A 107,923-nucleotide genomic window follows, 5' to 3' on the forward strand; every position below is an offset into this window, starting at 1 on the left:
CGGCAATCTGAGTGATAGTAAAGCGGCGATTCCGTTACTAAAAAAGATGAACCATATCATGCCTAACCATTTCACAACGGCTATTTTCGATGCAGGTTATGACTATGAAGCAATTTACCGCCAGATTTCAATACAAGAGATGAAAGCTGTGATTCCATATGTGAAAAGACGTGAGGGCGAAATGATCGGTTTTGATGAACATTTCCGTCCAACCTGTGTGCGTGAACATAGCTACTGTTACGACAGCTTTGATGAAAAGTATCAAACGCTTAAGTTCACACGTCCAAAAGATTGCGCAACCTGTCCATTACGTGATGACTCGCTCTGTCAAAAGGTGTTTAAAATCAAGTGTGAAACCGATATCCGCAAATACACGTTTCCAGCACGTGGCTCCGAGCTATGGAAGAAACTTTACAAGGAACGCACAGCTGTCGAACGAGTAAATGCTTATTTAAAGCAATTTTTTCAGTTAAACAACGTCCGTCACAAAACCGGTAGAAAAGCTAAACTGCACTTCAACCTTGTGACGTTTATTTATAATGCCTGCAAATTAGCAGTCGATCGGATGAATGTACGTTTACAGCTACAAAACAACGCAGCTTAAATTTTAAAAAACAAAAATCAGACACAGGAGCAGTCTAAGCTCTTGAAAAAATCGATTTATGAAATTGATTCACATAAGGATTATTTAAAGAAAAAAGGGCTACATCTTATATCGTAACCCTTTTTTAGTCTTATAATTAATTTGTTACCTCTTCTTCCATTAACATTGTCCCTTTTTCTTTTAGGTTGGTATGGAAGGAGAAAGCTTTTTCGAGAATATGTGGTGTTTGACCGCCTACCTTCTCTTTTGCTTCTTCAAAGTAAGCACGTAATTGTGGTCTGTACTTAGGATGTGCAATTTCGATAAGCTTTTCTGCTCTCTTCACTGGTGGAAGCCCTCGAAGATCAGCATAGCCTTGCTCTGTCACAATCACATCTACATCATGCTCTGTATGGTCAATATGCGATACAAAAGGAACAATTGTTGAGATCGCTCCATCCTTTGCTAACGAAGATGTTACAAAAATTGTAATTCTAGCATTACGAGCAAAGTCACCGGAGCCACCAATGCCATTCATAATTTTTGTGCCATTAATATGCGTCGAATTGACATTTCCGTAAATGTCCACCTCAATTGCCGTGTTAAATGAAATCACACCTAAACGACGAATCACTTCTGGATTGTTCGAAATTTCTTGCGGTCTAAACATAATTTTATCTTTGTATTTCTCTAAATCTTCCGCTAATGAATCAACACGCTTCTTTGAAAGAGAGAATGCAGTACCAGCTGCAAATTTAACGATACCCGCATCAATTAAATCAAAGACTCCATCTTGTAATACTTCAGAAAACACTTCAATGTCTTTAAATTGAGAACTTGCCATGCCATTTAACACTGCATTTGCCACAGATCCTACGCCAGATTGTAACGGAGCTAATGATTGCGGTAAACTTCCTGCTGCTACTTCACTAGCAAAGAAATCTAATAAGTGATTGGCAATTTGCTGTGTTTCTTCGTTTGGCTCGAATAATGGTGAAGGAACATCAGGCTGTTCTGATAAAATAATTCCTTTTACTTTTTCGGCATCAACCTTAATGCCAATTTCTCCAATTCGATCTGAAGCATTATAAATCGGAATCTCTCTACGTTCACCTTGCTCTTTCTGTACATAGATATCATGAAGCCCTTCATACGCGCTAGGTGCAGTCGTGTTGATTTCAATGATAACGTTTTCAGCCTTTTCCACAAAGATTGGCGAATTTCCTACAGAACCGGTTGGAATAATATAACCATCTTCAGTGATTGCAGCAGCTTCGATAATCGCATAATTTATTTTTCCTAATGTTTCTTTTCTCACTTCTTCTGCTGTATGTGATAAATGCTGATCAATATAGTATATTTCCCCTTTATTGATTTTCCCACGCATTACAGCATTTCCTTGGTAAGGAACACGTAAGTTAACGATGCCAGCCTCAGCCATTGATTGGTCGGCAGTTGGTCCTAATGAAGCTCCAGTATACAGGTTGATTTTAAAGTCTTCTTGCTCGCCACGTTTAGAAAGTGCAATCGGAAATTCTTTTGGCTCACCGAAAAGTGTAAATCCACTCATACCAAGGTTCATTCCGTCTTCAATCCAAGAAGCTGCTTCCTCAGCTGAAACAACTTTGTCTAAAAACGCTTCATTTCTAATGAATTGACTTAAATCTTTTCCCATTCACAATCACCTCATATTAGTTTAGTAGTGCGCATTTACTTTATGAATTTTTGGTATAAGTGAAGCTTCAACCAGTGAGGTTTTCCTCATCCCCACAGTTTTTGCAGGCTGCCACATGTTAATGTTACCTTTCGTTTTGAAAATGGAGGATTTGCAGCCTTTTAATACCTGATAAAATTCATAAACATTACTCCCAATCAAACATACCTTAACAATATTTATTTGTGATCTTCATAAGATGTCTTGTCTATATTGTAAAGAGGGCTCTTCCGTTCGTCTATTACATTATTTCTATGATAATGATAGATAAAACCTATAATACATAACTATACAAAGAATTAATCGCATCTTTCTCTGTGTGAAAATGAAGCTTTTCGATTTCACGTACTAATAACTTAATATATTCACGTGCTGCATAATTAATAAAACAGTTCTTTTTCATCACAAGATAAACACCCCTGGTCAAAGATGGTTTTTCAATATGTTGGAAAAATAAATCTCCTGTATCATAAAATTCATATAAAGTACGTGAAACAATACTACGGCCTATACCACTTCGAACTAGATTCAAGATAGATTTAATACTAGACGTTTCAACAATAGGCTCTAATTGTCTGCCCATTTCAAAGCTGGTCTTATTCAGTAATTTTCTACATTGATGCATAGTTGGAAATAAAATAAGAGGACAATCTAAAACAGCAGAAAATGAAACTTTTGGCTCTTCATGACGTTGATTACTAATCAAATAAAAATCTTCATCATACAGCTTTGTTACTTGCAATATATCATACTGATTAAGGTGAAAGCTAATTCCAAAATCAGCTCGATTTTCTAAAACGGCCTTTTCTACCTGATCTGTCGTTTCAATAAACACTTTAATGTTTGGATATAGCTGGTTAAATTGAATGCATAGAGTAGATACTAAATCAGTTATTTCCCCAGGCAACACAGCAATTCTCAATTCGCCGATTTCTATTTTCGAGAATGCTACAATTTGTGAGGCCATACTTTGAATAGAGCCTTGAATATTCAATGCTTCTTGTTGGACAATTTCTCCTACCTTCGTCAGTTCGATTTTCTTGCCAACACGGTTAAATAGCGAATAGCCTATCTCTTTTTCAAGCATCTTAATTTGATGGCTTAAAGTGGGCTGTGAAATTCCTAATTTTTCAGCGGCTTTTGTAAAATGTAGCTCTTTACTAACCATTAAAAAATACTCTAAATGCCGTAATTCCATACTACTCCAGTCCTTTCTATATGAAATTTTTCTGTTTATTGTAAAAATTAGCTAGCTTTTATACATTATCCTCTAATTTAGAGATTCAATCCACCACTTTTAAGTTTCTATCCGTCTATTCAGTAATTCTATCCACTATTTATTAATAAACATAAAAATAGTACAAACATCTAAGCGAATGTTTGTACTATTTTTTATTTCCATAATTCTTGTAGTACTTCCTCTGCTACCTTTTTACCCTGTTGTACACATTCAGGTACAGAGATGCCCTCAAAGGAGCTTCCTGATAATTTAACAGTTGGAAAGTGTTGCTGTAATTCCTGCTTGATCCGTTGAACCTTTGCCTCATGCCCAACCGTATATTGAGGCATTGCATTTTTCCATCGTGTCACCACAGTTGTAATAGGTGCGCCATCTATCCCAATGGTTTTCTGTAAATCCTGTAAGACAGTTTTTTCAATCTCAGTATCTGATAAGGCGACAATCGCTTCATCGCCCACTCGTCCAATATAGCTACGCAATAAAATATGATCCTCTGGCGCTGTACCTGGCCATTTTCGATTCATCCATGTACAGGAAGTTATTGAAAAATCACTATTTCGAGAGACGTAAAATGCAAGTGCATTGACATTTCCAAGCTGTTCCCTTTTAAAGGCCATCGTGACCGTTGCAATCGTTGCTGCCTTCATTGTCCCTAGCTCATTTAACAAATGATGCTTCCTAAACATTTTTTCTACCATATTAAATGGTGTTGCAATAATAACCGCATCAGCCTTTATATGTGAGAAGTTGTTGAGTATCACCTGAACCGATCCATCCTTGCCATGGTCAATTTCCTCAACCTTGACACCCTTCATCACAGTCCCAGGAAGTAGTGATTCTTCTAAACTTTCAATCAACGTTTCAAGACCATTGTTAAACGTTTGAAAGATTCCCTTATTTTCATCAACCGCATGCTGACTTAAGAAGTTTGCACCTGACTTCTTCATACCAATTAGTAAGCTGCGATATTTTTGCTCTAAGCTATATAGCTGTGGAAACGTAGAGCTCATACTTAATTGCTCGATATCTCCCGCAAATGTACCTGCGAGTAATGGTTCAACTAAATTTTCCACTACTTCTGCACCAAACCTTCTTCTAAAAAACGCTCCTAATGGTTGATCATCATCTTGTTCAGAACGAGGGATGAAAAAATCTCCTGCAGCTCGGACCTTACCACTAAGCGAAAATAAGCCTGATGTAATAAAAGATGAGATATGTGGCGTCTCTCCTGATAACAGGTGGCTAGGTATTGGATAGAGCGCACTACCCACAGCCACATAGGTTGGTCCTGCATTACTTGTCATTATTTTTTGTTCGATACCAAGATCCTTCGCTAAGGCATTGACATAGTTTTCACGATCAAAAAAGGATTCTGGCCCACGCTCAATAATAAAGCCATCTTTTCTTAGTGTTTGAATTTTTCCGCCAAGACGTAATGACGACTCGACAAGTACGATATCTAATGGCAATTCTTTTGCGCTTGCTTCTTTTTGCATATAGAATGCAGCTGTAAGGCCTGTAACGCCACCGCCTACGACAACTACCTTTCGTCTTTTCTGAGTCACCAACATCATCACTTTCTTTTCGCTTAGCTTAATTTTTTATGAATTGCCTCTACCATCGCATCAATAAATAATGGATGTGTATTTGGCATCGCTGGACGATAGTATTTTGCACCAAGTTCATCACACACAACTTTACACTCAAAATCATTGTCATATAATACTTCTAAATGCTCAGTGACAAAGCCTACTGGTGTATAAACAAATGTACGGAAACCTTTTTCTTCAAATAGCTCACGTGTTAAGTCTTGGACATCTGGACCAATCCAAGGCTCTGGTGTTTGCCCTGCTGATTGCCAGCCCACCTCAACATTTTTTAAACCAGTTGCTTCTTGAATAAGCTGAGCCGTTTCAATCAATTGCTCTTCATAAGGATCACCTAGGCTTTTAATTTTTTCAGGCAATGAGTGTGCCGATACAATTAAACATGCTTGCTCACGCTCTTCATCAGACATCTCATCAAATGTAGCATTTACTTGTTGCTTCCAATACTCTATGAATTTTGGTTCATCGTACCAAGATTCTACAGAAGTAATTGTTAAACGATCTCCTGCTGCCTCTACAGCACGACCGTTATAAGACTTAATAGAGAACGTGGAGAAATGAGGCGCTAGAACAATAGAAACCGCTTCTTTGATGCCCTCTGCCACCATTTGCTCTACCGCATCCTCAATAAATGGATGGATATGCTTTAAACCGATAAACAATTTATATTCTATTGCATCCTGAACTTCATTTAAACGTGCACATAATGCTTCAGCCTGTGCTTGGGTTGCTGCTGCTAATGGTGATAAGCCGCCAATTGCCTCATAACGACTGCGTAAATCCTCTAAATGCTCCGCAGAAGGTTTGCGTCCATGACGAATATGTGTATAGTAAGGTTCGATATCTTCTTCTTTATAAGGTGTTCCGTATGCCATTACCAATAAGCCTTTAACTTCTTTCATTCCCTTTTCACCTCTAAAATTATTTTTATACATTATGTGACAAAAAGAAGCTGCCCAATCATGTATGTTGGACAGCTCCCTTTCTACAATGAGATCAATCATTCATCCATAGAAAAGGACATATTATTAAGAATGTGCTTGAATTTGTTGTGCACTATACTCATGAATAAGTGCAGTCAGACGCTTTAAGACATCTGGGTCAACCTCTGGGAAAACACCATGTCCCAGGTTAAAGATATGTCCTGGCATTTCTAAGCCTTGATCGATAATATCTTTTGTACGTTTTTCAATCACCGACCAATCTGCCAGTAATAGAGAGGGGTCTAAGTTGCCTTGTACAGGCTTTGTAATACCATGTGCACGTGCCTCTTTAATCGGTAAACGCCAGTCTAAGCCTACCACATCAATCGGTAAATCATTCCATTCCTTTGCTAAATGACTAGCTCCAACACCAAATTGAATCAATGGCACATTTTCTTTTTGTAGCTCTGCAAAAATACGTGTCATCACTGGTTTAATAAATATACGATAATCTTCCACATTTAAGGCTCCAACCCAAGAATCGAATACTTGGATGGCTTTAGCGCCAGCTTGAATTTGAGCCGTAACATCCGCAATAATCATATCAGCTAGCTTGTCCATTAAAGCAAACCACGCTTGAGGCTCTGATACCATAAATGATTTTGTTTTATTATAATTTTTTGAAGGGCCGCCCTCAATCATATAGCTCGCAAGTGTAAATGGTGCCCCAGCAAAACCGATTAAAGGAACATTCAATTGCTCTTCGGCAAGTAATTTGATCGTCTCCAATACAAATGGCGTATGCTCTTTTGCATCAAATTCACCTAGATTTTCTACATCTGCAACTGAACGAATAGGATTTGCAATAACAGGACCAACGCCTGCTTTAATTTTTACGTCTATGCCAATTCCAGGAAGAGGTGTGACAATATCCTTATATAAAATGGCTGCATCGACATTGTAATTTTCTACAGGGAGACGAGTAACATAGGCACATAGCTCAGGTTGATGGGTAATTTCCTCTAAAGAATATTTTTCTTTAATCGCACGGTATTCTGGTTGAGAACGTCCTGCCTGACGCATATACCATACAGGTGTATGTGCTGTCCTTTCTCCACGTGCTGCACGTAGAAGTGTATCATTAAAAGTTGTCATGAATAGTTCCTTCCCCTCAATAAATTCCTATTATAAAAAATGTCTTGTTTATTTCTTTATTATTGATATCCGTTTTCAATAGTAAACGCTTCCTCTAATATTGTATAGTTTTCCTTACGAAATGTCATAAAATTGTTCTTTCTAGGTATTTTCTTTTCACACAAGGCGTTAGACTTACACTGAAAAGGGTATAATCACGCTATAATTAGCAAGATTGATAAGGAGGATAAAATAATGTATATTTATTTAACTTCTGGCACTGGCGATTTTTTAGAACAGGTAAAAAACAAACATTCACAGGAGCATATGATTTTAATTCATGGAGACGGCAATTCTGTATTAATCCATGAAACAACAGGGAAATCTGTTTTTGCGACGCCTCGTAAATTTGAGGTATTAGATGCGGTGAATGATTTAGAAGAACGTGGCTTCTTTGTCTTTAATAATATCCCTGTCACAGATGAAGGTCGCCCAGTATTTGAGCATCGTTTTTTACAACGTACAGGGGCCATTGAGGATGAACCAGGGTTTGTGGCATTTCGTTTACTCCGACCGATCAAAAGTGATACTTATATTGTATTGACCCAGTGGAATGGACCTCATTCATTTGAAACATGGAAAAACTCTAAAGCCTTCCAAGCTGCTCATGCCACTAATGAAGACACAACAGGCGTACGTCAACAAAATATCTTTTCAGCAGCTTCTTACATCACAACATATAGTGCTATACCGAAAGAAGATGCAGAGTAAAAAATCGATACTATTGGCTGTCATGTTGGTTACTCTCTAAACCAAAATAAAGAGCTTGAAAGGAATATCTCCCTCTCAAGCCCTTTTGCATCTAATTCTAAGAGCAACTATAAATTTTACTTCGCTGCCCCTTTTAAACATCCCTTCACTTCATTAAGACTACCAATTGTAAAAATATTAGCTGTAATTTGATTCAAAACTTCTCTATTTGCTTGACGAATTGCTTTCTTTAATTCTTCAGGTAACTCACCAAATTTTTGGGCTAATAGTATCTCTGCCATTTGCGATAAAGCTTTTCTTTCTCCTTGCTCTAATCCTTGCTCTAATCCTTGCTCTAATCCTTGCTCTAACCCTTGTTCTAACCCTTGTTCTAACCCTCTCGCTCTCGCTTCCTGCTCACGTATCTTTGCTTCTTCCTCAGCAGCTTCTTGGTCTAAAATACGCTTGAGACGCCCTTCATAGGCATGGTATTGTGCTTCGGTTAAACTAAGCTCGCGCCATTGAGCTAATGCCTCGAATAATTGCTCATCTTTCATCGCAATCGCCTCCAGTTCGTTATAAATATCCTCATAGATTTGCTTTTCTTTCTTATGATTCACAATTCCTAATAACAATAACCATCTAGCAAGTACATCATTCCACGGATCTAGCTTTTGTTGTTTCCAATCGCTTAATAACTTAGGAATCTCAATAAAGTGAAGTTCCATCACATCTGTTAATAATGTTTTTTCCGTATCTTCATATAAACGATAGGTGCTGTGGAACTGTGTAGATTGATGAAATAACGTGAAATTCATAATATTAATCGCAATAACAGGGGTCAATCGTCTATAGGTCATCTTTTTCTGTAATGGCTTTGTATAGACTTTTGACCAATAATAGATGGAGCGTTTGACCATATCATATTGATTGGTAAACTGAATTTCAACATTGATCCATTCGTTAGTTGCCGTTTTAACGAGTAGATCGAGCCTCGATTGCTTGTCATCTTCATACGCACCCCCAACTTCTACATTGTGAAAAGTAATGTCCTTGACCACATCTCGCCCAGTGCGTTTCAATATTGCGTTTAAAAACACCACTGTAATCTCTTTATTTTTTTCATTGCCAAACAATTGTTTAAACGCATAATCTATCTTCAAATCCATTAGCTTCATTAGCGGAATTTTTAACAGCGCTCGTTTGTTCATTGTTTGTCCCCTTTTTTACTCATTATACCATGGTTCAATGCACCAAAATTATAAACCGCATAGCAGCATTTAATGTCAGACGGTTTATCGTTTACTTTATGGTTTTGAAATTTTCATTGTTAATTCACTTACACCGACTATAATAACGATCGTCAGATAAAACATCGGCTGTGTAATGGCACATACCCCAACAATAACAGCTTGCGTTATCATCGCCAGACGTACAATTTGCTTCACAGCTAGACGACGAGCATTATCTGGCAATGGGTACAGCATGTCCATGCGAAACTCCCCGCTTGTTAGCAATGCCTGCTTTAACTGAATGGTTGTGGCAAAGCTTAATGCGCCTGCAACAATCCATGTTACAACAGGAATATCTACAAAGACTGCAATGATGGCTGAAATAGCCGTCAGACGAAGCCATAAATAAAAATGGTCATCTGTACGGATAAATGTACGAAATACTAAATACTTTTGAGCGTTGCCCTTGCCATATGGAATAAATTTATACAACCAATCCAGCCAACCCCGGCGACGAATACTGCCATGTAAATGAGGAACATCCGTAAAATAATTGGCAAAGCGGTAAAAACTCATCATGCGGTTTTGTTCAAGCTTGACAAAATGCTCATATGGTATAGGTTCACCAATAGATTTTTTACGAAAGACTACCATATAAATAACGCTAATTACTGTCGCAATAATGACTAATAATAGCTGCGTTTGGAGAGCCAGATAAATAGCTACAACAAATATCACAGCTCGAATTAGCCTGTCCACCCATACAAGTTGACCACGCTCACTATAGCGATAGTTAAATTCACCTTGCACACTAATATACTTCAGTACAACAATCAGTAAAAAGATCAGCCAAATATTAAGCGTTGTTAAATCTGTTACTGCCTTTAGCAATGGAATACTAACAATATAAACAATGGCAGCTATCCATACTTGAGACCAAAATGTCCACGCTAAAGCCTTGCTAAAATACTGTGACATTTTTGACTCCAACGGTAATAAATACACTTGGTCTGGTTCTCGCAACAGTGTAGTTGGGCGACTAAAAATTAATAATAATCCAACAATCACAGCAATCAAAATTTCTGCTGGAAAATCGGCTTGCACCACTTTTAGCCATTCGCTATATTGATAGCCTCCCGCCCCAATTAGAAAGACAAGTACAATGGCAATATGTCCTGTAAAAGTAAATTGCATATATTTTTGTACTTCTCCTATATAATGCATAAAGCGAGAGGACCATACATCACGCAAGTTCTTCATGGTCCCGCTCCTTTGTCATTGCAATATAAAGGTCATCTAATGTTGCATTTGGCATAGCAAAGGCGTTGCGCAAATCTGCCATTGTCCCTTGCGCTCGTACACTTCCTTCGTGCAGTAAAATAATGCGATCACAATGCTTCTCAGCTGTCGATAAAATATGCGTAGACATTAATATCGAAGCACCTTCTTTTTTCTTTTCATCCATCTGATCTAACAATGATTGAATACCAAGTGGGTCTAGCCCTACAAAGGGTTCATCAATAATATAAAGACTAGGGTTCACTAAAAAAGCACACATAATCATAACCTTTTGTCGCATTCCCTTTGAAAAATGAGATGGGAACCAATTTAATCTTTTCTCCATGCGAAATTCCTTTAATAAGATAGCTGAACGAGCATCAAGTGTAGCCTTATTCATGCCATAAGCCATTGCTGTTAATTCTAAGTGCTCTCTTAATGTTAGCTCGTCATATAATACAGGCGTTTCAGGAATATAGGAAAAGGCTGTCCGATACTTGTCCGTATCTTCCTTTAGGGTTACACCATTTAAACGAATATTCCCTTCCTTTGGCAGCATTGTACCGATAATATGTTTAATTGTTGTACTTTTACCAGCCCCATTCAAGCCAATTAAGCCAACAAGCTCTCCTTTTCCAATCGTAAAAGATAAATCTTTAATAACAGGTTTTCTCGTATAACCACCCGTCACATGTTGTACCTCTAATACCGACATATCCTCACTCCTCTTCTTATTTTATCCCGCATGAACAGATATTTTATGTGTGAAAGCTATAGGCTGTAAGTTCCCTAGTTGTTTAAGTAGGACAATAGCCTGTAAAAACCCATTTAGTGAAACTAATCATCAGCGAGGGGTAAGGAATCCCCTCATTGATTGAAGATGCACTTTATATTTTATCAAAAATTAGCAAATGATACAGGTTTGAGTATGATAGAATATACTTACATATACGAGTAAGGGGGAAATTCATTTGAGCGATTGCCTATTTTGTAAAATCATTGATGGCTCTATTCCAAGTACAAAAATTTATGAAGACGATCATGTTTATGCATTTACAGACATTTCACCTGTCGCAAAAGGTCACACACTATTAATTCCAAAGCAGCACTGCCAAGATCTTTTTGAAATGCCAGAGGAAGTGGCACGTAATTTATACGCTGCTGCGCCAAAAATTGCGAATGCTATTAAAGCAGCATTTCAGCCCATAGGTTTAAATACCATTAATAATAATGGTGCTGCTGCTGGACAAACTGTATTTCACTACCATTTACATTTTATTCCGCGTTACGATGAAAAAGAAGGCTTAGGCTTAATTTGGCCGACACAAACCTATTCATCAGAACAATTGGTAGAGGTTGCGGAAAGTATTAAAGCACATCTTTAAATCACGTTTTCAGCATTATGTATTGCAATTGTCAAAATTTTAACGTACAATCACAAATAAGTTTCGCTAACGGCTATGAGGGCACGTTAGGAGACAAATAGATTAGTTGAGTTGAGGAGAGATTAGATGATGAATACGAAGAATTTAGTATTAATGGCACTTTTAGTGGGTGTCGGTGCAGCACTTTATTTGGTTACACCAGGAATGATAAATGGCATGAAGCCTGATTTTATGCTTACAATGATGTTTATTGGCATTTTACTATTCCCTACTGTGAAAGAAACGTTTTTACTTTCTTTAGCAACAGGGGTCCTTTCAGGTTTATTTACAACATTCCCTGCTGGTCTTGTGCCAAATATTATTGATAAGGCGATTACAGGTTTTGTCTTTTTAGGTGCTTTACTATTCCTTAAAAAATTAGTGAATCATTTTGCTGTATCAGCAATTTTAGTTGGATTGGGTACAATTTTATCTGGAACTGTCTTTTTAACTGTTGCGCTTTTTGTGTTTAATGCAAATGTTGGTGCAACGTTTGCGATGCTATTTATTGGCGTTGTCCTTCCAGCTGTTGTATTTAACGTTATCGCTTTTGCAGTAATTTATCCAATTGTTTCAAAATTAGTGAAGCGTTCTAAGTTTGTCACAGCGATTTCTCAAATTTCATAAATATTGAAAAGAAGCTAATGCGTGGTGATTCATCACATCGTTAGTTTCTTTTTTATTTTTGTATTTATGCATTTCGTGGTTTAATAATAGATAAACAGATAAGAAATGAGGTAGACGCATATGAAAGCAAAACCATTTTTACTTGGACTTACAACAGGCATTATTGGCGGAACACTCGCTGTACTTTTCTCTACGCCTCAATCAGGGCAACAGCTACGTGCTTCCTTAAAGCAAAATGTAGACCAAACAAAAGAAATGCTCTTGGATGTAAAGCAGCAGGCAGGAACTGTTAAGCAATCTGTCAACACATTGACAAACGAAGTTAAAAATAATATTCCTCAAATAATAAATGATTTAAAACAAACCATTACAACTTTTACAGAGGAAATTGAGCCAACTAAAAATAATTTACAACAAGAAATAGAAGCATTACAGAATTCAATAAACGAAATCGAGCAAAACATCGCACAAATCACAAAAAATAAAGAAAAATCTCAAGAAAAGGTTAGCGACTAAAGTCCTTTTTGTTTAAATAAAACTTCGTTTTTTTATTAAATAAAATTGTTATAATGTTATTTTTTTAACAACTTTTATTTTTTTAATTTTTCGAACTTTAAACTCTTTTTCTTTACTGCTATAATATTTTTAAAATGTGAAAGAAAGCAGTAGGTGATGGTTTTGTCAGAGGAATTATACACAAAAAAAGAAGCGATGCTTTACAGTCAAAGAATCGCACAATTATCAAAAGCTCTATGGAAAGCGGTCGAAAAGGATTGGCAGCAATGGATTAAACCTTATGACTTAAATATCAATGAACACCATATTTTATGGATTTCCTACCATCTAAAAGGGGCTTCTATTTCCGATGTAGCAAAGTTCGGCGTAATGCACGTTTCAACAGCATTTAACTTCTCCAAGAAATTAGAGGAACGAGGGCTTCTTAAATTTTCAAAGCGTGATGATGACAAACGTAATACGTATGTTGAGTTAACAGAAACTGGCACAGAGCTAATTATAGAAATGAATAAAAACTATCATAATACGTATCATTCTGTACTAGAAGGATCGCTGGCATTAAAAGATCTCTATGGTCGTTTCCCAGACTTTTTGGATGTGATGGCTGTTATTCGTAATATCTATGGTGAGGATTTCATTGATATTTTCGAACGCTCCTTCCAGCATTTCCGTGATTCCTTTGACACGCTTGAACAACGTACACCTGTAAAAGGATAAAATAAAGTTTTATTTTTGCGAAAGGAGGCATTCAGAAATATTTCTGAAACGCCTCCTTTTTCTTGCATTCTAACAGTATTCAAATTACAGTAAATAGGACACTTCCTATTTTCGGAGTTGATATACACTATGCATTGTTGGAAAATTTTAAACCTAGAACATCATTACGGTACTACGCGTATTATTATAATGAGTGTACTAACGTTTTTATTCGTTTTTTGCACGTCTTATGTAATCTTTAATTTATTCAATGAGGAGCATTATACAGATCATTTATTTTGGCTCTTTATAATCGCTGTTATAACACTGTATCCGATCCATAAATTTTTACACTTTCTTGCACTTTACGATTTACGACAGCATTTAAAATTACGTGTGCGTATGCAATTTTATATTATTCCTGTGTTACACATGCGTATTCGTGAGCCACTGGCAAAGCATCGTTATATTTTAGCATTATTAGCACCCTTTATCGTCCTTAATACGACTATTTTAGTAGGTACATTACTTTTACCAGTATATACACATTATGGTACATTATTATTAGCTTATCATTGTAGTTTATGTGTGATTGATATTCTGTACGTGAAATATTTATTGCATTCACCGAAAAATTCGCAAATTGAGGAAACACCTAAGGGCTATGAAATTTTAGTTCCACCGACCATACATTAAATTCCTTGTACTTGTGTTTTGATGATATTCTTTGTTATGCTATTACTATTGAAAGAGGGGAGGAATAGACTTGCTATTAATGATTGTAGTGCTATTCTCGGTATTCTATTTATTTCAAATAAACCGCATGACATATACGCTATGTGTGCGACGTGAAATTCCCGAAGAGAACCAACCAAAAGTATTCCGAACGATCAATATACTTATTACAATATTACTTGTCTCATTCTATATTGAAATTTTATACGCCGTATAAAGGAAACAACAAAGACATTCGCACCTACTCATACAGATGACAATCAGTTGAGCCCCCATGCAACAACTTATCATTGTCCGTATGTGGCACGAATGTTTAATAGTGCAAGAAAAGCTAAGAGTATAAAGCTCTTAGCTTTTCACAATTTTATTAATTAGTATAGGAACGCTGCACCAACGATAATTAATAAAATAAATAACACAACTAATAAAGCAAAGCCTGAGCCGTAGCCACCGCCACCGTATCCTCCGTTGCCCATAACTTCACCCCCTTTCTTTTCTATATCCTATGCGCTTTGAATTTTGAAATATAGGCAATACTCAAGGGGGAACCATTTTGTTTTTAAAGCGTTTATGTTATAGTAAAAAATGGACGAAACCATGTTAGGAGAGAATATCCACTATGAAAAAAACAGTTTTATCTTTAACATTAGCTGCTTCTGTTTTAGCGCTTGGTGCATGTAGCGGTGGAGATGACAAAGCAATCATTACTTCTAAAGTAGGCGATATTTCAGTAGCTGATTTTAATGAAAAAGCAAAGGCTTTAACAGGCTCATTTGTCATGCAACAAATGCTTACTGAAAAAATATTAGCTGATAAATACGACGTAACAGATAAAGAAGTAAAAGAAGCATATGATATGACAGCTGCACAATTTGGCGATGGCTTTGCACAAGCACTTGCAGAAAGTGGCTTAACAGAAGAAGGCTTTAAAGATTCTTTACGTGTACAGCTTCTGCAAGAAAAAGCTGTAAAAGATTCATTTGATACAAAAAAATATTATGAGCAAATGAAAACAGAGTTAAATGGTCGTCATATTTTAGTAGCTGATGAAGCAACAGCGAAAGAAGTCATTGAAAAAATCAAGGGCGGCGCTAAATTTGCAGATGTAGCGAAAGAATATTCAATAGATACTGGCTCTGCTGAAAAAGGCGGAGAGCTTGGCTGGTTCTCTGTTGGGGCAATGGTCGATGAATTTAATGATGCTGCCTATGCACTTGAGTTAAATACATTAAGTGAGCCTGTTCAATCAAGCTTTGGCTACCATGTGATTGAAATTACTGAAAAACGTGATGTAGAAGGTATTGGCTCATTTGAAGAAGAAGAAGAAAACATCGTTGAAACAATGTTTGCAAGATTAAAGCAAACAGGTGCTGATCAAGCCCTTGCGAAGGATATTGTGGCAAAATTAGCAAAGGAAACGGATATTAAAACATCTGATAAAGATTTAGAAGCATCATTAAAAGTCTTTACAACAACAAGTGAGGAACAAGCAAAAGCAGCTGAAGAAGAAGCTAAGAAAGCTGAAGAAGCGGCTAAAAAAGAAGCTGACAAGAAAGACGATAAAGCAGAAGAGACAGACGAAGAAGCTAAATAATCGAGATACTTGTTATAACTATAAAAGGGAGCATCTGAAATACGAGATGCTCCCTTTTAGCTATTTCACTTTAAATTGGCTAATTTCAGCTTGTAAATCGTTTGACATCGATTGAAGAACATTTGCTGAGCTTGCAATTTCCTCATTTGACGCAGTTTGCTGCTCTATTGATACAGCAATATGCTGTAAACCTGAGGATGTGTCGTTCGCAATTTCTACAATCTCTTTGACGGCATCACCTGTTTGGCTTGCCTTGTCATTGACACGCAAGACAATATTTGTTACTTCATTTGTACGAAGACTAATCTGCTGCACATAATCTACAATATTTTTAAAAGCATCGCCTGTCTGTTCAACGGATTCCCGACCTTCATCTACAAATTTTGTACCACTATTAATAGCATTAACAGCACCTGATGTTTGGTTTAAAATATCGTCCACTAATGTTCGAATATTATCGGCAGCCTTTCCTGATTCCTCCGCTAGCTTTCTAACTTCATCCGCAACAACTGCAAAGCCTTTTCCTGCTTCTCCTGCTCGTGCCGCTTCAATGGATGCATTCAATGCAAGTAAATTTGTTTGATCCGTAATGCTTGTAATTAACGCGACAATCGTACTGATTTCCTTTGATTTTTCACCTAAAGCATTCACAACCTCTGTTGATTGATGGACAGACTCATTAATGGTATTCATTTTTCCGATAGTTTGCTTAATTAATTGCAACCCTAAACCTGCCTTTTGATTGGTTTCATTCGCTGTAGCTGCAACTGCCTGTACAGCAGAGGAGACATGATCCATATCCTTAATAATTAAACCAGCAGAACTAGATAGTAAATCCAATTGCCTTAACTGTCCTTCTGCACTAGAGGCAATACCTCCAATAGCACCTGAAATTGTTTCAACCGTATAACTACTCTGCTCTGTAATAGCTGTAAATTCCTTTGTATACTCTGAAACATCTGTAGAGGCTTTATTTGCCTTCTCAATAACTGTACCAATTTGGGCTAACATATGATTAAACTCAGCTGATAATTGTCCAATCTCATCTTTAAATTTATCGTCAATACGCACTGTTAAATCACCATTAGCAGCCTTTGTCATTGCCTTTAGCACACGATTAACACGCTTTAACACAATATATCTTGTACATAATGAAATAATAACTGTCCCAATGAATAATGAAATAAATGTATTGATGGCAACACCTGCACTACCATTCAACGCCACTACTTTTTCAACTTGATGACTAATAAATTCTGAAACATATGAGCTAATAAATAAACTTATCCCTATAGCTAGTATCATTTTAAAAATTAAGCTTTTCCAAAATTTAATTTCCTGCGAAAAAAGTACCTCTTTATCCATTGTTTTTCCCCATTCCTATGTATTTCTTTCTATATTCTAAAATAAATACTAGTATTGGTACAATTGATAGGCTCTACTATTTTATATACAAACCTTTAGATCTAAATCAAATATTTTCAATTTAGATAAAAAGTAATAAAAATTTCCTTCTTATTAACATTTTCTGCACAAAAATAAGGCTACTAAGAGGTTTCTTGGTAGCCTTTGATTTCTAAATTTTAGGTTTATAGAAGGAACGATTATCGAGTGGGAAAAGTCGCTCTGTAAATTCACCTTGAGTTGTTTTTCCTAATGCTCTTGTTAGCATATTCATCTTCGCATCAATATTGTCAATATAATGTAAGATTTCTGCTTCCTGTAGCATCGGTTTTTTCGGGCTGCCCCATTCTTCCTTCCCATGATGAGACAATACCATATGTTGTAACAGCATAACCTCTTCACCTTCTATATCTAATTCGCTCGCAATTTTCGCAATTTCATTGACCATAATCGTAATATGCCCTAGTAGATTACCCTCGACTGTATACATTGTCGCAACCGGTCCTGATAATTCAATTACTTTACCAATATCATGTAAAATAATACCTGCATATAATAAATCACGATTAAGCGTTGGATATAAATCCGTGATCGCTTTGCCAAGCCTTAGCATAGATACCATATGATCTAATAAACCCGATGCATAGTCATGATGGTTTTTAGTGGCAGCTGGAAACACTAAAATAGCCTCCTGATGCTTTTTAATGGCCGCTCTTGTAATACGTGAAATATTCGGATTTTTAATATCAAAGAAAAATTGTGTTAATTCTTCATAAAGCTGTTCCTTTGGCGTTGCTGAGGACGGCACTAAATCATGGATCGCAATCCCTTCCTCTGGCTTTGCGACACGAATTGATTTAATGCGTAATTGATTTTTTCCTCGATAGTCATGGATTTCTCCACCTACACGCACGATTGCTTCAGCATGATACATATTTTCATGCTCCTCGTTTGTGTCCCATAGCTTTGCCTCAATATCGCCACTTTTATCTTGTAAGATCAGCGACATAAATGGCTTTCCAACTGTTGTAATTCCTTTTGTCGCTTGTTTAATTAGTAAATATTGATCAACTGGCTCTCCTACTTGAAGCGTTGTAATGCCTTTCATGTCGACGCCACTCCCCTTTCATTTGCTAGCGCTGTTATATCAACAATTTGCTCTTTTTGCCAATGTCTAAGCATTGTATCATGGCAAGTAAAATATAAAATTTGGCGTTCATATCCTACTTCTTTCATTAATTGTACCATTTTGTCTGTACGGTTTCGATCAAAATGGACAAATGGATCATCCATTATTAGTGGAAATGGAGCAGAGCTTATCAATGTTTTAGCAAGTGCTATACGCAAGGCAATATAGGCTTGCTCCTTTGTTGCCTGTGATAATTCAACCATTTGATAGCGCAACCCTGCAACATCTTGCACCGTAAAGTAGCCCTCATCATTAATCGACAGTCTCTCATAACGGCCACCTGTTAGTAATTGGAATATCTCATTTACCTTCGCTAAAACATGCGGTAATTTTTCTTCTCGAAGGCGGAATAATGTTTCATGAATAGCTGTTGCCACAGCCTTTTTAGATGCCCATTGCTCCACAAGCTGTTGCAACTGTGCTTTTTCTTGTTCAAATTGTTGAAGTAATTGTCCATAGGTTTCATCATTTAAGAGCTGATCTTTTTGAATTTGTAATGTGGCACGTTGCTCAAGGCATTGGTCTAGCTCCTGCTGCACCAAGTTTTGGTCTTGCTCTAAAGCGCGGATACCTTCCATAACAGACGCCTCTTGTAATCCCTCTTGATTAGAAAGATTCAAGGCTGCTAACTGATTGTGAATTGTTTGAAGCTCTGTTGTAATTTTTTTCTGCTGCTCAAATTGTTCATGTACTTCATAATACGCTTGCTCATTTTGCACATTTGCAGCACCAAATAACTGAGTGATATCAGCCATATAGCTCTCTATACGTGACTGTATCCCTTTTATTTTTATATGAAGGCTCGCTAGTTGCTCATTCGTTTGCTGTGCCTGCTGCTGATTTTGCTGTGCTTCGAGATAGGCTGTGCGTAAATACATATATATTTCTTGCTCACTGTATATCCCGTCTACAACCTGCTGTAGCTGTTGATAAAGAATCTGCTTTTCTGCCTGCACTGCTTGCAGAAGGTGATAGGTGCTCGCTTTTTTGGCTGCTAGTTCCTGCACAGTGCGAATTCGCGTAAACAATTCAGGCATTAAGGTTGTAGCTATAGTCCCCTGTAATCGGTAGCGTTTTAAAAATTGCTGCAATACTTGGGTAGCTTCCTCGCTGACCATTTCAGCCTGCTGAATTTTATATTCCAACTGAGCATATTGCTGCTCCTTTTCTTGTTGCTGCTCACTCACATGTACCCAGCGATCCTCAAGTCTTTGTTTCTTTACAAGTATCGCCTGTGCCCTTGTTTCCACTTGCTCTAGCTCTCGTATAAGCTGATCATGCTCTCTATTAGATGACCCATCAGCCTGTTTACTATATTTTGTCAATAAAATAATAAGCACTGATACTACTACACCAATAATGGTCACAACCATATTTTTTTCCATTACACCATACATAATTGCTAAAAGTCCGATAATACATGCCAACCATATTACATACTGTGGCTGCTGTTGTGCACGCTGCCATTTGTCGGCACGTAGTTGCTCAAGTTGATGTTTCTGGTGTGGCCACTGTGTTAAAATATGTTCCTCCTCCGGTGTTAATGACTCCTGCTTGAGTCGTTGCTGTTGCTTTGCCATATTGTCTAAATCGATATGAACCTGCTCCATTGAACGCAAATAAAACTGTTGCTCCGCCTGTGCCTCCTCCAGCATACTTAGCTGCTGCTGAAATTGCTCTTCCTGCTGCAATGAAACCGTTTCTCCAAGCAGTATTTCCTGTGCCTCTTCTTCCTGCACGCCTAGTAAACGAAATTGCGCTTCAATTTCTTGCTCAAGTAAATAAAGATCATCTTGTAAATTTTGTGCCTTTGCAATTAATTGATGCCATGTCGCCTCTTTTTGCATTAGGAGAGCCATTTCATTGACTGTTTGTTCATCCACTGTAGCGAATAGTTTATGCTGTAATGCTTGATACTGCTCTTCTAATTGCTTAAGCTGTTGACGTTCATGTAAAAGGCGATCCTTTACTTGCTCATAGCGTCTAATGCCTTCTGCTGGAAACTGGATATGCTGCTCATTGGCAAGTGCTTGCTGTAGCGTCTGCTGCTGTTTGATCAACGGTAGTGCCTGCTTTTGGATGGTGAGTTGCTGCCACTGCTGCTGCTGTAATTGCTGTGTATGATAGAGCTGCTCTAGTCTTTGCTCGAGTGCCTGTAATTGCTGTAATTTATCCTCAAAAGTTTGAATTTTTACTTGTTCCTGTCTAATCGTTCGTTCAAGCTGCTTTAATTGCTCAAGCTTTTGGTTTATTACTGGCACTTTACCTGTTTTTTTAAAGAGTTCACCAGCCTCTTTCTCCATTTTCTTTTCAACGGCTGACAAATGCTGTATTCCTGTTGTTCCTGAGGCAAGTAGCAAATGTGTGAGCTCCTCCTCTGACATTTTTTCGATTCCTTGTAGCTCATGCAATGAAAAAGAAAAAATAGATTCAAAGGATGCTTTGGGATAACCATATAATAGCTTCGCTAACAATTCCTCCTGTCCAGTTGTACCATCCTCTAAATAAACGGTGACATCTCCTACAGCCTTTCCTTTCACACGCTCAATTGTGCAGTGACCATATAATGGATGTGATAACGTAAGCTGACCTCCATATTTCGTCGATACTTTTGGTTCATATTTACGCTGCGGCTGCTGTCTTGTTGGAAAGCCAAAGAGGATTTGTAAAATAAACTGTTGAATGGTCGTTTTTCCTGCTTCATTCATGCCATAAAAAATAGTGACACCCTCGTTTAAGGAAATGATGATATTTTCATGCTTACCAAAGCCATAAATGTGGATTTTTTTTATTGTCAGCATGCTGTTCACACCCTTTGAATTTCTTCTACTAGTAATGCCTGAGCGTTGTTCACTAATTGTTTAATATCCTCTTCAGTCAGAGGGTCAATCAGCCGAGCGCCACCTGCATATTGATACAAATCCTTTAAAATATCCTTCCATTCATTGCTATCCCACTGCTCCATTAGATCGACAACAGTTTGAGTAATGGCTGTATGGTTATCTAATCGAGCAGACTTTTGCACTATTATTTTTTGCACCCAGCATATGGGCTCCAGTCCTTCTTCTGCCTCTCGTATTGTCTCTAACCATGCATCTACTGTTGCATGTTCAAATAAAGCCTCCGTTTGTTCATCAATATGTTGTAAGTGTAGTTCTACTACTGATGCCCCGTATTTTATCCGATGAGCAGCAATCGCTTCAGTACATTTATTTAATAATTCATTGGCATGTATAACATTCGCACACTCTACCGCTATCGTGTTATAAACAACCGCAGAGGTAGGGGAAAACTCTAGCTCAGCAGCATTTTGTGACAATGTTACATCATAAAAGCCCTTTATTCCTTGTTCCTTGCGATGGCGACTTTGAATATTGCCTGGATAAACAATGGGGGGCTCCTGATGCAAAAGCTGGCGCTTATGAATATGCCCTAATGCCCAGTAATGATAGTTTTTATCAAGTAACTGCTGCTTGGTGAAAGGTGCGTACATAGCATGGGAGGTATCACTTGCCTCGCTACCATGGAGCATCCCAATATGAATCACCTGCTGATCTTGTGCAATGGGGTATGTGTCAATCATCGACTGCTTTAAATGCCGCTTATTATAACTAAAGCCGTAAATATTAACTTGCTGACCACGAATTTTTAATTGGACTACACTTGTCTCCGCAGGTAGCTCATAAACATTACTTGGCAAAGCAAAGCGGGTCCATGTGCCATTTAAGTGATCATGATTACCATAGCTAATAATCACAGGGATATTATGCTGAAAAAGCTTTTCCATTGCATCCTGAAACCTGCGCTGTGCTGGCAAGCTTCGATTTTCGCCATCATAAATATCTCCTACAATCAGTAGAAAATCAGGCTTCTCTTCAATTGCCTTGCGAATAATTTTATCAAAGGCATCAAAAGTGCTGGACCGAATTTTTTTTAAAATATGTTCAGGTAAGCCAAATAACCCTTTAAATGGACTATCTAAATGTAAATCTGCCAAATGAAAAAAACGAATTGCTGACATCCAATCACCCCAACTATTGACCACTTTGTGAGCTGTTTCAAACCCTAACAAAAGAGGCATCTTATAAAAACGAATATTTGTTCTATTTTACCATATTTCTTGATGAATGGAAAATACTTTACCTTTAAAAACACCTTCGCCTTACTTTTTCCACAATTTTCGTAATTTATCAAAAAATTCACTAGTTTTATCGTGAAGTTTAGAAATCTTCTATGTATAATAGAACTATATTTAAGTAAAAAGGTGGGGTTTGTATGGAGAATTATCGTTTTACAGCTTTTGAAAAAACAGGGGAAACATTGTTTGATGAAACATGGACATTTGAAAATGATGAGATTGCTAAAGTAAATGGACAGCAGCAAATTGAAGAAAAAGGCGTTGCTGAAAAAACACATCGTCTTGTTAACTCTTCAGGTAAATTAATTTTATTCCATGTTTAGTGACTGGTAAAAGGCACATAGTAAATATTGCTACGTGCCTTTTACTATCGCTATTTTCCAATAAAGGCTGGTGTTCTTTTCTCCACAAACGCATGGATACCTTCTAAATGATCTGTTGTTTTACGCATAGCGGATTGTCCTTCCGCTTCCAATGCTAGGATACTTTCTAGCTGAGTTAAATTTTGAGCATGTAGAATTTTTTTCGTTGTAATCATAGCAGCAATAGGTGAAGCAAGCATTTTCCCAACAAGCTGATCTGCCATAGCAAATACTGTGCCATCTGACGCCATATAATCGATTAATCCTACATCCAATGCTTCTTTTGCTGTTAGTACCTTTCCTTCCCAAATCATTTGTTTAGCTTTTACAGTGCCCACACGCTCCTTCATAAAGAAATGACCACCACCATCGGGGATAAGCCCTATACCAATGAAGTTCATTGCTAGCTTGCTATTTTCACACGCTACAACTATATCTGCTCCTAGCGTTAGACTAAAGCCCAATCCTGCCGATGCACCATGAACTGCCGCAATAACAATCATTGGTAGCTGATAATAGGCCTTGACAATACGTGTAAGATAGGTCATTGCTTCGTCAATATCTAGGGGATTGTCTTTATCAAGCATTGCCTTAATATCGCCACCTGCTGAGAAAACCTTCCCTTCTCCACGAATCACAAGCACCTGTATATCTTGCTCCTGCTGTAGTGCCTCAAAGCATTCTGCAAGCTCACGCATCATTACCCCATCCATTGCATTCATCGCCTGTGGTCTGTTCAATGTGAGTGTTGCCCGGCGTTCTAATTTTTCTAGTGTGATTGTTGAAAACTCCATCTCCATTACCCCCATATGAATAGTCATTCACTATATATTATTCGTGTTTTTTTAGAAAACTCCTTCTACCCTACGCAAAATTACGCTTGTTATGCTATATTAAAGGACGAATATTGTTATAAAGGTGGTTTATGTATTTTGACACAAAAAGACTATCGTGTATTGCTTTATTATAAATATGTTACGATTGAAGATCCTGAAGCATTTGCAGAGGCACATTTAGCATTTTGTAAAGAAATCGGGCTTCTCGGCCGTATTTTAGTAGGTCATGAGGGAATTAATGGTACGGTTTCAGGGACAATCGCACAAACAGATGCTTATATGAATCATATGAAGGCAGATCCTCGTTTTAGTGATATAATGTGGAAAATTGATGAGGTTGAAGGCCATACATTTAAAAAAATGCATGTACGTCCTCGCCATGAAATTGTTCATTTAGGTTTAGAGCAGGATATTAATCCATTAGAAATGACAGGCGATTATTTAGCGCCTAAAGAATTTATGGCGCAAATGCAGGAAGAAGATACCGTTATTATTGATGCACGCAATGATTATGAATATGATTTAGGTCATTTTAAAGGCGCAATACGTCCTGATATTGAAACCTTCCGTGAACTGCCAGCATGGATGGAGGAGCATAAAGAGGAATTTGCCGATAAAAAGATTCTAACCTATTGCACAGGCGGCATTCGCTGTGAAAAATTCTCAGGCTGGTTAAAGCGTGAGGGTTATGGCAAAAGTGTAGGTCAATTACACGGAGGGATTGCTACCTATGCTAAAGACCCTGAAGTAAAAGGCCAGCTTTGGAATGGACAAATGTTTGTCTTTGACCGCCGTCGAAGTGTGCCGATTAATCAAGTAGAGCATGTTATTGTCGGCAAGGATTATTTCACAGGAGAGCCTTCTGAACGTTATATCAACTGTGCAAACCCGGAATGTCATAAGTTAATGCTATGTGAAGAAAAGCACGAGAACTTTTATATGCGTAGCTGTTCAGATGATTGTCGCCGTGCCGAACGTAACTTTTTCGTGGAAGAAAACGATTGGACGAAAAAACAGGTTGAACAGCAAATTGCTAAGATTGCAGAGGTTCAAAAATCAAATTGTTAATAATTAGTGAGATAATGCATTATTAGAAGATCGTTTCTCGGTAGTTTGAGCAAATGAAAATTCCAGATCTGATCAATCATTTGATCCAAGCCATCGTTGCGGATGGATTCCCGTCTCATATCGTGGTCTAAGTAATCATTTTAAAGTGCTTACCGCTCAAAAACTTAAGCATAGTGTTCCTACCCTAGCATTATCAATTCGTTCAAAAAGAGCACCGTTCACCAAAACGATGCTCTTTTTCTCTCCTATAATTGCTGTGATAAATAGCGTCCTACCTGTCGTCCGCTAAATAAACAGCCTCCTACAAAAGTGCCCTCTAAAGCGCGGTAGCCATGCACACCACCGCCTCCAAAACCGCTTACTTCACCTGCAGCGAATAGCCCTGAGATAGGCTCTCCGTCCATCCCCAGCACAGCGCCATCTAAATTTGTTTGCAAGCCCCCTAATGTTTTCCTTGTTAAAATATTCAATCGTACTGCAATTAATGGCCAGTTTTTTGGGTCTAAAATTTTATGAGGCTTAGCCACACGCACTAATTTATCGCCAACGTACTTTCTTGCCCCATGAATAGCATTTACCTGTAAATCCTTTGTAAATTTATTATCCATTTCTCGATCTCTTGCTAGAATTTGCTCTTTAATTTTCATAAAATCAAGGAGCTCATTGCCCGCTAGTTTATTCATGCCAGCTACAAGATCCTTTAAGTCATTGGCAATTACAAAATCTTCACCATGCTTTTTAAATGCCTGAATAGGTGCGGGCGGACCTGGCAATATACGCTTTAGCACATCACCAATGCTTTTATTTGTTAGATCTGGATTTTGTTCTGAGCCTGATAATGCAAATTCTTTCTCAATAATTTTTTCAGTTAAAATAAACCATGAATAATCATACCCTGTTTTTTGAATAGCTTCTAAGGTGCTAAGCGTATCAAACCCTGGAAAATTAGGTGCATGGAAACGATTCCCCTCTGCATCAAACCATAGCGAAGAAGGACCAGGTAAAATGCGAATGCCATGATTTGGCCAAATAGGGTCCCAATTTTTCAATCCCTCTGTGTAATGCCACATGCGATCACGATTGACAATACGTCCACCAGCATGCTCTGTAATCTCTAGCATTCTGCCATCTACATAGGCTGGTACACCACATACCATATTTTTAGGTGGTGTGCCGAGACGCGCTGGCCAATTTTTGCGTACTAAATCAAAATTGGCACCAATCCCACCACTTGCCACAATAACGGCACGTGCTTCATAGGAAAACTCCCCAATCCCAAGCCTTGAGCTTTTCTCACCTCGATTAACAAACGTTTCTGCAAGCACAGTTCCGCAAACTCCGGTGATTTGCCCATTATGCTGAATAAACTCATCCACTCGATGCCTAGGCTTAAAATCAATTAAGCCTTCGTTGATTGCCTGTTGTACTTTATCAGCAAAGGGCTTTACTATACTAGGTCCTGTTCCCCAAACAATATGGAACCTCGGCACTGAATTGCCATGTTCCCCCGCTAACGAACCGCCTCTCTCTGCCCATCCAACGACTGGAAAAAATTTAATACCCTTTGACCTTAACCACTCATATTTTTCGCCAGCAGCAAAATCAACATAGGCTCTTGCCCACTTATATGCCCAAGAATCCTCATCTTCCAAACGATCAAAGCCTGCTGTTCCGAGCCAATCCTGCCATGCTAGCTCCCTGCTATCCTTAATACCAAGCCTTCGTTGCTCAGGAGAATCTACTAAAAATATCCCCCCAAATGACCAATATGCCTGTCCCCCCATTGAATTTTCAGACTCTTGATCGACTAATAGTACCTTTTTCTTTGCATCGACTAGCTCACAAGCTGCAACTAAACCTGCAAGCCCTGCACCAACTATTGCAACATCATATGTCATTCATACACCCCCATATCAATTGTCCTTCACTAACATTCTGTTTTGGCAGCTTGTTTACCTCCTTTTCATTTTATTTGTCTAAAATGTGACAAACAAAATGTTCGCTTTCTCTCTATAAACGATCGAATATTAGCATAAATTATCTATTTTATTCCATTTAATTACCAGCTGTTTTTTAGCCCTCAACTTCTTTAAAGCCCGATATCATCAAATTTTATAAATAACGTGAACGCTTACATTGTGCATTCCAAAAAAGACGAACATTAAGTCAAATATATAATAACATTGTTCGTTTATGGTTATTTTTCAGACTCTTGAAGTCAATATTTTTAAAGTTTTTTAGAAATATCGTTGACAAAGGTGAACATTAGGGATTATGATGTTAACAAATTTAATCATCTGAAATATCATGACGGAGACATACTAATCGCAAGAAAATCCTCAGAGAGCTGATGGTTGGTGTAAATCAGTGATTTCTACGATACTAGTTCCACTCCTGAATAGATAGGCTGAACAATGCTCAGTAGGTCTATCCGTTGCATGCACGTTACGCATATAGCTAAGACTGCAAGAATGCTTTTTCTAGCAGTGATTAAGGGTGGTACCGCGAAAGCCAATGTTGTTGATTCAGCCTTTCGCCCCTTACAACACATTCACTGTGTTTGTAAGAGGTGAAAGGCTTTTTATATTGTTATCGATCTGGAAAGGAGACTGTTTATATGTAATAAAATGTTCGAATTTTCTCACTGTTGTAGATAAAAGACCATAAAACATTTTTATATAAAAGGAGCTAATTATAATGACAACTGCTACAAAAACAATTAACGTATTTATTGCTGATCCACTAAGTGAAGATGGTATTTTCCCATTACGTCAAGAACAAGAATTAGATTTAAATATTATTGTAGATACCGGCCTAGCACCAGAGGAATTACTGGCGAAAATTGCTGATGTAGATGTATTGCTAGTACGCTCTCAAACAACTGTAACACGTGAGGTAATTGAAGCGGCGAAAAACTTAAAATTGATTGGTCGTGCAGGTGTTGGTGTCGATAATATTGACCTTGCTGCTGCTACTGAACACGGCATTATTGTGGTCAACGCACCCGATGGTAATACAAACTCAGCTGCCGAGCATACAATTGCGATGATGACTTCACTTGCCCGTCATATTCCACAAGCTTTTAATACATTAAAGAATGGGAAATGGGATCGTAAGTCTTATGTTGGCGTAGAGTTAAAAAATAAAACTTTAGGTGTTGTAGGCTTCGGTCGAATCGGCGTTGAAGTGGCTTATCGTGCCAAAGGTCAACGTATGAATATTATGGCATACGATCCTTTCCTAACGGATGAACGTGCAAAAGAATTAGGAGTAACAAAAGCAACGGTTGAAGAAATTTGTGCAGCAGCAGATTTTATTACGGTACACACACCACTTCTTCCTGAGACACGTAATCTTATTAATAAAGATAAATTTGCATTGATGAAAGACGGTGTACGCCTTATTAACTGTGCACGTGGTGGTATTATTAACGAGGATGATTTATATGACGCTATCGTCGAAGGCAAAGTAGCGGGCGCAGCTCTCGATGTCTTTGTTTCGGAGCCAGCAACAGATCATAGACTGCTTACTTTACCACAAGTAATCGCAACACCTCACTTAGGGGCATCTACAATTGAGGCACAGGAATCTGTAGCAGTTGATGTATCGAATGATATTATTAAATTCTATAAAACAGGTACTGTCACAAACCCTGTTAATATGCCATCTATTCCTAAAGAAAAGCTTGCACAAGTAGAGCCCTTCTTTGAATTAGCAGAAAAGCTTGGCTCATTCCTATCTCAAGTAACAATTGAGCCTGTAAAGGAAATCAACTTATCTTATGCTGGTCAAGTAGCCAACTATGATGTACGCCCATTAACTTCAAATGCATTAAAAGGCTTACTATCTAAAAATCATGGTAATCATGTCAATGATGTCAATGCTCGTTACCTATCTGAACGTATCGGCATTAAAATCAATGAACATAAAACAACAACAGCAAAAGGTTTCACAAGCTTAATCACAATTGAAATTATTACAGCTAATGAAACACATACAGTAGCGGGGACATTATTAAATGGCTTAGGCGCACGTATTGTTAAAGTTGAAGATTATGTAGTAGATGTGATTCCACAAGGGCACTTGTTATACATTAAAAATACAGACAAACCAGGTGCAATCGGTCGTGTAGCAACAAAGCTTGCAGAAAAAGAAATCAACATCGCCACAATGCAGGTTGGTCGCGCGCAAGTTGGCGGTACTGCTGTTATGATGCTCACAGTTGATAACCTTGTAACTGAAGAGGACCTAGCATTTGTTGCACAGCTAGAAAATATTGATGAAGTAAAAGCGATTAACCTATAATAGCCATCACAACAAGCAGAGAGCCTTCCACTCTCTGCTTATACTTTTCTATCTTTACTATTACTATCAAGGAGCATACTAATGACGAAAATTGATTTATATACAATGTGTATCATTCAAGATGGTGAAAAAATATTATTATTAAATAGACCAAGTCAAAAGGGTTTCCCTGGATACATAGGCGCTGGAGGGAAAGTAGATTTTCCTGAAAGCTTAACCGAAGCAGCTATACGTGAAGTTTGGGAAGAAACAGGTTTAACAGTTAAAGATTTAGTCTACAAAGGGCTTGATGAATACGTTGATCCCCAGAAAAATTATAGATATATGGTTTTTAACTATTTAGCAAAATCCTTTGAAGGAACATTACTAAAAAATCCTCCAGAAGGCGAATTATTATGGGTCTCTATTCATGAAGCCTACGATCTTCCAATGCAGCCTTGGTTTAAAAGAAGATTACCATTGTTTTTTGAAGAAGGAACATTTGAAATTTATGTAGTTTGGGATAAGGATAAGCAAAATACAATAAAAGAGTCTGTTAAAAAACTATAAAATGTATACCTTCAGCAAAATCAAAAATCCGCTTTGTTCTTCTACTGAAATGAAGAGCAAAGCGGATTTTTACTGTTAATAATTATAAGACTCCTATGAAGAGCTTTTCAGATAATAACATGCTTTATTTATAGTTTATTAATCAATGCTAATAATGCCGTTAAAGAATTAACCTCATAGGTAGGAGTCACAGCACTATTTGCCACAATGTTTTCACGATTAATCCATACATTTCGCATGCCTACGCGAGACGAGCCTAAAATATCCGTATTCAGATTATCGCCAACCATTATTGCATCGTTAGCCGTAATTCCTGCCTTCTCCATAACATGCTCAAAAATGGACGCATCTGGCTTTCCTTTGCCAAAGTCCCCCGAAATAATAATATGATCAAAATAGGGTGCGATTTCTGGCGTAATTTCTAGCTTTAAGTTTTGTAAGCTTGGCGCGCCATTTGTCAGCAATACAAGCTGATACTTTCCTTTCAGTTCATCTAACACTGCAAAAGTATCTTCGTATAAAAATGGTGACACTTTACGCTCTGCCACAAAACGCTCCCCTAGCTCCGCGCCTAGCTCCGCATCATCAATACCAAGAGCAGCCAGACCCTTTGTCCAAGCGGCTGCACGATAGGTTGGTGCAATGTCCTTCATTTTTTGGAAGGAATCAGTTGGGTCATCAAAGGACCCCCACAGCCCCTCAAATGGATTGATGCCAATTAATACCGTATAATCATAGGTCTCATAGCCCTCGTATAACGCACGCGCCTCTTTGCGTACGGCTTCCTCTAATTCACCAGCATTCACATTATGTATTGTTGCTGCATAATCACATGTTCGTTCAAATGCTGTTTTAACTGATTTTTTATCCCATAGTAATGTATCATCTAAATCAAAAATAATTGTGTTAATGCCCATTATGTCCGCTCCTAGCTTCACATTGATACATCTATTTTAGCATATTTTCAAAATATTTAGCATAACAAATTAGCCTTTACGCTGCACTCCCTTATCAATGCCTACATACTAAAAATTCTCTGCTCTGTTTCTTTATCGAAGAAATGAACCTTATCCATATTAAATTGTAAGGCAATCGAATCATCCGCTCTAAATTTTTCAATAGTATGGAGCTTGACAATTACAGGATTACCATATAAATCACAGTAGAGCATCGTCTCAGAACCTATCATTTCTGATACAGTGATAGTCGCATTATAGGTTTCCTTCTCCAACTGCCCATGCCAAATATCCTCTGGACGTATTCCAACCACTAGTTCTTTCTGTAAGTAGCCCTTGTCTGACAGTAGTGACACATCTTCAGGATTGATTTTTAATAGGATGTCATTTATTTGAAGACCAGTAGCAGTTAAGATACCGGTGAAAAAATTCATCGGTGGTGAACCAAGAAAATCTGCGACAAAAATATTTTGTGGTTTTTCATATACTTCATGCGGTGTTCCAATTTGCATAATTTTTCCGTTATTCATTACAACGATTCTCGATGCCATTGTTAACGCCTCTGTTTGGTCATGCGTGACATAAATTGTAGTTGTTTGCAAGCGCTTATGAAGCAGAATAATTTCTGTGCGCATCTGCATTCGTAGCTTGGCATCTAAATTTGACAGAGGCTCATCCAGTAAAAAAACTTTTGCATCCCTTACAATGGCTCGACCTAATGCGACTCTTTGTCGTTGCCCACCAGACAAAAAATCTGGCTTCTTATTTAGATACTTTGTTAAATCCAAAATTTCCGCAATACGCACTACTCTTCTATTAATCTCTTTTTTAGCTACTTTTTGTAACCTCAAGTTAAATGCTATATTGTCATAAATACTCAAATGAGGATAGAGTGCATAGTTTTGGAATACCATAGCGATATTACGATCTTTAGGCTTTAGCTGATTGACAAGCACCTCATCCATTAATAATTCACCAGATGAAATTTCTTCTAAACCCGCTATCATTCTTAAAGTTGTTGATTTTCCACATCCTGATGGTCCCACAAGCACAATAAATTCCTTGTCCCTTACTTCTAAATTAAAATCTTCCACAGCGTTTGTGCCATCACCATATGTTTTATAGATATGCTTTAATTGTAAATGTGCCATCTAGCCCCTCCCTAAGTAATCATCAAGTTAAATGCGTACCATGAGCAGTACACATTTGACCAATATTCTTTCTAGTTACGGTTCGTTCTTTTGCGCAATTTGTCCATTAAGTGCTGCATATTCGCTCTTCTCTGCTCTGTTTCCTCTTTTAATATGTCAATATAGTAGAACCCATCAACTTCTTCTATCTGCACACGGGCGCCCACCTCTACAGGCTTGTTCATGGCTGACTGTAAAATAATCAGTTGTTCTTCTTCATCTGGATACTTTAAAAAAACCGCATAGCCATCTTCCATACGATCTAACGTGTATTTAGTCGAGCTCACTGACAAGTTCCCCTTTCTCATTTCGTAATTGTGCAGCATCTCCACTGTTTAACCAAACCTGCTGAGTTGTCCATTTTAAATAATTTTGCTGCTCCTGTGCTTGAGTGCCACTTGTAATATAAATGGTTTTACCTGGCTGTAATGATATATTAGGAAAATTAAAAACTTGATTCCCTTCTATTGAAATCAACTGCCAATCCTTTAAGGATACCGTTTGTTGCCCATTATTTTTAATTTCTACTATTTCCGACATTAAGTCTTTACTAATAATATCAATAGCTGCTGGGGCTGCTGTTTCTACTTTGTATGCCTCCTCATTGTTTACGGCATAGTTTACCCCATCTGTTGACACAATAATCGTTCCTGCTTCAGCAGTAGCATAGACTTTACTACCAACTGCCTGCAAACGCTCCATTACTTCAGCATGTGGATGCCCATATTTATTACCCTGCCCATAGCTTAATATCGTAACCTTTGGCTGTACAGCTTGAATAAAGTCCATTGAGCTACTTGTATTAGAGCCATGGTGACCTGCCTTTAGCACAGTTGCGCTTACATCATATTGCAGCATATCTTTTTCTAATGCTACACCAGCATCCCCTGTTAATAAAAAGGAGACATTCCCATATGTAATTTTTAATACAATAGAGGCATCATTATTATCTGCTGCATGTTCATCGGCATTGAGCACCTTGACACGTAAATCCTTATCAAAATCAAGCATGTCACCTGTTTTTGGCACATGATAAGGGATATTTTTGTCATCAATTAGCATTAGCATTTCTTCAAAGGTTTGTGAAGTATGTACCTTACCTGAATCATAAAATTGTTCAATGGAAATACCATTTAATACGGGAATCAGTCCGCCAATATGGTCAGCATCAGGATGTGTTGCAACGACTAGATCAAGCTTATTGAAACCAAGCTCCTTTAAATAAGCAACAACCTCTTGTCCTGCTCCTTTCACACCTCCATCAACAAGCATCGTTTTCCCATTTGGCGACTCTATTAAAATTGAATCACCCTGTCCTACATCAATAAAGTGGACACGCATATCGTGACCAGCTGTGACGGGCATTTTCTCTGTCTTTACTGCCTCTGTACAGCCTGCTACTAAAAAAACACAAAGCAATACTACGATTATTTTTTTCATTGACTAACTCCCCTTTTCTTTTTCTATTATACAAAAAGAGAGCTAACCATGGAGGCAGCTCTCTTTTTCTTTCAACAACGATTCACCATAATACTGTCTACTCACAAATATCAATACGATTGTTGACGAAGAACCTTAAACTGTTCTTCATCTAATCGCTATAATTACGTTCTTTTATACTTCATATAGCTCATTCAAAAGCTCAATTTTCTTCTCAATAGCCTCTTCAAAGGTCATAATATAGGCAGCGGGGTCTTTTGGATTGTGGAATTGCGTAATTTTTCCTGTCTCGGGATGAACAAATTTTGAGGATGCCCCACAGCCAATTCCTAAGATTGTCTGCACTTCTTCCATAATAACGATATTATAAATGCTTTCTTCTCCCGTTTTACTATAGCCGACATTTTCTAAATTACCTAATATATTTTTTTGACGATATAAATAGTATGGCACATAGTCATGTTCTTTTGTCCAAATTTGTGCCATTTCCATCATTTCAGCTACCGTATCACGGTCGGCTACTTTGTATTTATCCTTATTACGCGTCATCTCTGATGCACGTTTAAATGATAGCGTATGAACAGTTAAAGACTCTGGCTGCATCTTTGCCGATTCCTCTAATGAATGTTGGAATTCTTCAATCCCTTCATTCGGTAGCCCAATTATAAGATCCATATTGATATTGTTCATCCCTGATTCTCTTGCAAGCCAAAACTTATCTATTGTTTCCTGAACCGTGTGATGACGACCAATTGCTTTTAATGTTTCATCAGTATAAGATTGTGGATTTACACTAATACGATCAATACCCCATTTTTTAAGTACTTCTAATTTTTCAGGTGTGATTGTATCGGGTCTTCCTGCTTCCACTGTCACCTCTCGAATTGTTTCAGGGTTAGGAAATGATTCATACATCGTTTGATATAAGGCATCCATTTCATCGGCCTCAATTGAAGTCGGTGTACCACCACCCCAATAAATGGAGGTAATTTTCATATCATTGTCCTTCAGCCATTTGCCCATTTCGCGCAATTCAATATGCAAGCCATCTAAAAAAGTAGTAACACGCCCTTGCTTGCGGTTGCTCCCTATCGCATAGGCTGGGAAAGTACAATAGGCACATTTCGTCGGACAGAATGGAATACCGATATAAACACTGATCTCTTGTCCAATATGGTCTATATCAGGAATGGTTATTAATTGACGATCTACAATTTCCTTTAATAACGCCACCTTCTCCTCAGACAAACGAAAGTCTCGAATTAATAGTTTCGCAATTTCTTGCTCGCTTTTACCCGCTTTTCTAAATTTATGATAAAGCTTTGTTGGACGTACTCCTGTTAAAATACCCCATTGCTGATGCATTCCTGTATGCTGTTCAAGAACATCTAAAAATACATGTGACAAAGCACGTTTTATGCGAATATTTAATTCACGATCAGTTGCTACGGATTCATATTGTATGCTGTAATCATTTGTATATTGTTTACCATTTACATTTAATACTGCTCTTGTAGCTATAGAAAAATCATCTCCAACTAGATACTCAAATGAAGCGGACATATCTGCCTCATCCGGCTCTATCTTTAGCTTAGAATCCTCAAAAAATAAATTCGCTATATGATTTAATACGCGAATCCAATCCTCAGGATATTTTTGATCTATGTGAATAATTTTCATATTTTTTCGCTCTCTTCTTTCCTTTTCCTTATTCCAAATCTATTGCAGACTTAAGTTTAACAAATTTTATTGACTTTGAGCAAAACAACAATAATAATCATAAATAACAGAATATTCAGTTTTTATAGACAAAAAATTTTTTTCTTATTATAATTTTTAAAAAGGGTGGTGTTGATAGTGATGATTTTAAAAAATAATCGTACGCCCGTTTCAAGTTTTAACCAACATGTAGAAGTCGTATTTCACAATTTTGATTTAGAGCGCTGTGATGAAAAAACATTATATATCGCAGTATTATTGAAACACGGTACACATCAAGTTGTATGTGACTTTATCTACATTATTGATCAGCAAGAAATTTATGGTGCTATCTCTATCAACAAGCATTATGAAAAAGTTAGAGAATTTGTTCAACAACACTTCCAGCAGTTTTTACTGTATTCGGATGAAATGAAACTAGCTAAAAATTTTATGCATACTCATTCTTTTAAGCAATGTCTTCAACAATTTGCTAAAAAATATCCTACAATTATTTCCTCGAAAATAATTTCAGCCATATAAAAAAGTATGCCAGCGATATATGGCATACTTTTTTACGCATTATTTTAAATAATCGCTTATCCATTCAACAGGTACATATGTTTTTGCATCTCGCAAGGTAGGTGCTACTTGTAATGTATACGATGCTTTATTATGATAAAATATTTTTTCCCCACGTGTTATTGTATAAGAGACATCCCCTTTTGTCAGGAGCACCTTTTTCCCTGCTGCTGCTACTTTATAGTCAAGCTTTTCAGCAATCGGGCGTAGTGGAACCATTTTTACACCTGCTACCTCGTAAAAGTCTGAAGCAATGATCGCATCAATATCTGCCTCTACTGAATTTGCCGCACTTTCGTTAGTATCATCCAAAATAATCACTTTTGATGGTGTTGTTTGCGCTGGAATACTTTTAGTGGAGCCCGTATAGAACACAACGAGATGCTTCTCCGCTAAATCTTTCGACGCTACCTTCTCATCCTTAACATTTATCAATGTTGTTTCCTCTCCAATATTTAACTTCAACATATTGTACGTATTTGTTAAATCTTCAAAGAAATAATCAACTTCCACAAAGCCTACTTGCTCCGACTCTACAATTACAACATCAGGGTTGAACTGTGGTGGATAAATATACTTTTGCGGCTTATTGGCAAATGTATAAGCGACTACCTTGTCTCCTTCTTTAAGTTCCACCTTTTTACCAGTATTATCGAATACAAGCGTATCGTTTGTGATTTCTAAAACATTTGTTTGCTCGCCATCTTTCACTGTGTAATATGTAATCTTTTCACCAGCATGAATTTTCTCAACAGTACCATGTGTGTCATGAAAAATATGCACGGGATCAATTTGAATTTTGGGAACCTCTGTTTCAATAGTAGACTCATTTGCTGAAGCTACTGGTACTACGACACTTCCCAATAATAATGCAGTCATAGCTACAGGTGCGAATTTTTTAATATACATAGTGTATCTCTCCTTATTATCTGGATTCATAGTAGTAGTAGCTTTAAAATGGAAAAAGTTTCATTGATAACAGAGAAACACTATAAAAGAGGTGAATTTAACATCCCTCTTATCACCTCTTGTTCAGCTAGGAGTCCTTGACAATTTCACTAGTGCTAGTAATATCGATACCATTTAAGGCCTGAGTCGCAAGTCGATCTGTTTCTGCGTTATCTTTGCGTGAGATGAGCTGATATTCTGGCTGGATGGCAAGTTGTGCTAGCTTGACATCAATTTTATCTGCCCAGCTTGCGAGCTCCTTTTCCATTGCTGGCCATTCCCCACTTAGTTGATTGATAACCACCTGTGAATCACCTATAAAACGTACAGGTAGACGGTGAACATTTAATAATTCCAGCTCTACTAAGCCTAAATAAAGTGCTGCATATTCTGCCTCATTATTTGACTTGAGCTCAGTTGAAAAAGCATTTTTTCTTAATCGATAAGGCTTGCCATTTTGTTCATAGTAAATAGCACAACCTAGCCCCGCCTGTCTTGTCCCACGATCAAAGCCGCCGTCAAAATAAACAGCAATATTATGCGGCTCACTAGCGATTTCCGTTAAATATGCTTTTAACTCCTTTAATGACCAGCTTGTATCCTGTCGATCCATACAGCACAATGATTTTACTCGCCCCGTTTTCTCCATATCCTCTGCCAATAACAGTGCTTGTGCAGCGGGCATTTCTTCTGAGCGTAGAACAGTTGTAGCTCCTTTTGGTGTTTTATAAGTCCATTCAATAATGACGTTCATAAACATAGCCTCCAATATAAATTGAAAACGTGCTCCAACTATTAGCGGATACACGTTTTCTTCTTACTTGTTATATGTGCATTTCTTGCAACGATTATTCCTTATTGCAGCCCCTCATAGAGACCTTGAATCGGTTTGATTAAAATGCGATTTACTTCTTCGATTACTTTACTTAATGTCATCTCTGCCTCAAGCATCGCTGAAATTTTTTCATTTTGTTGAGCAAGCTGTGCCGCTTTTTGCGCATAGACAAGCTCATCCTCCAATAAATCCTCGCCTGCTAATTGTTTTTTCTGTAGCTCTATTTGGATTTTTCGGAAGTTTTTAAAGACATTTAATGCCTCTTCATCATTCTTCACAACTTCTACCGCTGCTTGTAAAGCTTCAAATTCAGGTGTCTTACGGAAAGTTGCCTCTAACGCATTAATGTCATTATAAATATTTATCATGTACACAATCCCCTTTTTAAATAAAGTAAACAATTAAGCCTTGCACAACCCCAATCAATCCACCAAGAACTGCTCCTAATACCGTAATCATTTTAAATTCACGTTTGGAGATCCCTAATACAAGTTCCTCTAATTTTTCAACTGGGAAGGAATCCACCTGTTCTCGCACAACCTCTTGTAAATTTAAACGCTTAAGCACATCCTCTAGTTTTTCCTCTGCCTTTATAAAGCCCTTTTCAATGGCTTGCGGAATTATTTGATGCTTTATCCAGTCATTCCCCTCGGGCCAGTAATAGGAAATAGGATGGTTTAAACGCTCTGCAATGGCTAGCTGCTCTTTTACATACGTCTGTAATTTCGCTAATAACGGTTCAAATTGAATGTCCTGCAAAAAGTCCATTGCTGGTCGATCTTTAAGTTTTTCCCATTCTTGTGTAAATATCTTCGTTAGCAATGTTGAAGTACCTGGTGCTTGTAAAAACTTCACAAGCTCCCGTTGAACTTTTCCAACAAGTGACGAGGAATCGCCTAAAAACATGCTAATCATACCACCAAAAGAGCCCTTTGTTGATAAAAAGTCATCAATCATGGCCTTAATTGTCATTTCGCCTTCAGGTGATAAAAAGTAATCCTCGCCTTTTTTTAAAATATGATCAACAGCTACAGGAATTTTTTCATCAATCGTTTGTTGAATATCAGCAGATAGCAGTGTACGAATTGATTTTGTAGATAGTGTATTCTTGACTGACGCAAATTGTCCCTCCACAATTACCTCAACCTTTTGCTCAATCGTAGCTGGTATATGCGAAAATCCAGCTAGGTTTAACCAATCTTGAATGGTTTTATCATTTGTAAAGATGGTTTCTTCAACCTTTGTTTGCACAAGATGCTCTATCTTGTCTTGCATATCCTTCGAGAAAAATTTTCTTCTAAAGGTTTCAGGTGTTAATAAATAATTCACCACCGTCAGTCCAAGCTGCCTTGCTAATTCATCACGTCTTTTTGGGATAAGGCCTGGTGTAAATGGTACGCGCCAATTTTTAATATATATCGCTTTATATGGACGAAAAAGCATTTTAATGGCTAAGTGATTGGTTACGCCACCAATAGCAGCACCAATAATCGCCATAAAAAGTAGTGTTACTAGAAAATTATCCATTTGCATCCTCTCATTTCACTTGTATTCACGTTTGACGTATTTTGTCGTCTTCTGCATACATTATAGCAGAGCAATGATTTCCAACGAAATAAATACCCCTTGCAAAATGTAAAATATGAATAGTTGCAAAATCACCATTATCCTTGAATAATATAAACTACATATTTATAGAAATGGGGTTTAATGATGATTCAGCATTTTAGCTTTAAACCATTATTTGAAAATACTCAGCTCCCTGGATGGACGATTTCTTTCTTCTATCAGCGTGAACGCTATGCAGCAGAATATTTAAAGGATGGCACGATCCAATGGACGGGATCTATTCCACCAAACGAGGAAGAGGTAAAAAAAATGATTCACGAGCTGATGCTGTACCATGTTTATGATTAAAAGGTACTGAGCTAATTTCCTTTATAAGTATTTTAATGCATTTGGCTATGTGAAGACATCGTAAGGAAGTAGACTTCTATAATTTGGGAGTCTTTTTCTTTTTACGGTTTATCACCATAATTAAAAAATGTTAGAATCAATGTGCTGTTTCAAACGTAATCGAAGGAACAAATAGACTTCGTTTTGACAAAAAAAAAAACGGAGCGATAATAAACGCTCCGATCTGAAAAATACTGTCCTTAATCATACAAAGTAGGCTTTACAAGTATTTAAAACACTATCTTAAACTGATTAGTTATCACACTGATAAACTTTCCCCTCGCCTTTTGATCTTGGATATGCTCCTGTTGTATTAGTAATTCTGATTTGGGCATTTTGGAAATTATTATTCTTTCCTTGAAAGTAAACATCAAACGCTCCATTTGTAACAATTGGATTAGTTGTTGACCCCCCAAACGTCATCCCCATACCAATGTTGCTTAACAATAGAATATATTACACTTGCATTTGATTGCCAGGTAGGATATGCGTCATTATACTGCGATCCGTCAATGTTGCCTACCCATTTAGTCATTGAAAAGGTATCAATACCATAGATTGTACCATACAGATAACTAAAAGAATAATCATCTTTCAAATTAAATCCACTATACATAGGTTGTACTATTGTACTCTTTTGAGATACATCTGGCGTTTCTAAAGCAACAACTTCTTTAGTCGCACTTTCCCGAATAACTTTGTACCCGCTCTTTTCAATATCATCAAGGGTAAAAACAATTTTAAAGCCATCAACATCTTTTACTACGTTAAAAGGAACAATTGAAATACCATCATTAACAAAATGTAGTTTTGCTAACACCGTAGTATATTCATCCTTCACCACACTGTCTCCTGTAAGAATTTCGAAAGATTGAATGGGTTCTTTATTATAAGAATCACGAAATTGTTGCCCAGATAAAACATACTCAATTTTTTCTTTTTCAACAGCATTTAATTTATTAATATCAATATCTGATGCTAAATTCGCGCGTTCATCAGATATTTGAGAATACACTTGAGTTGTACTTTCTTTCATCAAAGTGGATAAAAAATTAGATAAGAATTCCTCTTCTGGTATAGTTCTGTGAGAGGCAGCATCGGCAGTTAATGTTGTCAAAGAAAGAATTGCTAACATACAAATAATAGATATAATTCTTTTCATTTTTACTCATCCTTTCGATTAATATAATAGTAGATATGTGAGCGAATATTATCCTCTATATCACCTCTTTCTTTCTAGTACTTCATCATTGTGATCAGCAATAATGAAAAAATTTAAGGAATTCCTTAAAGACCATATTGGTGTTAATTATCTTCCCTTGAAGCGGGCGTCTTAGAGGAACATAGTAAGTATCCAATACAAACACCTAAAGTATTAAGCCATAAATCATCAATATCAAAACTACGGTAAAGTAGAAGTTGAATAATTTCTTTACCCACTGATAGAATACACCCAATAATCGTAATTTCTTTGAATGTATTTACTTTTTTAAATAATATTGGAATAAAAAAGCCGAAAGGGATAAATATTATAATATTACCTAGAAAATTAATGATAAAATAATCATAATAATGACGGTAAAAAATAGTTTCATATGTATCTTGAATCACCCTAAAAGGGATTAAATTGATGTTAAATCCAAAATTATTACTTATTATCCCAAATTCAACATTCCCAAACTCAAATTTAGGAATGATTGTCTGAGAAGCAAGTCCAACACAATAAACAATAAAGAAAAATAAAATTAATTCTTTTTTTAATTGAAATGATTTTCTCTGTACCCAAAATACAATTCCACGAATTATGATATATAAAACTGCTCCGATTATCATATAAGGTATCATATTTAAAATATATTTCATCATCTTTAATCAGCGAAGAAGCATCGCCTTTTCTCCTTTCAACTTTGATTTACTTTATCATTTTTTATTGTTTTAAAACCTTGGGGACAAGGAGTCGGCATTTTTAAATTAACTCAACTAAAAGATTCTAATACATGCCTAAAAACTAAAAAAGTAGGTACAAGATAGAAAAATTTCATTTAATTATACATATAAAAGTACGAAATTCCCTTAAAAGGGGTAAAAATTAAATTATTCTACAAATTACCTAGAGATTAAAAGGATTTTTATACATATATTAGAATATAATTTATCTTTAAATTTATTTTAATGTATTATATGTAAATTATAAACATTTTTTTGTTCGACAATTTTCACTATTAATCGACTTTCTCTAGTTCATCATCATAAGTCATGGTGACAAAATCACTGCTCTGTTTCCAAATGTAATCGAAGGAGCAAATGACAAACCGTATTCACATGCTACATCCGCGATGAAGCGTCCATGGTAACATTTTATAATTTCTCGCTGAAAAAACACTGTCGATGAACGGACAAGCTCCAATTCATAGTCAATGTAAAGGTAATACCACACTCTTGACAATGTTGGTACGAGACAAATAATGCCATCCAAAGCAACACAATACGCCAAATATAGTCATGATGATAGCAGCGCCATGAACAATCGTGACAAATCGTATTCACTTGACAAATCAGCCAAGCAATTTTTTATGAGTGAACGGTGACAAGAAACACAGTTGGTTCTTCAGTGGATGGTAGAGAGATTACAAAAAAAGAAGGTAACGGTAGCATCCTTTTGATAAACTTGAAGTACATTTGTCTAGATAACAATTACGATATGTAAGTTTGTTTCCGCTTTTATTCTACAGTTTCATAATAAAAATTTTGAATGAATACAAGGTTAACCCAAGTTACAGTGATGAATATCTTTTTCAAATAAAATATTTACTATAAAATAAAACCTTTTTCTTCAAACTATATTTAACCATACAAGATATAAATAGTTTGTTTTTCAAATAAAGTGGTTCTTCACCAAAAGTCGTGGGTGACAAAATCAGCGACCTGTTTCTAAACGTAAACAAAGAAATAAACGGTCTTCATTTCGATAGCCAAAACCTCGTCTTTTGATGAGCTTAATCTTATTATTCGTGCCTTCCATCATGCCATTTGATAGCGGTGAAATAAGGGTATTTAGCAATGCTTTTTCACGTGTACTGAATGTTTTTGCGATTTTAGAAACAGCACTACACAGATGAAATTGATACCGTTTAAACCATTCTGTTAATCGTCGTTTTGCTTGTGTCATCGTTGTTGCTTTTAGTACATAGCGCATATGATTCAATGCTTGATAAATGTCTTTTGCAGGTAAAGCTTCCTAGTGCCACTTTGCATCAAACTCACGTTCTTCATCGGTTAATTGTTCAGGTTTTCGTGCCAAACAACGGTCAATGAATCGCGATTTATGATGCTTTTTGGCTTCTCCTAAATACCGTCGTCTTCGCTGCTGGGCATCGGTGAAAAATTGTACAAGATGAAAGCGATCTAGCACATGCATCGTAGTTGGATAAACGGCTTGAATTGCGTTCACCATCGCTGGAGCAAAATCACTGACCACGGCACGAATTGGACCTGTTACTTTCTGTAAAGCAGCGGTAATGGCGTCTTGATTCTGGTGAGGAACAATCGCCAAAATACGACCTGTGTCGGTATTTAAAACACTGGTCGCATAATGATGTCCTTTGCGCAAAGCGAATTCGTCTACACAGATCGTTGTGGCAATTTCCTCCGTTAATTCATTAGCTGCCAGCGAGTAATATCAACGCTCAACAGTCGTGTAGGGCAGTTCATATTCACGTGCGACATCAGCAATGGAACGACCGAGGCAACGCCTTACAAGTTCTTTACGAAACATAGCCGAAGACGCTTGTACAATTCCTAAACCGAAGTCATAGGTAAATGTGAGGTCGCAAGCCACACAACGATGACGTGGAATCGCCATCTCAATCCAAATAAATCCAATGTGCCCAGCATAGCCATGACGAAAACGACGTAATGTTTGTGCGTGACGAATTGTTTTTTCCTGGCAAATAGGACATGGTACTGAATAAGCACCTACTGTCACAGGAAATACATTTGGTTCTTCGTCAGATGGAAAAGAAACTTCGATAAAAGATGGTAACGGTAATAGCATTTTGATAAACTTGGAGTACAAAGCGAAAACTCCTCTCGTGGTTTGTCTCGACAACAATTACGATACGAGAGTTTTCGCTTTTCTTCTATAGTGAAATGTAAAATTATTGAATTAATAGAAAATCAACCACGAGTTATGGTGAAGAACCAATAAAGTATCTATTCTTTACTTCTAAAATTACAATAATTTTATGGTGCTTTTGAAACTAGTCACCTTTAAATATTTTATTGCAAAACAAAGAAAAAAACGTTGTCAATATTTGTGTTTTCCTTGTAAATAACTTATGATTGAAATATCCAACAATTTTTTAAATCATAGGAGGTGTACACTTTGTTTACTTCCCTCATTTGGGCGGGAACAAAGGGATTATTTGGACGGAGACATATTGGAGATAACCATTAGGTTGGCGGCATTCGCCCTGCTCATTATAATGACAGGATTTTTCGTTGCAACTGAATTTGCCATCGTTAAAGTGAGGTCTACACGTATTGATCAATTGCTCGCAGAAGGGCATAAAAAAGCGAAAAACGCAAAACGTGTTGTGTCAGATTTAGATGAATACTTATCTGCTTGTCAGCTAGGTATTACCATTACTGCACTTGGTTTAGGTTGGCTTGGTGAGCCTACCTTTGAAATTATTTTACACCCAGTGTTTGAATTTCTAAACTTGAGTGGTAGTATAACATCTATCCTTTCATTTATACTTGCATTCTCACTTGTAACGTTTATGCATGTTGTTATTGGGGAATTGGCGCCAAAAACATTAGCCATCCAAAAAGCAGAACTTGTTACATTAGCCTTTTCAGGTCCATTAATTTTATTTCACAATATTACCTATCCGATCATTAAGCTATTAAACGGCTCTGCTCGTGCCTTAACAGGTCTTTTTGGCTTAAAAATGATGTCTGAATCAGAGGTCGCTCATACAGAGGAAGAGCTACGTATGATTTTATCGGATAGTTTAAAGGGTGGAGAAATTAATAACGCAGAATATGAATATGTAAACAGTATTTTTGAATTCTCAGATCGTCTTGCAAAGGAAATTATGGTTCCTCGCACTGAAATCGTCGGTATTGAAAAAGAGCTAACCATTAAAGAAGTGTTCGATTTAATGGGGGTTGAGCAGTATACGCGTTATCCAATTATTGATGGTGATAAAGACCATATTATTGGCTTAGTTAACATGAAGCATTTATTAACCGCTTACATTAAAGACTCGAAAAATGGTGATAAACCTGTTATAGATTATATGCAGCCGATTATTCGAGTGATGGAAACCACACAAATTAACGATCTATTACTAAAAATTCAACGCGAACGTATTCATATGGCAATTTTAATGGACGAATATGGCGGAACATCTGGCTTAGTCACAATCGAAGATATTATTGAGGAAATTGTCGGTGATATTCAAGATGAATTCGATGAAGATGAAATTCCTGAGGTACAAGAAATTGCAGAAAATCATTTTATTTTAGATGCCAAGATGTTGCTTGAAAATGTAAATGATATGCTGGGTACTGACATAGAAGACGATGATATTGATACGATTGGTGGTTGGTTTATGACAAAGCGCTTTGATGCAGTCGAAGGAGATAGCATCCAAGAGCAAGGTTATGAATTTATCGCCAAACAATTAGATGGTCACCATATTTTATACTTAGAAATTCTGAAATTGCCTGAAAGTGATTTATTAAATAAAATTGACACGGTGATTGACTAATATAAATTTGCCTTATCACCTTTGCCATGATACGATTATAAACATGGTTTTTCGCTTACACTCTATAGGGGTGGGAGCAAATACTGTCATAATAAATAATAGAAAACGACTCCCTTTTCTCAAAGGGGGTCGTTTTCTAATGTTCGAAAGTTTTGTGAGGAGGAAACAATATGGAGCTCTATACAAATTTACGTCAAGGGGAAAAAGGCGCTTGGTTATCCATTGGTACATATTTAATCCTAAGCTCCATTAAGCTCACGATTGGCTATATTGGCACCTCAGAGGCATTAAAGGCAGATGGCTTAAATAATACGACAGATATTATTGCCTCCATCGCCGTATTAGTTGGCTTACGCATTGCCCAAAGACCACCTGATTCCAATCACCAATACGGTCATTTACGTGCTGAAACGGTTGCCTCTTTAGTAGCATCTTTTATTATGCTTATTGTTGGTCTTCAAGTTCTTATCAATTCATTACAAAGCCTATGGGAGCCTACTGGTACGACACCCTCCCTTTCAACAGCTTATGTCGCTATGGGAAGTGCCGCTGTGATGTATGTGGTGTATCGTTATAATTTGGCACTCTCTAAAAAAATTAAAAGTGCCGCTGTGAAAGCAGCCGCCTTTGATAATCGCTCAGATGCACTTGTTAGTATTGGTACAGCCATCGGGATTTTTGGCGCGATTTTCGGCTTTCCGATTATTGACTCACTAACAGCGCTTATTGTTGCCTTATTAATTATCAAAACTGCTGTCGAAATTTTTTGGGAGGCTGTACAAAGCCTAACAGATGCGTTTGATATCGAAGAGGCGGAAACTTTATCGGTATTAATCCGCAATGTAGAAGGTGTCCAAGAACTGATTGATCTTCGTGGTCGCGCACATGGCAATATGTATTTTATCGATGTAACTGTAACTGTAGATCCAATGTTAAATGTAATAGATAGCCATCGTATTACTGAAAAAATAGAAAAAACGGTTTTACGCGAAAACCGTTTCTGTGAAGTGCTTGTGCATATCGAGCCAGCTAGTCACCCCTCAACTGATGGTTGAAGTAGGGAATTGACACTTACTATTTTAGAAAGAATGCACCCTTATTCAAAAAAGTATTTGCGCCCGTCTTTCAAGATATAGTCATGAGTCGTTGCCGCTTTCTCTATATCCTTAAATGCCCAATGTGTTGTAGATACATCTAGGAAGCTTGGTGTTCTTGCCACCTGTAGGGGATCAAAGTTAAACATGCGGTTTATCATGACAACAGCTTGTGCACGTGTCAAGTAGGTATTTGGGGCAAAGCTGCCATCTGAGTAACCATTGATAATACCTATTTGACGATTCGCTTCAATAATCCATTGTGCCCAATGATCTTTTGTGTCGTTAAAAGTAATCATCCTATTTTTGTCAATCGTTAGCTCTTTGAAATTCGCGATCAAGGTTGCCATTTCTGCACGTGTAATATTTTCATCTGCACGAAAATTACCGTTTTTATCACCATTCATAATGCCACGCTCTTTTAAAAAGGTAATTTCCTCCACTGCTTGATGGTCTTTTGCGATATCTTTAAATGGTGCGCTTATAGCTTTTGTTGTACTGGCTTGGTAGACTAAAACACGAGCAATCATCATAGCTACTTGCGCACGTGTGACATTTTTATTTGGACCAAATGTACCGTCAGGGAAACCTCGGATGTAGGCACGATGTGTACCGTCTGCTTGTATTACTGGTGGCTTTGGTTGCTGAGGTGATGGAACGGGTTGTTCTGGCTCAGGTTTTGGCGCTGGCGTCCATGGAATCCACCAATCTCCATTTTCTGTATGATCATTAGATGGCGTATCTGCTAAACGTGTCACCTCAACTATATATTCCTTGCCGTCTGCTGTGAGGATCATCACTCGATTCACCCCGACTGCTAATGGAATGGAGCCTGTTACTTCTCGTCCATTTACTTTTATGGTAACAGGGACTCCTGCTGTATCGAAGGTCATATGGGAGATAGAGTAATCCACTGTTAATCGGTACTTCATGATATCAGGTGAAAAATTTGGACTTAATGTACCTGCGGATGGTATTAATACTTTTAATCCCTGTTCTACTTTTTCATTTACTTTTACAAGGTTATTTTGCATGGTTGTTAAGAGCTCTAATGCTTTTTGGACATCCTCTTTTGTAGCCTTCTCATCCGCTAATACCTTTTGTGCTTTGACTAATGCCTCTTGATACTTCTTCCAACTATCCGATGTGTAATCTTTTTCATGTAAGGTCTTGCTTTCATCCACTTTTTTTTGCAGGGCAGTTTTGTCAACTAACTCTGTTTTAATCGTGAACTCATGAGTTTTTTGCCCTATTATTTTTCCATCAGGTACTGATTTTGCTATTACAGTGAACGTATATTTACCATTTATTAAGTTCTCATTTGGTGTAAACGACCATTTCCCTGTCTGCTCATCTACTTGCCCCAAAATTCGTTTATCGCTTACATCCACCAGTGCCACATCAATCGTTGTTGTACCATTTGTTGTGACACTTCCCTTAAATTTTAGTGTATCAAGGTCTGTAATAATAGCTCCGTCTTCAGGTTCTGTAATTTCTAAAGCATCTACTACTGGTGGCTCTGGATCATCGGGATCTGGGTCTAGTGGTTCTGGTTTAGCAGCGTCAAGCGTAAGATAGATTTTATCCTCCGTATCCCCATCATTTTTCTTCAATGCAATCGTCCCTTGACCTCTATCAAGTATAAACTTATTTTTATCTTGCCTTGTTACTGTGTAATCTTTGCTACCTTCCTTCATCCCACTAGCTATTAATACATCTTTATTCGCTACTGGTTCCTCCTCCGTAGAGACACCCATATTGTGCTTTAGTTTTTCACTTACAAATAATTGCTGTCCTTTAGCCAAATAGACGTTAGAAGGGATTTGTCGATCTTCTTCCAAATAATTGCCCATAATTTTAGCATTAGCATAAATGTATACCTTACTATTCCCTTCTACCCGTAAACCGCTACCTATATTGCCACTAATAATGGCATTCCCAATATGAAGTTGTGCCTTATCCGTCAAATGAATAGCACCTTTTGTTGATCTTAGATTTGTAATCTCTACAACATCACCTGGTGTATCTATTTTATCTATATCTATAATTATAATGCCCCCATTGTTGTGAATTACCCCCTCCCCGTTAACTGAGGAATCTCTAATAATTATGTCTTGAGTGAATGCGATGGTTGCCTTGTTAGAAACTGCAATAAATGGCTTTTTCCTAGGAATATTATCTCCTGATAGTATAAAATTTTGGATACTAACAGAACCCTTTGTAACATTGATAAAAGGCTGCTCTTGATCTCCCCCTGTATATTTTATGATCGTATTCTCGCTCCCCTCGTTTCCATATCTCATACCTACTATAACCACTTCTTTGTTCTTATTAGCGTTTAAGGCTTGCTCAGCTATATCTAAATCAGTATAGACCGCAATCACATCCCCATTTCTCGCTTTATTATACGCTGCTTGAAGTGTTTTAAAAGGTTTTTCAAATGTCCCGTTATTTTTATCATCTCCCTTAACCGCTGATACACAAATGATCGTTGAATCAGCCTTTGCTTCCTCTGGTACGCTAACGACTATCGCACTACTTACCATTAAGGTTGCAGCTAAAAAAAGATTCCAAGGCTTCTTCCCCTTTTTTTTCTTATCCACCCTTTGATTCCTCCATTCAAAAGATATAACAACACTCCATGTTTGCCAAAGGAGTATGATACATTGATTTACTGAAATAACAAAAAGCCATACTCGAAAATGGATTGATTATGATTCTTTAGTACCGATTGTAAAGCTATCTACAATTGTTACGCCATCTTCTGCATATACAGGCACAGTATAAGATTGTTGCCCTGAATTGATATATGCTGTTACTTCATCAAACGTCGTTAATTCTGGATAAAGCTCTTTCGCATACACATACCCTTCAACCCCATTTGTTCCAATAACTGCTACTAAATCTGGACTATCTTCTAGTGACTCTGCATAAAAATCAGTGCCATATGTTAAACCATTTTCATTGACTGCATATGCTTCTTCTGGCATTGCAGTAAGAAGAGAGTAACTTTGTAGAATTGGTGTTGCATTACTCGTATAGGTGCTATAACTATTCCCTTTATAAAACTTCATCTGCGATTTTGCATAGTGCGTTCCTTCACCAACAAGGATCGGTGAAGTTATTGTAAAGTAGGAGCTATTGTAGTTACTAAACTGCCAACCACTAGATACAACAAGTTTTCCCTTACTTGTATATAACTTTGCATCAATTCCCATTGAAGGGGCCAACCCTGTAGAAACTTCAACTGTACCTTGAGCCCAAGTACTTGACCCATATTGATGAATTGTTGAATAGTAGGAATATGAATGCCCACCTACATTCGCTTGCTTTTTAGGACTTTCTGCGCTTAAGGCAAAAGCACTCCCTTGAAAACCAGACATTGCTACAAACATAGCCATTGCTGCAATAACCACTAACTTTAACATACTCAATTTCTTCATGTTCTCTTTCTCCCTTTATATAATTTAAAAAGAATCTCTCTTTTCACACTTATATTACCAATTTTTCCATTTAAATTAATAGTGCGGTTTTCCACATTTATTTTATACGTTGACAAATTAAAGAGTTAATGTTAATAAATAGATTTTTTATAGTCACACATATGGCAATGTGTATTTTATTGATGTAACCGTAACTGGAGAAATGATGTTAACTATAATAGATCGTCATCGTATCACTGAAAAAATCATTTTTATGAAGCACTTATACATATTGAACCAAAGCCTCTTACCGAATGATGGTAGGAGGCTTTGGTTCATACGAATGTTTTTTATCTATTCATCTCCCTCACAAGAGAGATTTCGCTCTATTTAACTCTAAAGTAATTTAAGATATTTATTAAAAATAAGTAGCGAAAAGCTTAAAGTCTATTCAAATTCACTCCACTTACTAATAGCTTCCACTCTTGACATAACATTTAACTTTGAAAAAATCTGTGTTAAATCCTTTTCCACAGTTCTTTGACTGACATATAATTCAGAGGCAATTTCTTTATTTTTTGCACCTTTTTTTGCTAATTCCATAATTTTTCTTTGCCGTTCTGTTAAATGGAAGATCTTCTTATTTTGAATGATTGTTCGAAGTATATCCAATGGAATGATTACATTTCCTTCATATGCATATTGAACCGTATCAATCAACCGCTTTTTACTTTCTGTTTTATTAATAAATCCAATTATCCCTTTCTCCAATAAATCAGGTATATGTTGCTCAATATTATGACCTGTATAAATAATAGCTACAGCCTTCGGATGAATTTTTACTAGCTGTTCTACAAAGGTCAGTCCATTCATATCTTTTAAATGAAAATCAATCACATATACATCATAGCGTTCTGAACTTAGCTGTTGTAAAGCGTGTGTTGGCTCTGTAAAGACATCTACTTGACTATTTTCGATTCCCATTTGCAATATTGCCTGTGTTCCCTCACCTAATGCTATATGGTCATCTACTACCATAATCTTCAATATACTCACCCTTCTGCATTGTTGTAGTAATAAGCGTTTTTTGTGGTTTGTTAGATAAAACGTTAAAAGTTCCATCATAATAGTTGATTCTTTCTTGTCTACCTCCTAACCCAATATTCGGTTTTTAATTAGGTTTATTCTGTGAAATAATTTGTCATGTTACTACAGTTGCATTTGCATGTTTATCTGCCTTCTACAATAGCTCCGTACCATACGATAAATAACAGCGGCTTGTTGGAGGGATAAATCTTTTAACAGCTATTTTAAATTGCTCTAGTAATTCCTCCAATGATTTATTGAGACCAAACGTTTCAATAAAAAGCGAATATAAATTGTCACACAACTAAAGAGTAGAACGCCAAGCTTCATAAAAAATAATGCCGCTAGTACTTGTAGTTCCTGTAGTAAGTTCTTTTCCAAAGATTTCAAACATGAAAAAACACCTCTTCTTTTGGTATAGTTGATTTGCCTAGAATCTCTATCAAAACAAAAGAGGTGTCTTTTCCTATGTATGCTAGAGAATAATGATTCAAATACGCAACTACCTACTGAAATAGAATCCGTATTGAAAGAATTAGTTATTCTCAAACACCTGCGTAATGCTGGCACTCCTAAGTCTTTTGGCTTTTCCAATGCTTCTATTTTCCAATTAATCTTTTGTCTCATCTTTGAACATAAAACTTGCTTCGTATGCTGGCTAGTAAGAAGTCGCCAGATCTCCCTGCTAAAGATACATTTATTGTTTTTTAAACAAGGGAACCTTATGCTGTTATAATAAATCTGTTAAGTACTCTTCAAATTTACTTGATAACCAAGGCTTTCTAACTATATCCTTATACACTCTCTATAAAACATCTTTTTCCACATTACCCAATATACACTATTTATAAAAGTATTTTATCACATTAACATCTTTTTTTGGTTAATATTTGAAATAAAAGTTTCTCCATTTTTACACGAAAAGCATTTTTGTGAGATACTTATACCAACAACAAGCCTCCTACCACTATTCGGGTAGGAGGCTTGTTGTTATTTAATCGCAATATAAATAGCTACCTGTGCTTCTTGTGGATTAGTGCTACGTTCATCATATAATTCAAAGTCACCAGTGTAAGTGCGTTCTACATCTGAGCCTGCAAACCATGCCCAAATATCCTGCCATGCCTGAATAACAATCTCTGGTATTGCTCCCCTCTTAGAGGTAAATACCATATACTTAGCTGCCGGTATTACTTTGAGCACCATACCAGTAGGAACCTCACTTCTATTGGTTACTCCTATTCCAAGTGTTATTGTATAATCTCCATTGACATCTGTTTGATAGTCCGAATATAATGCATAAATCGTTTGGTTATCTGGATTTGTAATTTGACCCATAATATTTTTCCGATAAAAATCTGCCCATAATTGAGGAATTTTAGCTTTGGAGGTGATTTCCTTAGCATTGCTTGTTTCAGCTGAGATACCGATCATATAAAATGCGTCTCGTTCCACTATGTTTGGCTCTTTTAATTCATTTTTTCTCCAACGCTTTAAGCTTGGTAAAAAAGCTGTTAGCATATTGCGTGCCCTATCTTCTGACATTCCGTCCTTCTGTAAATGCGGGATGCAATACTCTATCATTTCCTCCACTGTCAAATTTCGTTGTCTGTACTCTCCTAATTCGTAACAATATGTGCAATACTCCTGGCTTTTTTGACCTTCTTTTTCAGTACCTAATAATGCCCCATCCACTAGTGGCATACCACAACTTTGGCAATAGCTTTGCATCTTTACTTCCACCCTTCTCGTTATTTATCTCTACTGTAACAAAGGAAACCTGACAACTGTCTGTCAACAATTGTCTGGATTTTTATATAAATTAACGATTTCCTGTGCACGCTTATGAATAGTATCTCTTATATAAGAAGGTTCAATGATGTGTATGCGATGGCCAAAGCTAAGCAAGAAGCCATAGAGCCACTCATCCTCTGGTATGGCTATCACAATCATTGCACGCTCATGATCGATATGCTCAGACCCAAATGACTCTTCCACTAATGTTGTTATGGCTCTATCAAAGGAGATCACTAAATTGACGAGGTTTTGTGGCTGATGCCAGTCTTTATTCCACGGAAGCTCGGATAAATGTACTTCCCTACGCTCAAAGGTTGTTGCCTGTAGCTGTAACTGGTTGATTCTTGCAAGCTTAAATAGGCGAAAATCCCTTCTTAATGTGCAATAGCCATATAAATACCATAGTCTCCCTTTTTGCACTAATGTATGTGGCTCAACGAAGCGCTTAGTTTGCTCCCCATATGTAGTGGAATAGCTAAAGCTTACACACTGCTTCCTTTCAATTGCTTTTTTTAATAATGTAAGTAGCTTCTTTATAAGCGTATTTGGCTGCCAAGGACTAAGATCTATAAATAGGTGCTCCATGGACTGTTTAGTCGTATCATCCGCAATGTTTGTTAATTTTTCAAGGACCGCCTCAGCATGTACGTCCTCATAGCCTGTTAGCGCACCTTTAATCGCTATTGATAGCGAAGTAAGCTCGTCCTTTGTTAAAACCTGCTTATCCACACGATAACCATCTATTAACCAAATGCCGCCATTTACGCCTTGTTGGCTTATAACAGGAATACCTGCACAGCTCAATGTTTCAATATCTCGATAAATCGTACGCACAGATACATCCAATAGGTCTGCTAATTCCTGTGCCTTGACCTTTCTTCTGTTAATTAAAATCATCGTCATTGCAAGTAGTCGTTCTAATTTCATTGTAGCTCCCCACTTTCTACACATTTCCTTATACCCATTTTTATTGACACATTAATTACTAATACACTAGTTATTTAAGTATTCTTTAAGTTTTATTTAAACCAAATGTACTATAATACCACTAGTAAATTATTACAATATCATACAAATAATACTTGTTGCTTATGAGAACTAGTCATTCTTTCTCGAAACAGTGTTGTTTTATTTTTTATAAGAATTGTTTAATCATCAAAATGATAGCTAGCTGTTCAATGATCATTACATAATTCTTTTAATTTTCTTAACACACGCTAAAAGCTTCTTCTATATAAGAGATGGGAAGGGGTTAGCTTCAATATTTCATTATAATAAATTCCCTTTCAACAAAATCAAATATTTAACAAAAAAATTAAATATTTTCCCATTATATGCTCTTTTATTATATAAAACAAAGACTTTTAGACTAAAATAAGCTAGAGTTTAATAGTTTTTAATTTAATTGTAAGAAGGAGAGTTTGATATGATTCGAGCCGTTTTACTAGATAATGAACCTTTAGCTTTACATTATTTTCAAAATAAATTACAAGCATTTCAGCAAATACAGGTCATTCAAACCTTTACAAGCATTGAAACCTTTTTGAATGAGCTTCCTATGATAGAGTTTGATGTTATATTTTTAGAGATAAAGCTACAAGAACTTTCTGGACTTGAAATCGCTGATATTATTAAGACAGAGCGTTCCTATGTAAGTGTTGTATTTATGACTACCTATCAGGAGTTTGCGTTACAGGCCTATGAAATTGGAGGCCTTGATTACTTATTAAAGCCTATCAATCATGCACGCTTAGCAAAAACAATAACCCGTATAGAGCATGAGTTCTCTATTCAACAAATGTTAAAGCAACATGCCCACACTATACTCAATGTACAATGCTTTGATCAATTTGCTGTCTATAACAATAATCGTTTAGTGGCATTTAAAACGGAAAAAACAAAGGAATTATTTGCTTATTTTATTTTGCATCCTAATATACCCATTCATCGGGATTATTTAATTGAAATTTTATGGCCAGATTTAGACTATGTACGTGCAAAATCCAATCTTCATACGGCACTCTCATATTTAAGAAAAGCACTAAATACGGTTGGCTATAATAATTGTATTGTTTTTTCAAATAAATACTATGTCTTTGAAAAACCGAATATTGTTTGTGATTTATATGATTTCCAAAAATTTTATGAGGAATTTTCAAAATTGGAGTCTCCTCCCATTTCATTAATTGATCAATGTCTGGCAATTTATAAAAATGGTTTGTTTATATATGATGACTATGAATGGGCTACTACTTATAAAGATAAACTAACGAAATCATACATAGAGTTGTTAGAAAAGGGGGTTCAAATAACTATCCTTTCTGATACGGAGAAAGCCATGTTTTTTTTAAATAGGGTATTAGAATATGATCCCTATAACGAACAAAAGCTTGAACATTATTTATATACATTAATCCAGGCTGGACTTCATAAGCAAGCATACAGCGTTTTTCAAACATATCGGCAAAAATTAAAGGAAGATTTAGCACTTACACCAAGCTCTACATTATTAGAGATCTCAAAAAAATTATTTGCACAGCATAGCTAATACTATATAAAAACGACGGGCTGCTACATCGTTTGTAGAAACCCGCCGTTTTTTTTAAATGCCGCTGCCCTCTGTTAAGCCATGTTTGACAGCATACAGTGCAGCTTGTGTTCGATCTTGTACTTGTAACTTTGTAAAAATATTAGAAATATGTGTTTTCACTGTTTTTTCTGTTACAAATAAGGAAGCTGCAATTTCTCGATTACTTTTTCCCTTCGTAAGCTCAGCCAACACGTCCTGTTCACGTGGTGTTAGCGGATTTAATAGATGTGGGGCATTTTGGGATTCTTGGCGATCCATTTCAAGCGTTGTGGTAGCTTCAGGATGCAAAGTGTTTTCACCCCGCATAATACGGCGAATCGCTAAGACCAATTCATCAGGCTCAATATCCTTTAATTGATAGCCTGCTGCCCCAGCCTCCATTGCTGGCACTACATGATCTCGATCAGAAAAGCTTGTTAGCATTAAAATTTCAATTTGTGGAAACTTTGCTTTAATACGCTTTGTAGCCTGAATACCATCCATATCAGGCATCACTAAATCCATTAAAATAATATCTGGTTGGATGCTTTCTGCTAATGCTACAGCTTCATAGCCATTTTTCGCCTCACCAACCACTTCAATATCCTTTTGTGTCTTTAAAAAAAACAATAGTCCTCGACGCACCACATGATGATCGTCTGCAATTAATACACGTATCATGTTTTCTCCCCCTTAATACGGCAAGCGAATTAGTAGCTCTGTGCCTTTGCCAATTCCACTTACCCAATCAGCAGTGCCACCCACTGATTTTGCCCGATCTTTGATGGATTGTAAGCCCATTGATAATAGCTTTGTATTGTTATCAATGACAAAGCCCCGCCCCTCATCACGAATAACGAGTAAAATATCTGTCGATGTAACTGTAATGTACAGCGCCGCTTCTAGTACGCCTGCATGGCGACGTATATTATTGAGCGCCTCCTGTGCTACACGAAATAAGGTTTCTTCAATACGTGAAGGAAATTGTAGAACACCTGAAACCGTAACATGTAATTTTAAGCCAAGCATGTCAGCGTATACTTTAATCGCTTCCAGTAAGCCATTTTCTAATCCTTTTGGTCGCAATTGCCAAATAAGTGCACGCATTTCTGTTAGGGCATCCTGTGTTAAATGCTGTATTTCTTTAAAGGTTTCTTTAATGTCACTATCCTCTGTCATTTCGATACCAGCTCTTGCTGTTAATGTCACTGAGAATAACAGCTGATTTACAGAGTCATGTAAGTCACGTGCTAGACGGTTACGTTCCTTAACAAGTGCCATTTCTTGCTCTTGCTTGGTCAGTAAAATACGCTTAATGGCAGAGCCCATCTGAAATGCTACAGATTCTAATAAAGCTAGCTCCTCTTCTGAAAAGCGTACTGTATCCTTGGAGGCAACATTTAATACGCCAAAACGCTCTTGTCCAGATTGTAAAGGCACTGTTGCATGATGGGTAATACCGGCGTGATCGCCAACATTTGCAGCTATAGCACTTTCAATACGTTGACATTCAATAATATTAGAGGCTTTCTTTAGCTCCTCGTTGCGATAACGAGAGACACACCAACAACCGCCCTTTTTTAAATAATGACAATTGTTATATTCCAATGCCTCTGGTAAATTCTCATGAACAATTAGCTCTGAGCGTCCCTTTGCATCAATAAAAAATATCCAACCTGTTTCAAAATTAGTGCCATTTAAAAATCGAATCAGTGCTCCTTTTAGCATTGTGGCAATTTCAGTTTCTTCATTTAACAACTCAGCAATTTCTTTTAAAATACTGATATTAGAATGTTCATTTTCTTTCACGAGAACACCTCTTCTTTAGTATCGCTACTTTAATCATACCATTAAGGAATTAGAAACGTCTGCATCAGCCATTCATACTTTAGACTGAAATTCATCTTTCATGGATACGACTTATTTTGTGTAACTTCATTTACATCTAAAACGGGAACAACTATAATCGTACAAGTACATAGTTTGATGAAGGGAAGAACTCATATGTCTAAAAAAGAGGAAAATGGCTTATTATTTATTTGGGTTGTTTCAGTTGTAGCGACACTTGGTTCACTATATTTTTCTGAAATTCGTCATTATGAGCCTTGTAAACTGTGTTGGATTCAACGTATTTTTATGTACCCTATTGTTATGATAATAACGGTGGCATTTATCCAAAAAAATGCACGTATTGCTGTTACAACAGCCGTTTTTTCTGTGATTGGCGGTTGTATCTCGCTTTACCATTACGGCATTCAAAAGCTTAGTTTTTTAGCTGAAAATGCTCCTTCCTGTGGTGCTATAGCTTGTACTGGCCAATATATTAACTGGTTAGGCTTTATAACTATTCCATTTTTAGCATTAACTGCGTTTTTGTTAATTGCAGGGGCTAGCTTCTATTTAATAAAAGCTACAAAATAATTAAGAGACCGTGTTCTACCAATGGAATGCGGTCTTTTCTACGGAGGAAGATGAATGTTTCTTTATGAAATCAATGAAAATCATGTAACGATTGAAGAGCTGTTACGTAATCATTGGCGCCTTGGTAAAAAGCTTGTCCATGAGTTACGAATGGCTAAAGCGATCACACTGGCTAATGATGAGCTTATTCCATGGAATACGCCCTTACAGGCAGGTACAATCATCAAGGTGGCGTTCTCTATGCCAACCTCTAGCTACAAGCCAACACCTGTTTGTGCCATTGATGTGGTTTATGAGGACGACCATTGTTTAATCGTATCCAAACCTAAAGGTATGTCAACGCACCCTAACGATGCGCGTGATACCCATACTTGTATGAACCACGTTATGGCACATATGAAGGAACAAGGCGGCATTTATGCAGAGCATGTGCATCGACTCGATAAAGGAACACAGGGCTTATTACTCGTAGCAAAGCATCCCTTAGCAAAATCCATTTTTGACCGGATGATTGAGGAAAAATCCATTATTCGTATGTACGCAGCAGAGGTGCAAGGTAATTTACGAACGTCTTCTGGAACGATTGCAGAACCAATTGGCAAAGACCGACACCATGCCACAAGACGTGTTGTGTCCAAAACTGGACAGCATGCTGTAACACACTATGAAGTGGTGGCGCGTTACAAAAATTCCTGTGTCGTTCATCTCATACTTGAGACTGGACGTACACATCAGATTCGTGTGCATTTAGCCTATATCGGCCATCCAATTATTGGGGATACAATGTATGGTGCACGAGAAACAGCAAGTGATGACTATGAACTGCATGCCATACAATTAGAATTTGACCATCCTTTTTTAAATAAACGTATTATCGTCAAGGACGAGCAATAAGAAAAATCCCGCCTCTATTGGAGTGCGGGATTTACTCTTTTTAAAAATCAAATTTAAAATGATCAGGATCTTGCCCAAATCGTTGGTTACGATTTAATGTTGCCATTTTCTCCATTTGATCTTGGGTTAATTCAAAATCAAAAATCTGTGCGTTTTCCTCAATTCGGCCCGGTGTTACGGATTTGGGAATAACGAGTGTATCATTTTGTAAATGCCAACGCAGTACTACCTGAGCAGGGGTTTTATCGATTTCTTTCCCAATTTCAATAATGGTAGGATCAGCAAGTATACCACCACGTCCTAGTGGAGACCATGCAGTAACAGCAATTTGGTGTTCACTACAAAATGCGCTTAATGGGTGTTGCTGTAAATAAGGGTGTAATTCCACTTGATTTACCATTGGCACAGTATTTGCCTTTGCCAATATTTTTTCTAAATGATGCTCATGATGATTCGATACACCTGTTGCACGAATTAACTTTTCATCGTAAAGTCGTTCAATCGCTCGATATGTTTCTTCAAATGTTTCTGGGACAGCCCAATGGGTTAAATATAAATCGAGGTAATCCATATTTAACTTTTTGAGTGATACCTCGAAAGCACGTAATGTTGCATCGTAGCCCTGATCCTTATTCCAGACTTTTGTAGTCACAAAAATATCCTCACGTGGAATGCCCGAATAACGAATCGCTTCTCCTACCTCTGCTTCATTGCCATACAAAGATGCTGTATCAATAGCGCGATAACCAAACTTTAATGCTGTATCAATCGCCTGCAATGTTTCCTCACGCTCTGTCATTTTATATACACCTAATCCAAATCGAGGCATTTCTACACTATTTACTAATGTTTTAGTCGATTGTAAATGCAAAAATCACAACCCCTTTCTTTTCCTAGTACCATTATACAAAAAATTGGATTTAAGAAAAATAAAGAAGTTTTTTACTTATCTTTTTCCATTTCAGCATCATCCAATTGAATAGGGTCGGCAATTCGCTCATCCTCAGCAAGCTCTAAGCCATCTCGTAAATGCTCCATTTGCTTGCCTAAATCTTTCAATTCCTTCATATCTCTTGCCATCGTTCCATTTTCAATATTTGTTACCTTTTTCTCCATAATGATCACCTCACTGCTAGTTTTCCCGTTAACTACAGGTTTGAACCATTTCCGCCATATTTTATTTAGCTATGTCATTTCATTTTTATAGTAGATAGGCTATACTAAAAAGAGATTTCTTTATAACATGAGGAGGGTACTTCCATGAAATTAATATTAATTATTGGTGTAACAGTTGCTTTCTTATCAGCTATCTTCACTGCTGGCTACGAAGGCGACTACAAAGCTGACAAATAAGAGCTCAAGAAACTCACTAAGCCTATCACAAGGCTTAGTGAGTTTCTTATTTTTTATGGAGCAATAACACTCCTTGACTTTCTTTTCTTTTTCTATTAACATTACTTACATAAAGTAAGTAAATAAAAAAAGATAACTTAAGTCTGGAGGCATACTCTATGCATTTTCATCAAAAACCTAACACATATGTCACAAATGTTGAAATAAAGGTAAGTGATCTCCAACGCTCCTTACAATACTACCAAGAAGTAATTGGCTTTCAAATTTTGCAGCAAGAAGCCTATAAAGCAACTTTAACAGTGGATGGACAAACAGCATTATTAACAATTGTTCAGCCTGAAACCGTGGAAGAAAAAGTAGGACAAACAACGGGCCTCTATCACTTTGCCCTACTACTACCGAGTCGCCGTGATTTAGCTAATATTATTAATCATTTTCATCAAAAAAGTGTATACTTTGGAGCCTCTGACCACCATGTAAGCGAAGCCCTTTACTTAAATGATCCAGATGGTAATGGTATTGAAGTGTATGCAGATCGTCCTGAGCAAGAATGGCTATGGCATTTCAATCAAGTGCATATGGTAACGGAGCCGCTTCATATTCGTTCTATCTTAGCAGAAGGTGATGGTCACTGGCATGGACTACCTGCTAATACAGTAATGGGGCATATTCATTTATCTGTCTCTAACTTAGCAGATGCAGAACAATTTTATATAAAGGGATTAGGGTTTGACATTGTCACACGTTATGGCACTCAGGCATTATTTATTTCTACAGGTCGCTATCATCATCACATTGGCTTAAATACATGGCAATCCGCAAATGCACCGAAGCTTGGTGAGCATCAAGTCGGTTTAAAAGCATTTTCATTGCGTTTAAATGATGAAGAACAGGCCACAACGATGAAAGCAAATCTTCGTGCCATCGGTGCACCTGTAGTAGAAGTAGACGGAGGTTTTCAGACAGAAGACCCTGCTGGTAATGTGGTGTTATTGAAGTTTTACTGAATAGGCATCCCCCTATAAATAGTCTCACTATAGGGGGCACTTTTCTATTTTTTCAGATCAATAATAATTGGATCAAGTTTTATGTCTGCATGACCTTTTCCATTCCAAAGGCTTGCCATCTCCACAGGCTGAATAATTAGTTGACTCGCCCCTTCCTGAATAGCATCAAATGTAGTGGAACCATTCAATGTTTTTTGGCTATTAACACTTGTACTAGGACCGCTTAGACCATTTACATACATATGCCCAAGATCATCTGTTATATAAAATAGCGGTGTGACCCCATCCCATTTTTCAAGTAATTCATCCGATACTAGCTGTTCGTATGAAATAATGGTTGATATATCCGTAAATTCAATGGATTGAAGTGTGAAGCTAATATCTTTATGCTGTACAGTTTGATTAATAAGTTGTTTATTACCAGTTAAACGATTTAATGAGAAAGCGAACGACCAGTCTCCTTTTACTTTCAAATCCTCTGTAGTACTATAAAAAACTTTAGGTTTCCAAGTAACATTCACTGTTTCCGGATACTGCTCATCCTTAAAAAATGGTGTAACTCTTGCTAAACCAACGTAACTTGTCTCACTAATTTTCGTTATTTGCATGCTGCCACCAGCTCCAATTTCACCAGCCACAGAAAACCAATGAGGTGCAGATATAGAGACATCCTGACCAAAATCATGCTCAGTCTCAAAGGCAAAGGAGACAATCACATTCGTCCCATCATATATGGCATCATCAATCATCACTGTAACACCATTACTTGTTTCGGTAAGACCAACATTCGTCGAGAAAATGTCAAAATCTTTATATGAACGGTCACCATCTTGGAAATAATCAATAACATTATCCATAAACGGAATTTGTGAAGCAACAGATGGGAATGCAAAGCCTGTGAATGTAGTAGCACCGACCATAATAATGGCAACAGCTGCTAATCGGCGCCAAATAGGTGCTTGACGACGCTTTTTCAACACATGCTGTTTCACACGCTGCTTTTCGACCTCAGATACTTCTACTAATTCTAGCTCATCAATATCTAAATTCATCCATTCCTTCATGCTCATACAAATTGCCCCTTTACCTTCATATTTGTCGCTAATACTTTCTTTCCGCGATATAAACGATTATCAACAGCTGCTTTCGTCAGCCCTAACGCATCTGCAATCTCATTGTTTTGGAGCTGCATATAATATTTCATCATAAAAATATCGCGATCTATATCTGCTAGCTGACTGATGGCTAATAATAATTCGTTTTTTTGCTCCCGCTGTAAAATGGAGGTGTCTGTCTGTAAGGAACTTGCCTGTTGCTGAAGGGGCTCATCAGATTGCTCATATGACAATTGTTTTTCCGTTTGCCGATATCGGTCAATCGCTTTATATTTTGTAATGACACCAATCCATTTTTTAAAATCTTGTGCGTCCCCTTGAAACTGATGTGCATTTTGCCAAACGATTAAAAATACATCATTGATACATTCCTCAATATCTGGCCGTTTCATATTATGCAAAATTTTTGTAGCAATGGTTTTAACAAGTGGCATATATGCATCAATGATATATTCGAGTGCATCTTCTTTTTGTTTTTGTAATCTGACAATAAAATTGGTCGGTGAACTTTTCATGTACTTCGCCCCTTAACTTATTGAAAAAGCTTTCTTATCAAGTACAACGAATACTTCTATCATTTATTCTCAAAAAAAAGACCCAAGCGACGATAAAAGTTTTTATTGTCGCTTGAGCATGGATTTATTTAGCTAGAGAATCAATGTAACCCTGGATAACCTTGTTGGCGCAATGCCTCATAAATAACAATTGCCGCAGTATTGGATAGATTCAATGAACGCACATGCTCGCTTTGTGGAATACGCAGGCACATATCTCGGCGCTCATAGGCAAACTCCTTGGGCAAGCCTGTTGTTTCCTTTCCAAACATAAAGTAAATATCCCGTTCTCGATTGCTAAAATCATGTGTGGTAAATGGTTCCTCACTATATGTTTCAATTAAATAAACATCACCATTTTTCGAGAATTCGATAAAGTCCTCTAGTGAGTCATGGTAGACAACATTAACACTATGCCAATAATCTAACCCTGCACGTTTCAGCATTTTATCGTCTGTGGAAAAGCCAAGGGGACGAATTAAATGCAATGATGTATTTGTACCAGCACAGGTGCGAGCAATATTGCCTGTATTTGCGGGGATTTCTGGTTGATATAAAACGATATGCAATGGCATAACGGTACACTTCCTTATTAAAAATTTCTTTGAATGGCAGTTCATTTTAGTTGGTACTTCGAGCGGTTTTATTCCTAATTTGAGCGGTTCTCACGCTTTTATGAGCAGTTCTACCCTTGATTTGAGCGGTTTCCCCACTTTTATGAGCGATTCTACCCCTGATTTGAGCGGCTTCGCTCCAACATTAATAAAAAAACTGTAAACCTTTTTGTATTTCTGCAAGCACCTCTTCATCCTGCTCCATCACTTCTGCTTCATGCAAGGCAGCTTGTGCTTGTTCTCCACCTATTTTGCCTAAAGCCCATGCTGCTGTACCGCGAATTACCGGTCGTTCATCTTTTTGAAGCAGCACAATTAAATCTGGCACAGCAGCCTCCTCTTTAAAATGGGCAAGTGCTAAAATCGCATTGCGTTGAATAGGCTTTTTCCCCCGCCACGAGCCTGAAATATGACCAAACCTTGACTTAAATTCTCGATTAGAGATTGTTAAAAGTGGCGTTAGCAATGGTTTCGCAAGCTCAGGATCTGGCTGAAATTCCTCGTGAATCCAGTTAATCTTGCCTTTATTTTTAGGACATACCGTCTGACACGTATCACAGCCATATAGACGGTTACCAATATGACTCCGAAACTCATCTGGAAGCATTCCCTTCGTCTGCGTTAAAAAGGCAATACAGCGCTGGGCATTTAGCTGTCCTCCCTCGATTAATGCCCCTGTCGGACATACATCTAGGCATAAACGACAGTCCCCACATTCATCCTCCATCGGCTGATCGGGCGCAAAAGGAATATTTGTAATAAGCTCACCTAAGTAAACATAGGAGCCAAACTCAGGAGTAATAACCGAGCAGTTTTTGCCGCTCCAGCCTATTCCCGCCCGTTCTGCTACTGCTCTATCCACAAGAGCTCCTGTATCTACCATTGATTGAATGCGTATACCTTCAACACGTTCCTCAAGCCATGCAGATAATAGCGCCAAGCGTTCACGTAATGCTGTATGATAATCGACACCCCAAGAAGCTCGGCAAAATATCCCTCGCCTTGCACCCTTTTTACCTACAGGCGCATTTTGCATACGTGAGGGATAAGCAACAGCTATCGCCACAATGCTCTGTGCTTCCTCTAATAATTGAAGGGGTTCGGTCCGTTTTTCAATATCACTTTCCTCAAAGCCTGATTGATAGCCAAGCTCCTGCTGACGACGCAATCGGTTTTTTAATTCTGTAAAGGGAGCTGCTGTCGTAAAACCTATTTTATCAACGCCAATGGATATCGCATATGCCACAAAATCACGTTGTAGGTCATGTATGTTCATTTTGCTTCCAACTCCTTACATGGTACAATAATAAAAATAGATAAAGTAGGTGATGTTTTTTTGAAAATTTCAATAAATCAATCTCTCTTAACAAAACATCCTGAACTAAAAATCGGCATTATCCATTATACCAAAATTGTTGTGGCAGAATCGCCTCAAATGATTAAAGGTCGTATGCAATTGTATCAGGAAAATCTTTTTATAGAAATGCAGGACCAACCTGTGACACAGCGTGAAGGGATTGCAGAATGGCGACAGCTATGGAAAAAATTTGGCGCTGACCCAAATCGTTATCGCCACTCAGCAGAAAGCTTAATGCGCCGGGTTAGTAAACAAAACTACTTAACACCCTTTCATTCAGGGGTTGATTTAAATAATTTCTTTTCGCTACAATACGAGATTCCTATTGGTCTATACGATATAGCCCAACTAAAAGGGAATGTAGAAATTGCTTTAGGTGATGAGGAGGTTGGCTATGAAGGCTTAAATAGCCGCTTTAATTCCTTAAAAAATATTCTCTACAGCCATGATGAAATCGGTGCATTTGGCTCACCTTTTGTTGATTCTAAACGTACAGCCGTTTCAGAGGACACAACGGAGGCATTACATATTTTTTATCTACGACCATCATTGTCAGTTGAAGCAGCACATGAGCTTCTTGCAGCAGCAGGTAAAATGTTTCATCAAATTCATGGCGGTGATTATCAAATCGCTCTCCTATCAAATGATGCACCATCTACAACACTTGAGAAGGATGTGTTTTCATGATTAATCTTGCAGAGGCTGTAAAACTAAAAAGTATTTTAGGCAAAAAAATTCAAGAGCTTGTTGAGGAATTACACCGCAGTGCTTTTGTCACGGTAGAAAAAGGACAAGCACCTAAAACAAGTAATCGTGCACTAGTCATTATTGAAGCGGAGTTAGCACAAGTTCGCCGTGATGCCCGTACATTGGATCGTTTAGTCTATGAAGCAAATATTCAAAACTGTGTAGATTTTAAAGGAGAGCAGCTAGCATTAGTAGAAGCTATTGAGCTAGCAACACAGCTACGTGCTGAGGCAGAGCTCTGCAAAGGCTTTAGCATGCGCGAAAAGGAAAGCGTGCGACTTGGCTATGGTGAAAATACGGTGCTTTATGACATCGCAATGTACGAGCCTGATGTCTATCGGGAGCGTGCAATTCAGCTTGAAAAAGATGCGCATAAGCTATCCAATCTGATCAACGCTAAAAATTATAGTATACAACTTAACTTTGATGATTCTCGTTATTTCTAATCTCGGGGCGGTGAGACTCCAAACCGAGTTGGATGTGCTGTTTTCAACCTTAGCTATGGAAAACCAATAACAAGTGACCTGTTACTGTATGACCACTGACTACTCACCAACCATAGGCAATGGCCATACTCAAAAAACTTGGAAAATTATTTGAAAACGCCATCCAAAGGCTCTCGGCACTGAATACTATTTTTGAGACAGTATGAAAACACCTTATTATACAGCCAGTTGACGGTATTGAACCGGCGACTGGTTGTTTAATTTCGTTTTAATCCGAATATTGTTATAATAGTAAATGTATTCTTCGACAATATTTATGACACACGCATTTGTTGTGCGATAAATATCATCGAGGTAGAACGTTTCAGACTTTAGCGAGGAGTGAAACGTTTCAATTGGGGAATTATCAGCGGGCGTGCCTTTACGAGACATGCTCATGGTCATTCCTTTTTCTTTGACTGCCTTCTGATATGCATAAGATGTGTAAACAGAACCCTGGTCGCTATGCAGGATACAGCCTTCTGGTAGATCGGGTAATTGATTTAGCGTATCTAAGACAAAGTCGGTATCTTGTGTAAAACCAATTGTAAACGCAATAACCTCGCCATTAAATAGGTCTAAGATACTTGAAAGGTACATCATAGATTGTCCAAAAGGCAAGTAAGTAATATCTGTTACGAGCCTTTCTAGCGGTTTTAATGCCGTAAAATCACGTGCTAATAAGTTAGGAACAATGTGAGCTGGTTGTCCCGTACGTTTACGTTTCTTTACCTTTACACGACATTGCCAGCCGTATTTTTGCATCACACGTTGCACCGTTTTCTCACTAATGTCAGTAAGTAATTCTGTGATTTTTCGATAGCCGTATCTGAATTTGTGTAACTTGCACAAGTCGCCAATTTGTTGGTCTCGAAGATCCTTTTGAGTGAATTTATTTTCATTGACCTTCCAGCGATAATACGACGAACGAGCTACACCTAAATGACGGCAGATTTCACCAATCGGCATCCTTTCTTTTAACTCCTCTACTAGCTCTACTACAACTTTTGGGACCACTTCCTCTCCAACTCTGCGTACTTTTTTAACACTTCAATTTGTTGCTTTAAATAACGATTCTCTGCTTGTAACTTAGCGGTTTCACTTTCATATTCAGGCCCTTTGCCAAATGTATATTGTTTTCCTACTGGCTGTTCAAGACGATGTAATTCGCCGTTCTTGTACCATTTCATCCATGTTTTTAACTGAGAATGGTTACGAATATTTAGCTCCTCTAGTACTTGTTTTACAGGAATGCCTGCTAATCTCATTTCAATTGCTTTCATTTTCACTTCCACTGGGTAACTCACTCTTGTCCCCATAGAAAAACACCTCCACATTGATTTGATAAGGTACAATACCCGTTTTTCAACGAAAGGTGTTTTTATTTGTCTCATTTTTTTAGGTCAGTGCCCTCTTACATCTTGCATGTAGGAGAGCTTTTTATTTTATGTCTAATTTGCCCTAATAACGGACAATATAGAACTATCTATTAAGAAAGAGGGGTCATATTATGACAAAGCACAATGATTCAACACATGAGCAAGATACAACCTTGACAAACAGACAAGGGCATCCCATAACAAACAATCAAAATCTACGAACAGTAGGTAATCGCGGCCCTGCAACGCTTGAAAATTATGATTTCCTAGAAAAAATGAGTCACTTTGACCGTGAAAGAATTCCAGAGCGAGTCGTGCATGCTCGTGGTGCTGGCGCACATGGTTATTTTGAAACCTATGGTACTGTTGGTGATGAGCCAATTTCTAAATATACACGTGCAAAGGTCTTTCAGGATAGGGGAAAGCAAACACCTGTCTTTGTGCGCTTTTCTACCGTTATTCATGGCGGTCATTCCCCTGAAACATTGCGGGACCCTCGAGGCTTTGCTGTAAAGTTTTATACAGAGGATGGCAACTGGGATTTAGTCGGAAATAATTTAAAAATCTTCTTTATTCGTGATGCCCTCAAATTTCCAGATATGATTCATGCCTTTAAGCCTGACCCTATTACAAATATCCAAAATGTTGAACGTTTTTTTGATTTTTGTGCCAGCTCACCAGAAACCTTTCATATGGTAACATTCGTTTACTCGCCTTGGGGCATTCCAGCGAATTACCGAATGATGCAGGGCTCTGGCGTTAATACGTACAAGTGGGTGAATAATGAAGGAAAAGCTGTTCTGGTGAAATATCATTGGGAGCCGCTTCAAGGTATTAAAAACTTAACACAAAAGGAAGCGGAAGAAATTCAGCAGAAGAATTTCAATCATGCTACACAGGATTTATATGATGCCATTGAACGTGGAGAATTTCCTGAATGGGAGCTACATGTTCAAATTATGGAGGATGGCCCGCATCCTGAGCTTGATTTCGATCCATTGGATGACACAAAGCTTTGGCCAAATGACCAATTTCCATGGTATCCTGTGGGCAAAATGGTGTTGAATAAAAACCCTGAAGATTATTTTGCTGAAGTAGAGCAGGCAACTTTCGGCACTGGGGTACTTGTCGATGGCTTAGATTTTTCAGATGATAAAATGCTACAAGGCCGTACATTTTCTTATTCGGATACACAGCGTCATCGCGTAGGCGCTAACTACTTACAACTGCCGATTAATGCACCGAAAAAGCGTGTCGCAACAAATCAAAGCGGTGGTCAAATGATGTATAAACGTGATCTAGCACCTGGGCAAAATCCGCATATTAATTATGAGCCTTCGATGTTAAATGGCTTAAAGGAAGCAACACAAGCTGGGAAAGAATATACACCCTACGTTGAAGGAAACCTTGTGCGTGAATCCATTGATCGTCAAAGCAATACAAAGCAAGCCGGTGAAACCTACCGCAACTTTGAACAATGGGAGCGCGATGAGCTGCTTGAAAATTTAATCCGTGATTTAGCAGTCTGTCATATGGATATTCAAAATGCCATGATTGCTCTGGCAGAGGAAGCCGATGAGGAATATGGTCGTTTATTGAAGGAAGGTTTGCATAACGCTCGCAAAGATGCTAGTGCTTCAAAGCCTCTTGGCAATACTGATGGTAATCAAGCACCCCAAGACGCTGTTAATAAAGGACATGATGCTGAGCCTTATTAAGGAATAATGAATGCTATCCGCTAATTGAAGGAGTTACCCTTCGATTAGCGGATTTTTAGAGATTTTATACCAATTAATTTGAGCGTTCTATCCACGGCTTTGATTTCTGTCTGTCAATTGCGAAGTTCTATCTGCCACCTTCAGGTTTCTATCCACTAATTTGAGAACTCTATCCACAGCTTTATTTCTGCCCAGCTCTATCCATCAATTCAGCTATAACCCCATTAATACACCCCAGGTAAAATCTTTAATACTTTCTCCTGTGTATCTAAAATGGCATCTGCTCCTAATGGGATGGCGATATTCGTGTACTCATGCCCAAATTTAAAACCTGCCATAACTGGAATGCCTAGCTCGGCAAAATAGTCTTTCATTACAGCATGTAGCTCCTCTTCATCAGAGCCTGTCTCTATAAAGGAGCCGAGCACAACGCCTGCTAACTGTTCTAGTTTCCTTGCTTGTTTTAATTGCTGAAGCATTGCATCGATTTTAGCAATTGCTTCCCCTCTCTCCTCCAGCAATAAGATTTTGCCATCCGTGCACACCTCAAATTTAGTCCCTACTGTGTTAACAAGACGATGAAGATTCCCACCAATTAGTTCTCCACGTGCAACACCCTCTGCAATTGTTGTTAACGGAGAAATCGCTTCTGTATACTGAATTTCCATTGGCGAAAATAGCTGGAAAAACATTTTCTTTGATAAATTATCTATCTTACTAGTTGCCATTAGCATAGGTCCATGAAATGTTACGAGATTGGCGTATTCATTGATCGCGCAATGTAAATATGTTACATCTGAAAAGCCCCAGAAAATTTTAGGATTTTCCTCTAATAGCGCATAATCAATTTTTTCAGCTATTCGCGCAGAGCCATAGCCTCCCTTTATACAAAAGATCGCCTTCACTTGCTGATTTTTCACCATCTCATGGAAATCTGCTAACCTGATGTCGTCATCACCTGCTAAATAATGATGTTGTGCATAAATCGTATCACCAACAATATAGTGAAGGCCTAATTCCTCTAAAAACGATAATGCCTCTCCTAATTTTTCAGGCTCTACACGGCTTGACAATGCAACAACCCCTACTAAATCGCCCTTTTGTAAATGTGGTACAGTAGTTTTCATATAAACTCCTCCTGCTGTTTTCCTTATTTTAGCATATTAATGGAATGCAGACATTGATTAATGCTAAGCTTAGTGCCTATAATTGACCATATTATTCTCATAATAAAGGAGTTATTGTTCAATGAAAATCCCACCGTATGTGCTATTATTGCTGGCAACGCTATTATGGGGTGGTAATTTTGTGATTGGGCGGGCTGTTAGTGATGATATTCCTCCATTAACGTTGGCTTTTCTACGCTGGTGTGTTGCGTTTATGGTATTCTTACCAATTGCTTATCGCTCTTTAAAACGTGAGTGGCCTCTACTCAAGGAACATTGGTTAATTGTGCTGATTTTATCTTTAACTGGTGTTGCAGCATTTAACACACTTGTTTATATTGGCCTACACTATACAACATCCATTAATGCATCATTGATGAATTCATCCACACCCATTATCATTTATATACTTTCCTTTATTTTTCTAAAGGAGAGGCTATCAAAATTTCAGCTAATTGGGACGATTTTATCGCTTAGTGGTGTTGTCTTTATTATTACGGGTGGCTCATTTGCAAGCTTGGTAGGCTTTACGTTTAACAAAGGGGATGTAATTGTTACCATTGCAGTCTGTTGTTGGAGTGTGTATTCATTGTTAATTAAACAGTATGCAAAGCGTTTACCAGGTCAATCTACTTTCCTTGTAACAATCGTGCTTGGTCTGGTACTACTATTTCCTTTTTATTTATATGAAACATTAGAGGGTACAGCTACCATTCATTGGGGATGGTCAACCATTGCAGCAATTTTATATGTTGGTGTATTTGCTTCCATCGTTGCCTTTCTATGCTGGAATAATGGGGTTATACAGCTTGGTGCAAACAAGGCAAGCATTTATTTAAACTTTATCCCTGTTTTTGCCACTATTTTTGCAATTCTCTTTCTTCATGAAAAACTCCATGCATTTCAAATTATTGGGGGGCTTGCCGTTGTAGCAGGCGTTATTTTAGCTGGAAAAACAAATAAACAAAGGCTTCCATCATAAGAAGTCTTTGTTTATGAGCGTTCCTTTTTACTTTTTCTTGTATAATTGAGCTTTTCAGCTACAAATCTATTATGCATAATTTTAGCGTAATATCAAAATAACTAGGCTATATCCGTTACTTGTTGAATATTTAGTTAAAAATATTTCCACTCCGATAATCGTCAATAATCAGGGTCGTTTCCTTTGTCAATTTTATATGCTGCAATGCTGTGACAAAGCCGTTTAATCGCGCCTCTGCACGTACAAAATTTAGTAAAGAGGAAGGTGTCTTTAAACGTTCATATTCATTGTGCATTTCCCTTGCTTCTTTTTTGTAAGCCTCATAGGTATTGATTAATTTCATCCCATCATCCTTTCACGACTCTAATGATTATATCTTCTAGTTTTGTTCCTTACATTCCTCTTCTCTAAAACAGTTATTTAGCTATTAATTGTATTATGTAAAAAAATACAACCCGCACCAAATTTAGTGCGAGTTGATGTTGATGCTAATGACCAAATTGCGCCTGATGAAGTCGACTGTACACGCCTTCAGTAACAAGTAACTCATGATGTGTCCCTTGCTCCACAATGCCTTGTTCTGTTACCACAACGATTCGATCTGCATCTTTAATGGTTGCTAATCGATGGGCAATGATGAGTGTTGTACGCCCTTCAGCCAATTCTGCAAGTGAATGCTGAATCGCTTGCTCTGTTTCTGTATCTAATGCGGAAGTTGCTTCATCCAGTATCAGAATAGGTGGATTTTTCAAGAACATGCGAGCGATAGCCAGCCGTTGCTTCTGACCTCCTGATAGCTTCACACCCCGTTCACCGATAACTGTATCCATGCCGAGCTCCTGCTCACGAATAAACGAGTCAAGCCGAGCTCTACGGGCAGCCTCCCATAACTCTTCTTCGCTTGCTATTAGTTTACCATAGCTAATATTCTCTCGAATTGTGCCAGCGAACAAAAACACATCCTGCTGGACAATCCCAATCTGTCGGCGCAACGATTCCTGTGTTACCTGCCGAATATCTACACCATCAATACGAATTGCGCCTTCCTCTACCTCATAGAAACGCGGCAATAAGCTACATATTGTGGTTTTACCTGCTCCAGAAGGTCCTACAAAAGCAATGGTCTCTCCTTTACGAATGCGCAGGCTAATCTTGCTTAGTATTTGCTTTTCTCCTTCATAGCTAAAAGATACGTGATCATAATGAATATCTCGTTGAAGGGGTGCTAGCTCAGTTGCATCAGGAGCATCTGCCACATCTGGCTCTGTATCTAATAGCTCAACATAGCGCTTAAAGCCAGCAAAGCCTTGCGGGTAACTTTCTACAATAGCATTAATTTTTTCAATAGGTCGGAAAAATACATTTGTTAATAGTAAAAAAGCGACAAATTCCCCATACGTTAAATCTTGATGGATCACAAACCATGTACCACATACCATGACAAACAGGCTGACAAATCGCATCATCATATAACTGATCGAGCCGTTACTGGCAATCAGCTTGTAAGAGCGTAGCTTTGTAAGACGGAAACGATTATTGTTCACGTCAAATTGTGCTTCCTCATGTGCCTCATTAGAAAATGCTTTCACCACACGAATGCCACCTACATTGTCTTCAATTCTCGCATTGAAGTCACCAATGTCTCGAAATAGTTGATGAATAGCCTTCGTCATTTTACCGTTAAAATAAACGACAACCCAAATGATGATTGGTACAACAACAAATGTCAGTACCGCTAACTTCCAATTAATCATCATCATCAAGCCAAATGAACCAGCCAATGTCATGACCGCAATAAATAAATCCTCTGGTCCATGATGTGCCATCTCACCAATCATGTTCATATCGTTTGTCAGACGGCCAATCAAATGCCCTGTTTTCGTATTATCAAAAAAGCGAAATGACAGCTTTTGAATATGTCCAAACAATTTGCGACGCATATCGGTTTCAATATGGATACCAAGCATATGCCCCCAATAATTAACAATATACAAAAGCACTGTGTTGAGGGCATATAATGCCAATAAACCAAGTGACGCCCAAATAATTAAGTCCCATTTGCCATCAGGTAGCAAATCATCAATAAATAGATTCACGACTAACGGGAAAGCCAATTCCAATAAACCTGCTAAAATAGCGCAACCAAAATCAACTAAAAATAATCCCTTATAAGGCTGATAATAACTAAAAAAACGTCGAATCATATTATCCTCCTATCATAGCATTGGTATGCCTATCATTAGATAAGGTCCATTGCTGTGCACGATTACGTTCTTCACAAAATTGGCGATACAGTCCAGGTACACGAAGTAATTGCTCATGTGTTCCTTGCTGAATGATTTGCCCTTCATTGATCATCACAATTTGATCTGCATGCTGAATGGTGCTCAGTCGATGTGCTACGACTACTAATGTTTTGTTGACGGTTAATGCACGAAGCGCTGCTTGAATCTCCCATTCGTTTTCCGGATCAATACTTGATGTAGCCTCATCCAACAGTACAATTGGGGCATCTTTTAAGATGGCTCGTGCAATCGAAATTCGTTGCTTTTCACCTCCTGATAAAGAAGAACCTCCTTCGTCAATCCGTGTATTGTATCCATTTGGCAACGCGACAATAAATTCATGGCAGCGGGCAGCTTTTGCCGCAGCAATAACTTCCTCCTCTGTTGCCTCTGGACGTCCAAAACGAATATTATTCAGCACGCTATCTTTAAACAAATAAACATCCTGAAATACAATCGATAGATGGCTCATTAATGTGTCCATCCGCATATCACGCACATCCACACCACCAATACGAATGTGCCCAGCTTGTACATCCCAAAATCTTGCAATAAGATTAAGTAGCGTTGTTTTTCCACCACCAGATGGCCCTACAAATGCTGTCATACTATGTGCTGGAATAGATAAAGTAAGATCATTAATGATGGCACACTCCCCTTGTTTGCGCCCTTCATAAGAAAAGGAAACTTTGTGTAGTTCGATTCCTACGCCTACTGGCTTCTGCTCTTGTGCTATCTCTGGCTCTGGTAGCACAGGTACATCAAGCACCTCGGACACTCGACTGGCTGCCGCCAAATAAAGTCGTCGGGATAATGTATAATTCAATAAAGGAATGGGCTCAAAAAAACCAAGCATCAAAATCATAAAGAGTAAGAAGGTCATTCCTGATAGTGAACCGATTGAATACAACACACTACCCGCTAGTAAAACAGCCGCAAAGCCAACTTCAAATAAGGAGCTATACCAAAACTGATACGGTGTCATTCGATTTTGAACGGTCATATTGGCATCACGATAAGCAGCCATCGCTTTTTCATAGCGTTCAAGCCTTGTATGATTAGAAGCAAATGAACGAATAACAGGTATGCCCTGAATATACTCAAGAATTTGATTGTTGGCTGCACTCTTTGCTTCGTTTTGCTGCTTCATTGTTTCATCGAACATCCTGTTAATAAAACGTGTCATAATTAAATACGCAGGTATACCTAACAATGCAAATAAAGAAAGTCGCCAATCAAGCCAAAGCATAGCGCCAAACAGCAGGGCAGGGGCTACTATACCGCGTATCAGTGTCCCTATCGAGTCAAATATAGACAAACCTCCAAAACCAGAAGCATCCGTTGTCAACCTTGTTTGAATTGTGCCTGCATCTTTTGTAAGAAAGAAGCCCATTGGCAAACGCCGCAAATGCTGTCCAAGATAAATACGTAAACGTCGTCCTACTGCGTTATCATAGCGTTCAAAGCCGCGGAAAGAAGCGATGGTTAAAAACACTTGACCAATTAAACAAAATAATAATATTGCAGCGTATCCCCATGCCTGAGTCATATCCATAACAGTCAACGCTTGGATAATCGCCATGACGGACCATGTTGTTAAGCTAATAAGTGGTGCTGCTAATAAAGGAAACAGACAAGCACGTAGCAACTGTTTACGATCAGGTCCTGCTAATTGCAGAAGCTTGCGCCAATACCCATTAGGTTCACTCAGCGTTGTATAGGGATGATTTGGAGTAGGGGGCAAGGTAGAATGGGTAGACGAGCCAGTGTGCACAGCAACATCCTGTGTATGGTCGATTGCGAATACTTCGGCTTTGTTCTCATTCACGATTCCTTGCTCTGTCGCTAAAAATTTGTTCCACATCTGTGCATAACGTGTTTGCTGCTGTAGCAACTCATCATGTGTGCCAGTTGCCTCAATTTCTCCATCATGTATAATGACAATTTGGTCTGCGTCAGCAATTGTCCCTAGTCGATGTGCCACAACAATCATTGTTTTCGGTTTGCCGCTTTTTGGATGCATCAAGGCTGTCAGTGCCTCTTGAATACGTGCCTCATTCTCTGCATCAACATAGGCAGTTGCTTCATCCAAAAGTAGAATGGGTGCATCTTTGAGAATAGCTCTAGCAATACTAATACGCTGGCGCTGTCCGCCGCTCAAACGGCTTCCATGCTCACCTGCTTGTGTTTGATAGCCCTCTGGTAATTCCATAATAAATGCATGACAGCTTGCCTTTTTCGCTGCCTCCATCACTTCTTCATCACTAGCATTTGGTTTGCCGATGCGGATATTTTCCATGATGGTATCGTTAAAAAGAAAGACATCTTGAAACACACAGGAAACATTTCGCGCCAGCTCCAGAGAAGCAATTTGTCGTACATCTACATTCCCAATCGATACAGCGCCATTCTCTACATCCCAAAAACGCGATACCAGCCGAACAATGGTAGATTTGCCTGAGCCTGAAGTACCAACTAATGCTGTCACCTTGCCTTCTGGTGCAACAAAAGAAAGATCTTTCAATACAGAACGTTTTTCATCATAGGAGAATGAAACTTTGTGAAAGCGAATTTCACTACCCTTTGTCTGTAAAGGTTCAGTTGGTTCAGGTAGAGATTTTTCCTGCAAAAAGGCTGTAATACTGTCCATACTACGTTTGACAATATCTATCGCATGACTGCCACTATGAATCACATCAAAAATCGTCTTACCAAAACTGAGAGTCATAAGCACAAAGAATACAAATGTTGGAATGCCAAGTGTTCCCGTGCTATACAGCCAAATACCCGTTGGAATAACAAACAGTAGACCGCCTCGAGACAAGCCAACCACTAGCCCTTTATAGCGAAATATACGAAGGTTGAGTGTTAATATCTTTTGTGAGCTATCCTCTATAACTGTGCGAAACGAATCATAGCTTGCATCGGCGCGAGCAAATGCCTTAATGACTTTCATGCCATATACATATTGCAACACCGCTTCCATCACACGCATCTGCTGCTTTTGCAATTCTGGACCAATGATGCCCAGCTTACGTAGAACCCATTTGAAACTACAATACACAACAGGTACATAAAGCAACGCAGCTAGTCCCATACGCCAATCAATTAAAAACATTGTTACAACTGTCAAAAAAGGAACAGCCGTAGAAGCCGTCATTTCTGGAATAAAATGCGCAATACCTTCTTCTAATTGTTCGACCTTCTCATTCATCATATCTTTTATTTCTGATGTTGAATGTGTTTGAAAATAACCGAGCGGTAAAGTCGCTAGCTTCTTCGCTAGCAAAATTCGGATGTCGTAAAGTACAGGAAACGCTACTAAATGGGCAATTCTGGTTGACCAAGCAAATAACCAACCTTTCCCCAATATAGCCAATAATGCTACAGTTCCAAGCGCTATATAGGGCTGGTGCTCTAGCCAGCCTTCCCCACTACCTAAGACCTTTTCAGCAATCACATAAACAACAAGATACGGTACAAGCCCAAGTGCTGTCGATAATACAGCTAACATGGCGGCAAATACAATGGACATACGCCTCTTTTTTCCCATCCAATCGAGAAGACGTCTAATAGGCGATAACTCTTCATTTTTTATATCTATATTCATCAAATCATTGCCTCCTTTATAGCAGAAGACACAATCCATAATTGAATCGTGCCTTCTACATTCTTTAGCTATTACTCTACTATTGCAATGCGGAGAGAATTGTTTCTACTCCATATCGTGTTGCCAGTGCACCGCCTGTTAAGCCTGATAAGTCAATTGCATGTACTTGATTTTTTTGGCTAGCTATTAATCCTTGCCATACCGAACTTTCCTTAAGCTCATCAAACAATACTGGATCCTCACCACTGGATACAAATAAATGATCGGGATTAATATCCGGTAGCGACTCTAATTGAATTGTGCCCGTTTCCTTTGGCCAATTTGGCGGCACTTGCAAACCTAAACCTTTTGTTGAATCGTAATACATAGCCAATTGATTTTGATCAAATAAGTACATATCCTTATTCACAAGACGCATAAATCCAATTGTTCCTATATTCGTATCTTTCAATTGCTCTTTGCCATTGTCCACGATGGACATTGTTTCACTAATAAACGATTCTGCTGCCTCTGTTTCGTTAAGCGCCTTGCCAACTTCTCGCAACGATTCTACCCAGTTACTAAATAAAGCATCACCATCAAAGACAATTACAGGAGCAATTTTTTCCAATTGATCCAAAACTTCTTCATTATAATGGGTAGCCAAAATTAAATCGGGCTGCATTGCCAATAACTTTTCAAGATTCGAGTTCATATCGCCAAGGTCCTCAATCGTATATTTGTCAAAGTAGTCTTTCATAGAAGCCCATTCTGACATCATTGCTACTGTATCAGCCGCAATAGGTGGGCGCTCTAACGCCAATAAATTTTCTGTAACCATCCATGTAACAGAGGCAATACGCTCTGGTTTTTCCGTCAAGGTAATTTCCTTGCCCCTTGAATCTACATATGTATGTGGCCAGGTTATCTCTGTCACTGCATCCTCTTGTTTAGATGATTTGCTTTGTTCATCCAATTGCTCTTTTTCCTGATTACTGTTACAAGCTGTCAACAGCAATAGGCAGCCTAATATCATTAGAAAAGTTCTTCGAAAATTGCTATAAACGATCTCCATCCTGGAATTCTCCTATCTACTATTTTATAAATGATAATGATTATCATTATTATATAGTTTAGACGGTCATCAAGAAGGATGCTATATCATAATTCCCGAAATCTTTCTGGATAATTTCCAGACAGTAAGTAATTTACAACATTTGTCTTAACTCACGTCTCTTCTTAGGGGAGATGCCCATATGCGTTTTGAATATTCTACTAAAATAATTAGGATCTTTGTAACCAACAGCCTCTGCAATTTCTTGAATTGTCGCACTCGTTGTATAAAGCAGTTCCTCTGCACGCTTCATCCGATAGCGAATCATATAATCTATTGGCGCAATGCCCATGTATTTATGAAATAAATAAGAAAAATATTTACCGCTCATGCCATAGCGTGCCGCAAGCTGCTCAAGTGTTAATCGTTCATCATAATGTTTCTGGATATATTGCGCTGCATCTATGACAACAGGAGAACTTTCTTTGTTTTGCCCATGACGCTCTTCTCGAAGAACAGTAGAAACAAGGTGATAAAACAAGCTTTTTTGTTCTAATTGGCTCACCATATCAGGTAGAGCTGCAGTCAACTGCAATTTTTCCTGAAGCTGTAATAACTCAGATGTTAATTCAACTTGAAAGGTTGAAACTTCAGTTAGCAATGAACTATTAGCCTCGTTTCGAGATACAGGTAAATAATGTACTAGAAAATATTCAGCAGCCTCTTCACCTGTACGTATTTCCATCCGTTTATTAACACCCCCAAAAAATCCTTCACCAGCACTTAATTGATAATGCTCCACTTCATCGAACATAAACTCTGCCTGTCCATATAAGATGATTAGCAGCGCACACTTTGTTGTCGGATAGTCAACATGTCCGCGAAAAATGCCGTTTGCTGGAATCGGATTTTTATACACACCCAATATATTGACTGGTATGTGTACAAATGCCTGAGCTAGCTGTTCATATAAAGCCATTATTATCACAACCTTTAATCACTTGGTTTTAAAATGAATGTTTGGACTTGTGTAGAGATCATTATGTGAAGGACTCAATGCCTCCAGATCTCGCCCTCTCTTATAGATAATGATTCTCACTCTCAATGAATAGTATAGATTGTATCCCATCAAAATGAAATGCCCTATTTCTCAAAAAAGGGCTTGATGAATGTTCAAATGCTTATAATGTTCTTTGTGTGACAGTAACAGGCTATAAGACTCCCACTTCAAAACATGAACCGTGAATGAAACAAAATTGAAGCTACAACTAGTTAGACACTACTCGATCTACAGAGAAAACAAACTGAAAATTAAAAAATCCCTGTAAAAATTCACAGGGATTGTCTTATTAGATTTATTTTTCAGTACATAAAGAAGAGCTATCCTAAAGCCTCTTATTATTTTGTTCCACCATAAATAACCGTAACATGTGGATGTGTTAATAATTGGCTTGCTGGAAAATCTTCTGTAATATTACCACTTTTCAATTTTTCAATAGCATCCAACTTTTTTTCACCAAAAGCAATAAGGACAATTTCTTTAGCCTTCATAATAGATTGAATCCCCATTGTAATGGCGTGTGTTGGTACTTCAGATGGGTCATCAAAGTAAATCGCATTTTCTGTTCTTGTGGATTCTGTTAATGCAACAATATTGGTCATCGAATCAAACGGAGTGCCTGGTTCATTAAAAGCAATATGTCCGTTTACACCGATTCCAAGAAGCTGTAAATCAATACCACCTGCTGCTTCAATACTGGCATCATAAGCCACACACTCAGCAGCTAAATCTTCTGCCTTCCCATTTGGCAAATGTATATTTTGGGGTTGAATATCTATAAAATTAAATAAGTTATCGTGCATAAATGTCCAATAGCTCGCTGGACTTGTTTGATCAAGCCCTACATATTCATCCAGATTAAAAGTTTGTATATCTTTAAAAGTTAAGTGCCCTGCCTGGTATTGCGCTATTAATTCCTTATACATGCCCACAGGTGAGCCACCCGTAGCTAATCCTAAAATACTATTTGGCTTATTCTGTATTTGCTTGAAAAAAATTTCCGCAGCAACTTTGCTCATTTCCTCATATGTATTGACTTCAATCCATGTCATGTTATTTGTCATATATACCTTCCTTATAATTATTGTTTTAACTATTTCACTTTATAGTAGTTAATAAATTAATTCTACAAGTTATTTAACTATTTATCTATTATTTACTGCCAAATATTATGCGTGTATTCTTAAGCTATTTCGGTTATGTTATTAATAGGGAGGTGAGACGGTTTAATGAATACACAAATTCAACAATATTTACAGCATATTCGATTTCAAGGGACTTTAAAGCCGTCTATACAGCTACTTGGGCAGTTACAAACTCGCCATTTATTAACCATTCCTTATGAAAATTTAGATGTCGCCTTAAAACATAGTATCTCCTTCGCTATTCCTGATTTATTTCACAAAATGATTATTGAACAACGAGGCGGCAATTGTTTTGAGTTGAATATTTTATTTAGCTGGCTTTTACGAGAACTGGGCTTTTCGGTGACCAATCGCTATGCACAATTTTGGCGAAATGTAACAGAGAATACACCTCCTGAGGAAATCCCAATGCATCAATTATTAGTAGTAAATGATGCTGGGCAATCTTATATTACTGATGTAGGTGTTGGTGCTTTAGCGCCATGTAAGCCTGTGCCATTAATTGCTGGCTATCAGCATCGTGAAGGCAGAGAACTTTATAAAATAGAGTACGATGAGGCAAATGGTTGGATGCTTTTTGAGCAAATGAAGCATCATTGGCGTTTGCTGTACAGCTTCCATGATGATGCGAATGACGCAAAATTCGCACCCCGACTGTCCAAGCAAAAAAATAAAATTGCGATGATTCGAACACCCTATGGCCGTCATACAATGTTCAACAACGAATTTAGAATCTATGAAGGACACTCCCTTACAACCTATACTACACAAACCGATGAAGAGTGGCTTCGCGCACTTCAACGTTTTTTTCATATCTCTTTACATCAATAAAAAGGAGGGCTCCAATAATTTTGAAGCTCTCTAAAATATTACTTTAGTGTGCGGTCAAGCAGCTCATAAACGACCTTGTCATTATGTAGCATCTTTACTAAACCGACATTATCTACATAATAGCAAGTAGTCACAGCATCCGTGAAAATTGATGTTATTTCAAAAACGATTGCACCTGTATATTGCACTTCACCAGCTTGCACTGTATCATTGGTCGATTTAACCGTTATACGTGAACCCATAGTAACTTTCGGTTCATCCTCATGTTCAATAACACCTATTCGAAGTGGTGTTTGAATGTATAAATCATAATGTGAAGCATAATCATCATCAGTAACCAAAGCTTCCCCATATACGTCAATACCATTATATAAAAGCTCATAATAAACCCGTTTTCCCGTATTTGCATCAGTAACTGTCCAAACATCATTTTTGCCATCAAAATGATCGTATTTATAATTTAACGTATAACGTTTATGATCACCTAGCGAATAGTAATTATATGTGTAAATAAAGCGACGATCCTTTACTAGGTTTGGCTTCGTTAGCGTCATCGCTCGCGCTAAAAAGGCTGAAAAGTGCGCACGTGTTAAAGGTTGATTTGGCTTAAACGACCTATCACTATAGCCCTTCACGATATGATTATGAGCAACTGCTAAAATCGCCTGATAGCCTGGCGTCTGCTTCGTCACGTCTGTAAAATAATAATGCGGATCATTCCCCTTTAACTGAAAGGCTCTTTGCAATACAATCGCCATTTCTCCTCTCGAAAGTGTTGCATTCGGTTTGAAATTTGAGGCAACTTTAAAAATTCCAGCATTTTGTACTGCTGCAATTTCTTTATAATATTTATGAGTAGTTGGTACATCTTGATATTGTGGATTTTCTACCCCCACTGTATTTAACCCTAACGCACGTGTTAGCATAATCGCCACCTGTGCCCTTGTGACATAGTCATTTGGCTTAAATATATTATTGGGATAGCCCGCTATAATACCTTGCTCCACCAAATAATCAATTTCTGTCGCCAATGTTTCATCTGTTAAATCTCGAAAACTCGCTGCATGTGCTTCCTTTGGTAGAAAAATGACCAGTAGTACAAGCAAACAAGCCACCTTCAAAATATTCCTCATATTCTCCCTCCTCCATCATCACTCTTTACCCCACTGAACAAATTTTATGCTCTACATAGAAAATACTACAATTATAAAAGATATAATTGTAGCATGTACGTTTAAGACTAGTATAGGGTATTTGATAATACAGCACCATCACTTATTTTAATCATACGATCTGCATAAGCTAACATTTCTTCATCATGTGTCACCATTAATGTGGTAATATTTAAAGTTGTCGTTAATTCGCTGAGCAGCTGCATAATTTCCTGGGAGCGCTGTGAATCTAAACTAGCTGTTGGCTCGTCGGCAAACAATACTTTTGGTTGATGAATAATAGCACGTGCAATGGCGACACGCTGCTTTTCACCGCCTGATAATACGGCAGGATAAGCTGCTTTACGATGAGCCATTCCAACTAATTGCAAAAGGCGATGCACTTCCGATTGTTGTTCATGCTTCTTTAATGGTGATTCAGCAATATCAAGCATTAATAACAACTGCTCCTCCACTGTAAGAAACGGTACAAGGTGAGAAAACTGAAAGACAAAACCAAATTTACTCGCACGCAGTTTTCGTATCTGCTCAGTATTCATCGTCGTAAGATTTTGATCTTCAAATAGCACTTGTCCATCTGTGGCTGATTGAAGCCCCGCAGCGATAGTTAACAGCGTACTTTTCCCCGAACCCGATGCACCCACCAATGCTGTAATCTCTCCCTCTTTTAGCGAAAGATTAATACCTTTTAAAATTTCCTCCTCGACCTCACCATTTTTAAATGTCTTTCTTACTTTATCAATCGTAAATAATGTCATGCTTAAGCCTCCCCTTGCTGTATTGCCTGTAACGGTTCAATTTTTTTAATCTGTAGCCCTGACAACGTAGCTCCGATAAAGCCAATCACTAAAAACACAAGTGCTAATTGTTAATGAAAAGGGCATCTCTTTTGGAGAAACTAGATTGACTAGTTGGCTAAGGCTAATTGATAACACTAGTGAGACCACTGTAATAATGACCATTTGTGTCCAAATCATGTTAAATAATTTACTTGTCTTTACACCTATCGCTTTTAAAATGCCATACAAACCAATTTTTTGCACATTCATCATATAGAAGAAAATAGCAAACAGCAGACCACTAATCACCACTAAAAACCATATAATCATATTTAAAGATAACTGTTCCGCATTATAACTAGGGATGGTATTAAGAAACTCTTTATTGCTATATGCTTGGAGTCCCTTAAAATTTTGCGGCTCGCTATTTGGTACATAAATTAACTGCTTATCCTTTACTCGATACATCTCCTCGTAAGCCTCTTCACTAATATAAGCGACAGGTGCATGGCTATATTTCTTTTGCGCTACAAAGCCTTTTACAATGAACTTTCCATTGTATTGATTATTCGTTAATATATCTCCAACTTGAATGCCTTTATCTTGTAGCGAGCTATCCAAAATTACCTCGCCTTGATATACAGTGCTAAAAAGTGTTGATGCCGTAGATGTAACAAAGGCTACACTTTGCTGTTTATCATCCTGATCGTTTAAAAAGCCCATCTGCATCGAAAAAGCCACAGCCTCCTTCTCTTTACGGATGACCTCCTGCTGCAGATCGCTATCGATTCTTGAAAGATTAAATGTGCCATCTGCATCCTCAGCCATATAAAATTGACCCTGTGGTAAATCCTTAATGAAAGCCGCATTATCCTGTGATAGACCATTTGCCAAACCTGAGATCATAAAGGTTAAAAAGCTAACTAGGAAGATAATGGAGCCCAAGATTAAAAACCGAACTTTATTCTTCTTCATTTCTTTCCAGGCAAGATTCATCACTAACCCCTCCATTTCTTTGATTACCCATAGCTTAAATTTGTTAAATGAACAGAGCATGAACTAATTATTAAAAATGAGGGATAATAAAAAACCGCTCTTTAATCCCTTAGAGCGGTTTCATTTGATTAATCTTATTCACCTAATTGGCTTGCTACAATCATTTTTTCAATCAATTTCAGCAGGAAACAAAAAAACCTTCTGTACATAAATTTGCTATCCAATATTTTAAACTGGAAAATAATAACCAATGATTCAAATTGCTTTTAAACGATCTTCGAACTTAGAAATTTCTTTATTCCTTTTACAAATTTATTTTCAGTATTGAGATTGTGCTAGTAACTTTTAATTTTCTGTTAATAATGCGTAATAAAACTTTTCCATTGCCAAATGATTTAAATTTTTTAATGTTTCCCACTTCATTTTCTATTAGTTTCTGCTATAAATCCTTCATTCCTTGTTCTGTGCACCCTCACCCGCAAAAGTATATCACTGTCCCGATCAAAACCTCACCTTTTCATAGAAAGGGATTCAGAATTATTTTTATACCCAGTATTGGAAGAAATCTATTGAACTTTTGCTAAACAACGTATAATTTGACCGTGATGACCTACCACATGCTTCACGATTAAGTGATCAACTAAGAATGATAATGGTTTGTCATCAAAGTTTGGATTGTAACTTGGTGCTGTTTTTTCTAAATCTTCTTCTTTTACTTTGCTAAGTGCTGCTTCTACTTTTGGTATTAAATTTTGAAGACTAGCGATTGCATCTTCTACTTTGAGCTCTGCTACAATGCTTTCTTCTACTGCAGCTAAACGGCGCACATGTTCATGGTTACGTCCCCATTTTGCACCTGGAATTATAAGTAATGCCTCTAAATCTGCTACCCAAAACTCCACCGCTTCTAAAACATGAGAAACAACTTGCATTGCTGACCATTCTTCTGCAGAATATTTTACATAAAGTTTTTTTTCGTCTGTACTTTTTAAAACTGAAATGATATCTTCTATACACTTTTTAAATACTTCTATTTTTTCATTAATTACTGGTGATGTCATATAATATGCCTCCTTAAAATTACTAATAGTGAACTTTAGACACTTTAATGATAAACTATAATGTATATTATTAATAGGAAATTATATGCTAAAATTGATATTATTTTAATTTTCTATATTGATAAAATAATAATCTCTGAAAGGACTCTAAATATGAAGAAATCTACATCAACAATTGGCTCACTTGTACATGCTATCAACATAATAGATATTGTCACCAAGAGTGAATTCCCTTTAAAATTTTCTGAAATTCAAGAACTATCCGGCATCTCTAAAAGTAATCTCTATAAATACATTAATACACTTTTGCATATGGATCTGCTATACCGAGACAAGCAAGGACATATTATGTTAGGTTATAAATTCCTTGAGTATGGCAATGCTGCGATGAAAAACAATGACATCGTGACAAAGTTAACTTCTTATTTTAAAGAGATCAGTAACTTGACAAATATGTCTACTTCTCTAACAGTTTGGTTAAACGATACCCCAGTTATTACAAATATTTGGAATACAAATTACGGGTTAAACATTGGTGCCCAAATTGGGACTAAGCTTCCACTATTATCTGCTGGTGGAAAAATGTTTGCTGCCTATGCTAGCAACGATGAGATACGACAATGGATATTGAATGAACAGAAAAAATACCCTGATTTAGATATCGAAGCATTTCAACAAGAACTGGAGCAAATCCGTCAAAAGCAAATTGCCTTTGCGAATGAACCGCTCGTTAACCATGTTTCCTCTTGGAGCTTCCCTATCTTAAATTATAAAAATGAATTGATCGCAGCCGTTGCCATTATCGGATTTACGGATGAAGTTCCTAAAGATTCTTCATCCTCTCTTGTTCAACAAGTACTGCAATTAGGACAAGAAATGTCTTCAATCTACGGCTATAAAGCGTGAAATGCGCTAGAGTTTTGCTCTAACGCATTTCTTTTTGCGTAAAAATTAAGGGGCAAGTGTTTGCAATTTACTAGACTGTCTATAGAGTAGAAAGTGGCGACTCCAATGTTTTTTGTACCGAAAGCAAAGCGTCAGGTACACAAGCTGAAAATCTATTTATTTCGGTGCTAACCAAAATAAATGAATTGAAGTCGTGCCTTCACCCTTAACAGCATATACAGCCAAAATAAAATTATTTTACACGTTGATAGTTTTTGTTGAAATAGCCATATAAGAAGTCAACTACATTGTAATCTGTTGGTTGGTGTTTTTCGAAAATATGGTTACGAAGTGCGATTGTAATTGGGTCTTCAGCATGAATGATTTCTCCCCATTTACGTGCAGTTGTTTGTACCATTGCAGAACGTGGAATACGAACTTCTTGGTAAGCTTTGAATGCTTCTTCGTAAGTGTTATACTCTTTTAATTTTTCTCCTAAAACAAATGCATCCTCTAAAGCTTGAACGCCACCTTGTGCTAGATATTGAAGCATTGCATGACCTGAATCTCCTAATAGAGTAATATTTCCTGTTGTCCAGTTTTCGATCGGATTGCGGTCAAACATTTGCCAACGGAATTGACGATTAATAAATTTTAATGCGTTCTCTACTTGTGGATGACTACCTTCGAAACGACGAGTTAGTTCTTCAGGAGTACCCCAGTCTTCTACAGTTGTATCATATGATTTAAATACTACTACTTGGTTGTAAAGTTCACCACGACGAACTGGGTATTGCACTAAATGTAAGTTTGGTCCAATCCACATAATTACATCATCTAAGCCAAAGTTGTCGTTACCTGCAATTTCTTCAATCGGAAGAGTTCCACGGTATGCTACATAAGCAGAGTTTACGGGTGCATCATCGATAAATAATTTACGAATATTTGATTTTACCCCATCTGCACCAATTACAGCTTCTGCAGTAAACCTCTCACCATTTTGATTAATAATTGTTGCAGTATTATCATCTTGCTCTGCAGTTTGAATTACTTGGTTTGTAAAGAATTGAATATTACCTTTTCTTTGACAAGCTTCATAAAGAACTCTGTGTAGATCAGAACGATGTAAAACGATATATGGTTGACCGAATTCTTTTTGGAAACCTTCACCTAAATCAAGAACCGCAACTTCTTTAGCTGTATATACATCCTTTAACACTAAACGTTTCGGTAATACCGCATGTTTTAATATCTCTTCCTTTACACCTAAGCGATCTAATACTTCTAAAGCATTTGGCGCTAATTGAATCCCTGCTCCTACTTCCCCAAACTCTGGTGCTTGTTCGAACACAGCTACAGATTTATCTGTTTCATTTGAAACGGATAAAGCTGCTGCTAAACCACCGATCCCTCCACCAACTACAATGATATCGCTTACATTCCCCATATTATCCAACCTCCAAAAAGTTTATTTGTCTACAAATAGAGAACTAAGTTTCTCTTACATAAAAACTTTATAATATTTTATAATATTCCGTCAATATAAATTTTTAAAATTTCTATTAAACTCAGATTTTCATTTATATTTTTGCTATAATATCCAAAATCATATAAGTAGGTGAAAATAAATGACAACTGAAAATAAGGCAACCGTTATTCAATCGTTACAAATTGGATTGAATATCTTAGAAATCTTAGCAAAGGAAAAAGAACCACTTAAATTTACAGACATTCAAAACTTAACTTCTATGACCAAAAGTAATCTCTATAAATACTTATCTACTTTAAACCAATTTGGAATGGTCTATCGTAATCCACATACAAATACATACATTCTTGGTCATAAATTAGTTCAGTTAGGAAATGTTGCATTGAGTCAATCTTCAATTATAGAAGTAGTGATCCCTTATTTCAAAAAAATAACAGAACATACAAACTTGACTGTGCTATTAGCAGTTCCTTCTATGCAAGGACCACTAATCTCCTATATTTTAAGTGCTGATTATGGAATCAATATTGGTGCTCAAATGGGCACACATTTACCGCTGGCCTCCTCTACTGGTGTTATTTTTTCTGCATTCGAAAAAGATCTCCAATTAAAAGGCTGGGCAGAAAATGAAGTATCAAACTTTAGTGAGCAAGAGTTAGAACAATTTAAAAAAGACAAAGAAAAAACACGAGAATTATTTTTTGCTTCAAAAACTGAGCCATTAATTCAACATGTTTCTTCGTATAGTGTTCCCATATTAAATTTTAATAATGAACTACTTGGTGCAATTACCGTCGTTGGTATAACAGAAACTGTTCCCAAAACAGCAGACGAACCAATTGGTCAGTATGTTCTAAATGTCGCAAGGGAAATTTCGGCGTATTACGGTTTTTCAAAATAAAGTAGAAAAGCATTAAGTCCATTTGGAGGCTTAATGCTTTTTTTGTGCTTTCCAAGTTATTGCTTTTCTCAATTATGCCTTGGCGTAATACCACCTGCCGCTAATGCTTCGCTTTCACACAGATAAACAATATAGCTAATTTTTTCAAGCTCGCTCGACATACTCCTCTCCAAAATCTATGCCATCTGCTAAGGCTTTTATCTTGGGTCAGTAGGCATCCTTCCACCCACTGAAGCAAAATAAAAATAGCTATGTATTTTTTCTGAAAACAAATAATATTGACATTCTTCAAAAAAACTATTAACATTTTTATATAAATAGTGAACAAAATTTTTTATTAGTGAAAAATAGGAGGTCAACAATGAAACTTATTAACTACACAGCAGCAGGTCATACACGTGCAGGAGCGATCGTTGATAATAAAGTAATCGACTTAAACTATGCTTACCAAGCACAATTAAAAGCAGAAGGTAAATACCGCTACCAAGCAATCGCTAGCGCATTTGTTCCAAACAATACAGATGAGCTATACCAAGGTGGTAAAGAATCTTTACAACTTGCTCAAGGTGCGATTGATTTTATTTTAGAAAACCCTGAAAGCTTTGATAAACAAGCAATCTTCAATATTGAAGACGTCAAAGTAGAGGCACCTGTTCAAAATCCTGGAAAAATCATTTGTGTTGGTCACAACTACCGCGAGCACATTTTAGAAATGGGTCGTGAATTACCATCTAACCCAGTTATTTTCGCAAAATTTGCAAACACGATCTTAGGTCCAGACGATGATATTCCATTCTATCCTATCTCTGATCAATTAGACTACGAAGCAGAATTCACTTTCATTGTTGGTAAACAAGCTCGTAATGTTTCTGAAGAAGATGCTCTTGACTATGTAGCTGGTTACACAATCACAAACGACGTGACTTACCGCGATATCCAGCGTCGTACATTACAGTGGCTACAAGGTAAAACTGTTGATGGCAGTGCGCCAATGGGTCCATACCTTGTAACTTCTGATGAATTAGCAGATCCATCTGGTTTAGATGTTGTGTTAACAGTTAATGGAGAAGTTCGTCAAAAAACTAACACTGCGAACTTAGTATTTGATGTTAAAAAATTAGTATCATTCTTATCTAACTTAATGACATTAGAGCCAGGTGACGTTGTATTAACTGGTACTCCTGGGGGTGTAGGTGTAGCAATGAACCCTCCAACATTCTTACAAGATGGTGACGTTGTTCGCATCGAAATTGATAAAGTTGGAGCTCTTGAAAATAAAGTCAAAGCAACTGACAGAGTTGCAACTGTTTAATTTGGAGTTGTAAGGGTTGAGTAGTTGTGTCACTACTCCCCCCTTTTCTCTATAAAAATGTTCATAGAAAAGGAGAATGTTAAATGTCTGAAGTAAGTCAAGAAATTAAAGAGTTTATGAAAAGTTCAATTGTAACCGATTACACAAAGGATATTCAACAATACAACTTAGGACCACTGTGGGAAGCTATTCCTGAGATCATGAACAAAACACCAAAACCACAAGCGGAAGCCTATCTTTGGAGCGATGAATTAATTAAAAAGAAAATGGCTGAAGCTGCTGAAATTTTCACACCTGAACGTGGTGGTGAACGTCGTGCAATTTATTTCCAAAATCCTGGCTTAACGTACCGTCAACCATGGGGCTGGGCTTCAACAACTCAAACAATTTATGCAGCAGTTCAAATGCTATTACCAGGTGAAAAAGCACCTTCTCACCGTCACTCCCAAAATGCGTTACGCTTTATCTCGGAAGGTTCAGGTGCCTATACAATCGTTCAAGGTCAACGTATTTTCATGGAAGAAGGCGACTTCTTAATCACACCTAAAAACTTATGGCATGGTCATGAGCATTTAGGCACTGAGCCAATGATTTGGATGGATGCACTGGATATCCCAACTGTTTATTCAATTGGTGGTACATTCTTTGAACCATATGAAGACGGTTTACAACAACCAAATATTCCAGACAATTTCACAGAAAAACGTTATCGTGGTGGAATGGTTCGTCCATTGGGCGATGATAAGTATACAGTTGCTCCTCTTGCGAACTACAAATGGAACCGTACGATTGAAGGTATTAATGGTTTGATGGAATTTGATCCAGATCCACACCATGCATTTACGGTAGAATATATTAATCCATCAACAGGTAAATCTGCAAACCCAACTTTAGGAACTCGTATGCAACATTTACCAAGGGGCTTCCATACAAAAGCGCTTCGCCATACACACTCAACTGTTTATCAAGTGCACCGGGGTTCTGGTCACTCAGTAATTAATGGCATACACTTTGACTGGAAAAAAGGCGATTACTTCGTTATTCCAAACTGGGCTTGGTATGAACATGTTGCAAGCGAAGACTCTTACCTATTCTCAGTAAATGACCTTCCGATTATGGACCGTTTCGATTTAGAACAAGAGCAATTCCTTGAAGAAAATAATGGTCACCAAAAGGTTACAGGTGAATTTAAAGCAGCATTCCGTTAATTATTAATCGTTGCCATTTAAATAGGAGTAGAACTTAAAGACTACAAACTCTGATTGTTCTACTCCTTTTTAGAGTGATTTTATAAAACTTCAAAGTGCTATTAACTTTTTTATAGTATAATAACGTTATTTTGAATTTTATTTTTTTCTAAAAATATTAATTGACGATAATGTGACATTTTTATATTATAGGTGTAAACAGTTTACTATTTTAAGAATTTTTCAGAGAATTTATAAAAGATAATCTTTTATTTTCAATTATTTTGACGTAAAAAGCAGAAATTTGCTTTAGACATCGAAATCTGAAAATAAGGAATTATTCGATATTAGCTAGTTCAATATTATTCTAATATTTCATTCAGTATAAAGACTATAGGGTATCAGTTGAATACATCATATTTTATCAATTCTTTGGACCTAAATAGTCTCTATATAAAAAAGGTTAGAGGGGGACTTATGATGAAACTTAAGAAGTTTATGTTTATGGTAATTATGGCAGCGCTTGCAGTAGTACTTGCTGCTTGTGGTGGCGACAAAGAGAATTCAACTGAAACTGGAAATAAAGGTGCTGGAGAATCTCGAACGTTTAAAATTTCACATGTTGTACAAGAATCTCACGTTTGGAATGCGACTGCGGTAAAATTCGGTGAAGAATTAGAAAAACTTTCAAATGGGCGTATGAAGGTTCAAATCTTCCCTGCTTCTCAATTAGGTACGGAAGCAGATATGGTACAACAAATGGAAACTGGTGCAGTTGAATTTGCTTTCCTTACAAATGCTTATATGAGTACTCGTGAAGATTCTTTAAACTCTTGGTTCATGCCTTACCTATTCAACAACTTAGATGAAGCTGTGGCAATGCGTGAATCTGAGGAAGCAAAAGAAATGTTAGCATCTTTAAGCTCTCAAGGTTTACTAGGTCTTGACTTTATGTTTGCAGGTAACCGTCACGTTCTTATGAAAGATGGTTTTGCTGAAACACCTGAAGATTTAAAAGGTAAAAAAATCCGTATTATCGGTAGCCCAGCAATGCAATCTTACTGGGAAAAAGTTGGCGCTGGCCCAACAGCTATGCCATTACCAGAAGTTTATACTTCTTTACAAACAGGTGTAATCGATGGTATTGATATTGACTTAGATGCTTTAGTAACTGAAAAATATTATGAAAATGCAAAATATTTAACTTTAACAAACCAAATGACATTCCCTACTGTAATTGTTATGAGTCAATCTGTTTATGATCAATTACCAACTGAAGATCAAGAAATTGTCAAGCAAGCCATGAAAACGGCTGTTGATTGGGGCGTACAAGAAGCTGTTGCACGTGAAAAGGCAAACTTAGAAACTCTAAAATCTGCAGGTGTTGAAGTGTTAGAAGAAATCGATACTACTCCTTTCCAAGCAGTTTCTAATGAAGTGAAAAAGGAATTTTCGGACAAGTCTGAAATCGTAAAATCATTTATCGAAACAGTTGAAAGTAAGTAATTAATTGATCTTCATTTAGCAAATAATTTTTGCTAAATGAAGATCAATCCCTAGATGAAGGTCATCACATCCATGTGACAACGGCTACCTGACCTGCCTCGTGCAGCCCGAGTCCGAAATCTAGATGCCATTATGCCAAGGTATAATTGATCAATCATGTAAAATAGGCTTTTCTAACTTATTTATTACAAGCTAGGAAGTCCTATTTCTACCTTTAGAAGATATTTCTAAAACTTTGAATGATAGAAGGTGTTAACTTGAAAATTATTAATAAGCTGAGCGACATTATATTCAGCATAGAGAAACTTATAGCCATCATTCTCGCTTCAGTATTGCTTATTTCATTAGCTAGTGGCGTATTATTCCGTACGTTAAAGTCTCCTCTGTTTTGGTCAGATGAGTTAGCAATCTTTTGTTTAATTTGGATGACGTTTATTGGCGGTAGTATGGGGCTTAAAAAAAATGCTTCTCCTTCAATAACAATTGTAACTGACTTGTTATCCCAAAATGCGAAAAAAGTTGTGCTTTTTGTAGGTAATTTAATTTTACTAGTATTTATTGGCTACCTTTTATTCTTAGCTTATCAATGGATTTCAATGCCAAATATTAAGGTACAAACATCAACAGCTATGAATATACCGAAACTTTATTTTTACTTATGTATTCCTGTTAGTTTTGTATTTATGGTAATTCATGTTTTTAACAATCTTTTTCTTTCATTCAAAACAATTGACGAGGCGGGTGACCTAAATTGACAATTGCTCTAATTTCCTTTGCTATTTTACTACTTTTAGGTATACCAATCGCCTATGTTTTAGGGATGACAACAATTATTTACATTTTTGCTACAGATAATTTAGGGTTAGTTCTAACTGTTCCACAACGTTTATATTCGGGAATGGAAAACTACGGACTACTTGCAATTCCTCTATTCATGCTTGCTGGAGAATTAATGAACTCTGGTGGTATTACAAAGCGACTCGTAAACGTGGCTAAAACGTTCTTTGGTCATTACCGCGGCGGTTTAGCCTATGTAAATGTTATTGCTAATACGATGTTAGCAGCTATTATTGGTTCAGCAACTGCCCAAATCGCAATGATGAGCCGAACAATGGTTCCTGAAATGGAGAAAGCAGGTTACTCAAAGCCTTTTAGTACTGCTACAACAGCTGCTGCCGGTCTTTTAGGTCCAATTATTCCACCAAGTATGATGTTTATCATTTATGGTGTTGGTTCAGGAGCTTCCATTGGGGATATGTTCATGGCTGGTGTAATTCCTGGTTTATTACTGAGTTCCTCATTTATTTGTATCATTGCAGTTATCGGTATGAAAACCCAATGGCCCGTACAAAAAAAAGCTCCATTTAAAGAAATGATTAGTTCTCTTATCAAAGTTCTACCTGCCCTATCAGTTCCTATTATTATTATTGCTGGTATTTTATCGGGTGTATTTACTGCAACAGAAGCTGCTGCCATTGCCTGTGTTGTTGCAATAATTGTTGGTGCTCTTATATATCGCGAATTAAAAATTTCCTCCATTCCAGGTGTTCTCGTGCAAACAGTAATTACAACAGCAGTTATTACTATTCTTATTGCAATGGCTAACATTTTTGGATGGATGTTATCTTTCGAGCAAGTGCCACAGCAAATTGCTGCATGGATGGTAAGCTTATCTGATAGTCCAATTGTATTCTTATTATTGGTGAATATTTTCTTACTGTTAGTTGGCATGTTTATGGATGGAATCGCAGCGTTAATTATTTTAGTACCAATTTTTATGCCATTATTACCTATGTATAATGTTGATCCAATTCATTTTGGTATTATTATTTGTATTAACTTAACAATTGGACTTTTAACACCTCCTGTAGGTTCAGGATTATTTATTGCTTCATCTATCACAAAAGTATCAATTGGTGAACTAGTAAAATCTTTATGGCCATTCCTAACAATCGCGCTGATTGTACTACTTCTATTAACATATATACCAGCACTATCTTTATGGTTACCTGGTTTATAATACAAATATAGAAGGATGTCCTTATGTTGATATTGGTTCAAGATAACTTCTAATAAAGAAGTTATCTTGGGCTTTTTAGATTTTACTTTAAGATACCCCTTAAATTACGTCTAATTCTTTACCAAGCTTTTCATAAATATGAAGGATATCATCTAGTGTTACCAGCAAGAAATACTCCATTTTGCTAAGAACCAAATATATTCCTGTTATAGTAGGTACTTATTCCATGTCATGTTCCATTGTTGATATCGGTGTTTGTCAATATAGTTGTCGCATTTAGTTACTTTAGTAGTTTGAAAGATTGGATGAATCCTCATGTTCAGTCAAGGCTACCGCGCTGCGCTTGCTGGCCTGGTGATGAAGGTTGAAAGAAAAAGCGTGCTTTCAATCTTCATCACCAGGGAATTGGGGACTATTACGGGTTTTTCACTGCTTCGGTTTGCCCCTTATCTCGCATTGGATTGAGCGTTACTTGTTCATTCGGTGCCCAATTTCTTGTACATCGTGCCCAACGCTCTGGGTGTTTCTCCTTCGCTGCCTCGTACACTTCTTTTCGCTTTTCTAATAGGGATATGTGTTCTCCCGTATGACACTGCACAGGTGTTACAAAATTCAGCCCGCTATACAGGTGAATCTCATTGTACCAATGGACAAATTGCTGTGCCCATTGTCTTGCTTTTTCAAGTGTTTCAAAACCTTTATGCGGGAAATCGGGTCGATACTTGAGTGTCCGAAACATCGCCTCAGAGTAAGGGTTATCGTTACTCACATGTGGTCTTGAAAATGAACTTTGAATGCCCATTCTCTCTAGTAAACCTAGGAATGTCGTAGCTTTCATTAGACTCCCATTATCAGAATGTAACACAAGTGGTTTGCCCTGAATTTTTTCACTGATTACTGCTTTTTTCACGAGTGTTTCGGCGTGTTTGGCCTCTTCCGTTTCCCATACTTTCCAGCCGACTACCTTTCTACTAAACAAGTCGAGTATTAAATAAAGTCGATAATATAATCCTTTCACTGGTCCTCTGAGCCAAATGATATCCCATGTCCACACTTGATTGGACGCTGTTGCCAGATGACTTTCTGGGATGCTTCGCTCTGGCTTTTGACTACGTCCTCGGTAATGCTGCATCTTTTCTTCACGCAATATACGATAAAATGTCGATTCTGATGCAATATAGGTCCCTTGGTCCGCAAGTCTTGGCACAATTTGTATAGATGGACAATCCGCATATTCCTCTTGCTTCACAATCGTTAGTATTTTCTCTTTTTCCTCTTGTGCCAACTTGTTTTTAGGTGTAGGACGTTTCGTAAGTGGGCGCTGATTGGCTTCTTGAATGAGTTCTATAGCTAATGCGCGATTGGATGGACCAATCATTCGTCCTCGTCGTCCCCCCAAATCGCTTGGGCTTTTTTCTAAGCAGTAGTAATGCAGCAGCTTCCGCAAGTGCCTTTTCCTTCTTTTGTAGCTCTTTTTCCAATTGCTTGGCACGCTTTTGTTCTTCCTTCAACGCGCCATTCAACTGTTTAGCTTGATCGAATGCTTGACCATTTGCTTGAAGGCATACATTGCGCCAAGCTTCAATTTGTTCGCGATACAACTCTTTCTTACGGCAATACTCCGCCAACTCTAGCTCATTCATCGAGAACGTCTCCATCACGATTAAAAACTTATCTTGGCTATTCCATTTATCAGTGGTTTGACCATTGCCTGGTGTTGCTACACCAGCTGCCGTGCTTCTTTACGCCACTTGTATAATGTCACTTCTGTAATGCCTTCTTCTTTCGCAATTTGTGCCACTGCTTCATTATTCGGTGGCATCATGTGTTTAACAATTGCTTCTTTTTGTTCTTGTGAATATCGCACTCTATTTCTTCCTGTCATTTCGATCGACCTCCGTGTTATTTACTTAACTATAACACTAAAGTATCCTCCAATATCTATCCTAACAGAGGGGGATTACGATCTTACTATTTTATAGGAACTATGAATTTCAATTGTATGATGAATATAGTCCTTAAAATAACGCTTAAAAAAATTTAATACCTTTTTATCTTCGTTTCTCACATCAAAACAAGCATAAGGAATGGTGAGTTGAATTTGATTTTTGATAACCTCACCCAGTAATGGTCTTAACATATAATGATTCCTTCTATCTTCTTTAATGAAGAGTGAAGTAATAAATAAATATTCATTATTAACATTTCTACTTATTATCCACCCAATAATTTCATCTTTAAAATAAATCCAAAAGCTTGTTTGTGAACTCGTTTCACCAAATTGAAAGTTCTCTAAGGGTGATAAATGCTTAGGGTACCAATCAGCATTGCGTAACGATTCTAGCTCCGCTTCCTGAATTTGATTCAGCTCTTTAATCGAGAAATCTTTTGGAAAAGTGTTCGTTTCAATCCATTTTTCTTGGCTCATGCCTTTAACATTAATAATAAAATGAGTCTTGTCTAAAACTGGTGGCGTCCACGATTGTTTTCTTAATGTAAATTTTACATTCGGACTCGTTTCAGGAAAAATATTTGTATATAAAACTTTTGCACCTTTGGCCTTTAGTTCTTTTTCAGCAAACTTTAGTAGTTTTTCTTCAATGTTTTTATTTTGAAATTTTTCTCTAACATTGACCGAGTAAACAACGCCCATTTTGCCTAACTCTTTGTACTCCGCTACTATTACTCCGAGTACTTCATCGTTTTTATCAACTGAAACGCCTATTACAAACGAGTTATTGTTTATGTCTTTTAATAAAAAATCACCTTTAATATTTTTAAAATATAGTAATACTTCATTAACTTTTGTTTGCATTAATTTTTGAATTTGCATAATTTTTACCTTCTATATAAAATTAGTTTCAATTAAAAAGATAAAGAAATGGACCACTTAAAATAGTGATCCATTATATCATCAATCAGTTGCATTAAGGGGGAGTAGGTGCCCCTGGAAGACTTTTTATATAAGATGCAGGTTTTTCGGCGGTTGCTTTTATACGGACATGAATATATTGTGGTGAGCTAGCCTGAATATCCTGAGAAGAAACACCCATTATAGGTGTAGCAGTTGACCATTCTGGTGCATTATCTGCTGCGCTATTATTGCTATCAACAAAATATTCATAATCCTGATTGGAATCTAAACCATTTAATTTTGTGAATCCAGCATTGGATGAAAATGATGTGTTAACACTATTTGGTATTAGAGCGGGTCTTATGTCTGTTAACTCAATTTGCCCTACATCTTGTACATCATTTGTTGGTTGCCCTCCTGATGACGCTACACGAATATGCACATACTGACCCGCATTTACTAGAATATTATCAATTTCAGTTGTACCTGATAGCGTTGCAGGGAGTGCCCCTGTCCAATCTGTGCTAACAGATGTTGTAGCAGTGTTATCAATTATATATTGATACGTAACACCATCTGTCAAACCTGTCAGTTTTATTGTTCCTGCATCAGTGCCTTGTGCTTTACCTGCATTCGGTGCAGCAATTGGATTTACAATAGATAATGGTATGTTCGTTATATTTATTGTTTTTGGATCAGAATATACATTTTCATTTATAAACACTTTTTGAGGCTTCGCTTTATTAAAGGCAGCGTCTCTTAAGGAAATATCATTACCAATTGCACTCATTGTAATGGTTGTGTCTTGCGTTATTTTTGATACGGTTGTTGCTCCTAATGTGACCGTTACAGTATTTCCTGAGAGTGTAAAGTTATCATCATTAGCAAAAGCAAAAGTAGGATAAGTGGCGTTACTTAACGTAAAATCATTCACTAAATCAGCTAAATTACCAGAATCAACATTTACATTTTCAGAGAAGGTAATCGTTAGTGTATCCCCTGAAGTCACACTACTAGAATTATCATTGTCAATAAAGGCTGAACTAATAATCACTGGTGCAGCCTCATCCACTGCTGTTACATTAATTCCCGTGATCGTCACGCCATTCACATCTACGATTGATTGGTTTGGATTTTGAACAACTGTTGGTGTGAAGTGCGTGCCAGCCACTGGTGTAACTCGAATTGTGATATATTGGTTTTCACCTTGTGTATACACAGGATGAGGAGCTGTTCTTCCATTTTTATCTGTTACTTTTATAGACTCCACAGTATAGCCAGAGACTGTAAATGAATTAATATCGACTGTCGTAGGATCAATATTTGCTGAAAATTTCAGGCGAATCGTTTCCATTTGTCCATCTTGAGAGCTGACGCCATCTTTCCCGTCTAGTGTAACCGTTCCTAATAATGGGTTATTCGCTACTGTGTTTGCAATAACTTGTCCCATCTTTCTCGCAAGTTTATCTGTTGTCGTTCTTTCTACTACAACAATCACCTTACCAGCGGCCGCTGAAATTTTCCCATCTGATGGAAGTGTTTCCCAAGAGGACACATCTGTGTTTAATGATGGCTTACCAGCATTAGCTGCATTCGCATCGTCAAAAATTTTATAAGCAAACTCATTTCCTGAATCTGCTGTTTCATCAACTGTGATATTTACTTTATCGTTACTTAATAGATCATCCTGTGAAGTAACGGTTAAAACATCTAACGGCTGGATACTCACGCGCGTTCTTAAACTCTCCGCATATTGTGTCTCATTATCTGCTACTTTTACAATCGCTACATCAATTTCAGATGTCCCATTGACAAAACCAGAGAGAATTGAAATTGTTTTTCTATCAGCTCCATCAGGTAGTAAAGTCCAAGTTAATTGATTGCCTAACACATCATATGCAGTAATCATATAATCGCTGATTGGTGAGGGAAGTCTCACTGTCACTGTATCTGCTCCAATAGCATTGTCAGTAATCGTAATATCATTAACCATTGGCGCATTCGGGAAAGTCGTTGGTATGCCTTTTTCTACTCTTTCGCTTTCTGTCTTTCCGCTTTCTGTAATCGTCACATATACTTTATCGAGCCCTTGAGAAAACCCTCCTAAAATATCTACCATATTAAATGGAGTTAAAGTTGTGACTGTCAAACTTCCAATGACATTGCCATTTGTGCTTGCATCATAGACGTTAATGATTGAGCCTACTGGTAAGCTAGGTACAGCAACAACATCATTGCCTAGTGTCGCAAAATTTATCACTCGTATAGATGAAGGGGCTTGTGATTGACCTGCACTTGGAACAGATACTGGCGCTGATAAACTTGCTGGTAAACTTCCGTTGGCTGCAAAGCGTACTTCATAGTTTCCTGCACTTAAGCCCGTGATTTCTGTTGCTAATAAAGGTACATTTGTCCAATTTGTGTCAGTAGCTAATTTATATTGATAGGACATACCTGCCTGTAAACCTATAATTTTTCCATCATTACCTGCTAGAGTTGGTGACACACCCTGCAATCCAGGTGGTGCTGGTGGGGCTAAAGTAAAGGAATCAGTAACTGTTGTCACCATAGCGACATTCGAACTAGCTGAGCGATTTCCACTTGTATCTACAGCATAAACCGTATAATAGTATATCGTTCCTGAAACGACAGAAGTATCAGTAAATGCTGTTATATCTTTTCCAATATTACTACTTACTTTCGTTGCGCCAGTAGTACCATTTGAATTGGTTGAGCGGAATACTTCATAATACGAAAGGTCAGATGCCGTGTTAGCCGTCCAAGAAATACTATTTTGTAAGCCACCTAGTGCTAGCGGATTTGTATCTAGGCTTGAGCCTATTACACCTGTCACTGCTGTTGGTGCTGTTGTGTCCGTCGTTCCATTACTACTACCACTACCTGAGTTGTTTTCGGATGGGGCTGTCGGTGTTGTGACTTGATTCTTTACCCAGTTAATTAGTTCAATCTCTTTCTTTATCGCTTCGTAATTTTGAATAACATCAGCTGGGTTTACATTTACTGGAATAATAAGGTTACCAATTTTCACATCCCCTCCTATCGTTACTTTTGACTCTTTATTAACGATTTCAAGAGTACTCACGCTTGAGTTGATGATAACATTGGTAGCTCCTTGCGCGATCACTACTTTAGGGATCACCACTGAACGATCAGTAGTTAACGTGACATTGCTATTAACAACAATTTCTCCTACTGTAGATGTTCCTGATGTTTTCGATAGGAAAATAACATCTGCGTTTTTATCAACACCCACATCGCCCAATTGAAATTCACTGAAAACAACTCTTCCTCTCACTGTAGGTTCATTTACAGCCACTGGGAGGTTATTGGTAGATGCAACCTTTGCTGCAAACGATTTATAGGATTTAGCTTGACTTGCTACTTGCAGGGAGTCATCAATCGTCGTTTTCCCTTCTACTTTTATGAATTCAGAGAAGAAAGAGTTCTCAACGCCTCTACCAACATGTAAATCACCTTTAATTGTGATATTTTTCATTGTGATATAGTCGCCATTTACATTGACATTCGCATCAATTATTGCGTCTTTTCCATCAAATACAACATGGTTTGCATATGGATTTGATGTATCTGTACTTGATGTACCTTTTGCAGTTAATTCAATAGATTGTATTTCTTCAATTTGATTCTCTTTTGTAGTGAGTTTTAAGATAGCCCCTTTTAAAGCCGCTAGATTACTAGGATTCATCCATTTCTTTTGTTCATCTGAAAGTATATATGTTCCTTCAGATGTAATAAGTGTTTCATTTGTAATATTAGAGATCGTCTCATTTACTTGAACAGGTGTTATTTTGTTTTCACTACGATAAATGAATGCTGCTATTTGTCCACGCGTCACATTTTTATTAGGCGAAAATGTTGTGGGAGTCGTTCCGGATGTGATTTCATTTTCAATTAATGCGCTAACATAATTTCTAAACCAATCATCTTGACGTACATCCGTAAATGTTAGTTGTTGTGAATCTTCTGATTTTAAATTATAGGCTAATGAGATAATTTTAGCCATCTGTGCACGAGTTAGCGGATTATTCGGTTTGTATTGACCTTCAGATCCTACAATAATCCCTTTATTTGCTAATGCAGCAATATATTTATAGGCATCGTGCTCCTTAGGCACATCTTTAAATCCTGGGTCCTTGATATTTTTTGTATCCAAATCTAAAGCAAGTGCAATGATTTTTGCTGCATGAGCCCGCGTTAACGTTTCGTTTGGACGGAATGTGCCATCATCATAGCCACTAATAATATTACGCGCATGTAAACTATTCACTGCTTCGTAAAAATATGCATTTGACTGCACATCCTTAAATTTAGTTGTAGCTGCGTTAGCATTTGGCACAACTGTCACTAAGGTACTTGCTACAACAGACGCTGTAATTGTAGATGCCATTATCTTATTAAAATTTTTATTCTTTTTTTTCATAGTCTCACATTCTCTCTCTCATTATTGATGGTGACTGTTTTACAAAAAATAGTAACTAGTGAGATATCTTTTTCTTTATATTTTAGTTGGTATTTCTCCCTTTCTTTATTTTAATTCCACAATGGTTTTTGGGTAGTTATTACCAAATTATTTAGAAACCACCTTTTTTACTTTTCATTTTAGAGATATTAGTCGAGAGTATAAAATATTTTGTGTAAATAGAAAATTCCATAGAAAAAGGAAGACCCTTTCTTGGTAGAATTAAGTCACCACAACCAATCCTAGAAAAGAGGTCTTCCCTATGAATCAGTTTACAACAGAAATTGTCGATGCACTAGTCAAAAAACAAGATATTACCGAGGTTTTTCGTTCGCACTTGGAAATGGCGATCAACTCGCTACTGGCGACAGAGCTGACGGAATTTTTGGATTACGAAAAATACGATCGTATCGGGTTCAACTCAGGCAATTCTCGCAATGGGTCTTATTCGCGTACACTTCACACGGAGTACGGCGATTTAACGCTTCAAATCCCGCGGGATCGCAACGGTGAGTTTAAACAACAGACAGTGGTACCATATAAGCGCTCGAACGATACGCTGGAAGAAACGGTCATTCACTTGTTCAAAAAAGGCATTACGATGGCGGAAATTGCGCAATTAATTGAGAAAATGTATGGGCATCACTATACGCCGCAAACGATTTCGAATATGACAAAGGCTGTTTCAGAAACGGTAGAAGCCTTTAATAACCGTCCTTTGCACAATCGTTACGTATGCGTGTATTTAGACGCGACGTATATTGCCGTGCGTCGTGATACGGTGTCAAAAGAGGCCGTCTATATTGCAGTTGGTATTCGTGAAGACGGCTCTAAAGAAGTGCTTGGCTATACGATTGCCCCAACAGAATCGGCCTACAACTGGCAGGAGCTACTACAAGAGCTCAAAGACCGTGGTGTAGAAGACGTACTTTTATTCGTATCAGACGGCTTAAAAGGCATGGCAGACGCTGTGTTTAATGTGTTTCCAAAGGCAAAATATCAGGTGTGCCTTGTCCATGTGGCACGCAATATCATGCATAAAGTCCGAGTAGAAGATCGCAAGGAAGTGTGCGAGGATTTTAAAACGATTCACCAGGCAAAGAACGCTGAAGCAGCGAAAAAAGCGCTCGAGACGTTCTGCGAAAAATGGGGCAAATCGTATAAAAAAGTCGCACAAGGCTTACTCGAAAACCCGTATTTACTGACGTTTTACGGCTTTCCCAAGGCGATTTGGCGAAGCATCTACTCGACGAATTTAATCGAGTCGTTCAATAAGCAAATCAAAAAATATACAAAGCGCAAGGAACAGTTCCCGAACGAAGAATCGTTGGAGCGCTTTTTAGTGACGCAGTTCGAAGACTATAATCAACGTTTCGCCACACGCTGCCACATCGGCTTCAATCAGGCCCGTGCAAAGCTAGAAGAAATGTTTGAGCAGCTGCACGAACCGGCAAACTAGACCGGGACGCGCCAGCGCGAAATTTGAGTGTGTAGGAAAGGGCTAGCCCTTTCCTACACACTCAAATCAACACTTCGAACAAGTACAATTGAATACACAGGTGATGAGTTCCCTTGAACGGGTGAATCGTCATTTACACAAAAATATTGACAGTACCTATTAGTCTACCTATCATACAAATGTGGTAAAAATATTTTATAATAAATAGCAAAATTAATATATATAATTTTTCTTAGCAAAGCGCATCTTAATACGCGACCGAAACATTGTTAGATCAACAATCATTAAACAAAAAGAACAAGAGAGCAGTTTTGAACTGAACCCCCAATTTATGTGAAGCAAGCTTACGATAAATGATTATCCTCGATAACATCTGGTAGCAGTTAGTTTATTTCCCTATTTAACATCTTTAAGAGACGATCTCTTTTCTTATTCCCGAATAAAAGCTTGTTAACTGCTTCCTCTATCGTCTCATTTGTCTTCTGTATTTTTACCGAAACAGGTCTTTAAGAAAACCATCTATACAACTATTTCTGTGAATTGGTCTAGCATTTAAGCTAGTTATTCTACCTATTTCCTTTTTTAGTACAGAAAAAGGTGCTTTAATTGTTTTATTAACTCAATAGCATCTTCCAAAAATTACTATATATATATATTCATATCCACTGCTACAGGAGTTCTCCCACTGCCTAAAGAGGAATAAAAAACTGCAAATTGGGGACAACCGGCTGTCGTTAAATTTACTTTTAAATATGCCCACTAGGCTATAAGACTTCTATTGAAGTACCTTAAGAGAAAGTTATCACTGAGGTTAGGCGCCATTAGGGATATTGAAAAAATTGAATGAAAACAGCAAGTAAAAGAGCTTCATCTCCCGCATTAAACGCAATTTATAAAAAAATAATGATGAGGCCGATCAATTCAACAATGAAAATCGAAAAATATTTTTTATGTATTTTACATATTCTCGCAAAGAAACACCTAACACTCGAAAGACTTTCATAGCCGGCTCTACATGCCCCATCATCAGCATCTACTGATTTAGACAATGAATGATAGCTGCAGACTAGCAGCCCATATACGTCACTACTATCAATCTGACGTTAGAAATATCAACAATGGAAGAAGGGCTTGTTCCTATGCAGTTTTTTGCTGTGATGGCAGATGCTCTCTATGTGCAGATCGGCATGGGACGCGCAATCATAACAGTCTATAGCCCTGCATATACATTGGGAGAATATAGATATGGGAGGTAGAGGAATGGACGACAAGAACACCCACGATCAGACAAACAATCAAAGTTGGCAAGGCGGCTCACAACCGTCGCGCTACTCGCAGACAGTAGGAGAGCGTGGTCCAATTCTGGAACAAGACACTATGCTGCATGAGAAAAATGAAACGTTTATCCATGAGACAATATTAGAGCGCCCGTTACATGTGAAGGGCTTTGGAGCCTTTGGCTATTTCGAGACGTTTAACTCCATGGCGGCCTACACAAAGCTTTGTTTCCTGCAACGTCCAGACCAACAAGTACCTGTTGCCGTCCGATTCTCACTAGCGGCCAGCAACAGGGGAACACCAGACACTTCACGCAATGTGCGGGGTTTCTCAACTAAATTTTATACTGAGCAAGGTATCTTCGACTTAATATGCAACCATCTCCCCGTGTTTACGGTACGAGATCCAATGCGGTTTGTAGAGACGGTCAGCGCCTTCAATCCCTCGCCGGTCAACAACTTGATGGATCCCAATCGGTTCTGGAGTTTCTATGCGAACAATCCAGAGGCGACGCATTTCGTGCTACAGCTGTACTCCGATCTGGGGACAATCAAGAGCCTCCGTCACATTCCAGGTTACAGCGTGAGTACTTATGTTTGGAAGAATGAGCAGGATGTACGTACTTATGTGAAATACAATTGGATTCCGCTAGCCGGCGTGCAGTATATCGATAGTCAAGAGGCGGCGCGTCTTGCCTGCGAGAACCCAGATTACGCTGGCAAGGATCTCTATGACACAATTGCTCAAGGAGTACCAGTCGAATACGGGCTGTATGTACAGCTTATGAATCCACAAGACGAAGCCACACTGCCGTTCGACCCTCTGGACGATACGAAGGTATGGGATGCACAGCAGTATCCGTTGCTGCCCGTTGGCAAGATGGTGCTGAACCGCAATCCCGACAATTATAAAGAACAGGTGGAGAAGCTGGCCTTTTCCCCGTCCAATATGCTGGAGGGCGCCGAATTTTCATTTGATAGAGTGCTTCAAGGCCGCTCCAATATTTATACGGATTCACAGCGTTATCGGTTGGGACCAAATTTCCGCAGTATACCGATCAACCATCAGGCGAACTGGAAGCCATCAGACGAGGTCACAAGCAGCACCGGCAGCTATGTAGCAGGTCGGCTAGAGCGCACTGCACCTCCAAAAGGGGATGATTTCACGCAGCCAGGACAATTTTACAACTCACTATCACCTGTACTTCAGAAGCACCTAGTCCATAATATTGCAGCCGATCTTGGGGCTGCCTCTCCGGAGTTGCAGCGGATTGTATTAGGTTATCTGGCCCATGCAAATCAGGAGCTAGGAGAACGTGTTGCCTGGCAAATCGGCAACAAAGAGAAGGAATAACACCTGCCCAAACTTCAAACAACAGAGAAATTCAGATGTCCTGGAACAAGTAGCTGGATTTCTTGACATTTCAAATACCCTCCGCTTATAGAACTGAAAGCACACTCTTATATAATCAGATATTTATCGAAGAAATTCCAACATGTTCTGGTTACCAATAGGTTGATTCCCTTGATCAAGAACAACTTCTTCATTAGTGAAGTGTGTAATAAGAGAGCCCTGAAAATTGGGATAACAATAAGACACTTTCTATTCGATTTGAATAGAAAGTGTCTGTCTTATTGTAACTTTTAACAATCCCTTGCTATGCGAGAGGTTTTCAAGAAATGCAAAAAAGTTCATCAGAGATTATCTCTAATGAACTTTTGCTGATTAATTAATGTGATACCGGTGAGAGGACTCGAACCTCCACGGATCTCTCCAAACGATTTTGAGTCGTTCGCGTCTGCCATTCCGCCACACCGGCATATAAAGATAAAAAAAATCGGCTAAACCGATTAACAGTAGAAATATGGAGGCGGCAACCGGATTTGAACCGGTGATAAGGGTGTTGCAGACCCGTGCCTTACCACTTGGCTATGCCGCCATCATACTTGGAGCGGAAGACGAGGTTCGAACTCGCGACCCCCACCTTGGCAAGGTGGTGTTCTACCACTGAACTACTTCCGCAAAAATGGCTGGGGTACTAGGATTCGAACCTAGGCATGACGGAATCAAAATCCGTTGCCTTACCGCTTGGCTATACCCCAACATTCAACTGGGGCGACTGATGGGAATCGAACCCACGAATGTCGGAACCACAATCCGATGCGTTAACCACTTCGCCACAATCGCCATTATATGATAGTTATTAATTTTATAGTTGATGGGGCGACTGATGGGAATCGAACCCACGAATGCCGGAACCACAATCCGGTGCGTTAACCACTTCGCCACAATCGCCATAAAATTAATTGGCAGGGGCAGTAGGAATCGAACCCACACCAAAGGTTTTGGAGACCTCTATTCTACCGTTGAACTATGCCCCTAAAATAATAAAACTGGTGGAGGGGGACGGATTCGAACCGCCGAACCCTAAGGAGCGGATTTACAGTCCGCCGCGTTTAGCCACTTCGCTACCCCTCCGGGAAAATCTGGTGCCGGCTATAGGAATCGAACCCACGACCTACTGATTACAAGTCAGTTGCTCTACCTGCTGAGCTAAACCGGCAAAAAAATAAGATGGGTCAGGACGGAATCGAACCGCCGACACTTAGAGCTTCAATCTAATGCTCTACCAACTGAGCTACTGACCCATATTTGTAAAATAAATGGCGGTCCCGACCGGGATCGAACCGGCGATCTCCTGCGTGACAGGCAGGCATGTTAACCGCTACACCACGGGACCTTTTTGTTGCTGTCGCTTCGCTTTCGCACAGAAAACATTTTGTTGCTGTCGCTTCGCTTTTGCATAGAAAAAATTGGTTGCGGGGGCCGGATTTGAACCAACGACCTTCGGGTTATGAGCCCGACGAGCTACCACTGCTCCACCCCGCGATAATACTATAGTGTTGTAAAAATAATGGTGGAGGATGACGGGCTCGAACCGCCGACCCTCTGCTTGTAAGGCAGATGCTCTCCCAGCTGAGCTAATCCTCCATCTGGTTATATAAATGGTGACCCCTACGGGATTCGAACCCGTGTTACCGCCGTGAAAGGGCGGTGTCTTAACCACTTGACCAAGGGGCCATCGTTTGGAATAAATCAAAGTGCTGGCGGAGAGTAAGGGATTTGAACCCTTGAGACAGTGTTAACCGCCTACACGATTTCCAATCGTGCTCCTTCGGCCACTCGGACAACTCTCCAAGAATGGCTCCGAAGGCAGGACTCGAACCTGCGACAACCTGATTAACAGTCAGGTGCTACTACCAACTGAGCTACTTCGGAATAATTTTAGTATATAGCCTAGCGACGTCCTACTCTCACAGGGGGAAGCCCCCAACTACCATCGGCGCGAAAGAGCTTAACTTCCGTGTTCGGTATGGGAACGGGTGTGACCTCTTTGCCATCATCACTAGACTATTTGAAAGACAATACTTATTATAACATATCTTATAAAAATTACAAGTATATTTTAATATTTTATTCTTTCAAAACTGGATAAACGGTGCATTGACTGTA

Annotated in this window: 92 protein-coding genes, 16 tRNA genes, 1 rRNA gene, 2 pseudogenes and 1 other annotated feature; of the genes and pseudogenes, 35 read left to right on the top strand and 76 right to left on the bottom strand. The window is 37.8% G+C overall.

Translation table 11 applies throughout. The features are described from left to right. A partial coding sequence (locus ADM90_RS11370) for a transposase (RefSeq protein ID WP_152927999.1) occupies positions 1-604 on the top strand: 604 nt, incomplete at its 5' end. A gap of 136 nt (positions 605-740) precedes the next feature. Here ADM90_RS11370 and ADM90_RS11375 read toward each other — a convergent pair. From ADM90_RS11375 to hemE, 5 genes are all read right to left on the bottom strand, one after another. Then, positions 741-2,258, bottom strand: coding sequence for a succinate CoA transferase (locus ADM90_RS11375; protein ID WP_053995135.1), 1,518 nt, complete (start codon positions 2,256-2,258; stop codon positions 741-743). 313 nt (positions 2,259-2,571) lie between these two features. Next, positions 2,572-3,495 carry a LysR family transcriptional regulator gene (locus tag ADM90_RS11380; protein ID WP_083448527.1) on the bottom strand — a complete coding sequence of 308 codons (924 nt, stop codon included), beginning with the start codon at positions 3,493-3,495 and terminating at the stop codon, positions 2,572-2,574. Between the two features lie 194 nt (positions 3,496-3,689). Then, positions 3,690-5,111 carry a protoporphyrinogen oxidase gene (gene hemY, locus ADM90_RS11385; protein WP_053995228.1) on the bottom strand — a complete coding sequence of 474 codons (1,422 nt, stop codon included), beginning with the start codon at positions 5,109-5,111 and terminating at the stop codon, positions 3,690-3,692. Between the two features lie 14 nt (positions 5,112-5,125). Further along, positions 5,126-6,046 (bottom strand): ferrochelatase, encoded by a 921-nt coding sequence (hemH, locus tag ADM90_RS11390; protein ID WP_053995136.1) that lies wholly within the window; start codon positions 6,044-6,046, stop codon positions 5,126-5,128. Positions 6,047-6,172: 126 nt separating this feature from the next. Continuing rightward, on the bottom strand, positions 6,173-7,222 hold the full coding sequence (hemE, locus tag ADM90_RS11395) for a uroporphyrinogen decarboxylase (protein ID WP_053995137.1): 1,050 nt from the start codon (positions 7,220-7,222) through the stop codon (positions 6,173-6,175). Between the two features lie 234 nt (positions 7,223-7,456). On the opposite strand from hemE, the gene ADM90_RS11400 reads away from it, so the two are divergent. Further along, positions 7,457-7,972: an antibiotic biosynthesis monooxygenase family protein gene (locus ADM90_RS11400; protein ID WP_053995138.1), complete on the top strand. Its 516-nt coding sequence runs from the start codon at positions 7,457-7,459 to the stop codon at positions 7,970-7,972. A gap of 116 nt (positions 7,973-8,088) precedes the next feature. Here the strand turns inward: ADM90_RS11400 and ADM90_RS11405 are convergent, their stop codons facing one another. From ADM90_RS11405 to ADM90_RS11415, 3 genes are all read right to left on the bottom strand, one after another. Continuing rightward, on the bottom strand, positions 8,089-9,162 hold the full coding sequence (locus ADM90_RS11405; RefSeq protein WP_053995139.1) for an Rpn family recombination-promoting nuclease/putative transposase: 1,074 nt from the start codon (positions 9,160-9,162) through the stop codon (positions 8,089-8,091). Between the two features lie 96 nt (positions 9,163-9,258). After that, the gene (locus tag ADM90_RS11410) at positions 9,259-10,443 is read right to left on the bottom strand and encodes an ABC transporter permease (RefSeq protein ID WP_053995140.1); all 1,185 of its coding nucleotides are present in this window, start codon (positions 10,441-10,443) and stop codon (positions 9,259-9,261) included. Continuing rightward, the gene (locus tag ADM90_RS11415; protein WP_053995141.1) at positions 10,427-11,176 is read right to left on the bottom strand and encodes an ABC transporter ATP-binding protein; all 750 of its coding nucleotides are present in this window, start codon (positions 11,174-11,176) and stop codon (positions 10,427-10,429) included. Before ADM90_RS11415 ends, ADM90_RS11410 begins: the two co-directional genes overlap by 17 nt. 256 nt (positions 11,177-11,432) lie before the next feature. Here ADM90_RS11415 and ADM90_RS11420 point away from each other — a divergent pair, with 256 nt between their 5' ends. From ADM90_RS11420 to ADM90_RS11445, 6 genes are all read left to right on the top strand, one after another. After that, entirely contained in the window at positions 11,433-11,846 is a 414-nt protein-coding gene (locus ADM90_RS11420) for an HIT family protein (RefSeq protein WP_053995142.1), read from the top strand. Between the two features lie 129 nt (positions 11,847-11,975). Beyond that, positions 11,976-12,512 carry a tryptophan transporter gene (locus ADM90_RS11425; protein ID WP_053995229.1) on the top strand — a complete coding sequence of 179 codons (537 nt, stop codon included), beginning with the start codon at positions 11,976-11,978 and terminating at the stop codon, positions 12,510-12,512. Positions 12,513-12,632: 120 nt separating this feature from the next. After that, positions 12,633-13,028 (top strand): YtxH domain-containing protein, encoded by a 396-nt coding sequence (locus ADM90_RS11430; protein ID WP_053995143.1) that lies wholly within the window; start codon positions 12,633-12,635, stop codon positions 13,026-13,028. Between the two features lie 156 nt (positions 13,029-13,184). Continuing rightward, entirely contained in the window at positions 13,185-13,745 is a 561-nt protein-coding gene (locus ADM90_RS11435) for an HTH-type transcriptional regulator Hpr (protein WP_053995144.1), read from the top strand. A gap of 129 nt (positions 13,746-13,874) precedes the next feature. Beyond that, positions 13,875-14,420: a DUF3267 domain-containing protein gene (locus tag ADM90_RS11440; RefSeq protein ID WP_053995145.1), complete on the top strand. Its 546-nt coding sequence runs from the start codon at positions 13,875-13,877 to the stop codon at positions 14,418-14,420. Positions 14,421-14,490: 70 nt separating this feature from the next. Continuing rightward, positions 14,491-14,676: a hypothetical protein gene (locus tag ADM90_RS11445; protein WP_053995146.1), complete on the top strand. Its 186-nt coding sequence runs from the start codon at positions 14,491-14,493 to the stop codon at positions 14,674-14,676. A 154-nt stretch (positions 14,677-14,830) separates the two neighbouring features. On the opposite strand, the gene ADM90_RS23825 is transcribed toward ADM90_RS11445, so the two are convergent. After that, complete coding sequence (locus ADM90_RS23825) at positions 14,831-14,935, bottom strand: YjcZ family sporulation protein (protein ID WP_004230765.1); 105 nt, start codon at positions 14,933-14,935, stop codon at positions 14,831-14,833. A 143-nt stretch (positions 14,936-15,078) separates the two neighbouring features. Here ADM90_RS23825 and ADM90_RS11450 point away from each other — a divergent pair, with 143 nt between their 5' ends. Further along, entirely contained in the window at positions 15,079-16,053 is a 975-nt protein-coding gene (locus ADM90_RS11450; RefSeq protein WP_053995147.1) for a peptidylprolyl isomerase, read from the top strand. A gap of 60 nt (positions 16,054-16,113) precedes the next feature. On the opposite strand, the gene ADM90_RS11455 is transcribed toward ADM90_RS11450, so the two are convergent. The 4 genes from ADM90_RS11455 to ADM90_RS11470 form a co-directional block, all read right to left on the bottom strand. Then, complete coding sequence (locus ADM90_RS11455) at positions 16,114-17,418, bottom strand: methyl-accepting chemotaxis protein (RefSeq protein ID WP_053995148.1); 1,305 nt, start codon at positions 17,416-17,418, stop codon at positions 16,114-16,116. A gap of 211 nt (positions 17,419-17,629) precedes the next feature. After that, the gene (gene yhaM, locus ADM90_RS11460; protein WP_053995149.1) at positions 17,630-18,565 is read right to left on the bottom strand and encodes a 3'-5' exoribonuclease YhaM; all 936 of its coding nucleotides are present in this window, start codon (positions 18,563-18,565) and stop codon (positions 17,630-17,632) included. Further along, on the bottom strand, positions 18,562-21,447 hold the full coding sequence (locus ADM90_RS11465) for an ATP-binding protein (RefSeq protein WP_053995150.1): 2,886 nt from the start codon (positions 21,445-21,447) through the stop codon (positions 18,562-18,564). The genes yhaM and ADM90_RS11465 overlap by 4 nt, the downstream gene beginning before the upstream one ends. Before the next feature lie 5 nt (positions 21,448-21,452). After that, positions 21,453-22,667, bottom strand: a complete 1,215-nt coding sequence (locus tag ADM90_RS11470) for a metallophosphoesterase family protein (RefSeq protein ID WP_053995230.1) — start codon at positions 22,665-22,667, stop codon at positions 21,453-21,455. A 254-nt stretch (positions 22,668-22,921) separates the two neighbouring features. Between ADM90_RS11470 and ADM90_RS11475 the strand changes: the two genes are divergently transcribed. Next, a complete protein-coding gene (locus ADM90_RS11475) occupies positions 22,922-23,107 on the top strand; it encodes a YhzD family protein (protein WP_053995151.1) in 186 nt (61 codons plus the stop codon). Positions 23,108-23,157: 50 nt separating this feature from the next. Here the strand turns inward: ADM90_RS11475 and ADM90_RS11480 are convergent, their stop codons facing one another. Then, the gene (locus ADM90_RS11480; RefSeq protein WP_053995152.1) at positions 23,158-23,940 is read right to left on the bottom strand and encodes an enoyl-CoA hydratase; all 783 of its coding nucleotides are present in this window, start codon (positions 23,938-23,940) and stop codon (positions 23,158-23,160) included. Positions 23,941-24,078: 138 nt separating this feature from the next. On the opposite strand from ADM90_RS11480, the gene trhO reads away from it, so the two are divergent. Beyond that, a complete protein-coding gene (gene trhO, locus ADM90_RS11485; protein ID WP_053995153.1) occupies positions 24,079-25,050 on the top strand; it encodes an oxygen-dependent tRNA uridine(34) hydroxylase TrhO in 972 nt (323 codons plus the stop codon). A gap of 245 nt (positions 25,051-25,295) precedes the next feature. Here the strand turns inward: trhO and ADM90_RS11490 are convergent, their stop codons facing one another. Next, positions 25,296-26,948: an FAD-binding dehydrogenase gene (locus ADM90_RS11490; RefSeq protein WP_053995154.1), complete on the bottom strand. Its 1,653-nt coding sequence runs from the start codon at positions 26,946-26,948 to the stop codon at positions 25,296-25,298. Between the two features lie 400 nt (positions 26,949-27,348). After that, positions 27,349-27,594 (top strand) — a binding site (T-box leader). A gap of 153 nt (positions 27,595-27,747) precedes the next feature. On the opposite strand from ADM90_RS11490, the gene serA reads away from it, so the two are divergent. Together serA and ADM90_RS11500 are read left to right on the top strand one after the other, a co-directional pair. Then, entirely contained in the window at positions 27,748-29,355 is a 1,608-nt protein-coding gene (gene serA, locus ADM90_RS11495; protein ID WP_053995155.1) for a phosphoglycerate dehydrogenase, read from the top strand. Positions 29,356-29,436: 81 nt separating this feature from the next. Next, a complete protein-coding gene (locus ADM90_RS11500; RefSeq protein ID WP_053995156.1) occupies positions 29,437-29,904 on the top strand; it encodes an 8-oxo-dGTP diphosphatase in 468 nt (155 codons plus the stop codon). Positions 29,905-30,032: 128 nt separating this feature from the next. Here the strand turns inward: ADM90_RS11500 and ADM90_RS11505 are convergent, their stop codons facing one another. From ADM90_RS11505 to ADM90_RS11525, 5 genes are all read right to left on the bottom strand, one after another. After that, entirely contained in the window at positions 30,033-30,821 is a 789-nt protein-coding gene (locus tag ADM90_RS11505; protein WP_053995157.1) for an HAD family hydrolase, read from the bottom strand. 101 nt (positions 30,822-30,922) lie between these two features. After that, complete coding sequence (locus ADM90_RS11510) at positions 30,923-32,011, bottom strand: ABC transporter ATP-binding protein (protein ID WP_053995158.1); 1,089 nt, start codon at positions 32,009-32,011, stop codon at positions 30,923-30,925. A gap of 71 nt (positions 32,012-32,082) precedes the next feature. Next, positions 32,083-32,337, bottom strand: a complete 255-nt coding sequence (locus tag ADM90_RS11515; protein WP_053995159.1) for a DUF3006 domain-containing protein — start codon at positions 32,335-32,337, stop codon at positions 32,083-32,085. After that, complete coding sequence (locus ADM90_RS11520; protein ID WP_053995160.1) at positions 32,324-33,490, bottom strand: MBL fold metallo-hydrolase; 1,167 nt, start codon at positions 33,488-33,490, stop codon at positions 32,324-32,326. The genes ADM90_RS11515 and ADM90_RS11520 overlap by 14 nt, the downstream gene beginning before the upstream one ends. 174 nt (positions 33,491-33,664) lie before the next feature. Beyond that, positions 33,665-35,170, bottom strand: a complete 1,506-nt coding sequence (locus ADM90_RS11525; RefSeq protein WP_053995161.1) for a coproporphyrinogen III oxidase — start codon at positions 35,168-35,170, stop codon at positions 33,665-33,667. A 180-nt stretch (positions 35,171-35,350) separates the two neighbouring features. On the opposite strand from ADM90_RS11525, the gene ADM90_RS11530 reads away from it, so the two are divergent. Then, positions 35,351-35,731: a hypothetical protein gene (locus tag ADM90_RS11530; protein ID WP_235473498.1), complete on the top strand. Its 381-nt coding sequence runs from the start codon at positions 35,351-35,353 to the stop codon at positions 35,729-35,731. A gap of 39 nt (positions 35,732-35,770) precedes the next feature. Here the strand turns inward: ADM90_RS11530 and ADM90_RS11535 are convergent, their stop codons facing one another. The 4 genes from ADM90_RS11535 to ADM90_RS11550 form a co-directional block, all read right to left on the bottom strand. Continuing rightward, positions 35,771-36,679: a copper amine oxidase N-terminal domain-containing protein gene (locus ADM90_RS11535; RefSeq protein ID WP_083448528.1), complete on the bottom strand. Its 909-nt coding sequence runs from the start codon at positions 36,677-36,679 to the stop codon at positions 35,771-35,773. A 127-nt stretch (positions 36,680-36,806) separates the two neighbouring features. Beyond that, on the bottom strand, positions 36,807-37,472 hold the full coding sequence (locus tag ADM90_RS11540; RefSeq protein WP_053995163.1) for a ribonuclease H family protein: 666 nt from the start codon (positions 37,470-37,472) through the stop codon (positions 36,807-36,809). 101 nt (positions 37,473-37,573) lie between these two features. Further along, a complete protein-coding gene (locus ADM90_RS11545; protein WP_053995164.1) occupies positions 37,574-37,921 on the bottom strand; it encodes a YlbF family regulator in 348 nt (115 codons plus the stop codon). A 16-nt stretch (positions 37,922-37,937) separates the two neighbouring features. Continuing rightward, positions 37,938-39,080 (bottom strand): DUF445 domain-containing protein, encoded by a 1,143-nt coding sequence (locus tag ADM90_RS11550; protein ID WP_053995165.1) that lies wholly within the window; start codon positions 39,078-39,080, stop codon positions 37,938-37,940. Positions 39,081-39,266: 186 nt separating this feature from the next. On the opposite strand from ADM90_RS11550, the gene ADM90_RS11555 reads away from it, so the two are divergent. Continuing rightward, positions 39,267-39,470 carry a YheE family protein gene (locus ADM90_RS11555; protein WP_053995166.1) on the top strand — a complete coding sequence of 68 codons (204 nt, stop codon included), beginning with the start codon at positions 39,267-39,269 and terminating at the stop codon, positions 39,468-39,470. Positions 39,471-39,906: 436 nt separating this feature from the next. On the opposite strand, the gene ADM90_RS11565 is transcribed toward ADM90_RS11555, so the two are convergent. The 4 genes and pseudogenes from ADM90_RS11565 to ADM90_RS11585 form a co-directional block, all read right to left on the bottom strand. Next, positions 39,907-40,671, bottom strand: a complete 765-nt coding sequence (locus ADM90_RS11565; RefSeq protein ID WP_053995168.1) for a hypothetical protein — start codon at positions 40,669-40,671, stop codon at positions 39,907-39,909. Positions 40,672-40,814: 143 nt separating this feature from the next. Further along, positions 40,815-41,342 (bottom strand): VanZ family protein, encoded by a 528-nt coding sequence (locus tag ADM90_RS11570; protein WP_161804069.1) that lies wholly within the window; start codon positions 41,340-41,342, stop codon positions 40,815-40,817. A gap of 1,117 nt (positions 41,343-42,459) precedes the next feature. Next, positions 42,460-43,179 (bottom strand): annotated as a pseudogene (locus tag ADM90_RS25085) (ISL3 family transposase); the annotation flags it as partial. Positions 43,180-43,188: 9 nt separating this feature from the next. After that, positions 43,189-43,584 carry a hypothetical protein gene (locus ADM90_RS11585; RefSeq protein ID WP_053995172.1) on the bottom strand — a complete coding sequence of 132 codons (396 nt, stop codon included), beginning with the start codon at positions 43,582-43,584 and terminating at the stop codon, positions 43,189-43,191. A gap of 364 nt (positions 43,585-43,948) precedes the next feature. Between ADM90_RS11585 and ADM90_RS11590 the strand changes: the two genes are divergently transcribed. After that, positions 43,949-45,286 (top strand): hemolysin family protein, encoded by a 1,338-nt coding sequence (locus tag ADM90_RS11590; RefSeq protein WP_268766628.1) that lies wholly within the window; start codon positions 43,949-43,951, stop codon positions 45,284-45,286. Positions 45,287-45,456: 170 nt separating this feature from the next. Then, positions 45,457-46,341 (top strand): cation diffusion facilitator family transporter, encoded by an 885-nt coding sequence (locus ADM90_RS11595; protein WP_053995174.1) that lies wholly within the window; start codon positions 45,457-45,459, stop codon positions 46,339-46,341. Between the two features lie 41 nt (positions 46,342-46,382). Here ADM90_RS11595 and ADM90_RS11600 read toward each other — a convergent pair whose 3' ends face one another. The 5 genes from ADM90_RS11600 to ADM90_RS11625 all read right to left on the bottom strand — a co-directional run bounded on the left by ADM90_RS11600 (position 46,383) and on the right by ADM90_RS11625 (position 53,612). Beyond that, positions 46,383-48,983, bottom strand: a complete 2,601-nt coding sequence (locus tag ADM90_RS11600; RefSeq protein WP_053995175.1) for an S-layer homology domain-containing protein — start codon at positions 48,981-48,983, stop codon at positions 46,383-46,385. A gap of 108 nt (positions 48,984-49,091) precedes the next feature. Continuing rightward, positions 49,092-49,823, bottom strand: coding sequence for a hypothetical protein (locus tag ADM90_RS11605; protein WP_053995176.1), 732 nt, complete (start codon positions 49,821-49,823; stop codon positions 49,092-49,094). A gap of 426 nt (positions 49,824-50,249) precedes the next feature. Further along, positions 50,250-50,840, bottom strand: coding sequence for a response regulator transcription factor (locus ADM90_RS11610; protein WP_235473503.1), 591 nt, complete (start codon positions 50,838-50,840; stop codon positions 50,250-50,252). Between the two features lie 1,038 nt (positions 50,841-51,878). Beyond that, positions 51,879-52,619, bottom strand: coding sequence for an effector binding domain-containing protein (locus ADM90_RS11620; RefSeq protein ID WP_053995179.1), 741 nt, complete (start codon positions 52,617-52,619; stop codon positions 51,879-51,881). A gap of 63 nt (positions 52,620-52,682) precedes the next feature. Further along, on the bottom strand, positions 52,683-53,612 hold the full coding sequence (locus ADM90_RS11625; RefSeq protein WP_053995180.1) for a helix-turn-helix transcriptional regulator: 930 nt from the start codon (positions 53,610-53,612) through the stop codon (positions 52,683-52,685). Between the two features lie 499 nt (positions 53,613-54,111). Between ADM90_RS11625 and ADM90_RS11630 the strand changes: the two genes are divergently transcribed. Continuing rightward, positions 54,112-55,233: a response regulator gene (locus ADM90_RS11630; protein WP_053995181.1), complete on the top strand. Its 1,122-nt coding sequence runs from the start codon at positions 54,112-54,114 to the stop codon at positions 55,231-55,233. A gap of 54 nt (positions 55,234-55,287) precedes the next feature. On the opposite strand, the gene ADM90_RS11635 is transcribed toward ADM90_RS11630, so the two are convergent. Continuing rightward, positions 55,288-55,935: a response regulator gene (locus tag ADM90_RS11635; RefSeq protein WP_053995182.1), complete on the bottom strand. Its 648-nt coding sequence runs from the start codon at positions 55,933-55,935 to the stop codon at positions 55,288-55,290. A gap of 12 nt (positions 55,936-55,947) precedes the next feature. After that, entirely contained in the window at positions 55,948-57,063 is a 1,116-nt protein-coding gene (locus ADM90_RS11640) for a GAF domain-containing sensor histidine kinase (protein WP_053995183.1), read from the bottom strand. Between the two features lie 195 nt (positions 57,064-57,258). Between ADM90_RS11640 and ADM90_RS11645 the strand changes: the two genes are divergently transcribed. Next, the gene (locus tag ADM90_RS11645; RefSeq protein ID WP_053995184.1) at positions 57,259-57,675 is read left to right on the top strand and encodes a disulfide formation protein C; all 417 of its coding nucleotides are present in this window, start codon (positions 57,259-57,261) and stop codon (positions 57,673-57,675) included. A 54-nt stretch (positions 57,676-57,729) separates the two neighbouring features. After that, entirely contained in the window at positions 57,730-58,569 is an 840-nt protein-coding gene (locus ADM90_RS11650; RefSeq protein ID WP_053995185.1) for an RluA family pseudouridine synthase, read from the top strand. 40 nt (positions 58,570-58,609) lie between these two features. Here the strand turns inward: ADM90_RS11650 and ADM90_RS11655 are convergent, their stop codons facing one another. Both ADM90_RS11655 and ADM90_RS24700 read right to left on the bottom strand, forming a co-directional pair. Next, positions 58,610-59,440 carry an aldo/keto reductase gene (locus ADM90_RS11655; protein WP_053995186.1) on the bottom strand — a complete coding sequence of 277 codons (831 nt, stop codon included), beginning with the start codon at positions 59,438-59,440 and terminating at the stop codon, positions 58,610-58,612. A 71-nt stretch (positions 59,441-59,511) separates the two neighbouring features. Beyond that, entirely contained in the window at positions 59,512-59,685 is a 174-nt protein-coding gene (locus ADM90_RS24700; RefSeq protein ID WP_162838603.1) for a hypothetical protein, read from the bottom strand. Between the two features lie 395 nt (positions 59,686-60,080). Here ADM90_RS24700 and ADM90_RS11660 point away from each other — a divergent pair, with 395 nt between their 5' ends. Next, positions 60,081-60,929, top strand: a complete 849-nt coding sequence (locus tag ADM90_RS11660) for a VOC family protein (RefSeq protein ID WP_053995187.1) — start codon at positions 60,081-60,083, stop codon at positions 60,927-60,929. 44 nt (positions 60,930-60,973) lie between these two features. Here ADM90_RS11660 and ADM90_RS11665 read toward each other — a convergent pair whose 3' ends face one another. From ADM90_RS11665 to queG, 4 genes are all read right to left on the bottom strand, one after another. After that, entirely contained in the window at positions 60,974-61,999 is a 1,026-nt protein-coding gene (locus tag ADM90_RS11665; protein ID WP_053995188.1) for a DUF4179 domain-containing protein, read from the bottom strand. Further along, a complete protein-coding gene (locus ADM90_RS11670; RefSeq protein WP_053995189.1) occupies positions 61,996-62,559 on the bottom strand; it encodes a sigma-70 family RNA polymerase sigma factor in 564 nt (187 codons plus the stop codon). Before ADM90_RS11670 ends, ADM90_RS11665 begins: the two co-directional genes overlap by 4 nt. Positions 62,560-62,699: 140 nt before the next feature. Continuing rightward, a complete protein-coding gene (gene trmL / locus ADM90_RS11675; RefSeq protein WP_053995190.1) occupies positions 62,700-63,173 on the bottom strand; it encodes a tRNA (uridine(34)/cytosine(34)/5-carboxymethylaminomethyluridine(34)-2'-O)-methyltransferase TrmL in 474 nt (157 codons plus the stop codon). Between the two features lie 184 nt (positions 63,174-63,357). Continuing rightward, entirely contained in the window at positions 63,358-64,488 is a 1,131-nt protein-coding gene (queG, locus tag ADM90_RS11680; RefSeq protein WP_053995191.1) for a tRNA epoxyqueuosine(34) reductase QueG, read from the bottom strand. Positions 64,489-64,548: 60 nt separating this feature from the next. Here queG and ADM90_RS11685 point away from each other — a divergent pair, with 60 nt between their 5' ends. Both ADM90_RS11685 and ADM90_RS11690 read left to right on the top strand, forming a co-directional pair. Further along, positions 64,549-65,256 (top strand): B3/B4 domain-containing protein, encoded by a 708-nt coding sequence (locus ADM90_RS11685; RefSeq protein WP_053995192.1) that lies wholly within the window; start codon positions 64,549-64,551, stop codon positions 65,254-65,256. Continuing rightward, the gene (locus ADM90_RS11690) at positions 65,253-65,762 is read left to right on the top strand and encodes a hypothetical protein (protein ID WP_053995193.1); all 510 of its coding nucleotides are present in this window, start codon (positions 65,253-65,255) and stop codon (positions 65,760-65,762) included. The genes ADM90_RS11685 and ADM90_RS11690 overlap by 4 nt, the downstream gene beginning before the upstream one ends. A gap of 216 nt (positions 65,763-65,978) precedes the next feature. On the opposite strand, the gene ADM90_RS11695 is transcribed toward ADM90_RS11690, so the two are convergent. Then, positions 65,979-67,120 (bottom strand): IS3 family transposase gene (locus ADM90_RS11695; protein ID WP_152927953.1). Its coding sequence is split into 2 segments (ribosomal slippage): positions 65,979-66,847 and positions 66,847-67,120, totalling 1,143 coding nucleotides; the frame shifts between segments, so codons are not numbered across the junction. Positions 67,121-67,311: 191 nt separating this feature from the next. On the opposite strand from ADM90_RS11695, the gene ADM90_RS11705 reads away from it, so the two are divergent. Beyond that, the gene (locus ADM90_RS11705; RefSeq protein ID WP_053995194.1) at positions 67,312-68,898 is read left to right on the top strand and encodes a catalase; all 1,587 of its coding nucleotides are present in this window, start codon (positions 67,312-67,314) and stop codon (positions 68,896-68,898) included. Positions 68,899-69,122: 224 nt separating this feature from the next. On the opposite strand, the gene ADM90_RS11710 is transcribed toward ADM90_RS11705, so the two are convergent. Beyond that, a complete protein-coding gene (locus tag ADM90_RS11710; protein WP_053995195.1) occupies positions 69,123-70,025 on the bottom strand; it encodes a S66 peptidase family protein in 903 nt (300 codons plus the stop codon). Positions 70,026-70,146: 121 nt separating this feature from the next. On the opposite strand from ADM90_RS11710, the gene ADM90_RS11715 reads away from it, so the two are divergent. Continuing rightward, positions 70,147-71,046, top strand: a complete 900-nt coding sequence (locus tag ADM90_RS11715; RefSeq protein WP_053995196.1) for a DMT family transporter — start codon at positions 70,147-70,149, stop codon at positions 71,044-71,046. A 130-nt stretch (positions 71,047-71,176) separates the two neighbouring features. Here ADM90_RS11715 and ADM90_RS11720 read toward each other — a convergent pair whose 3' ends face one another. The 6 genes from ADM90_RS11720 to nagB all read right to left on the bottom strand — a co-directional run bounded on the left by ADM90_RS11720 (position 71,177) and on the right by nagB (position 80,086). Further along, positions 71,177-71,389: a hypothetical protein gene (locus ADM90_RS11720; protein WP_053995197.1), complete on the bottom strand. Its 213-nt coding sequence runs from the start codon at positions 71,387-71,389 to the stop codon at positions 71,177-71,179. Positions 71,390-71,534: 145 nt separating this feature from the next. Next, the gene (locus ADM90_RS11725) at positions 71,535-73,250 is read right to left on the bottom strand and encodes an ABC transporter ATP-binding protein (RefSeq protein WP_053995198.1); all 1,716 of its coding nucleotides are present in this window, start codon (positions 73,248-73,250) and stop codon (positions 71,535-71,537) included. Between the two features lies 1 nt (position 73,251). Then, the gene (locus ADM90_RS11730; protein WP_053995199.1) at positions 73,252-76,941 is read right to left on the bottom strand and encodes an ABC transporter ATP-binding protein; all 3,690 of its coding nucleotides are present in this window, start codon (positions 76,939-76,941) and stop codon (positions 73,252-73,254) included. Between the two features lie 79 nt (positions 76,942-77,020). Continuing rightward, positions 77,021-77,995: an iron-siderophore ABC transporter substrate-binding protein gene (locus tag ADM90_RS11735; protein ID WP_053995200.1), complete on the bottom strand. Its 975-nt coding sequence runs from the start codon at positions 77,993-77,995 to the stop codon at positions 77,021-77,023. Between the two features lie 133 nt (positions 77,996-78,128). Beyond that, complete coding sequence (locus ADM90_RS11740) at positions 78,129-78,953, bottom strand: helix-turn-helix domain-containing protein (RefSeq protein WP_053995201.1); 825 nt, start codon at positions 78,951-78,953, stop codon at positions 78,129-78,131. Positions 78,954-79,372: 419 nt separating this feature from the next. Next, positions 79,373-80,086, bottom strand: coding sequence for a glucosamine-6-phosphate deaminase (gene nagB, locus ADM90_RS11745; protein WP_053995232.1), 714 nt, complete (start codon positions 80,084-80,086; stop codon positions 79,373-79,375). A 177-nt stretch (positions 80,087-80,263) separates the two neighbouring features. Here nagB and ADM90_RS11750 point away from each other — a divergent pair, with 177 nt between their 5' ends. Beyond that, positions 80,264-81,010, top strand: coding sequence for an arylamine N-acetyltransferase family protein (locus ADM90_RS11750; protein WP_053995202.1), 747 nt, complete (start codon positions 80,264-80,266; stop codon positions 81,008-81,010). Positions 81,011-81,048: 38 nt separating this feature from the next. On the opposite strand, the gene ADM90_RS11755 is transcribed toward ADM90_RS11750, so the two are convergent. From ADM90_RS11755 to ADM90_RS11770, 4 genes and pseudogenes are all read right to left on the bottom strand, one after another. Continuing rightward, positions 81,049-82,143, bottom strand: coding sequence for an S-layer homology domain-containing protein (locus tag ADM90_RS11755; protein ID WP_053995203.1), 1,095 nt, complete (start codon positions 82,141-82,143; stop codon positions 81,049-81,051). Between the two features lie 107 nt (positions 82,144-82,250). Then, positions 82,251-82,940: an ABC transporter ATP-binding protein gene (locus ADM90_RS11760; protein ID WP_053995204.1), complete on the bottom strand. Its 690-nt coding sequence runs from the start codon at positions 82,938-82,940 to the stop codon at positions 82,251-82,253. 2 nt (positions 82,941-82,942) lie between these two features. After that, positions 82,943-83,957, bottom strand: a pseudogene (locus ADM90_RS11765) (ABC transporter permease). A gap of 566 nt (positions 83,958-84,523) precedes the next feature. Next, positions 84,524-85,018 (bottom strand): DinB family protein, encoded by a 495-nt coding sequence (locus ADM90_RS11770; protein WP_053995205.1) that lies wholly within the window; start codon positions 85,016-85,018, stop codon positions 84,524-84,526. A gap of 153 nt (positions 85,019-85,171) precedes the next feature. Here ADM90_RS11770 and ADM90_RS11775 point away from each other — a divergent pair, with 153 nt between their 5' ends. Further along, positions 85,172-85,924, top strand: coding sequence for an IclR family transcriptional regulator (locus ADM90_RS11775; RefSeq protein ID WP_053995206.1), 753 nt, complete (start codon positions 85,172-85,174; stop codon positions 85,922-85,924). A 232-nt stretch (positions 85,925-86,156) separates the two neighbouring features. Here the strand turns inward: ADM90_RS11775 and ADM90_RS11780 are convergent, their stop codons facing one another. Beyond that, entirely contained in the window at positions 86,157-87,350 is a 1,194-nt protein-coding gene (locus ADM90_RS11780) for an FAD-dependent monooxygenase (RefSeq protein WP_053995207.1), read from the bottom strand. 181 nt (positions 87,351-87,531) lie between these two features. Between ADM90_RS11780 and ADM90_RS11785 the strand changes: the two genes are divergently transcribed. The 6 genes from ADM90_RS11785 (at position 87,532) to ADM90_RS11810 (ending at position 94,318) form a co-directional block, all read left to right on the top strand. Next, a complete protein-coding gene (locus tag ADM90_RS11785) occupies positions 87,532-88,293 on the top strand; it encodes an IclR family transcriptional regulator (RefSeq protein WP_053995208.1) in 762 nt (253 codons plus the stop codon). Positions 88,294-88,654: 361 nt separating this feature from the next. Next, positions 88,655-89,605, top strand: a complete 951-nt coding sequence (locus ADM90_RS11790; RefSeq protein WP_053995209.1) for a fumarylacetoacetate hydrolase family protein — start codon at positions 88,655-88,657, stop codon at positions 89,603-89,605. Between the two features lie 83 nt (positions 89,606-89,688). Further along, the gene (locus ADM90_RS11795; RefSeq protein WP_053995210.1) at positions 89,689-90,813 is read left to right on the top strand and encodes a cupin domain-containing protein; all 1,125 of its coding nucleotides are present in this window, start codon (positions 89,689-89,691) and stop codon (positions 90,811-90,813) included. A 459-nt stretch (positions 90,814-91,272) separates the two neighbouring features. Beyond that, entirely contained in the window at positions 91,273-92,298 is a 1,026-nt protein-coding gene (locus ADM90_RS11800) for a TRAP transporter substrate-binding protein (protein ID WP_053995211.1), read from the top strand. Between the two features lie 257 nt (positions 92,299-92,555). Then, positions 92,556-93,053 (top strand): TRAP transporter small permease, encoded by a 498-nt coding sequence (locus tag ADM90_RS11805; RefSeq protein ID WP_053995212.1) that lies wholly within the window; start codon positions 92,556-92,558, stop codon positions 93,051-93,053. Continuing rightward, positions 93,050-94,318 carry a TRAP transporter large permease gene (locus ADM90_RS11810; RefSeq protein WP_053995213.1) on the top strand — a complete coding sequence of 423 codons (1,269 nt, stop codon included), beginning with the start codon at positions 93,050-93,052 and terminating at the stop codon, positions 94,316-94,318. Before ADM90_RS11805 ends, ADM90_RS11810 begins: the two co-directional genes overlap by 4 nt. A 415-nt stretch (positions 94,319-94,733) precedes the next feature. Here the strand turns inward: ADM90_RS11810 and ADM90_RS11815 are convergent, their stop codons facing one another. From ADM90_RS11815 to ADM90_RS11830, 5 genes are all read right to left on the bottom strand, one after another. Then, entirely contained in the window at positions 94,734-95,696 is a 963-nt protein-coding gene (locus ADM90_RS11815) for an IS3 family transposase (RefSeq protein WP_053995214.1), read from the bottom strand. After that, complete coding sequence (locus tag ADM90_RS23830; protein ID WP_152928014.1) at positions 95,611-95,961, bottom strand: transposase; 351 nt, start codon at positions 95,959-95,961, stop codon at positions 95,611-95,613. Before ADM90_RS23830 ends, ADM90_RS11815 begins: the two co-directional genes overlap by 86 nt. Positions 95,962-96,038: 77 nt before the next feature. After that, entirely contained in the window at positions 96,039-96,203 is a 165-nt protein-coding gene (locus ADM90_RS23835; RefSeq protein WP_083448533.1) for a transposase, read from the bottom strand. A 75-nt stretch (positions 96,204-96,278) separates the two neighbouring features. Then, positions 96,279-97,151, bottom strand: a complete 873-nt coding sequence (locus ADM90_RS11825; protein WP_053995215.1) for a GNAT family N-acetyltransferase — start codon at positions 97,149-97,151, stop codon at positions 96,279-96,281. Between the two features lie 94 nt (positions 97,152-97,245). Next, positions 97,246-101,634: an S-layer homology domain-containing protein gene (locus ADM90_RS11830; RefSeq protein WP_053995216.1), complete on the bottom strand. Its 4,389-nt coding sequence runs from the start codon at positions 101,632-101,634 to the stop codon at positions 97,246-97,248. A gap of 301 nt (positions 101,635-101,935) precedes the next feature. Between ADM90_RS11830 and ADM90_RS11835 the strand changes: the two genes are divergently transcribed. Together ADM90_RS11835 and ADM90_RS11840 are read left to right on the top strand one after the other, a co-directional pair. After that, positions 101,936-103,132 (top strand): IS256 family transposase, encoded by a 1,197-nt coding sequence (locus ADM90_RS11835; protein ID WP_053993757.1) that lies wholly within the window; start codon positions 101,936-101,938, stop codon positions 103,130-103,132. Positions 103,133-104,392: 1,260 nt separating this feature from the next. Beyond that, positions 104,393-105,763: a catalase gene (locus ADM90_RS11840; protein ID WP_053995217.1), complete on the top strand. Its 1,371-nt coding sequence runs from the start codon at positions 104,393-104,395 to the stop codon at positions 105,761-105,763. Positions 105,764-106,148: 385 nt separating this feature from the next. On the opposite strand, the gene ADM90_RS11845 is transcribed toward ADM90_RS11840, so the two are convergent. From ADM90_RS11845 to rrf, 17 genes are all read right to left on the bottom strand, one after another. Further along, positions 106,149-106,229 (bottom strand) — tRNA-Leu (locus ADM90_RS11845). A 46-nt stretch (positions 106,230-106,275) separates the two neighbouring features. Further along, positions 106,276-106,349 (bottom strand) — tRNA-Cys (locus ADM90_RS11850). 8 nt (positions 106,350-106,357) lie between these two features. Beyond that, positions 106,358-106,432 (bottom strand) — tRNA-Gly (locus ADM90_RS11855). A gap of 5 nt (positions 106,433-106,437) precedes the next feature. Next, positions 106,438-106,512, bottom strand: a tRNA-Gln gene (locus ADM90_RS11860). Between the two features lie 9 nt (positions 106,513-106,521). Further along, positions 106,522-106,597: transfer RNA gene (locus ADM90_RS11865), tRNA-His, on the bottom strand. A gap of 32 nt (positions 106,598-106,629) precedes the next feature. Beyond that, a tRNA-His gene (locus tag ADM90_RS11870) sits at positions 106,630-106,705 on the bottom strand. Between the two features lie 12 nt (positions 106,706-106,717). Then, positions 106,718-106,791, bottom strand: a tRNA-Trp gene (locus tag ADM90_RS11875). A gap of 13 nt (positions 106,792-106,804) precedes the next feature. Next, positions 106,805-106,888, bottom strand: a tRNA-Tyr gene (locus ADM90_RS11880). A gap of 9 nt (positions 106,889-106,897) precedes the next feature. Next, positions 106,898-106,973: transfer RNA gene (locus ADM90_RS11885), tRNA-Thr, on the bottom strand. Positions 106,974-106,985: 12 nt separating this feature from the next. Further along, positions 106,986-107,058 (bottom strand) — tRNA-Phe (locus ADM90_RS11890). A gap of 16 nt (positions 107,059-107,074) precedes the next feature. Beyond that, positions 107,075-107,150: transfer RNA gene (locus ADM90_RS11895), tRNA-Asp, on the bottom strand. 74 nt (positions 107,151-107,224) lie between these two features. Further along, positions 107,225-107,299 (bottom strand) — tRNA-Met (locus tag ADM90_RS11900). Between the two features lie 26 nt (positions 107,300-107,325). Further along, positions 107,326-107,401, bottom strand: a tRNA-Val gene (locus ADM90_RS11905). 15 nt (positions 107,402-107,416) lie between these two features. Then, positions 107,417-107,491 (bottom strand) — tRNA-Glu (locus tag ADM90_RS11910). A 24-nt stretch (positions 107,492-107,515) separates the two neighbouring features. After that, positions 107,516-107,607, bottom strand: a tRNA-Ser gene (locus ADM90_RS11915). Between the two features lie 5 nt (positions 107,608-107,612). Beyond that, positions 107,613-107,689 (bottom strand) — tRNA-Asn (locus ADM90_RS11920). Between the two features lie 16 nt (positions 107,690-107,705). Continuing rightward, positions 107,706-107,821 (bottom strand): 5S ribosomal RNA (gene rrf, locus ADM90_RS11925). Positions 107,822-107,923 lie beyond the last annotated feature (102 nt).

The sequence above is a fragment of the Lysinibacillus macroides genome (assembly GCF_001281525.1).
GTDB lineage: Bacteria > Bacillota > Bacilli > Bacillales_A > Planococcaceae > Lysinibacillus > Lysinibacillus macroides.

Coding starts and splice junctions, on each gene's coding strand:
- ADM90_RS23825 (WP_004230765.1), bottom strand. CDS start 14,935: ATGGGCAACGGAGGATACGGTGGCGGTGGCTACGGCTCAGGCTTTGCT.
- trmL (WP_053995190.1), bottom strand. CDS start 63,173: ATGCCATTGCATATCGTTTTATATCAACCAGAAATCCCCGCAAATACA.
- ADM90_RS11740 (WP_053995201.1), bottom strand. CDS start 78,953: ATGGCTTTATATGAACAGCTAGCTCAGGCATTTGTACACATACCAGTC.
- ADM90_RS11630 (WP_053995181.1), top strand. CDS start 54,112: ATGATTCGAGCCGTTTTACTAGATAATGAACCTTTAGCTTTACATTAT.
- ADM90_RS11620 (WP_053995179.1), bottom strand. CDS start 52,619: ATGCAAAGCTATTGCCAAAGTTGTGGTATGCCACTAGTGGATGGGGCA.
- ADM90_RS11455 (WP_053995148.1), bottom strand. CDS start 17,418: ATGGATAAAGAGGTACTTTTTTCGCAGGAAATTAAATTTTGGAAAAGC.
- ADM90_RS11785 (WP_053995208.1), top strand. CDS start 87,532: ATGACAACTGAAAATAAGGCAACCGTTATTCAATCGTTACAAATTGGA.
- ADM90_RS11660 (WP_053995187.1), top strand. CDS start 60,081: ATGCATTTTCATCAAAAACCTAACACATATGTCACAAATGTTGAAATA.
- ADM90_RS11500 (WP_053995156.1), top strand. CDS start 29,437: ATGACGAAAATTGATTTATATACAATGTGTATCATTCAAGATGGTGAA.
- ADM90_RS11650 (WP_053995185.1), top strand. CDS start 57,730: ATGTTTCTTTATGAAATCAATGAAAATCATGTAACGATTGAAGAGCTG.
- ADM90_RS11545 (WP_053995164.1), bottom strand. CDS start 37,921: ATGATAAATATTTATAATGACATTAATGCGTTAGAGGCAACTTTCCGT.
- ADM90_RS11475 (WP_053995151.1), top strand. CDS start 22,922: ATGGAGAATTATCGTTTTACAGCTTTTGAAAAAACAGGGGAAACATTG.
- ADM90_RS11815 (WP_053995214.1), bottom strand. CDS start 95,696: ATGATTGGTCCATCCAATCGCGCATTAGCTATAGAACTCATTCAAGAA.
- ADM90_RS11430 (WP_053995143.1), top strand. CDS start 12,633: ATGAAAGCAAAACCATTTTTACTTGGACTTACAACAGGCATTATTGGC.
- ADM90_RS11450 (WP_053995147.1), top strand. CDS start 15,079: ATGAAAAAAACAGTTTTATCTTTAACATTAGCTGCTTCTGTTTTAGCG.
- ADM90_RS11795 (WP_053995210.1), top strand. CDS start 89,689: ATGTCTGAAGTAAGTCAAGAAATTAAAGAGTTTATGAAAAGTTCAATT.
- ADM90_RS11840 (WP_053995217.1), top strand. CDS start 104,393: ATGGACGACAAGAACACCCACGATCAGACAAACAATCAAAGTTGGCAA.
- ADM90_RS11670 (WP_053995189.1), bottom strand. CDS start 62,559: ATGAAAAGTTCACCGACCAATTTTATTGTCAGATTACAAAAACAAAAA.
- ADM90_RS11790 (WP_053995209.1), top strand. CDS start 88,655: ATGAAACTTATTAACTACACAGCAGCAGGTCATACACGTGCAGGAGCG.
- ADM90_RS11690 (WP_053995193.1), top strand. CDS start 65,253: ATGATTAATCTTGCAGAGGCTGTAAAACTAAAAAGTATTTTAGGCAAA.
- ADM90_RS11710 (WP_053995195.1), bottom strand. CDS start 70,025: ATGAAAACTACTGTACCACATTTACAAAAGGGCGATTTAGTAGGGGTT.
- ADM90_RS11835 (WP_053993757.1), top strand. CDS start 101,936: ATGAATCAGTTTACAACAGAAATTGTCGATGCACTAGTCAAAAAACAA.
- ADM90_RS11550 (WP_053995165.1), bottom strand. CDS start 39,080: ATGGATAATTTTCTAGTAACACTACTTTTTATGGCGATTATTGGTGCT.
- nagB (WP_053995232.1), bottom strand. CDS start 80,086: ATGACATGGATTGAAGTCAATACATATGAGGAAATGAGCAAAGTTGCT.
- ADM90_RS11505 (WP_053995157.1), bottom strand. CDS start 30,821: ATGGGCATTAACACAATTATTTTTGATTTAGATGATACATTACTATGG.
- ADM90_RS11625 (WP_053995180.1), bottom strand. CDS start 53,612: ATGAAATTAGAACGACTACTTGCAATGACGATGATTTTAATTAACAGA.
- ADM90_RS11725 (WP_053995198.1), bottom strand. CDS start 73,250: ATGATTCGACGTTTTTTTAGTTATTATCAGCCTTATAAGGGATTATTT.
- ADM90_RS11780 (WP_053995207.1), bottom strand. CDS start 87,350: ATGGGGAATGTAAGCGATATCATTGTAGTTGGTGGAGGGATCGGTGGT.
- ADM90_RS11760 (WP_053995204.1), bottom strand. CDS start 82,940: ATGACATTATTTACGATTGATAAAGTAAGAAAGACATTTAAAAATGGT.
- ADM90_RS11800 (WP_053995211.1), top strand. CDS start 91,273: ATGAAACTTAAGAAGTTTATGTTTATGGTAATTATGGCAGCGCTTGCA.
- ADM90_RS11775 (WP_053995206.1), top strand. CDS start 85,172: ATGAAGAAATCTACATCAACAATTGGCTCACTTGTACATGCTATCAAC.
- ADM90_RS11570 (WP_161804069.1), bottom strand. CDS start 41,342: ATGATAATCGGAGCAGTTTTATATATCATAATTCGTGGAATTGTATTT.
- ADM90_RS11400 (WP_053995138.1), top strand. CDS start 7,457: ATGTATATTTATTTAACTTCTGGCACTGGCGATTTTTTAGAACAGGTA.
- queG (WP_053995191.1), bottom strand. CDS start 64,488: ATGAACATACATGACCTACAACGTGATTTTGTGGCATATGCGATATCC.
- ADM90_RS11715 (WP_053995196.1), top strand. CDS start 70,147: ATGAAAATCCCACCGTATGTGCTATTATTGCTGGCAACGCTATTATGG.
- ADM90_RS23830 (WP_152928014.1), bottom strand. CDS start 95,961: ATGAATGAGCTAGAGTTGGCGGAGTATTGCCGTAAGAAAGAGTTGTAT.
- hemE (WP_053995137.1), bottom strand. CDS start 7,222: ATGACAACTTTTAATGATACACTTCTACGTGCAGCACGTGGAGAAAGG.
- ADM90_RS11705 (WP_053995194.1), top strand. CDS start 67,312: ATGACAAAGCACAATGATTCAACACATGAGCAAGATACAACCTTGACA.
- ADM90_RS11735 (WP_053995200.1), bottom strand. CDS start 77,995: ATGGAGATCGTTTATAGCAATTTTCGAAGAACTTTTCTAATGATATTA.
- ADM90_RS11525 (WP_053995161.1), bottom strand. CDS start 35,170: ATGAAAATTATTCACATAGATCAAAAATATCCTGAGGATTGGATTCGC.
- ADM90_RS11605 (WP_053995176.1), bottom strand. CDS start 49,823: ATGAAGAAATTGAGTATGTTAAAGTTAGTGGTTATTGCAGCAATGGCT.
- ADM90_RS11530 (WP_235473498.1), top strand. CDS start 35,351: ATGATTTTAAAAAATAATCGTACGCCCGTTTCAAGTTTTAACCAACAT.
- ADM90_RS11405 (WP_053995139.1), bottom strand. CDS start 9,162: ATGAACAAACGAGCGCTGTTAAAAATTCCGCTAATGAAGCTAATGGAT.
- ADM90_RS11425 (WP_053995229.1), top strand. CDS start 11,976: ATGAATACGAAGAATTTAGTATTAATGGCACTTTTAGTGGGTGTCGGT.
- ADM90_RS11440 (WP_053995145.1), top strand. CDS start 13,875: ATGCATTGTTGGAAAATTTTAAACCTAGAACATCATTACGGTACTACG.
- ADM90_RS11535 (WP_083448528.1), bottom strand. CDS start 36,679: ATGTATATTAAAAAATTCGCACCTGTAGCTATGACTGCATTATTATTG.
- ADM90_RS11380 (WP_083448527.1), bottom strand. CDS start 3,495: ATGGAATTACGGCATTTAGAGTATTTTTTAATGGTTAGTAAAGAGCTA.
- ADM90_RS11720 (WP_053995197.1), bottom strand. CDS start 71,389: ATGAAATTAATCAATACCTATGAGGCTTACAAAAAAGAAGCAAGGGAA.
- ADM90_RS11480 (WP_053995152.1), bottom strand. CDS start 23,940: ATGGAGTTTTCAACAATCACACTAGAAAAATTAGAACGCCGGGCAACA.
- yhaM (WP_053995149.1), bottom strand. CDS start 18,565: ATGAAAGGCATTACAACGCTTCAAGTAGGAGAGCCAGTTGATCAATAT.
- ADM90_RS11470 (WP_053995230.1), bottom strand. CDS start 22,667: ATGTCAGCAATTCGTTTTTTTCATTTGGCAGATTTACATTTAGATAGT.
- ADM90_RS11665 (WP_053995188.1), bottom strand. CDS start 61,999: ATGAGCATGAAGGAATGGATGAATTTAGATATTGATGAGCTAGAATTA.
- ADM90_RS11645 (WP_053995184.1), top strand. CDS start 57,259: ATGTCTAAAAAAGAGGAAAATGGCTTATTATTTATTTGGGTTGTTTCA.
- ADM90_RS11565 (WP_053995168.1), bottom strand. CDS start 40,671: ATGAAAAGAATTATATCTATTATTTGTATGTTAGCAATTCTTTCTTTG.
- ADM90_RS11825 (WP_053995215.1), bottom strand. CDS start 97,151: ATGCAAATTCAAAAATTAATGCAAACAAAAGTTAATGAAGTATTACTA.
- ADM90_RS11555 (WP_053995166.1), top strand. CDS start 39,267: ATGATTCAGCATTTTAGCTTTAAACCATTATTTGAAAATACTCAGCTC.
- ADM90_RS11610 (WP_235473503.1), bottom strand. CDS start 50,840: ATGGTAGTAGATGACCATATAGCATTAGGTGAGGGAACACAGGCAATA.
- ADM90_RS11375 (WP_053995135.1), bottom strand. CDS start 2,258: ATGGGAAAAGATTTAAGTCAATTCATTAGAAATGAAGCGTTTTTAGAC.
- ADM90_RS23835 (WP_083448533.1), bottom strand. CDS start 96,203: ATGACAGGAAGAAATAGAGTGCGATATTCACAAGAACAAAAAGAAGCA.
- ADM90_RS11595 (WP_053995174.1), top strand. CDS start 45,457: ATGGAGCTCTATACAAATTTACGTCAAGGGGAAAAAGGCGCTTGGTTA.
- ADM90_RS11830 (WP_053995216.1), bottom strand. CDS start 101,634: ATGAAAAAAAAGAATAAAAATTTTAATAAGATAATGGCATCTACAATT.
- hemY (WP_053995228.1), bottom strand. CDS start 5,111: ATGATGTTGGTGACTCAGAAAAGACGAAAGGTAGTTGTCGTAGGCGGT.
- ADM90_RS11770 (WP_053995205.1), bottom strand. CDS start 85,018: ATGACATCACCAGTAATTAATGAAAAAATAGAAGTATTTAAAAAGTGT.
- ADM90_RS11750 (WP_053995202.1), top strand. CDS start 80,264: ATGAATACACAAATTCAACAATATTTACAGCATATTCGATTTCAAGGG.
- ADM90_RS11520 (WP_053995160.1), bottom strand. CDS start 33,490: ATGAAAAAAATAATCGTAGTATTGCTTTGTGTTTTTTTAGTAGCAGGC.
- ADM90_RS11490 (WP_053995154.1), bottom strand. CDS start 26,948: ATGACATATGATGTTGCAATAGTTGGTGCAGGGCTTGCAGGTTTAGTT.
- ADM90_RS11730 (WP_053995199.1), bottom strand. CDS start 76,941: ATGAATATAGATATAAAAAATGAAGAGTTATCGCCTATTAGACGTCTT.
- ADM90_RS11635 (WP_053995182.1), bottom strand. CDS start 55,935: ATGATACGTGTATTAATTGCAGACGATCATCATGTGGTGCGTCGAGGA.
- ADM90_RS11465 (WP_053995150.1), bottom strand. CDS start 21,447: ATGCTGACAATAAAAAAAATCCACATTTATGGCTTTGGTAAGCATGAA.
- ADM90_RS11510 (WP_053995158.1), bottom strand. CDS start 32,011: ATGGCACATTTACAATTAAAGCATATCTATAAAACATATGGTGATGGC.
- ADM90_RS11435 (WP_053995144.1), top strand. CDS start 13,185: ATGGTTTTGTCAGAGGAATTATACACAAAAAAAGAAGCGATGCTTTAC.
- ADM90_RS24700 (WP_162838603.1), bottom strand. CDS start 59,685: ATGGAGAAAAAGGTAACAAATATTGAAAATGGAACGATGGCAAGAGAT.
- ADM90_RS11415 (WP_053995141.1), bottom strand. CDS start 11,176: ATGTCGGTATTAGAGGTACAACATGTGACGGGTGGTTATACGAGAAAA.
- ADM90_RS11540 (WP_053995163.1), bottom strand. CDS start 37,472: ATGAACGTCATTATTGAATGGACTTATAAAACACCAAAAGGAGCTACA.
- serA (WP_053995155.1), top strand. CDS start 27,748: ATGACAACTGCTACAAAAACAATTAACGTATTTATTGCTGATCCACTA.
- hemH (WP_053995136.1), bottom strand. CDS start 6,046: ATGAAAGAAGTTAAAGGCTTATTGGTAATGGCATACGGAACACCTTAT.
- ADM90_RS11410 (WP_053995140.1), bottom strand. CDS start 10,443: ATGAAGAACTTGCGTGATGTATGGTCCTCTCGCTTTATGCATTATATA.
- ADM90_RS11755 (WP_053995203.1), bottom strand. CDS start 82,143: ATGAGGAATATTTTGAAGGTGGCTTGTTTGCTTGTACTACTGGTCATT.